The organism is Tritonibacter aquimaris, assembly GCF_009617595.1.
Classification (GTDB): Bacteria; Pseudomonadota; Alphaproteobacteria; order Rhodobacterales; family Rhodobacteraceae; genus Epibacterium; species Epibacterium aquimaris.
Map to the genome: position 1 here is coordinate 337,923 of NZ_WIXK01000003.1, position 113,399 is coordinate 451,321.

110 protein-coding genes and 1 riboswitch (2 of these 111 cut by a window edge) are annotated in these 113,399 nt (G+C 57.7%); of the genes, 61 read left to right on the top strand and 49 right to left on the bottom strand.

Annotated features, from left to right (window positions below; translation table 11 throughout):
- Positions 1–291, bottom strand: partial view of a diaminobutyrate acetyltransferase gene (gene ectA, locus GG681_RS07655; protein ID WP_153546740.1) — the 5' portion only. The gene continues 240 nt to the left of window position 1, outside the view; the window shows 291 of its 531 coding nt (coding positions 1–291); its start codon is at positions 289–291; the stop codon falls past the left edge of the window.
- Between the two features lie 240 nt (positions 292–531).
- Here ectA and GG681_RS07660 point away from each other — a divergent pair, with 240 nt between their 5' ends.
- Positions 532–1,008, top strand: coding sequence for a MarR family winged helix-turn-helix transcriptional regulator (locus GG681_RS07660; RefSeq protein ID WP_153546742.1), 477 nt, complete (start codon positions 532–534; stop codon positions 1,006–1,008).
- Between the two features lie 30 nt (positions 1,009–1,038).
- Here the strand turns inward: GG681_RS07660 and gcvA are convergent, their stop codons facing one another.
- Positions 1,039–1,992 carry a transcriptional regulator GcvA gene (gcvA, locus tag GG681_RS07665; RefSeq protein WP_153546744.1) on the bottom strand — a complete coding sequence of 318 codons (954 nt, stop codon included), beginning with the start codon at positions 1,990–1,992 and terminating at the stop codon, positions 1,039–1,041.
- A gap of 161 nt (positions 1,993–2,153) precedes the next feature.
- Here gcvA and GG681_RS07670 point away from each other — a divergent pair, with 161 nt between their 5' ends.
- The 9 genes from GG681_RS07670 (at position 2,154) to GG681_RS07710 (ending at position 10,680) form a co-directional block, all read left to right on the top strand.
- On the top strand, positions 2,154–2,813 hold the full coding sequence (locus GG681_RS07670) for an FMN-dependent NADH-azoreductase (RefSeq protein ID WP_153546746.1): 660 nt from the start codon (positions 2,154–2,156) through the stop codon (positions 2,811–2,813).
- Positions 2,814–3,131: 318 nt separating this feature from the next.
- Positions 3,132–4,157, top strand: coding sequence for a YeiH family protein (locus tag GG681_RS07675; protein ID WP_153546748.1), 1,026 nt, complete (start codon positions 3,132–3,134; stop codon positions 4,155–4,157).
- Positions 4,158–4,333: 176 nt separating this feature from the next.
- Entirely contained in the window at positions 4,334–5,203 is an 870-nt protein-coding gene (locus GG681_RS07680; RefSeq protein WP_153546750.1) for a phosphate/phosphite/phosphonate ABC transporter substrate-binding protein, read from the top strand.
- On the top strand, positions 5,196–6,011 hold the full coding sequence (locus GG681_RS07685) for a phosphonate ABC transporter ATP-binding protein (protein ID WP_328593304.1): 816 nt from the start codon (positions 5,196–5,198) through the stop codon (positions 6,009–6,011). The genes GG681_RS07680 and GG681_RS07685 overlap by 8 nt, the downstream gene beginning before the upstream one ends.
- The gene (gene phnE, locus GG681_RS07690; protein WP_153546754.1) at positions 6,004–6,810 is read left to right on the top strand and encodes a phosphonate ABC transporter, permease protein PhnE; all 807 of its coding nucleotides are present in this window, start codon (positions 6,004–6,006) and stop codon (positions 6,808–6,810) included. The genes GG681_RS07685 and phnE (GG681_RS07690) overlap by 8 nt, the downstream gene beginning before the upstream one ends.
- Positions 6,807–7,469, top strand: a complete 663-nt coding sequence (locus GG681_RS07695; RefSeq protein WP_153546756.1) for a class I SAM-dependent methyltransferase — start codon at positions 6,807–6,809, stop codon at positions 7,467–7,469. Before phnE (GG681_RS07690) ends, GG681_RS07695 begins: the two co-directional genes overlap by 4 nt.
- Positions 7,466–8,674 carry an alpha-D-ribose 1-methylphosphonate 5-triphosphate diphosphatase gene (locus GG681_RS07700; RefSeq protein ID WP_153546758.1) on the top strand — a complete coding sequence of 403 codons (1,209 nt, stop codon included), beginning with the start codon at positions 7,466–7,468 and terminating at the stop codon, positions 8,672–8,674. Before GG681_RS07695 ends, GG681_RS07700 begins: the two co-directional genes overlap by 4 nt.
- Before the next feature lies 1 nt (position 8,675).
- Entirely contained in the window at positions 8,676–9,905 is a 1,230-nt protein-coding gene (locus GG681_RS07705; RefSeq protein WP_153546760.1) for an MFS transporter, read from the top strand.
- A complete protein-coding gene (locus GG681_RS07710) occupies positions 9,865–10,680 on the top strand; it encodes a sugar phosphate isomerase/epimerase family protein (RefSeq protein ID WP_153546762.1) in 816 nt (271 codons plus the stop codon). The genes GG681_RS07705 and GG681_RS07710 overlap by 41 nt, the downstream gene beginning before the upstream one ends.
- 12 nt (positions 10,681–10,692) lie before the next feature.
- Here GG681_RS07710 and GG681_RS07715 read toward each other — a convergent pair whose 3' ends face one another.
- From GG681_RS07715 to GG681_RS07780, 14 genes are all read right to left on the bottom strand, one after another.
- Positions 10,693–11,319, bottom strand: a complete 627-nt coding sequence (locus GG681_RS07715; protein ID WP_153546764.1) for an LbetaH domain-containing protein — start codon at positions 11,317–11,319, stop codon at positions 10,693–10,695.
- 40 nt (positions 11,320–11,359) lie between these two features.
- On the bottom strand, positions 11,360–12,217 hold the full coding sequence (phnE, locus tag GG681_RS07720) for a phosphonate ABC transporter, permease protein PhnE (RefSeq protein WP_153546766.1): 858 nt from the start codon (positions 12,215–12,217) through the stop codon (positions 11,360–11,362).
- The gene (phnE, locus tag GG681_RS07725; RefSeq protein ID WP_153546768.1) at positions 12,214–13,158 is read right to left on the bottom strand and encodes a phosphonate ABC transporter, permease protein PhnE; all 945 of its coding nucleotides are present in this window, start codon (positions 13,156–13,158) and stop codon (positions 12,214–12,216) included. The genes phnE (GG681_RS07720) and phnE (GG681_RS07725) overlap by 4 nt, the downstream gene beginning before the upstream one ends.
- A gap of 65 nt (positions 13,159–13,223) precedes the next feature.
- Positions 13,224–14,135: a phosphonate ABC transporter substrate-binding protein gene (phnD, locus tag GG681_RS07730; protein WP_153546770.1), complete on the bottom strand. Its 912-nt coding sequence runs from the start codon at positions 14,133–14,135 to the stop codon at positions 13,224–13,226.
- 45 nt (positions 14,136–14,180) lie between these two features.
- Complete coding sequence (phnC, locus tag GG681_RS07735) at positions 14,181–14,984, bottom strand: phosphonate ABC transporter ATP-binding protein (RefSeq protein ID WP_153546772.1); 804 nt, start codon at positions 14,982–14,984, stop codon at positions 14,181–14,183.
- An 84-nt stretch (positions 14,985–15,068) separates the two neighbouring features.
- On the bottom strand, positions 15,069–16,226 hold the full coding sequence (locus tag GG681_RS07740) for an alpha-D-ribose 1-methylphosphonate 5-triphosphate diphosphatase (RefSeq protein WP_153546774.1): 1,158 nt from the start codon (positions 16,224–16,226) through the stop codon (positions 15,069–15,071).
- Positions 16,213–16,932, bottom strand: coding sequence for a phosphonate C-P lyase system protein PhnL (locus GG681_RS07745; protein WP_153546776.1), 720 nt, complete (start codon positions 16,930–16,932; stop codon positions 16,213–16,215). Before GG681_RS07745 ends, GG681_RS07740 begins: the two co-directional genes overlap by 14 nt.
- Entirely contained in the window at positions 16,929–17,726 is a 798-nt protein-coding gene (locus GG681_RS07750; protein WP_153546778.1) for an ATP-binding cassette domain-containing protein, read from the bottom strand. Before GG681_RS07750 ends, GG681_RS07745 begins: the two co-directional genes overlap by 4 nt.
- A complete protein-coding gene (locus GG681_RS07755) occupies positions 17,723–18,637 on the bottom strand; it encodes an alpha-D-ribose 1-methylphosphonate 5-phosphate C-P-lyase PhnJ (RefSeq protein WP_153546780.1) in 915 nt (304 codons plus the stop codon). Before GG681_RS07755 ends, GG681_RS07750 begins: the two co-directional genes overlap by 4 nt.
- Positions 18,634–19,692 (bottom strand): carbon-phosphorus lyase complex subunit PhnI, encoded by a 1,059-nt coding sequence (locus GG681_RS07760; protein WP_153546781.1) that lies wholly within the window; start codon positions 19,690–19,692, stop codon positions 18,634–18,636. Before GG681_RS07760 ends, GG681_RS07755 begins: the two co-directional genes overlap by 4 nt.
- Positions 19,692–20,231: a phosphonate C-P lyase system protein PhnH gene (gene phnH / locus GG681_RS07765; protein ID WP_153546783.1), complete on the bottom strand. Its 540-nt coding sequence runs from the start codon at positions 20,229–20,231 to the stop codon at positions 19,692–19,694. The genes GG681_RS07760 and phnH overlap by 1 nt, the downstream gene beginning before the upstream one ends.
- Positions 20,231–20,647 (bottom strand): phosphonate C-P lyase system protein PhnG, encoded by a 417-nt coding sequence (locus tag GG681_RS07770; RefSeq protein WP_153546785.1) that lies wholly within the window; start codon positions 20,645–20,647, stop codon positions 20,231–20,233. The genes phnH and GG681_RS07770 overlap by 1 nt, the downstream gene beginning before the upstream one ends.
- Positions 20,640–21,359, bottom strand: coding sequence for a phosphonate metabolism transcriptional regulator PhnF (gene phnF / locus GG681_RS07775; protein ID WP_153546787.1), 720 nt, complete (start codon positions 21,357–21,359; stop codon positions 20,640–20,642). The genes GG681_RS07770 and phnF overlap by 8 nt, the downstream gene beginning before the upstream one ends.
- Before the next feature lie 119 nt (positions 21,360–21,478).
- The gene (locus tag GG681_RS07780) at positions 21,479–22,345 is read right to left on the bottom strand and encodes a LysR family transcriptional regulator (RefSeq protein WP_153546789.1); all 867 of its coding nucleotides are present in this window, start codon (positions 22,343–22,345) and stop codon (positions 21,479–21,481) included.
- 109 nt (positions 22,346–22,454) lie between these two features.
- Between GG681_RS07780 and GG681_RS07785 the strand changes: the two genes are divergently transcribed.
- The 5 genes from GG681_RS07785 to GG681_RS07805 all read left to right on the top strand — a co-directional run bounded on the left by GG681_RS07785 (position 22,455) and on the right by GG681_RS07805 (position 27,805).
- Positions 22,455–23,624, top strand: coding sequence for an ABC transporter ATP-binding protein (locus GG681_RS07785; protein WP_153546791.1), 1,170 nt, complete (start codon positions 22,455–22,457; stop codon positions 23,622–23,624).
- Between the two features lies 1 nt (position 23,625).
- Positions 23,626–24,594 (top strand): carbohydrate ABC transporter permease, encoded by a 969-nt coding sequence (locus GG681_RS07790; RefSeq protein ID WP_153546793.1) that lies wholly within the window; start codon positions 23,626–23,628, stop codon positions 24,592–24,594.
- Complete coding sequence (locus tag GG681_RS07795) at positions 24,594–25,556, top strand: carbohydrate ABC transporter permease (RefSeq protein WP_153546795.1); 963 nt, start codon at positions 24,594–24,596, stop codon at positions 25,554–25,556. The genes GG681_RS07790 and GG681_RS07795 overlap by 1 nt, the downstream gene beginning before the upstream one ends.
- Before the next feature lie 95 nt (positions 25,557–25,651).
- Positions 25,652–26,905, top strand: a complete 1,254-nt coding sequence (locus GG681_RS07800) for an extracellular solute-binding protein (RefSeq protein ID WP_153546797.1) — start codon at positions 25,652–25,654, stop codon at positions 26,903–26,905.
- Positions 26,906–26,977: 72 nt separating this feature from the next.
- A complete protein-coding gene (locus GG681_RS07805) occupies positions 26,978–27,805 on the top strand; it encodes a metallophosphoesterase (protein ID WP_153546799.1) in 828 nt (275 codons plus the stop codon).
- 105 nt (positions 27,806–27,910) lie between these two features.
- Here GG681_RS07805 and GG681_RS07810 read toward each other — a convergent pair whose 3' ends face one another.
- The 7 genes from GG681_RS07810 to GG681_RS07840 form a co-directional block, all read right to left on the bottom strand.
- Positions 27,911–28,918: an Ldh family oxidoreductase gene (locus GG681_RS07810; RefSeq protein WP_153546800.1), complete on the bottom strand. Its 1,008-nt coding sequence runs from the start codon at positions 28,916–28,918 to the stop codon at positions 27,911–27,913.
- Positions 28,919–28,975: 57 nt separating this feature from the next.
- Positions 28,976–29,626, bottom strand: coding sequence for a DUF3726 domain-containing protein (locus GG681_RS07815; RefSeq protein ID WP_153546803.1), 651 nt, complete (start codon positions 29,624–29,626; stop codon positions 28,976–28,978).
- Positions 29,623–31,317, bottom strand: coding sequence for a hypothetical protein (locus GG681_RS07820; RefSeq protein ID WP_153546805.1), 1,695 nt, complete (start codon positions 31,315–31,317; stop codon positions 29,623–29,625). Before GG681_RS07820 ends, GG681_RS07815 begins: the two co-directional genes overlap by 4 nt.
- A 98-nt stretch (positions 31,318–31,415) precedes the next feature.
- Positions 31,416–32,957, bottom strand: a complete 1,542-nt coding sequence (locus GG681_RS07825; RefSeq protein WP_153546806.1) for a BCCT family transporter — start codon at positions 32,955–32,957, stop codon at positions 31,416–31,418.
- A gap of 62 nt (positions 32,958–33,019) precedes the next feature.
- Positions 33,020–34,012 (bottom strand): membrane dipeptidase, encoded by a 993-nt coding sequence (locus GG681_RS07830; RefSeq protein ID WP_153546808.1) that lies wholly within the window; start codon positions 34,010–34,012, stop codon positions 33,020–33,022.
- A 128-nt stretch (positions 34,013–34,140) separates the two neighbouring features.
- Positions 34,141–35,592 carry an aldehyde dehydrogenase family protein gene (locus GG681_RS07835; protein ID WP_153546810.1) on the bottom strand — a complete coding sequence of 484 codons (1,452 nt, stop codon included), beginning with the start codon at positions 35,590–35,592 and terminating at the stop codon, positions 34,141–34,143.
- Positions 35,593–35,706: 114 nt separating this feature from the next.
- A complete protein-coding gene (locus GG681_RS07840; RefSeq protein WP_153546812.1) occupies positions 35,707–36,594 on the bottom strand; it encodes a LysR family transcriptional regulator in 888 nt (295 codons plus the stop codon).
- A gap of 94 nt (positions 36,595–36,688) precedes the next feature.
- On the opposite strand from GG681_RS07840, the gene GG681_RS07845 reads away from it, so the two are divergent.
- The 9 genes from GG681_RS07845 (at position 36,689) to GG681_RS17695 (ending at position 44,130) form a co-directional block, all read left to right on the top strand.
- Positions 36,689–37,042, top strand: a complete 354-nt coding sequence (locus tag GG681_RS07845; RefSeq protein ID WP_153546814.1) for a RidA family protein — start codon at positions 36,689–36,691, stop codon at positions 37,040–37,042.
- A gap of 221 nt (positions 37,043–37,263) precedes the next feature.
- Positions 37,264–38,010 carry a helix-turn-helix transcriptional regulator gene (locus tag GG681_RS17755; protein WP_153546815.1) on the top strand — a complete coding sequence of 249 codons (747 nt, stop codon included), beginning with the start codon at positions 37,264–37,266 and terminating at the stop codon, positions 38,008–38,010.
- 80 nt (positions 38,011–38,090) lie between these two features.
- Positions 38,091–38,993, top strand: coding sequence for a hypothetical protein (locus tag GG681_RS07855; RefSeq protein WP_153546817.1), 903 nt, complete (start codon positions 38,091–38,093; stop codon positions 38,991–38,993).
- Between the two features lie 250 nt (positions 38,994–39,243).
- A riboswitch (guanidine-I (ykkC/yxkD leader) is annotated at positions 39,244–39,353 on the top strand.
- Positions 39,354–39,441: 88 nt separating this feature from the next.
- Complete coding sequence (locus tag GG681_RS07860) at positions 39,442–40,509, top strand: putative urea ABC transporter substrate-binding protein (RefSeq protein WP_153546819.1); 1,068 nt, start codon at positions 39,442–39,444, stop codon at positions 40,507–40,509.
- A 61-nt stretch (positions 40,510–40,570) separates the two neighbouring features.
- Positions 40,571–41,383 (top strand): ABC transporter permease, encoded by an 813-nt coding sequence (locus tag GG681_RS07865; protein ID WP_153546821.1) that lies wholly within the window; start codon positions 40,571–40,573, stop codon positions 41,381–41,383.
- On the top strand, positions 41,380–42,147 hold the full coding sequence (locus tag GG681_RS07870; RefSeq protein ID WP_153546824.1) for an ABC transporter ATP-binding protein: 768 nt from the start codon (positions 41,380–41,382) through the stop codon (positions 42,145–42,147). Before GG681_RS07865 ends, GG681_RS07870 begins: the two co-directional genes overlap by 4 nt.
- Positions 42,148–42,245: 98 nt before the next feature.
- Positions 42,246–43,517: an agmatinase family protein gene (locus tag GG681_RS07875; protein WP_328593305.1), complete on the top strand. Its 1,272-nt coding sequence runs from the start codon at positions 42,246–42,248 to the stop codon at positions 43,515–43,517.
- On the top strand, positions 43,517–43,978 hold the full coding sequence (locus GG681_RS07880; RefSeq protein WP_153546826.1) for a hypothetical protein: 462 nt from the start codon (positions 43,517–43,519) through the stop codon (positions 43,976–43,978). The genes GG681_RS07875 and GG681_RS07880 overlap by 1 nt, the downstream gene beginning before the upstream one ends.
- Entirely contained in the window at positions 43,975–44,130 is a 156-nt protein-coding gene (locus GG681_RS17695; protein WP_194287158.1) for a hypothetical protein, read from the top strand. Before GG681_RS07880 ends, GG681_RS17695 begins: the two co-directional genes overlap by 4 nt.
- Positions 44,131–44,163: 33 nt before the next feature.
- On the opposite strand, the gene GG681_RS07885 is transcribed toward GG681_RS17695, so the two are convergent.
- A complete protein-coding gene (locus GG681_RS07885; protein ID WP_194287159.1) occupies positions 44,164–45,060 on the bottom strand; it encodes a LysR family transcriptional regulator in 897 nt (298 codons plus the stop codon).
- 280 nt (positions 45,061–45,340) lie between these two features.
- Between GG681_RS07885 and GG681_RS07890 the strand changes: the two genes are divergently transcribed.
- From GG681_RS07890 to cydX, 10 genes are all read left to right on the top strand, one after another.
- Entirely contained in the window at positions 45,341–46,834 is a 1,494-nt protein-coding gene (locus tag GG681_RS07890; RefSeq protein ID WP_153546830.1) for an ABC transporter substrate-binding protein, read from the top strand.
- A gap of 65 nt (positions 46,835–46,899) precedes the next feature.
- Positions 46,900–47,850, top strand: a complete 951-nt coding sequence (locus GG681_RS07895; protein WP_153546832.1) for an ABC transporter permease — start codon at positions 46,900–46,902, stop codon at positions 47,848–47,850.
- Between the two features lies 1 nt (position 47,851).
- Positions 47,852–48,694: an ABC transporter permease gene (locus GG681_RS07900; protein ID WP_153546834.1), complete on the top strand. Its 843-nt coding sequence runs from the start codon at positions 47,852–47,854 to the stop codon at positions 48,692–48,694.
- A gap of 10 nt (positions 48,695–48,704) precedes the next feature.
- Complete coding sequence (locus tag GG681_RS07905) at positions 48,705–50,522, top strand: dipeptide ABC transporter ATP-binding protein (protein ID WP_153546837.1); 1,818 nt, start codon at positions 48,705–48,707, stop codon at positions 50,520–50,522.
- Complete coding sequence (locus GG681_RS07910) at positions 50,512–51,342, top strand: alkaline phosphatase family protein (RefSeq protein ID WP_153546839.1); 831 nt, start codon at positions 50,512–50,514, stop codon at positions 51,340–51,342. Before GG681_RS07905 ends, GG681_RS07910 begins: the two co-directional genes overlap by 11 nt.
- A 323-nt stretch (positions 51,343–51,665) precedes the next feature.
- Positions 51,666–53,228: an ABC transporter ATP-binding protein/permease gene (locus GG681_RS07915; protein WP_235899779.1), complete on the top strand. Its 1,563-nt coding sequence runs from the start codon at positions 51,666–51,668 to the stop codon at positions 53,226–53,228.
- Positions 53,225–54,838 (top strand): amino acid ABC transporter ATP-binding/permease protein, encoded by a 1,614-nt coding sequence (locus GG681_RS07920; RefSeq protein ID WP_153546844.1) that lies wholly within the window; start codon positions 53,225–53,227, stop codon positions 54,836–54,838. The genes GG681_RS07915 and GG681_RS07920 overlap by 4 nt, the downstream gene beginning before the upstream one ends.
- Before the next feature lie 106 nt (positions 54,839–54,944).
- On the top strand, positions 54,945–56,612 hold the full coding sequence (locus GG681_RS07925; protein ID WP_153546846.1) for a cytochrome ubiquinol oxidase subunit I: 1,668 nt from the start codon (positions 54,945–54,947) through the stop codon (positions 56,610–56,612).
- Positions 56,613–56,617: 5 nt separating this feature from the next.
- Complete coding sequence (cydB, locus tag GG681_RS07930; protein WP_153546848.1) at positions 56,618–57,781, top strand: cytochrome d ubiquinol oxidase subunit II; 1,164 nt, start codon at positions 56,618–56,620, stop codon at positions 57,779–57,781.
- 19 nt (positions 57,782–57,800) lie between these two features.
- A complete protein-coding gene (cydX, locus tag GG681_RS07935; RefSeq protein WP_153546850.1) occupies positions 57,801–57,950 on the top strand; it encodes a cytochrome bd-I oxidase subunit CydX in 150 nt (49 codons plus the stop codon).
- Between the two features lie 13 nt (positions 57,951–57,963).
- On the opposite strand, the gene GG681_RS07940 is transcribed toward cydX, so the two are convergent.
- Positions 57,964–58,893 (bottom strand): hydrogen peroxide-inducible genes activator, encoded by a 930-nt coding sequence (locus GG681_RS07940; protein ID WP_153546851.1) that lies wholly within the window; start codon positions 58,891–58,893, stop codon positions 57,964–57,966.
- Between the two features lie 187 nt (positions 58,894–59,080).
- On the opposite strand from GG681_RS07940, the gene GG681_RS07945 reads away from it, so the two are divergent.
- The 4 genes from GG681_RS07945 (at position 59,081) to GG681_RS07960 (ending at position 64,613) form a co-directional block, all read left to right on the top strand.
- Complete coding sequence (locus GG681_RS07945; protein WP_153546853.1) at positions 59,081–59,752, top strand: Crp/Fnr family transcriptional regulator; 672 nt, start codon at positions 59,081–59,083, stop codon at positions 59,750–59,752.
- 269 nt (positions 59,753–60,021) lie between these two features.
- Entirely contained in the window at positions 60,022–60,969 is a 948-nt protein-coding gene (locus GG681_RS07950) for an MBL fold metallo-hydrolase (RefSeq protein ID WP_153546855.1), read from the top strand.
- 67 nt (positions 60,970–61,036) lie between these two features.
- Entirely contained in the window at positions 61,037–62,716 is a 1,680-nt protein-coding gene (locus tag GG681_RS07955; protein WP_153546857.1) for a bifunctional protein tyrosine phosphatase family protein/NAD(P)/FAD-dependent oxidoreductase, read from the top strand.
- A 160-nt stretch (positions 62,717–62,876) separates the two neighbouring features.
- The gene (locus GG681_RS07960) at positions 62,877–64,613 is read left to right on the top strand and encodes a SulP family inorganic anion transporter (RefSeq protein ID WP_153546859.1); all 1,737 of its coding nucleotides are present in this window, start codon (positions 62,877–62,879) and stop codon (positions 64,611–64,613) included.
- A 103-nt stretch (positions 64,614–64,716) separates the two neighbouring features.
- Here GG681_RS07960 and GG681_RS07965 read toward each other — a convergent pair whose 3' ends face one another.
- Positions 64,717–65,427, bottom strand: a complete 711-nt coding sequence (locus GG681_RS07965) for a glycerophosphodiester phosphodiesterase family protein (protein WP_153546861.1) — start codon at positions 65,425–65,427, stop codon at positions 64,717–64,719.
- A gap of 177 nt (positions 65,428–65,604) precedes the next feature.
- On the bottom strand, positions 65,605–66,042 hold the full coding sequence (locus tag GG681_RS07970; protein WP_153546862.1) for a MarR family winged helix-turn-helix transcriptional regulator: 438 nt from the start codon (positions 66,040–66,042) through the stop codon (positions 65,605–65,607).
- Positions 66,043–66,214: 172 nt separating this feature from the next.
- Here GG681_RS07970 and GG681_RS07975 point away from each other — a divergent pair, with 172 nt between their 5' ends.
- Together GG681_RS07975 and GG681_RS07980 are read left to right on the top strand one after the other, a co-directional pair.
- Complete coding sequence (locus GG681_RS07975) at positions 66,215–66,634, top strand: PAS domain-containing protein (protein WP_153546864.1); 420 nt, start codon at positions 66,215–66,217, stop codon at positions 66,632–66,634.
- A 16-nt stretch (positions 66,635–66,650) separates the two neighbouring features.
- On the top strand, positions 66,651–68,183 hold the full coding sequence (locus GG681_RS07980; RefSeq protein WP_153546866.1) for a flavodoxin domain-containing protein: 1,533 nt from the start codon (positions 66,651–66,653) through the stop codon (positions 68,181–68,183).
- A 46-nt stretch (positions 68,184–68,229) separates the two neighbouring features.
- On the opposite strand, the gene GG681_RS07985 is transcribed toward GG681_RS07980, so the two are convergent.
- From GG681_RS07985 to hutI, 7 genes are all read right to left on the bottom strand, one after another.
- On the bottom strand, positions 68,230–69,780 hold the full coding sequence (locus tag GG681_RS07985; protein ID WP_153546868.1) for a TRAP transporter large permease: 1,551 nt from the start codon (positions 69,778–69,780) through the stop codon (positions 68,230–68,232).
- Positions 69,777–70,274, bottom strand: a complete 498-nt coding sequence (locus tag GG681_RS07990) for a TRAP transporter small permease subunit (protein ID WP_153546870.1) — start codon at positions 70,272–70,274, stop codon at positions 69,777–69,779. Before GG681_RS07990 ends, GG681_RS07985 begins: the two co-directional genes overlap by 4 nt.
- Before the next feature lie 57 nt (positions 70,275–70,331).
- A complete protein-coding gene (locus tag GG681_RS07995) occupies positions 70,332–71,414 on the bottom strand; it encodes a TRAP transporter substrate-binding protein (protein ID WP_153546872.1) in 1,083 nt (360 codons plus the stop codon).
- 138 nt (positions 71,415–71,552) lie between these two features.
- Positions 71,553–73,223 (bottom strand): urocanate hydratase, encoded by a 1,671-nt coding sequence (gene hutU, locus GG681_RS08000; RefSeq protein WP_153546874.1) that lies wholly within the window; start codon positions 73,221–73,223, stop codon positions 71,553–71,555.
- Entirely contained in the window at positions 73,220–74,002 is a 783-nt protein-coding gene (gene hutG / locus GG681_RS08005) for an N-formylglutamate deformylase (protein WP_153546876.1), read from the bottom strand. The genes hutU and hutG overlap by 4 nt, the downstream gene beginning before the upstream one ends.
- On the bottom strand, positions 73,999–75,525 hold the full coding sequence (gene hutH, locus GG681_RS08010; RefSeq protein ID WP_153546878.1) for a histidine ammonia-lyase: 1,527 nt from the start codon (positions 75,523–75,525) through the stop codon (positions 73,999–74,001). The genes hutG and hutH overlap by 4 nt, the downstream gene beginning before the upstream one ends.
- Positions 75,522–76,724 carry an imidazolonepropionase gene (gene hutI / locus GG681_RS08015; RefSeq protein WP_153546880.1) on the bottom strand — a complete coding sequence of 401 codons (1,203 nt, stop codon included), beginning with the start codon at positions 76,722–76,724 and terminating at the stop codon, positions 75,522–75,524. The genes hutH and hutI overlap by 4 nt, the downstream gene beginning before the upstream one ends.
- Before the next feature lie 73 nt (positions 76,725–76,797).
- On the opposite strand from hutI, the gene GG681_RS08020 reads away from it, so the two are divergent.
- The 7 genes from GG681_RS08020 to GG681_RS08050 all read left to right on the top strand — a co-directional run bounded on the left by GG681_RS08020 (position 76,798) and on the right by GG681_RS08050 (position 82,350).
- Positions 76,798–78,159 carry a formimidoylglutamate deiminase gene (locus tag GG681_RS08020; protein WP_328593306.1) on the top strand — a complete coding sequence of 454 codons (1,362 nt, stop codon included), beginning with the start codon at positions 76,798–76,800 and terminating at the stop codon, positions 78,157–78,159.
- Entirely contained in the window at positions 78,156–78,860 is a 705-nt protein-coding gene (locus GG681_RS08025; RefSeq protein WP_153546885.1) for a GntR family transcriptional regulator, read from the top strand. The genes GG681_RS08020 and GG681_RS08025 overlap by 4 nt, the downstream gene beginning before the upstream one ends.
- 830 nt (positions 78,861–79,690) lie before the next feature.
- Positions 79,691–80,125: a c-type cytochrome gene (locus GG681_RS08030; RefSeq protein WP_328593307.1), complete on the top strand. Its 435-nt coding sequence runs from the start codon at positions 79,691–79,693 to the stop codon at positions 80,123–80,125.
- Positions 80,126–80,136: 11 nt separating this feature from the next.
- Positions 80,137–80,478 (top strand): copper resistance CopC family protein, encoded by a 342-nt coding sequence (locus GG681_RS08035; protein WP_153546887.1) that lies wholly within the window; start codon positions 80,137–80,139, stop codon positions 80,476–80,478.
- A gap of 2 nt (positions 80,479–80,480) precedes the next feature.
- Positions 80,481–81,347 carry a copper resistance D family protein gene (locus tag GG681_RS08040; RefSeq protein WP_153546889.1) on the top strand — a complete coding sequence of 289 codons (867 nt, stop codon included), beginning with the start codon at positions 80,481–80,483 and terminating at the stop codon, positions 81,345–81,347.
- A 7-nt stretch (positions 81,348–81,354) separates the two neighbouring features.
- Positions 81,355–81,792 carry a c-type cytochrome gene (locus GG681_RS08045; protein ID WP_153546891.1) on the top strand — a complete coding sequence of 146 codons (438 nt, stop codon included), beginning with the start codon at positions 81,355–81,357 and terminating at the stop codon, positions 81,790–81,792.
- Positions 81,793–81,894: 102 nt separating this feature from the next.
- Positions 81,895–82,350: a YHS domain-containing (seleno)protein gene (locus tag GG681_RS08050; RefSeq protein ID WP_153546894.1), complete on the top strand. Its 456-nt coding sequence runs from the start codon at positions 81,895–81,897 to the stop codon at positions 82,348–82,350.
- A gap of 28 nt (positions 82,351–82,378) precedes the next feature.
- Here the strand turns inward: GG681_RS08050 and GG681_RS08055 are convergent, their stop codons facing one another.
- Positions 82,379–82,954 carry a Crp/Fnr family transcriptional regulator gene (locus tag GG681_RS08055; protein WP_153546896.1) on the bottom strand — a complete coding sequence of 192 codons (576 nt, stop codon included), beginning with the start codon at positions 82,952–82,954 and terminating at the stop codon, positions 82,379–82,381.
- Between the two features lie 209 nt (positions 82,955–83,163).
- On the opposite strand from GG681_RS08055, the gene GG681_RS08060 reads away from it, so the two are divergent.
- Together GG681_RS08060 and GG681_RS08065 are read left to right on the top strand one after the other, a co-directional pair.
- Positions 83,164–83,556: a hypothetical protein gene (locus GG681_RS08060; RefSeq protein WP_235899781.1), complete on the top strand. Its 393-nt coding sequence runs from the start codon at positions 83,164–83,166 to the stop codon at positions 83,554–83,556.
- Between the two features lie 364 nt (positions 83,557–83,920).
- Positions 83,921–84,268 (top strand): DUF779 domain-containing protein, encoded by a 348-nt coding sequence (locus GG681_RS08065; RefSeq protein ID WP_153546900.1) that lies wholly within the window; start codon positions 83,921–83,923, stop codon positions 84,266–84,268.
- 6 nt (positions 84,269–84,274) lie between these two features.
- On the opposite strand, the gene GG681_RS08070 is transcribed toward GG681_RS08065, so the two are convergent.
- Positions 84,275–85,168: a hydrogen peroxide-inducible genes activator gene (locus tag GG681_RS08070; RefSeq protein WP_153546901.1), complete on the bottom strand. Its 894-nt coding sequence runs from the start codon at positions 85,166–85,168 to the stop codon at positions 84,275–84,277.
- A gap of 133 nt (positions 85,169–85,301) precedes the next feature.
- On the opposite strand from GG681_RS08070, the gene katG reads away from it, so the two are divergent.
- Positions 85,302–87,464 (top strand): catalase/peroxidase HPI, encoded by a 2,163-nt coding sequence (gene katG, locus GG681_RS08075; protein WP_153546903.1) that lies wholly within the window; start codon positions 85,302–85,304, stop codon positions 87,462–87,464.
- A gap of 67 nt (positions 87,465–87,531) precedes the next feature.
- On the opposite strand, the gene GG681_RS08080 is transcribed toward katG, so the two are convergent.
- The gene (locus tag GG681_RS08080) at positions 87,532–88,011 is read right to left on the bottom strand and encodes a GNAT family N-acetyltransferase (RefSeq protein ID WP_153546905.1); all 480 of its coding nucleotides are present in this window, start codon (positions 88,009–88,011) and stop codon (positions 87,532–87,534) included.
- A gap of 201 nt (positions 88,012–88,212) precedes the next feature.
- Positions 88,213–89,181 carry an ABC transporter substrate-binding protein gene (locus GG681_RS08085; protein WP_153546907.1) on the bottom strand — a complete coding sequence of 323 codons (969 nt, stop codon included), beginning with the start codon at positions 89,179–89,181 and terminating at the stop codon, positions 88,213–88,215.
- A gap of 287 nt (positions 89,182–89,468) precedes the next feature.
- On the opposite strand from GG681_RS08085, the gene GG681_RS08090 reads away from it, so the two are divergent.
- The gene (locus GG681_RS08090) at positions 89,469–90,008 is read left to right on the top strand and encodes a hypothetical protein (protein ID WP_153546909.1); all 540 of its coding nucleotides are present in this window, start codon (positions 89,469–89,471) and stop codon (positions 90,006–90,008) included.
- Here GG681_RS08090 and GG681_RS08095 read toward each other — a convergent pair.
- Together GG681_RS08095 and GG681_RS08100 are read right to left on the bottom strand one after the other, a co-directional pair.
- On the bottom strand, positions 90,005–90,991 hold the full coding sequence (locus GG681_RS08095; RefSeq protein ID WP_235899783.1) for an MYG1 family protein: 987 nt from the start codon (positions 90,989–90,991) through the stop codon (positions 90,005–90,007). The two genes, GG681_RS08090 and GG681_RS08095, sit on opposite strands and share 4 nt — an antisense overlap.
- A gap of 122 nt (positions 90,992–91,113) precedes the next feature.
- A complete protein-coding gene (locus GG681_RS08100; protein WP_153546911.1) occupies positions 91,114–91,425 on the bottom strand; it encodes an ETC complex I subunit in 312 nt (103 codons plus the stop codon).
- A 205-nt stretch (positions 91,426–91,630) separates the two neighbouring features.
- Between GG681_RS08100 and uvrB the strand changes: the two genes are divergently transcribed.
- The 4 genes from uvrB (at position 91,631) to GG681_RS08120 (ending at position 95,385) form a co-directional block, all read left to right on the top strand.
- Complete coding sequence (uvrB, locus tag GG681_RS08105; protein ID WP_153546913.1) at positions 91,631–93,826, top strand: excinuclease ABC subunit UvrB; 2,196 nt, start codon at positions 91,631–91,633, stop codon at positions 93,824–93,826.
- 101 nt (positions 93,827–93,927) lie between these two features.
- On the top strand, positions 93,928–94,359 hold the full coding sequence (locus GG681_RS18085; protein WP_153546915.1) for a TIR domain-containing protein: 432 nt from the start codon (positions 93,928–93,930) through the stop codon (positions 94,357–94,359).
- A complete protein-coding gene (locus GG681_RS08115) occupies positions 94,356–94,811 on the top strand; it encodes a RipA family octameric membrane protein (protein WP_153546917.1) in 456 nt (151 codons plus the stop codon). The genes GG681_RS18085 and GG681_RS08115 overlap by 4 nt, the downstream gene beginning before the upstream one ends.
- A gap of 277 nt (positions 94,812–95,088) precedes the next feature.
- Complete coding sequence (locus GG681_RS08120; protein WP_153546918.1) at positions 95,089–95,385, top strand: hypothetical protein; 297 nt, start codon at positions 95,089–95,091, stop codon at positions 95,383–95,385.
- Between the two features lie 11 nt (positions 95,386–95,396).
- Here GG681_RS08120 and GG681_RS08125 read toward each other — a convergent pair whose 3' ends face one another.
- Positions 95,397–95,717, bottom strand: a complete 321-nt coding sequence (locus tag GG681_RS08125; RefSeq protein ID WP_153546920.1) for an antibiotic biosynthesis monooxygenase family protein — start codon at positions 95,715–95,717, stop codon at positions 95,397–95,399.
- Positions 95,718–95,872: 155 nt separating this feature from the next.
- Here GG681_RS08125 and GG681_RS08130 point away from each other — a divergent pair, with 155 nt between their 5' ends.
- Positions 95,873–96,364: a HugZ family pyridoxamine 5'-phosphate oxidase gene (locus GG681_RS08130; RefSeq protein ID WP_153546923.1), complete on the top strand. Its 492-nt coding sequence runs from the start codon at positions 95,873–95,875 to the stop codon at positions 96,362–96,364.
- On the opposite strand, the gene GG681_RS08135 is transcribed toward GG681_RS08130, so the two are convergent.
- The 3 genes from GG681_RS08135 to GG681_RS08145 form a co-directional block, all read right to left on the bottom strand.
- On the bottom strand, positions 96,365–98,650 hold the full coding sequence (locus tag GG681_RS08135) for a right-handed parallel beta-helix repeat-containing protein (protein ID WP_153546925.1): 2,286 nt from the start codon (positions 98,648–98,650) through the stop codon (positions 96,365–96,367). It abuts the gene before it with no gap.
- Between the two features lie 372 nt (positions 98,651–99,022).
- Positions 99,023–100,675 (bottom strand): lysine--tRNA ligase, encoded by a 1,653-nt coding sequence (locus GG681_RS08140; RefSeq protein WP_153546927.1) that lies wholly within the window; start codon positions 100,673–100,675, stop codon positions 99,023–99,025.
- A gap of 170 nt (positions 100,676–100,845) precedes the next feature.
- Positions 100,846–101,817: a LysR family transcriptional regulator gene (locus GG681_RS08145; RefSeq protein WP_235899785.1), complete on the bottom strand. Its 972-nt coding sequence runs from the start codon at positions 101,815–101,817 to the stop codon at positions 100,846–100,848.
- Positions 101,818–101,830: 13 nt separating this feature from the next.
- Here GG681_RS08145 and GG681_RS08150 point away from each other — a divergent pair, with 13 nt between their 5' ends.
- The gene (locus GG681_RS08150) at positions 101,831–102,280 is read left to right on the top strand and encodes a cupin domain-containing protein (protein WP_153546931.1); all 450 of its coding nucleotides are present in this window, start codon (positions 101,831–101,833) and stop codon (positions 102,278–102,280) included.
- Between the two features lie 99 nt (positions 102,281–102,379).
- Here the strand turns inward: GG681_RS08150 and GG681_RS08155 are convergent, their stop codons facing one another.
- Entirely contained in the window at positions 102,380–103,177 is a 798-nt protein-coding gene (locus GG681_RS08155; protein ID WP_153546933.1) for a glycosyl transferase, read from the bottom strand.
- Between the two features lie 269 nt (positions 103,178–103,446).
- Between GG681_RS08155 and GG681_RS08160 the strand changes: the two genes are divergently transcribed.
- A complete protein-coding gene (locus tag GG681_RS08160; protein WP_153546935.1) occupies positions 103,447–104,472 on the top strand; it encodes a hypothetical protein in 1,026 nt (341 codons plus the stop codon).
- A gap of 118 nt (positions 104,473–104,590) precedes the next feature.
- Positions 104,591–105,013, top strand: coding sequence for a tellurite resistance TerB family protein (locus tag GG681_RS08165; RefSeq protein WP_153546937.1), 423 nt, complete (start codon positions 104,591–104,593; stop codon positions 105,011–105,013).
- Positions 105,014–105,056: 43 nt separating this feature from the next.
- Here GG681_RS08165 and dacB read toward each other — a convergent pair whose 3' ends face one another.
- Positions 105,057–106,541, bottom strand: a complete 1,485-nt coding sequence (gene dacB, locus GG681_RS08170) for a D-alanyl-D-alanine carboxypeptidase/D-alanyl-D-alanine endopeptidase (RefSeq protein ID WP_408057657.1) — start codon at positions 106,539–106,541, stop codon at positions 105,057–105,059.
- A gap of 77 nt (positions 106,542–106,618) precedes the next feature.
- Entirely contained in the window at positions 106,619–107,266 is a 648-nt protein-coding gene (locus GG681_RS08175) for a nicotinate-nucleotide adenylyltransferase (protein WP_328593308.1), read from the bottom strand.
- A 117-nt stretch (positions 107,267–107,383) separates the two neighbouring features.
- Between GG681_RS08175 and GG681_RS08180 the strand changes: the two genes are divergently transcribed.
- On the top strand, positions 107,384–108,265 hold the full coding sequence (locus tag GG681_RS08180) for a bifunctional helix-turn-helix transcriptional regulator/GNAT family N-acetyltransferase (RefSeq protein ID WP_153546939.1): 882 nt from the start codon (positions 107,384–107,386) through the stop codon (positions 108,263–108,265).
- Positions 108,266–108,314: 49 nt separating this feature from the next.
- On the opposite strand, the gene GG681_RS08185 is transcribed toward GG681_RS08180, so the two are convergent.
- Positions 108,315–108,890 carry a 2OG-Fe(II) oxygenase gene (locus tag GG681_RS08185; protein WP_153546941.1) on the bottom strand — a complete coding sequence of 192 codons (576 nt, stop codon included), beginning with the start codon at positions 108,888–108,890 and terminating at the stop codon, positions 108,315–108,317.
- 245 nt (positions 108,891–109,135) lie between these two features.
- Positions 109,136–112,633, bottom strand: a complete 3,498-nt coding sequence (dnaE, locus tag GG681_RS08190; RefSeq protein ID WP_153546943.1) for a DNA polymerase III subunit alpha — start codon at positions 112,631–112,633, stop codon at positions 109,136–109,138.
- Positions 112,634–113,052: 419 nt separating this feature from the next.
- On the opposite strand from dnaE, the gene xdhA reads away from it, so the two are divergent.
- Positions 113,053–113,399: the beginning of a xanthine dehydrogenase small subunit gene (gene xdhA / locus GG681_RS08195; protein ID WP_153546945.1), read on the top strand. Its footprint extends 1,147 nt past the window's final position; 347 of the gene's 1,494 nt are visible here — the first part of the coding sequence; its start codon is at positions 113,053–113,055; the stop codon falls past the right edge of the window.

Below are 113,399 nucleotides of genomic sequence, written 5' to 3' on the forward strand. Positions count from 1 at the left end.
CCCCAACCCGCGCCCGCGCGCAGCCTCGGCCACGGCGACTTGCCACACAAACAGCGTGTCGGGCTCATTTGGCATCACATAGGCAGAGATCCAGCCCGAAACCTCATCGGAGAGTTCAGCAATCACACATGTATTTGCGAAGTGATCGCACTGGAGCAGATTGCAATACATCGAGTTTTCATCAAGCGGACGGCAAGCACGGACCAGTTTCCAAACTTCGGCGCCATCTTTTGCGACTGGTTTGCGTAACGCGGGCAAGCTCGCGTGCAAAGGATGAGCGGGGTGTTGCATTTTGGTAGCTCCTTTCGCTTCGAGAGGCGAAGTATCACGGACCAACTAAAACTTCAACAGCTAAAGCTTTTTGCGACACATTGCGGCCAAATACGACATAATTTCCCGGTTTGTTGAGTGAATTCGGTGTTCTCATTGGCAAGCCGAGCCACCCTCCACTTCGTCAATCAAAGCATTTCAGGAAATTGAAGGTTTGCCCTTAAAGTGTTATGCTTTGACACCCGAAGCAATGGAGCGTGAATGGACCGCATCGACAGCAGCCTGATTGCCTTACGCCGTATCGTGCGATCGACCGAGCTTTTTGGCAAAGAAATCCGACAGATCACTGGCATCACCCCAACTCAGTTTCGGGTCTTGCAGATCATTGCAGAACGGGGGCTGACAACTGCAAAGGTGATTTCAACCCGTATGCGCGTTTCTCAGGGAACGGTCACTTCGCTGGTGGACAAACTGGTGCGCGACGGGCTGGTGGTCCGGCAAAAATCGGCCTTGGACCGGCGGCAAACCGATATTTTGCCAACCGAAGCTGGCCGCGCTGTTCTGACGGATGCGCCAGACCCGTTGCAGCAACGGTTCGTGCGTAAATTTGCGGCGATGGAAGATTGGGAGCAAGCCATGCTTGTCGCCAGCCTTGAGCGCGTGGCCACCATGCTGGATGCAGAAGATATGGATGCGTCTCCTGTGCTCGACACCGGAGAAATTCGCCCCTCGGGATAGCGGCTGTGCATAAGTTGTGCAGCGGCAAAATCAGCCTGGTGCGTCATCCAAAACACGCAACCCGATATCGCTGTCGCGAAACAAATCGGCCTGTGCCAACAGCCAGTCCTGAAATACACGCACTTTGGCCTGCGCGAAATTGGCGGGCGGGCACACAAGATAATAGCTTTTGTCTTTCAGCCGAATATCAAACGGCATGTCCAACTGTTTGTGTTCAAGATCCCGTGCCGCCGCGATCACACTGACCAAAGCAACACCATGACCATCACGCGCGGCCTGCAGGCACATATGGGCATCGCTGAAGGTCGTAATCACCGAATTGGAGGCGTCTTTCACCCCGGCGGCATGAAACCATTTTGCCCAGCTCGGGTCGATTTTTGAAAAGCCGCTCCATTCATAGTTCACCAGTGGCTGATCCAGCAGATCAGAAGGGTGCTGCAGCTGCGCGCCAAATTCTTTTGTGCACACGGGGGTGGCAAAATCATCCAGCACCCAGGCGGCATGAAAATCCTTATACCCGCCAAAGCCATAGCGGATGGCCACATCTATCCCATCGCGGGCAAAGTCAGACACGGTATCGGAACTGAGGATGCGCACGGATAATCCGGGGTATTCGCTCAGGAAATCCGGCAGGCGATGCGCCAGCCACTGACCGGCAAAAGAGGTGGTGGTACTGACGACCAGCTCACCTTTGATTTCATCAGATCCCAAAACGGTTGATGCCTCAGAAAGCTTCTGAAAGCCCTGTATCACCAGCCGCGCATAGGCGTCGCCCTCGCCGGTCAGGCGCAGTGATCGCGTCAGGCGGTGAAACAGTTTCACCCCCAGATGGTCTTCCAGCGCCTTTACCTGATGGCTGATCGCGGTGGGGGTGACACATAGTTCTTCTGCTGCCATCTTAAAGCTGAGATGGCGCGCGGCCGCTTCAAAGGCTTGCAGCGCTTTCAGCGGTGGAAGGCGATTGGAACGATCCGTGTGTGGCATGTTGGGTCCATTTTCTCCAGCTTCTTAGCAAAGCCAGACAGAAACATTAACAGAAGGTACACGGATCATTTGTCATCCGATGGCTGAGATCGCTGCATGTGACTTCGCTCCCTAGGAAACTTAGCCTGATCAGACAAACTACAGTCTTGGTTGAGGTTAACATGAAAATCCTGCGGATAGATGCAAGCGCGCGGACCAACCGATCAATTACACGCGATCTGGCAGACACATTTATTCATGAAGTTCAGACGTTGCACGGAAAAGCAGATGTCATTGTGCGCGATGTGGGACGCGCGCCGCCACCGTTTATCGACGAAGAGTGGATCGCGGCCTGTTTCACCCCCGACACGGAGCGCAGCCCGGCGCAACAGCGCAAACTGTCGATGTCAGATACGTTGATATCCGAACTGAGCGCGGCGCAGATCATCCTGATCGCGGTGCCGATGTATAACTATGGCATGCCAGCTGCGCTTAAGGCGTGGATCGACCAGGTGGTGCGGGTGAACAAGACCTTTTCATTTGACCTGTCTCGCGGTGATTGGCCGCTTGAGCCGATCCTGTCTGGAAAACAGCTTTTGGTGGTTTCATCCCGTGGGGAGTTTGGGTTTGAACCGGGTGGTGTGCGCGCAGAAATGAACAATCTCGATCCCCATATCGCGGCCTGCGCAGGCTATCTGGGGGTGTCGGACATCAAAACAGTTGCGGTTGAATATCAGGAATTTGGCGATGACCGCCACGCGGCCTCGTTGAAATCTGCAAAAGAGAAACTTGCGGTATTAGCCCGCGAAATTTGCCCGAGCCTTTTACAAGGGACAGCGTGAATTGCCGCCCGTAATGCGCGCGCTTTAACGCAACAAATCACCGCCTCATCATGAACATGGTGGGGCGATTGCAGCTTTGGCCAACTGTGGCCAAAAAGGTGGCCATCCGACCTGCCCTTGGCGGGCACGGCTTTACGCGGGGACTTGCTGGATCAACGCCGATAATTTAACTCCTAGGGATATACCTTTGACATTGCTGGACACTCCGGCAGCCAGCGCGAGAACGGACGCGACGCGAGTGAACGTTTCTGCCAGCTAAAATCCGTACACGTTGCAAAGATACCTTTTAACAATGATAGCTAAGCAGAACAGACAACCATGAAAGATCTGAAGGCAACCGCCTCATCGCAGACAACACAGGTGTGCAATGCCCTGCGCCCACTGTTCCCCGGCATTGCGCTGGCGGTTGTGATTGGCCTCGCTGCCTTGTTCTTATCAGAGCATTATGGCCCGCCTGTTATGCTTATGGCGCTGCTGATCGGCATGGTTTTTAATCCGCTGGCCGAAGAATCTGCTTCTGCGCCGGGGATCGAATTTGCCTCAAAGGGGCTGTTGCGTGCGGGTGTTGCGCTTTTGGGGGTGCGCGTCAGCATGAGCGATATCGCATCCCTTGGCGTTTGGGGATTTGGCACGATTGCGGGGCTTTTGGTGGCGACGATCCTTTTGGGGATCCTGATGTCACGCCGCGACTGGCAGCTGGGTCTGCTGGCTGGCGGCGCGGTTGGGATATGTGGTGCATCCGCCGCGCTGGCGATTTCATCTTGCTTGCCGCGTGGCCAAGCGATGCAAAAAGAGACGCTGTTCACCGTGGTTGCCGTGACCGCCATGTCGACCCTTGCAATGATTATCTACCCGATTGTGCTGGTCCGGCTGGGATTGAATGAAAGCGAAATCGCTTTTGTGCTTGGTGCTTCTATCCATGATGTTGCACAGGTTGTGGGCGCAGGGCTGACTATTTCGACAGAAACGGCTGAGCTGGCAACCTTGGTCAAAATGGTGCGCGTCAGTCTTTTGCCGGTGGTGTTGTTTGTGCTCATTCTGGTGAGTTCGACCATGAACACCACCGGCACGCGTCAGAAAATCACCCTGCCCGGCTTTTTGATCGTGTTTTTTGTGCTTGCGGTTCTGGCAAACACCGGCCTCATGCCCGAAGCTGTGGCTGATGGCGCTGTCACCGTCTCAAAAAGCTTTCTGATCGTTGCGATTTCAGCTCTTGGGGCCAAGACATCCCTGCGCAGTCTGGCAACCGCAGGCAGCCAGAATATGATCCGCATTGGCATTTTGACACTGGTGCTTTTTGCCGCTTCTGCAATCAGCGCGCATTTTCTGACAGGTCTGTCGTAACCCGGTCACTGCCGTATTGAACAATGGCTCCACACCAGCATGTCTACGTGCTGGTGTGTTTCTTTTCGCAGTCATTTCGACATCAGATCCCTACAAAAACTTCTGTTAACTGACACGCCAGCGTTACACGCACCCATCAAACATTCGAATGAATTTCAACTCGGGAGAGCGTGACTATGAAATTGCATTCGATTATCGCAGGCGCCGTCTTGGCTGCATCTGCTGCCTTCACCGCACAGGCTGAAACCTGGAAACTGGCTGTAACCGACGTGGAAGGCATGGAGCGCCTGCAGCTGGAATGGGGCCCGTTCAAAGACGCCCTGGAAAGCGCAACTGGCGATAGCTTTGAGTTCTTTGCCGTGAACTCACGCACCGCAGCGGCCGAAGCGCTGCGCGGCAAGACCGTTGATTTTGTGGTGTCTGGCCCAGCGGAATATGTTGTGATCAACAAGCTGACCAAAGCCACCCCGCTGGTGGGTCTGGGCCGTCCGGATTACCACTGCGCGATCATCGTGCGTGCCGACAGCGGCATCAACGTGCCTGCTGACCTGAAGGGTAAGAAGGTTGCATTTGGTGACATCGGCTCCACGTCCAACATGCTGTGCCCAATGCAGGTACTGGCGGACCACGGTGTTGATCCGGTCAACGATCTGGACAAAACCCACACCAGCCGCAACATCGCGTTTGAAGCGCTGAAGGCCAATGACATCGACGCGATTGGTATGAACGCGGGCAAATGGGTTGGCCTGCGCGCCAAAGAGACCGAGCTGCCCTATGGCGCCTTCAAGATCATCGCCCGCTCTGGCGATCTGCCCAATGACATGATCATGGTTGGCGCACATGTGCCGTCAGAAAATGCCGCGGCCGTTCAATCTGCGATCATCGAAAACAAAGATCTGATCATCGACGGCATCACCGCCCACGAAGAGAACGACAAATACATCGGCATGGATCTGGTTGCGATCAAAGACAGCGCCTACGACTATGTGCGCGCGATGTATTCAAACGCGGGCTACCCACAGTTCGATGCGTTCATCGGTGACTGATCTACTGACAAAATCACAGGCTGTCATAGCGCAGCCTGATGCATCCGGGGCAGTCTCTGCCCCGGTTTTGCCCGTTGATATTCGCGCAATGGCTTTGGGGAAATCCTTTGGTGGCACCCAGATCTTTGCCGATATCTCCTTTGGTCTTTCACGCGGTGAAGCCGTGGCCATTGTCGGGGCCAATGGCACCGGCAAATCCACCTTGCTGCGCTGCCTGATGGGGCTGATCCCACCCGAGCAGGGCAGTGTCACCATGCTTGGCACCGAAGTTGGCAGCGCCTCCTCGACTGAGCTGCGCGCCTTGCGGGGGCAAATCGGGCTGGTGTCGCAAAAACACAACCTCGTCTCCCGCCTTAGTGTGTTGTCAAATGTGGTGCACGGTCTGTTGGGCCAGCGTTCTGGCCCGCGCTATTGGAGCCAGAGTTTTGCGCCCGCAGCAGCCCGCGAAGCCGCAATGGATGCATTGTCCAAAGTGGGGCTGGCGCATCTGGCAAACAGACGCGCCGACCGGCTGTCGGGCGGACAATCCCAGCGCGTCGCAATTGCCCGCGCATTGGTGAGCCGTCCCAAAATACTGTTTGCCGATGAGCCCACCGCCTCGCTTGATCCGGCGGCAGGAGATGATGTGATGGAGCTTTTCTTTTCGCTGGCGCGCGAAGAAGGGGTCACCGTTGTCTTTATCTCTCATCATATCGAACACGCGCTGACCTATGGCGACCGGGTGATTGGCCTGTCTGCAGGACGGCTCAGTCTGGATGCGCGCGCAGACCATCTCAGCGCCACCGAATTGCGAGGGCTTTATGACTAGCCTCCCTGTACCGAACCGGTTTGAACGCCCCTCAGCATTTGCCTTTCTTGGCTATGCAGCGGCGATTGTGATCATCCTTTGGGCCTTTGCAGGCTCGGGGGTTTCCATTGACAAAATAACCTCTTCCCCGCCGAGGTTTATCGATTTCATTGATCGTGCCTTCCCGCCAAACACCGATCCAAAGGTGCTGACCCGACTGGGATGGAAGATGCTTGAAACCCTGCAGATCGCCTTTGCCGGGGCCGTGATCGGCGTGATCCTGTCTTTGCCGATCTCGCTTTTGGCAGCGCGCGGGCTGATCGCAGGTGCCTGGGTCAACCAGATCGTGCGCACAAGCCTTGGTTTTGTGCGCGCAGTCCCTGACATTGCCTGGGCGCTGGTTTTTGTGGTGGCGGTTGGGCTTGGCCCCTTTGCTGGCATGCTGGCGATCGCGGTCGACACCATCGGTTTTTGCGGCCGGTTTTTCGCTGATGACATGGAAGCGGTGGAAAAAGGTCCGGCCGAAAGCCTTACTGCGACAGGCGCAAACCAACTGGATGTTGTGGCCTGCGCCACCATTCCCGCCGCCTCGCCTGCCTTTATTTCAACCGGGCTGTTTGCGCTGGAAAAAGCCGTGCGCTCTTCCACCATTCTGGGCCTTGTGGGCGCAGGTGGGATCGGCATCGAACTCAAGGTCGGCTTTGACCTTTTTGACTACCCCACCGCGATGACTGTCATCTTGATGATAGCTGTTGTGGTTATCGGGATTGAACAACTCAGCGGCTGGGTCCGCAGCCGCATTATCGGAGAACAAAGATGAAGTCCGACACCGCCGACGCCCATTGGAATAAGGAATGGGCCAATATTCAGGATGGCAGCAAATGGCTGACACCTGAGCTTGATGTGCAAAACTGGGCCAAAGGGCTGACGCCGGGCGCGCGCATCCTTGATCTTGGTGCTGGTGTTGGACGCCACGCGCTCTGGCTGGCGCATAACGGGTTTGAGGTCACAGCTCTTGATGCGGCCCCCGAAGGGCTGAAAGAGATCGAGAAGGCCGGAGGCGTCAAAACCGTGCTCGCGCGCATGGATCAGCTGCCGTTTGACGACCAAAGCTTTGATCACGTGCTGAGCTGGAATGTGATCTACCACGGTGATGACACCCTGCTGCAGCGCACCATTGCGGAAATTCACCGCATCACCAAACCGGGTGGCAGCTATCTTGGCACCATGTTGTCAAACCGCCGCCTGCCCCATGAGCTGGCGCGCTATGAAGGGCGCGAAATCAGCCGCAACACCTGGGTGTTTGATGCCCCAGACACCGATAAAATCCACCCGCATTATTTCTGCAATGCACAGGATCTTCTGGCGCTGTTTCAGGGGTTTGAAGTGTCATGGCTGGAAGACCGCGAACATGAAAAGCCCGGCTCCTGGCACTGGCATTTGCTTATGGAACGTTTGGACATGGAGCAGCAGCAATGACATTCACCTTTGAAGGCGCGCGGGTGTTTCTGGCGGATCAGATCGTAGAAACCACTGTCACTGTAAATAATGGGGAAATTGCCGAGATCGGCGGCCCGGTTCAGGGGGAGCGGGTTGATGCAGCCGGGCTGATCCTTGCACCTGCGTTGATCGATGTGCATGGGGACGCATTTGAGCGCCAGCTGATGCCGCGCCCTGGTGTGTTTTTTCCAACCCCTGCGGCGGTCATCGACACCGATCGCCAGCTGGCCTCCAACGGTATTGCGACGGCCTATCACGCCATCACCCTTGGCTGGGAGCCGGGGTTGCGTGATGTGGCGCGCGGGCGTGAGCTCATGCAGGCGATGCAGGATCTTGCCCCCCGTCTGTTGGTGGAAAACCGGGTGCAGCTGCGCTGGGAAACCTTTGCCTTTGAAGCGCTGGATGTGATCGACTGGGCGCTGAAGGCCCCGCTGACGCCTTCGCTGGCGTTTAACGATCACACCTCGATGACCATGCGCGCCTATGACGTGCCAATTCAGGAACGCGCCTTTGAGCTGAGCCCTGATTTCTCCATCGCATCGCTTGATGATGAGCGGATGAAAAAACGCACCGCCTCCAAGGCGCATCGCGCGGGCCTCAGCGAAGACGCCTATATCAAGCTTTTGGGTGAGGTATGGGAACGTCGTGACCAGCTGCCCAAGGTGATTGCCGAGGTCGCCGCCAAGGCCCACACCGCCGGTGCGCCCATGCTCAGCCATGATGACACCCGCGCTGAAACCCGCAGCTATTTCCGCAACCTTGGCGCCAAAGTGGCTGAATTCCCCATGGTTATTGAGGCCGCAGAAGCGGCGCGCAACAATGGCGATCTGATTATCTTTGGCTCGCCCAATGCTGCGCGCGGTGGCAGCCATATTGGATCGCTTGGGGCCGGTGATATGGTTGAAGCGGGTCTGTGTGATGCGCTGGCGTCAGACTATTTCTACCCGGCGATGCTGGCGGCGGTTGCGCGCCTTGATCAGGAAAAACGTGCGGATCGGCTCAAGCTTTGGTCGCTGGTGTCCGAAGGCCCTGCCCGCGCTATGGGGCTGGATGATCGCGGTGTGATCGCAACCGGCAAACGCGCTGATCTGGTGCTGGTCGACTGGCCCGAGGGACAAGCCCCGGCAATCCGCGGCACCTGGGTATCGGGCCGCGCAGCCTATCGTGGCCAGCCTGCGGGCTAGCGTGCGCATTGATCGTAACTATTGGCCTGCCGTGGGCCTCGGGCTGAGCCAGATTATGGGCTATGGCACCTTGATGTATGCCTATGCGGTGCTGCTGCCGCATATGGCAGAGGATCTGGGGCTTTCGCTGTCGGATGTGTTTGGCATCCTGTCTCTGGGGCTGTTCTTTGGCGGGCTGATGTCGCCTGTTGCGGGCAAGCTGGTTGACCGTTTTGGCGGGCGCTGGGTGATGGGAGCAGGCTCCGTTGTTGCGGGGCTTGCGCTGATCGCGCTCAGCTTTGTCAAAACCCGATATGGCCTGTTTGCTGCGATCCTGCTGGCAGAAGGCGCTGGCATGTTTGTGCTTTATAACGTGGCCTTTGCCAGCGTGGCGCGTCTACCGCTCAAGATACCCGCGCAGCGATCCATCTCGATAATTACCCTCTTTGGGGGGATCGCCTCTACGATTTTTTGGCCGCTTACACTGGCGCTGTTCAACCGGTTGGGCTGGGAAACGACCTGGGTTGTGCTTGGAATTGCCTATCTGCTGGTCTGTGTCCCGCTGCATTTCACTGTCTTGCGCGGCGGCGAAACGCAGCCGCACGCGCCAGAAGACAACAACAGCAACCATTGGCCCGAAGTGTCAGGACCAGCCCGCCGCCGCGCCATGTTCTGGATGGTGGCGTCTTTTGTGATTTCGGGGTTTCTGGCAGGTGCCGTCATGACGCTTTGGGTGACCAATGTGCAAGACCTTGGCCACACCGCCGCCATGGCTGCGCTGGCAGGGGCGGTGATTGGACCGTTCAAAACCGTTGGCCGGTTCTTTGAGATGCTGATCAGCCGCAATATGTACCCGCTGATGACCTACATGCTGGCGCTTTGGTTGATGATGTCGGGGTTTGCAACTCTGCTTCTTGTTGGCTTTACCATCCCCGGCATTTTATTGGCCGCGGCGCTATATGGCATGGGCGACGGTATCAAAACCATCACGCGCGGCACGCTGCCCTTGGCCCTGTTTGGTGCCAAAGGATATGGCGCAAGGCTTGGCTGGATCGCCTTTGCCAGCATGAGCGTCAATGCAGCCAGCCCATTTGCCTTTGCGTGGATCACCCAATCCTTTGGCGGCTGGTGGAGTTTTACCATCATGGCCACGGTTCTGGCCGCTGCTGTGTTCACCTCATTTTTCATCCCGGATCCTAGGAGAGTTCCAAATGCCACCTCTGAAAATCGGGGCCTGCCTGAAGGCCTCTGAAATCGCCCAACATCGTGCCTGGCTGTTTGATGCTGAGCGCGACATCGAAATTCAGGATTTCGTCAGCCACGCTGGGCTGACCAGTGAATTCGATGAACGGATCAGTGCTGCCTGTGTTGCGCTGGAAGGCCATCGCGGTCGTGTGGGCATTCACGGCCCCTTTGAAGGGCTCAATATCGACAACAAAGACCCGGAACTGCGCCCGTTGATCACCGCGCGTTTTCTCAAGGCGCTGGAGGCGGCTGACCGCATTGGTGCGCGCCAGATGGTGATGCATTCCCCCTATACGCGCTGGTATGCGGCCAACCTGTGGAACTGGCCCGGCTATGACGAGGCGCTGCTGGAGCGTGTGCATGACATTATGACACCTGTGGTCAAACAGGCCGAAACACTGGGGATCACGCTGGTCATTGAAAACATTCTTGATGTGGATCCGCGCCACCGCCGGGAAATGGTGGACAGCTTCGGCTCTGACGCGATCAAACTGTCTATCGACACGGGACACGCCCATCTGGCCCGTCGCATGTCCGATGCCCCGCCGGTGGATTACTTTGTGCGTGATGCAGGCGCGCAGCTGGCCCATGTGCATCTGCAGGATCTGGACGGCCACGCGGATCGCCACTGGGCACCCGGTGACGGCGAAATCCATTGGGATGCAGTGTTTAGCGCGCTGACAGATTGTACCAGCGCGCCGCATCTTGTGCTCGAGCTGCGCGACAAGGGTGATATTCCCAAGGGCTTTGACTACCTGCAATCTCGTGGGCTGGTAGAATAGTCAGAAACGCCCTCAGCGGTATTTTTCGATAAAGGCGTCGATATCGAGGGCACGAATATCTGGCAGCGCGGCTTTATAACGGTCGCGCGGCCAATCCCAGACCGCGATTTCCTGCAATGCCTCGGCCTGTGCCGGGCTAAAGCGGCGCTTGATCTCGCGCGCAGGCACCCCACCTACAACCGTGTAGGGATCCACATCGCGGGTCACCACTGCACCTGCACCAATGACAGCGCCGGTGCCAATGTTCACACCTGCGGTCACCGTCACCCCATGGCCAATCCAGACGTCATGGCCGATGTTCACCCAATTGTCCTTGCGCCATTCAAAGAAGTCATGATCGTCTTCGCCCAGCCCATAAGCCTCGGCGCGGTAGACGGAATGATGCTGCACCGCCCGCCAGGTCGGGTGATTGCCCGGATTGATGCGGGTTGCATTGGCGATGGAACAGAATTTGCCAATTGTGGTCCAGACCACATGGCAGTTCTGGGTGATATAGGAGTAATCCCCCATCTGGCTTGCCTTCATCACCGTGCCTTTGCCAACCTCAGTCCAGATCCCGAGGGCGCAGTCACTGACCTGCGCCTCCGGGTGGATTGTGGGTGTCTCGCTCAGGTGGTTTTTTGATCCAGCTCCGCTCATGGGGAATACTCCTGGTTCTTGTGGTGTTTTGCGCTGCGGATCACTTGGCCAGATCGGCCTTGCCAATCAGCCGCGTCCGGATCAGCCCCGATAGGAAATCGATGAGATACACCATGGCAACGATCATAAAGATCATCGTCCAGGCCTGATCCCAATGGTAGGTGCTGATGCGATCCGACAGCAAAAACCCAATGCCCCCGGCCCCAACGATGCCCAAAATCGTGCCTGAGCGCACATTGGATTCAAAGTTATAAAGCAGCACTGACAGATGCACCGGCAAGACCTGCGGCATGATCGCGAAATAGATCGACTGCAGCCGGGATCCGCCCGAGGCAACAACCCCTTCGACCGGTTTTTTCGACGTGTTTTCCAGCGCCTCGGAAAACAGTTTGGCAAAGGTGCCAATTTCGCTCACCGCAATGGCAAGAATGCCGGGCAGCGGCCCCAAGCCAAAGGCGCGGATGAAAATCAACGCAAGGATCAGTGTTTCAAAGGCCCGGATCACATCATAGAAACGGCGCGATCCCTGACGCAGCCAGAACAGGCGGTTGATGTTCTTTGCGCCTAGAAACGACAGTGGAAACGCCACGATCGCACCCAGCAATGTGCCCATAAAGGCCATGGCGATGGTTTCGCCCAATGCTGTCAGGATCTCGGCCCATTCGGCCCAAGTGCTCCAGAGGTAGGGTGGGAACATAAAGCTCAGCACGCGCCCAAGACGACCAAGCCCCAGCCAGATCCGCTCTGGAGAAAAGTTGAAATCATACAGGCACCAGCAAAACAGCGCGACTATTCCAACCCAAAGGGCAATCTTACGGGCCCGGCGCAAGGGCGTTTCGCGAAAAGCGCGCGGATGTGCAGCCATTGCTGCCTGGATTTCGGCCTCAGACGGGGTCATGTTGCGGGTCCTTTTTCCAGGCCAATAATACGGTGGCGCAGTTTTTCTGAGCCGTAGTCAATTGCAATGACGGTCACAAAGATGATCAGAAACAGCGCGGAAAGATCGGTGTATTCCTGCAAGGACAGCGCCTCGCGGATTTCCTGGCCAAGGCCACCCGCGCCCACGTAACCAATGATCGAAGAAGAGCGCACGTTGATTTCAAAGCGCAGCAGCGTGTAGCTGATGATATTGGGCAGCACCTGCGGCACCGCGCCATAGCGGATCTGATCAAACCAGGTACCACCGGCGGCTTTGACCCCTTCCAGCGGGCGCATATCGATGTTTTCGTTAACTTCGAAATAGAGCTTTCCCAGCGCGCCAGTTGAATGCAAGCTCACCGCCAGAACACCGGCCATCGGGCCAACCGAGAAGCAGAACACAAACATCAGCGCCCAAACCAGATCCGGCACCGTGCGGGCGATTTCCAGGTAGCGGCGGCAGATCCACATGATCCAAGGCGTTGGTGCCAGATTGCGTGCCGCCGGGAAGGAGAGCAAAAACCCTCCTACAACACCCAATGCGGTTGCCATAAAGGCGATCAATACGGTTTCAAACCACAGGTTGAGCCAAATTTTCCAGCGCCAGAACCATTCGCCAAGGTCATGGCCCAGGCTGTCCCAGCTGAGATTTGGAATGGTTTTGGAGACAAATTCTCCCAGGCGCGGCACCCCTGCGGGAATGACCCAGCGCCAATCGCGCGAGCCATCCGGCAAAGTCACCTGGGTGATCTTGAAAAAGTCACCCAGCCAGGCTGAGAAGGAAAACAGGATCAGGAAAATCACGCTTGCCACCAGCCAGGTCAATCGGCTGCGGTTGCGGCGACGGGCGTAGTCCAGCTCAAACTGATCAAGCGGCCGCAACGGTGGTGTGGTGACGGATACGTCGGTGAGTGCTGTCATCAATCACAGGCCCCAGCAAAAGAATAACCCCCGGCCAATTGTCAGCCGGGGGTCTTTGAACGGTATTAGGAAGAGCGACGCTGTTTCTTCAGCCAGGCGCGCATGTCCACGATCCACTGATAGCGCTCGTGGTCAACTTCGATCCAGCCAACCTGCGGGTTCGGCGTGCCTTCAACTTCGCCGATCATCTGCTTGAACGCTTCCGGGTCTTTTTCCGGGATCGTCATAACCAGCTCTTTCATGGCGTCTTTCAGCTCCTGCGGGATGTTTGCGCGGGCTGTGAACGGACCAGAGGTGATTTCTGGGCTCTGCCAGATCGGGCAGATCTGACCTTCTTCGATCATGCCTTTTTCGATCATACGCTGCCAGCGACCATCGGTGGCATTGTTCTGCCAGGTTGCCGCCGCGTCAAAGGTGCCCTGAACAACACCAGCAACACCTGCTTCGTGCGAGCCAGAGAACGGGATCGCGGAGAAATAGGTTTTGGGGTCAACCTCTTTGGCGATGTTGAAATACGGCACCGCGTAGCCAGAGGTGGAATCCGGGTCGGCAAAGGCAACAACCTTGTCTTTCAGATCGGTGATTTTCTCATAGCCGTCTTCGCAGCGTGTCACCAGAACCGAATAATAGCCGGTGGAGCCATCTTTGCGCAGGCGAGACACCAGTGGTTCAACCTTGCCGTCGGTGCCAGTGTAGGCCGCAGCATAAGAAGACGAGCCAAAGAACGCGAATTCGATCTGATCGGCACCGATTGCCTGGATCACACCATCATAGTTGCCCGCGGTGAAGATCTCGACGTCCACACCCAGTTCACGCTCGAGATATTTCTCAAACGGGGTGTAGCGCACGATACGGTCTTTTTCGTTTTCACCGGACAGGATACCAAATTTGATAACCTGATAGTCCTGTTTCCAGTCTGCTGCGACAGCTGCAGTTGCTGTCAAAGCGACCAATGCGGTGGTTGCCAGAAGTTTCATTGTCAAATCCCTCTCATGGGTGCGATGGAGTGGTTTCAACGCCTATCAGGCGGGTACAGAAGCCACAGATTGGGTGGAAGTTACGGCCTCGTTGAATTCACGAAGACCTTCGGTGCCATAGATGTCGCGCACCACATCATTGGTGAGCTGCGCGGCAGAGCCATCAAAGAACACGCGCCCGTTGCGCATGGCGATAATGCGATCGCAGTAGGCGCGTGCGGTATCAAGCGTGTGCAGGTTCACGAGAACGGTCAGCCCGTCTTCGGTGTTGATCTGTTTCAGACTGTCCATCACCAATGTCGCATTGGCCGGATCGAGCGATGCGATCGGCTCATCCGCCAGCATGATCTTGGGCTGCTGCACCAGTGCCTTGGCAATGGCCACGCGCTGCTGCTGCCCGCCGGACAGGGTGCCCGCGCGCTGCAACGCCTGCGGTACCAGATCCAGACGATCCAGCGCCTGCAGGGCCATGGTGCGTTCCGCATCGGTGAATTGCATCGCCATTGAGCTGAGAAAGCCGTGCTCTGCCAGACGCCCAATCAGGACATTGGTCAAAACATCCAGGCGATCCACCAGATTGAACTGCTGAAAAATCATCGCGCAATCGCGCCGCCAATCACGCAGCGCCTTGCCGCGCAATTGGGTGATGTCGACACCATCAAACGAAATCGACCCCATAGTGGGGTCGATCAAACGATTGATAAGGCGCAGCATTGTGGATTTACCGGCGCCAGAGCGGCCGATAACACCAACAAACTGCCCGGGTGCAATATCAATGGAAACGGAATCTACGGCGCGGGTCTCGCCGTAGATCTTGGATACGTCCGAAAGGGTAAGTGTTGCTGGCATGAGATTCATCCGAATGAATTGTTATGCCAACAATCGTCGCTTCATGTGACTACGTCATAACCAACATGTGAAACTTACGTTACACTACGCTGCCGAGACGCATTCTTTGCGTGTAAACTCCATGCTGCCATCCGAGAAAATCGCCTCTCCCTCGCGCAGGGTGGTTACAATTTTGCCGCGGGCATTTTCCAGGACAAGATCTGCACGTTTCCCCACCGCGATTTCGCCACGATCCGTCAGGCCCAGCGCCTGTGCGGGATTTGCGCTGGCCAGCCGCACCGCCCCCGCAAGACCATCGGGATCAGTGTCAGCAAGGCATTTGATCGCGGGCAAAATAGCCGCCGGGTGGTAATCTGCCGCAAGGATCTGCAACAGCCCCGCCGCATGGGCATCGCGCGCGGACAGATTGCCGGAATAGCTTTGGCCGCGCATAGCATTAGGCGCGCCCATTGCAGTCATCATTCCCCGTTCAGCCGCCACTTTGGCTGCATCCATTGTTACCGGGAATTCACTGATCACCGCACCAATGTCGGCCATCAGATTGGCCTTTTCCACCGTGTCGTCATCATGGCTGGCGACTGCGATCCCATGCGCCTTGCACAGGCGCGAGACCGTCAGCAGGTTGGCATGGATCTCTTCGGTGGAGACAGCGCTGTCAATGCTGTGCTGAATCTGGCTGCGGGCTTCTTCTGCGCTGACCTTGCCGCCACGGGTGCGATAGGCAATCAGACGTTCCAAATCACGGTATTGCCCCTGCCCCGGCGTGTGATCCATCACCGAAACAAGATCCACCGAACCAGAGTTCAGCAGACCCTCCAAGGTTTCAATCGCCGCAGTAAAGGTGATGTCAAAGCGCGCATGCACCCGGTGATCCACCCGCAGACCATTTTGATGTGCCTTCAGGGCGCGAATGATTTGGCTTGTATGGGTGTAAGACCGGCGGTCGCCGTCTTTGGCATTGCGCGAAAACGATACCCCCGCATAGGCGGTGGTCACCCCGGCAGCAGCCAAACGTGCATCCAGATGGGTCACCGCGACCTCCATCGGGAAATCGACACCCGGTCGCGGCTCCAGTTCCAGTTCAATCATGTCGCCATGCATATCAACAAAACCGGGATAAACCGTATGGGTCGCGCTGCCACTGGTTTCACGGATTTCCGCAATGCGCCCCTCTTCGAGGCGCAGCGCACCACAGGCAATCACGCGATCAGCAAGGACAATCGATACATCACAGAGCCACATCTGCACGCTCCTCCTGTGGGGTTTGTTCAGGGGTAAGATCAACAATACGGTCAATCAGATGGGCAACATCATCCGGATGGTGGAACACACCAATCATCGCGGTGCCGCCTGCCTTTAGTTCCGCCAGACGCGCCACCAGTGCCGCGCGGGCCTGTGCATCCAGCGATGCTGTTGGCTCATCCAGCAACAAAAGTTTTTGCGGCAGAATAAGCGCGCGCGCCAGATTTACCTTCTGCTGCTCGCCCCCCGAAAACGTTGTTGGATAGGCGCGCCACAGATCCGGTTTCACCCCGAATGTGGCCAGCGCAGCCCGTGCCGCGTCGCGCGCATCATCCTGCCCATGCCCGGCCTGCCGCAACGGTTCGGCGACGATGTCTTCGGCGCTGACCCGTGGGCGGGCGGTCAGAAACTGGGTGACAAACCCGATCTCAGTGCGACGCAGATGGGCAATATCAACTTCGGCCGCGCGTGCCAGATCAATTTCACCATGAACCGACTGAAAGCGGACCTGCCCCGATTGTGGCAGATAAGAGCGGTAAAGCGTGCGCAACAGAGTGGATTTCCCCGCCCCATTCGCGCCTTTCAGCAGCACAAACTCCCCCGCCGCAACGGAGAAGGAAACATCAGAAAACGCACCAATCTGTTTGTCCAGATGGTGCAATGTGAAGGTCTTGCTCAGCCCTTCGATATCTAAAACAGCACTCATAGTTTTGCATGCACCAATTGTTGTGTGTAGGCGTGCTGGGGATCCTGGAAAATCTGATCCACCAGCCCGGTTTCAACCACTTCGCCGCGCCGCATCACCATGACGCGATCGGCAAGGGTGCGAATGACACCCAGATCATGGCTGACGATAACCATGGTGATATTGCGCTCTTGCTGCAGCTGTTTCAGCGTATCAAGCACCAGCGCCTGCACCGAAACATCAAGCCCGGTTGTTGGCTCATCAAGCAGCAGCAATGCAGGTTCCAGCGCGATGGCCTTTGCCAGCTGCACCCGCTGTTGCATCCCGCCCGAAAGCTCTGCGGGCGGCGCATCCAGACGATCCAGCGGGAATTCAGAGGCTTCCAACGCCACCGTGGCCTTTGCCCGCAATGTGGCAAAGCTGCGTTCGCCCGCGATCAACAGCCGTTCGGCGACATTGCCCGATGAAGAATGGTTCATCAGCAAACCAAGATGCGGGTTCTGATAAACAATGCCGATTTTGGTGGCACACAGCATCCGCCGGGCAAAGCGATCAAGCTCAAACAGATTGCCCGCAACATCTGGCAGATCCAGCGTATAGCGGCCCTGATCCGGGACTTCCTCGAGGTTCATCATGCGCAGCAGGGTAGATTTGCCAGAGCCGCTTTCGCCGACAATGCCCAGCACTTCGCCGGGATAGGCGCTGGCAGAGACATTTTTCACCGCCTGAACTGAGCCATAGGATTTGGAGACGTTTTCAACCTTCAGCAATGGCTGGGTTTTCACAATGCGAGGTGGGTCAAGTGTCAGAGTCATGACGTGAACTCCCCATCTTTGTACCAGGTTTCGCCGCGCTGGATCTCTTCGCCGTCATTTGCACGAATGGCTTTGGCACCCCATTCGCTGTCAGAGACTTCATAGGTTGAGCTGCCATCATCCTGCGGGATCTCATTCATGAAATAGCCTTTGGTGCCAGAACGATAGCAGCGCAGATGCCGGTGTTCTTCGACCTTGTAGGGCACATCGGAAAACACCAGTGGTTCAACCTTGGTGTAGGGCGGCACCGCAAAGATCCGCTTTTCCCGCCCGGCTGAAAGGATGGTGAGATGCTTGGCCATATGCAGTTTGGGCACATCCCAGCGCGGGATGGGCGACGGCGTCATCACATGGCGTCCATTAACCATCGACGGATAGCTTGCCCCCTGCATCACCCGGCCTGAACGGACAATCTGCTCATACAGTTGCAGCCACATCCGGCCATAATCCGCATCCGCATGCATCTGACGCGCAATCGACATATTCGGCTGCACCGGGCGCAAAGGTTCGGGATTGGGCACCTGCAACACCAGAATCTGATCTTCGCGCAGGATTTCTTCGGGGATGCGGTGGCGCGACTGAATAAGATCAGCCTCAAGCGTATCCAGCGTTGTCGGCGTGCCCGCCACCCGCGAGATAAAGCGGCGGATCGAGGCCGCGTTCACGCTGTCGTCGGCACCCTGATCGATGACTTTGACCCGTGTTTGCGGGTTCACCAGTGTCAGCGACACCTGCAAGCCACCGGTGCCCCAGCCCCGTGCCATCGGCACTTCGCGGCTGGCATAAGGCATCTGGCAGCCGGGCACCGCCACCGCCTTGATCATTTTGCGCCGCAGCTCCCGTTTGGCAGAGCCATCCAGAAAGCCATAGCTCATCGCTTGCCAGGGGTTTGTCAGATCCGTCAGGCTCATTGTGCGGGCTCCTCGGATTTTTCTGCCTGTTTCGCCTTTGCGTCACGCATAGCGTCCAGTGAGGACTGGAAGGTGACGTAGTGTGGCAGCTTGAAGTGGATACAAAAGCCAGAGCTTTCGACCCCTTCGGTGTGATAAAGAAAGAACTCTTCCTCGGTGGCTGAGCCTTTGGGTGCCCCTGCACTGTTGAGATCCAGCGTCGCTGCGGAAATGCATTTCACCTCGTTCCAGCCAAAGGTGGCTGCAAACCCAAGCCCCAGTTTCTTGCCTTTTTTGCTGACCACCTCGGCCTGGCTGACCTTGACGCGACCAGCGGAAAACTTGCGGCCATCAGGGTGGTTCACCACCAGGTCTGCTTCGGCTAGGCGCAGCTCATTGACGGTGGGATGGGCCGAGCCATAGCCGCGCATCGCCGCATAGCCCAACGCCAGAACCCCACCGGTATCGGCACGTGCAAGGCTTTGCAGGGTATGGGCGCGTTTGGATGGAAACAGCAAAGGCTCTCGCGTCAGATCGGGAATATCATTGCCCTGGGTTTCATCAGCTTCCGGCAGGTCAACCAGATCATTTTCAGCCTGCCAAGCGCTGACAGAGGGCTGATGCGCCGGGGCTGGTTTTGCGGCTGGTTCAACCGCAGGCGGGGTGAATGTTTCACCTTTCAAAACCTCGGTCGCCAGGATCCGATGCGCATAATCCAAAGTGGGGCCAAGCAGCTGACCACCGGGAATATCCTTGAAGGCTGCGGAAATACGACGATGGGTAAACAGCTGATCTTGTTCTACGGGTTCTGCCACGCTCAACCGCGGCTGCGTGGTGCGCCAGGCGCGCAGCAACAAAACCGCTTCAAACATCTCGCCGCCTGTCTGCGCCAATGCAAGTGCCGCCAGATCAGGATCATAAAGCGAAGCTTCCCCCATCACCCGATCAATCAGATAGGGCATGGAGCGACGAATTTCAGCGACGCGGGCATGGTCAATCTCGCCAAGCTCTGCACGAAACAGCCGCTCGGACTGGTCAATTGCGCGTTCACCGCCACGGGTTGCAACATAGGCCATCAGATTTCCTCCACATCAGTAGATCGCGGGATCGCCATCAGCCGGTCTGCGTCCAAGAGGATCAGCTCAAACCCCATCGGATACCGCATCACCGCCCGGCGCGTGGCCCAGAACCCCTCTGGCAAGCCGGAAACCTGCACGGTTTCAGAACCATTGATACCAGGACCCTTTAGGCAAAGCGCTGCGCCCTCTCCCAGTTTGGCCCGCACAATCAACGTCGCGCCTTCATCAGGATAAAGATCACTGCCGAGGCGCAGGCTATTCAGCATATCAACCGAACTCAGTCGGCCCAGAAACAGATGATCAGCCTGTGGCGCATCCGCGATTTCAGCCCCGCACCGCATGATCTGCGGCAGCAACAGCGGATCCGCGCTATAGACGCGGCATTCCCGATCGATCAGCGCATCAATCAGACAGGTCTCTCCGGCCTCGGGCAGCTGATGCACCATTCCGGGGCGTGCCAATGATTTCAGCAACGCATCAAACGCGGCATTTGCACGCTGTTCTTGTGGGGAAAACTCGGGGCACGCGGCACTCATCAGAACGTCTCCATATTCACGCGCGTGGCTTCGACCCGGCGCAGGCATTCTTGGTCTTGTTCAGCTTGTGCGGCAGAAAGCGCGGCACAAAAGCTGCGGCAGGCCTCCGCATTCACGTTGGATTTGAGCGACAGATCAACCAGGGCCATAGCCATCGCGGCCTCAAGATCATGCCCGCGCCGCATACCGTAGCCTTCGCAGGTGCCAGCGCGGATATGGGCCTCGCTGACCAGAACCTCACCGAGGTGAAACACTGTGCCCAGCGCCGTGTCGCGCATGGGCAGCATAACCAGCCCGGTGCGGCTGTAGAGCACCTCAATATCGCCAAGAGCGGCGATCAGCCCCTCTGCGAATTCATTCAGCTGCGCAGGCTCTGCGCGCGCCAATGCATCAAGTTGCACATCCGTTTCAGCCATCATCCCCTCCTGACATTGTGAACCGCACCCGGCCCGACGCCCAGATGACTTTGCTATAAGAAATTGGTACCCCGGAAGGATCCTCATCCACCGCCCGCACAACGATCACCGGCAAATCCGGGTGTTGTTTCAGCAGCTTGGCTTCTTCCGGCTTGGCAGGACGCGCATAAAACTCGGTCTCTTTGCGAAAGTAGTCGCTTATTCCGTAGGTCTTATATGTTTCGGTCGTGGATCCGACGTCGCGACGCCGTTCGACAAAATCTGGAAACCGCGCAGCAGGACGCCATGACGTGCCAACCGCGACCGGCATATTGTCGGCCAGGCTGATGCGCCTGCTTTCAACCACCTTGTCGCCGTCTGACAGGCCTAGGGCACGTTTCACATTACCAATGGCCTCCACCAGCTCAGCCGACAGCGGCTCGCTTGTCACCTGACAGCCCTGCGGCACCAGGTTTTTACGCAGCCGGGTACGCTTCCCGATGGAATAGGTGAGATGCGGCGCCTCTTCGACAAAAGTGCCGCGCCCCTGTTCGATGCTGACCTTGCCTGCCTTCGCCAGGGCCTCAACCGCGCGGCGTACAGAATGCCGTCCCGCGTCGAACCGCTGCGCGAGCTCAGGCTCGGTCTGCAGCTTGTCTCCGGGGGTTAAAATGCCTTCAGCGATTTCCTGTGCAAGGGCGTCGCGGATCATTGTCCAGTTTGTCCGTGTCATGCTTTAGATTCGTTCGAATGATTTTTAGTTACAGATTGCAGGTGACGGCGCTGTGACAGTGTTCACCCGTTTCGCCGACCACCAACGAGGATATTTCTACGTGTCCCTGAAACGGTCCTTCACACCGCCGCAGCGATTGAGACAAAGGATTCAACCAGGCGCAAGCGCGCGCGATCCTTTGGTGTAATCACCGAGGTTTCATAGAGATCCGAAAGCTCAGCGATTGGGATTTCCACCAAACCGTTTGAGATCAAACCACTATTGCTCAGAAAAATTGCAACGCCTGCCCCTTGCAGCACCGCTTCACACATCAGGGGAAATGTTGTCATGCGCATGGTGCGGGTAAACTCAACGTTGTGTTTGCACTGCGCGGTGCGCACCACACGTTCCGTCAACGAGCCGCTCTCGGGCAGGATAATCGTCTCCTCAGCGAGATCAGCCAGATGCAGTTCACGCCGCGCCGCCAAAGGAGATGTCGGCAAAAGATAGGCGCAGTATCGCTCCTGTGCGATTGCGATCCGCTCCCAGTCATCGACCTGCGGCGCATCTGTGATCAGGCCAACATCGGCGCGACGCTCGCGCAAAAGCCGCGTTGCTGTGGTCCAGTCATGCAGGGCGAAATTGATCTCCACATCCGGAAAACTCCGCTGGAATTGCCCGATTACCTTCAACGCGGGCATCGGGGAATTGGCGATGATTTTGAGATGACCCTTTGCCATCGCCTCAAAGCCTTCAAGCCGCTCAACGATCGCACTGTCGAGGGCAACCAGCCTGTCTGCCAGATCAAAAAACTCCTGACCTGTACGCGTCAATGTCACGCCATGACGGCTGCGCAGCAGGAGCTGAGACCCCACCTGACGTTCAAGTTTTGCCACGTGCTGCGTCACTGACGATTGCGTCACCCCCAAACGTTTGGCGGCGGCGGAAAAACTGCCTTCGCGTACCACATAGGCGAAGGCAACGAATTGATGATGGTTGGCGCGCATTCTGCTCTCCCCTGCCGCGCGGCTCTATCACCCATTAATCTCACTAATATGACGTCACAAAAATGATGGCTCGAATCTTTATCGCTGAGGCCAACGGAAGGGGAATCAGATGGCTGGCCTGAAGATCGAAAACATCACCAAAAGCTTTGGCGAGACCGATGTGCTGAAAGGCGTGTCGTTGGATATCGCGGATGGAGAGTTCCTGTCACTGGTCGGCCCGTCCGGTTGTGGCAAATCCACCTTACTGCGCATCATCGCCGGGCTGGAGCAGCAAACAAGCGGAGACATTCAGATCGCGAACACTTCGGTTGCGCAGCAGCGCGCCGCCGATCGCAACCTGTCGATGGTGTTCCAATCCTACGCGCTTTATCCGCATCTCAGCGTTGGTGAAAACATCTCGGTACCCTTGAAAATGCGGCGGATGAATACGGCGCAAAGGCTTCCGTTGATTGGGAAATTCATGCCAGGCTCCGGAAAACTGGCACGCGAGATTGGCAATGATGTCAGCCAGGCCGCGGACATGCTGGAAATCGCCCATCTGCTGGATCGCAAACCCGGTCAGCTTTCAGGGGGGCAACGTCAGCGGGTGGCACTGGGGCGCGCATTGGTCCGCGATCCGGCCGCCTTTCTGCTGGATGAGCCGCTGTCCAACCTTGACGCCAAACTGCGCGTGCAGACACGTGCCGAGATTGTGCAGCTGCACCGACGGCTCAAGACAACATTCATCTACGTGACCCACGATCAGGTTGAGGCCATGACCATGTCTGACCGCATTGCTGTCATGATGGGCGGGCGGATCCTGCAATGCGCGGCCCCTGATGTTGTTTATGAAGACCCCGAAACAATTGAAGTGGCTGAATTCATCGGCTCACCCAAGATCAATATCCTGCCTGTCACCCTGATAGGAGACGGTGCGCTTGCGCTATTGGATCACTCGTTGGGCATTCACTCCAACCGCCCGATTTCCGGTGCTATCTCTATGGGATTACGCCCCGAAGCGATCAAGATCACCACCACGGACGCGCCGTTTGTTGGACAGGTTGCACATGTTGAAAACCTTGGCGCTGAACTGTTTGTGCAGCTGGATATTCCCGGCCTCGAAACCCGTCTGGTGATGCGCTCAGCTGCAACAGACCGGGGGCAGCTGACGCTGGGAACGCAGGTGGGTGTTCGCTTTGATATGAGCGCGGCACTGGTGTTTGACGGCAGCGGCGCGCGGGTGCGCGACATCACGTTGCCCGCTAAAACATCCGCAAAAAGCACGGATAAGGTGGCCTGATATGGTTTATGCAGAGGCCACAGCCCCAAAAACCGTTGCAAATCCTGACAGCCAGGAACGCCGCGCCGCCTGGTTTTTGACCCTGCCCGCAGTGGTTTTGATGGTGGTGATCCTGCTGGTGCCGGTGGGCATCGCCGGGGTGCTGTCGTTTACCGATTTTTCGCTGGGCAATGACGGCTTCAACTGGGTCGGAACCCAAAATTACGAACGCCTGTTCACCCGCTCGACCTATAAAAAAATGTTCATCGCCACCTTCACTTACGTGATCACGGTTGTGCCGCTATCGGTGGGGTTGGGCCTGGGGGCTGCGCTGTTGATCCAGTCGCTGGGGCGCCTCAGCGAGTTTTACAAAACGATCTACTTCCTGCCGGTCATGGCGACGCTTTTGGCCATGGCAATTGCCTGGGAATTCATGCTGCACCCCAATATCGGCATGATCAATCGCACGCTCGCTATGGGGTGTGGCACCTGGCTGGAACAGATCTGGCCGTTTATGGCACGCAGCTGCGAAGGCTCGTTCCCAATCTGGCTGGGGGATAAGCAATACGCCATCTGGGTGGTGTGTTTCATCGGCATCTGGCAGGGTTTTGGCTTTAACATGGTGCTTTATCTGGCGGGTCTGACCGGGGTCCACCGCGAGCTTTATCACGCCGCTGAAATGGATGGTGCCAAATCCGGCTGGGAACGCTTCCGTCTGGTGACCTGGCCTGCGCTGGGCCCGACCACGGTGTTTGTGGTCACCATCAGCTGCATCCGTGCCTTTCAGGTTTTTGACACTGTCGAAGCCTTCTGGCCGCAGGGCGGCGGTCCCAACAAGACAACCTATATGATGATGTTCGCGATTTTCGAAAAAGGCGTGCAGCAGAATCTGATTGGGGCGGGCGCGTCGATCACCGTGATGTTCCTGGTTTTTGTCATGTTCCTAACCCTGATCCAGCGCTGGCTGGTGGAACGAAAGGTGCATTACTGATGACACGTGATTGGTGGAAACATCTGATCCTGATCCTGGGCGCGCTGATTGTGATTGCGCCGTTTTATATGATGATCAGCTATTCGTTCAAATCTCCGGGCGAAATTGAACGCGGAACCGGGGGCTTTTTTGGCCGCCAAGAGATGATGGTGGACGAGGCCTGTGTGAATCTGCGCCACCCGGACCGCGATGATATCGCCGCCGCACGCGCAGAATACCCCGGTCAAAGTGATGCGCAGCTGCGCGACACGCTGATGGCCCAGGCTCAGACCGAGTGTTCGGTGCGCCCGGTGGTGTTTAACTACACCAAAGCCTTCACCGAAGCGCCACTGCTGCGCTATCTGCTGAATGGCATCGTGGTGACTGCCTCGATCTTTTTGTTGCAGATGATTGTGGCTTTGCCTGCGGCCTATGCCCTGGCCAAGTTGCGGTTCTGGGGGCGCGAGGCGGTGTTTGCGGTCGTGCTGTTCTGCCTGCTCATCCCGGTGCATGCCATTGCGTTGCCGCTGTACATCGGCCTGTCCAAACTGGGGCTGACCAACACCTATGCGGCGCTGGTGATCCCGTGGACGATTTCGGTGTTTGGCATTTTCCTGATGCGGCAGTTTTTCATGACGGTGCCGGATGATCTGATCGATGCGGCGCGGATGGATGGCATGGGCGAGCTGACGATTGTCTGGCGCGTGATGCTGCCCACGGCAATTCCCGCCCTGATGGCCTTTGCGATCTTTTCGGTGGTGGCCCATTGGAATGACTACTTCTGGCCCCGCATCGTGGTGACTGGTGATCGCAACCTGTTCACCCCGCCTTTGGGCCTGCGCGAATTCAAGGCGGACATTGATGGCAGTCTTTATGGGCCGATGATGGCCACCGCCACGCTGATTGTCACGCCGCTGATCGTGACCTTTCTGCTGGCCCAGAAACGTTTCATCGAAGGTATCACGCTGAGCGGCATGAAGTGACCGCTTAGCCATTCAAATTCGGCACAAGGCCGGATCAACGGCCCCGGCACGTCGCCAAACCCACCGGGGCCACCACAACAGACATGGAGAGAGACATGTTCCGTTCCACCCTCACCGCTGCTGTGCTGACAGCTGTAACCGCCGCTGGTGCTTCTGCTGAAGACACCGTCACAATCGAGTTCGCCTATCCTTATTCGGCGACCTTCGACGTGACATATGATGCGATCATGCCAAAATTCAAGGAGAAGCACCCCAACATCGAGGTGAAGATCCGCGCGTCATATGAAAACTACGAAGACGGCACCAACACCATCCTGCGTGAAGCGGTTTCCGGCAACCTGCCAGATGTGACCATGCAGGGTCTGAACCGTCAGGCGATCCTGGTTGACAAAGGCATCGCCAAGTCGCTGGAGCCGTTCATCGCTAAAGAAGCCGATTTTGCCAAAGACGGTTATCACCAGGCGATGCTGAGCCTGTCGACCTTCAACGATGCCGTGCACGGTCTGCCGTTCTCTGTGTCGCTGCCGGTTGGCTATTACAACATGGATGCGCTGAATGCGGCTGGCATCACTGAGACCCCCAAAACCTGGGATGAGGTGATCGGTGCCTGTGAAAAGCTGCAGGCCAATGGCGTTAAGCACCCAATGTTCTGGGGCTGGAACATCACCGGCAACTGGTTCTTCCAGGCGCTGATGTGGACTCAGGACAAACCCACCGTCGAAGGCGCAGCCATGAACCTGGACACGCCCGAAGCGCTGGCGGCCCTGGAAACCATGCAGAAACTGGTCAAAGGCTGCGACATGCAGAACCTGTCGACCAAGGATTCGTTCAGCGCCTTTGCGTCGGGTCAGGTTCCGATGTTCTTCTGGTCGACCTCTTCGGTGGGCCGCGTAGACCGCGCCAATGTTGATTTCACGTTCAAAACCGATGTCTACCCTGGCATGGGCGGCGCACCTTTGGGTCTGCCTGCGGGTGGCAACGCCGCTTTGTTGACCTCGACCTCGGATGATCCTGCGGTTCTGGAAGCGGCCTGGGCCTGGCTGACATTCATCACCTCCGGTGAAGGCGCAGCCGAAGTGGCAAAAACCACCGGTTACATGCCACCAAACAAAGCGGCCAACGATGTGATCCTGGCGGATTTCTATGAGCAGAACGCCAACAAGAAAACCGCGGTGGACCAGCTGCCGTTGTTGCGCGACTGGCAGGCTTATCCTGGTGACAACGGTCTGGCGATCACCCAGATCCTGTACGACGGTCTGGAGCGTATCGTGACCGGCGACGCAACCGACATGAAAGAGCTGCAGCAAGAGCTGGTCGAAGAAGTCAACGACCTGCTGCCCAACAGCTAACCCCCGCGTTTCCGGTCGCCCGCCCACACGGGCGGCCGGATTCGGTTTCAGACCTTGCTGCGAAATGACCCTATGAAAATCATCCATATTTCCGACATTCACCTAACCATCCCCGGCGAAGAGATGGGCGGGTTGAACCCCCATGCCCGTCTGGAACAGGCCATGCGCGACATTGCCGACAATCATCCTGACGCTGTGCGCATCATTGTAACCGGTGATCTTGCCCATTGGGGTGAACGTGCCGCATACGAAAGCCTCAAACCTTTTGTTGAAGCAGCCCCCGTGCCGATGCGCCTGATGATCGGCAATCATGACAACCGTTCAGAGTTTCTGCACGTCTTTGCTGACCATCCCCAAGATGAGGCAGGGTTTGTGAACCACGCTGAAACGGTGGACGGCATCCGGTTTATCTATCTCGACAGCGTAGGGGAACGCACCCATGCAGGGCACTTCTGCGCCAAGCGTCGGCACTGGCTGCAAAATGAACTGGAGCACTGTGAGCGTGCCCGCATCTTTTTGCACCATAACCCAATGCTGATCGGGCTTCCTGCCGAAGATAAAATCGCGCTGGTGCCAGAAGACCGCGCCCCGCTGAAAGATCTGCTAGAGCGTTATAACGACCGGATCGACTATATCCATTTTGGCCATGTGCACGCCCCCATTCACGGGCAGTTTGCGGGCATTCCCTTTGCCAGCGTTCCGTCAACCGGCAATCAGTCTTTGCCTGACCTGCAGGAACAAGACATGCTGAAAAGTGCGCCGATGCAGCCAGGCTATTACGTGGTGCTGATCGACGGGTCTGACACCACAATTCACCAGATCCCCTTTGCCTGGGATGGTGTGGTGCGCACCTCGGGCACTGCTTGGGAAGATTGGGAAAAACAGCCTGCAACGGCATAGTAAGCGCCGTCTTCAGGCCCGCGTCTTGGGGCTGTCAGACTTTGCGATCCATTGGACCATGGGGAGCTTGCGGCAAATACTGCCGCAAGCTCCAATAGTTTTTGCTCACAGCAATGCGCGAATTTTCTCAAGCATGGCTGCGTTGACGGCAACACCTTGTTCCGCGGCTTTCTGGCGGCAGGTTTTGCGGCCGTCGCCCGGCAGGCGTGCGCCATCTTGATCGTGGATTGACGCAATAAGCGCGGTGAGCTTTTCCTGAAACGCGCCGCCGGATGTTGCTTCAGGGTCAACCGCAATAAAGAACTGGCCGGTTTTCGGCGGGCCACCCGCGGTGCCTGAGAACGGGCTTGCAACCGAGCCAAGCGTCGCACCGGTCATGGCGGCGGCCATCAGTTCAACGGTCAGCGCGATACCAACACCTTTGTAGCCGCCAGAAGGCACCATTGAGCCCTTGAGACCGGCATCAGGATCGGTGGTTGGCTTGCCGTCGCTGTCCAGCACCCAGCCCTCGGGAACCGCTTTGCCCTCGCGGGAATGTTTCATCACTTCGCTTTTGGCGATGGTGCTGGCCGATTGGTCAATCAGCAGGGCCGCGTTGCCATCTGCATCGGGCGCGGAAATCGAGAATGGGTTGGTACCAACAACAGGTTTTGCACCACCAGACGGCGCAATGGAGGCAGGCGCGTTGGTAAAGCCAATGCCCAGAAGACCCGCCTGTGCCAGACGTTGGGTGTGCACACCCAGAACACCGCAGTTGTACGAGTTATTGATCGCCAGAACCGCAACACCCTGCTCTTTGGCGAGCGGAATAAGCTTCTGAAACCCCTGATCGATTGCGCTATGAGCAAAGCCGGTTGCCGCATCAACGGACACCACGGATGGACGTGGCAGGCTGACAACGGGAACGGCCTTGCCGTCCACCTTGCCGCATTCAACATGCTGCGCGTAGATCGGAATATAGGCCAGCCCGTGTGAAGCCACACCATCGGCCTCGGTCATGGCGGTTGCCACGGCCAGAGGGCGTGCATTTTCTTCGGATGTGCCCGCTTTGACCAACGCGCGGAAGGCCAGATCTTCGATTTCGCTCAAGGACAGGGTTTCAGTAGCAGTCATATAGGATCTTTCTTTGTTTGTTGGAGCTGCGCCTCCGAATGAGGAGCGATGCTCATATCAATCGTTATCGCTGAGGCCCGCACCAGCACCGCGCAGGCGGCTTTCTTCGGTTGCAGGCGCAAAGGTGCGATGGGCGAAATCGGCCAGGACCTGCCAGCTGTCTTCGCTTGGCTCAGCCCGCATCAGGGCTTCGCGATGGCCGGTCATTTCCGCCGGCGCAGTGAACACCAGCCGATCGGCCTGATCTGTTTGCAGATCTTCGCTGCTGCCCTGCACACAAAGCTGACGCCCGTTTGTGGCCAGACGCACGCCAGACCATGTCACCGCAACAGGCTGGCCCAGACGCAGCGCAGCACCACCCATAAAGGGCACCGCCAGCAACGGCAGGCTCACGCTTTCCAAGGTGATGCTGCCGCGATCTCGCAGCTGAACAGCACAGTCGCTAAGGGCAGCACCCGCAATCAAAGGGCTCATTCGGCGTGCCGGTGCATGCCAGATATCCGCACGCAGCGAAACGGGGGCAACATCAACCTCAGGAATGCGATCATTGAGCTGCAGCAGAGCCGCCAGCATTTCCACACCAGGGAAGCCAAAAGACGACAACCAGCGCGTGCCTTTGGCTGCCTCTTCCGCCAATCCCCACGACAGGCCAGCCCCACGGGCCGCGCGTTTGCTCATGGCCTCGATTTCATTCAGCGAGTGGCTCATGCCTCGTTCTCCTCAAGCGCGGGATAGACCCAGAATTCTGCGGTTTCGGGGTTTAGCTCATGGGGCAAAGGTGCATTGCCATACATGCAGATCCGCACCCAGCGATCCGAGCGCGGATCAAACTGTGTTGCACCAAAGAACGCCAGTTTGCAGCGCAACATATCAATCGGCAGCACCCGATCGGAAATCGTATTGTCGCGGATCTCGGCATAAGGCGCGCGCCCAACGATTTGCACACGGCGCAGCACATGACGGTGCTCTGGATGGCGCAGAAGGAACTCGGCCACCCGCGCCTCATCCGGCCAATGCGCAATCGCACGATACAGCTGCGCGGCATCGCGCCCCGGCGCAAGCGGCTGCTCATAGGCTTCAATCGGCTCTTCGAACCGTTCACCCAGACGCGGTTCAAGCTTTTCTTCCGACACATACCAGGCGCGGGCACGGTTTTCCGGCGCATCCCAATCGGTTTCCAGAGCCCAGGCGTAGATCTCTTCGAGCAGCTTGCGCATCTCAGCGATGGTCATGGCACCTGCGATGCGGAAAGTCGCGGTATTGTCGGCTGCCATTTCCAGCGCCAGATCATCAACAAGCGCGCCATAAGGCTCCAGCATCAGCGACGCGAGCCACTCCTGCCCCTCAAGGCTGAGGTGGGTTTCACCCCATCGGCACAGTTCATCCCAGGGGCGCGTGCGCTCCAATGGGGTTTCTTGTGCCAGATACTGTTCGATATGTTGAACGTCTTGGCGCAACTCTTTCAGCTTCTCGATCTGGATCGGGTGTTGGCTAGACCAGTTGGCGATAGAAATTTTACTGCGCTGCAAAAGCTGTTCAAACAAAGCAATATCAGCAGCTTCTGCGTGTTCAACATTGCGCACGCGGCTGATTGCGGTTTCCCGTGCCGAGACCCAATTGTTGAACAAAACCGGGTGATTGAGCAGGAAAGGCGCCATGCCCAGACCGGTAGAATTGCCAATGCCAATGCTGCGCGCAATATCTGGTGAAAGGGCGGCGGCTTCGGCGCCCTGCTCCTGTGCACGGCAATCAGCCATATATTGCACCAGATCAAGCACAAACCAGCGGGTCAGATAGACCGAGAGCATCTCAACCTGGAACGGTACAGAGAATTCCGCGCGCGTTGCGATCATTTCACGGTCGGCAGCGCCAAGTTTGCCAGAGCCATAGACCGCGGTGGTGCGCATCAGGTAGCCAACCGCTTCGATCTGTTCGACATCCGGCTGGTTGCCCGCCGCAAGCGCGCTGACCACATGTTCCCACAGACGCACAGAACGGTTCGCGCGCGACACAGACAGTTCCGTGCCGGTCACACGGCCCGCCTCTTGCACCGGAACATTCTGGCGCAGCCGGTCAATGTCCTCGGTTTGTGGAATGCCATCAAACAGGGTGAACGTGGCGTCCCATGCTTCGGCGATCACCCGGTCAGAGCGTTTTTCCGCAGGCAGATCATGGGCAAAAGCCACCAAAGAATACGAGCGATCCGGCCCATGCGCAGTATAAACCGCGTGGCCTTCGCCCTGCGCGTTGATCGAGAATTCCTGCTGCTCAAACCGCCAGCCTTCGCGCGCCAGACGACGGGTCAGCACCCGCATGAAGGACAGTCGCGATTGATGGAAAGACCCCAATCGCGCCAGTCGCATGACGGTGTTCGGGTCTCTGCATAGGATCTCATTCATCTGAATATGCCTTTGTTATCAGACGTCACGCAGCCGAGCAGGCAGAGTTGGACGCATCAATTAGGTGACCGGGCATCTAAAAGATGCCCGGAGTTCGTTCAGCTTTCTTTGCCTTTGGCAATAGTAATGCGTAGCGCATCCCAAAGCGTCGGCAAGAGGATCAATGAAACCGGCACCGCCGTGATCACGATGAAGCTCTGCAGTTTGGAGACCCCGCCCGATCCCACAGAGATCAAGATCACCGCCATGACGCCCATGGCAATTCCCCAGAATACGCGCACTGCGGTCGGTGGTGTGTCGCCCGTGCTCATGCTGGTCGAGATCACAAAGCTCATGGAGTCACCGGTGGTGGCAACAAAGATCGTGGTCAGGATCAGGAACAGGACAGAAACGATAAAGCCAAGCGGCAGGTTCTGTGTGATCGCGAGCAGTGCTGCAGGCAGGTTGAAGCCTTCAAATGCGCTAGAGATCGTGCCCGGATTGACCAGCTCCATCGAAATGCCGGTGCCGCCCAGAATGGTGAACCAGAAGTTGGTCACAATCGGTGCGATCAGCGACAGCATCACAATGATGGTGCGGATCGAACGACCACGCGACACGCGCGCGATAAAGATCGCCATCAGCGGACCATAGCCCATGAACCAGCCCCAGAAGAACACGGTCCACCAACCCAGCCAGCCCGGATCACCAAATACACCCGCCTCACCGCGGAACAGCGCCATCTGGAAGAAGTTGGCCAGATATGTCGCAAAGCCCGAGAAGAACGAGTTGAAGATAAAGCCCGTGGGGCCAGCAAACAGCACGAACAGCAGCAGACCGGCCGCAAGGATCACATTGATTTTGGACAGCAGCTGAATACCGCGCGACAGGCCGCTGATCGCAGACAGCGTATACAGCGCAACCAAGCCACCAATCACCAGTGCCTGAGTGAGAAAGACATCCGCAATACCAAAGAGATCAGATAGACCATAGCTCACCTGCAGGCCAAGGAAGCCAATCGGGCCAACGGTACCAGCAACAACCGCAATGATCGAAGATGCATCCGCAATAAGGCCAATCGGGCCGTTGATGGCTTTGTCGCCAAACACCGGATACAGCAATGTACGCGGTGCCAGCGGCAGGCCTTTTTCATAGTGGTAATGCATCAGCATCACGGTCGAAAGCGACCCCAGAATTGCCCAGGCCAAGAAGCCCCAGTGCATGAAGCTTTGTGCAATGGCCGGGTTTACCGCATCAGCAGTGCCACCTTCATTGCCAAACAGCGGCGGCGCATAGAGGAAATGTGCAATCGGTTCACCCGCCGCCCAAAAGACGCCGCCTCCCGCCAGAAGGGTACACATGATCATGGAACCCCACTGGAAAGTGGTGAACTCGGGGCGTTCCAGCCCGCCCATGACGGCTTTGCCACCGGGCAGGACGCAAAGCAGCAAGCCCAACAGGAATGTGGCCAGCAGCAGAACCTGCCAGTAGAGACCAAAATAGGTAGCCGCAAAGTTGAAGCCCCAATCCACCGCAGCAGACAGTGTTTCAAGGCTGAAAAGCGCCGCGAGGCAGAACACGGCAATAAAGCCGCCTGATATCAGGAACAGCGGCTTATTCAGCCCCCCCTGTGGTGTTTGTGTAGTGGTGGTGTCTGACATTTTCCCCTCCCTAGGAACGACCCCGACGGGTCGAATGCAGCGACCCGAGGTTGTTTTCCCTCTTAGTCGTTGGTCTGTGGTGTGAAGTTTTCCGCAAAGAAACGATGCCAATTGCCGCCCATGATCATGGCAACTTCTTGGTCATTCATGCCGGTGTCGCGCAGCCCGGATTCGATATTGCCGAAATCACGGTTGTCGCGGAACCAGCTGGGCATCGACGGGAACCCTGGTGCGGATTTAGAGCCCTCGCCGTAGTCAATTTCTTTGGTCCAGCGTCCAACCCGCATCCATTCCACGATGCTGTCGGGCTGATCCTGGCACAGATCCGTCCCAATCCCGAGGTTTTCAACGCCAAACTTATCCGCAGTGCGGGCAATCATTTCACAAAAGCCCTGCAGGGTGCACCCGGATTTATCCTTCAGGTGATGCGGATAGATCGAGAAGCCAAACATGCCACCATTCTCAGTCACCGCGCGGATGACATCGTCACGTTTGTTGCGCAGCGCCGGGTGCCAATCATAGGGGTTGGCGTGGTTGATGGTGATCGGGCGCTCTGACAGATCCGCCGCCTCAATGGTGGAGCGATCCGCGGAATGGCTCATATCGATGACCATCCCCACCCGGTTCATCTCTTTGATGACCTGACGCCCCATGCGGGTGATGCCGGGATCTTCTGCTTCATAACAACCGGTCGCGAGCAGTGACTGGTTGTTATAGGTAAGCTGCATAAAGCGCCCACCCAGGGTGTGCAGGATCTCGATCAGATCAATATCGTCTTCCATCGGTGATGGGTTTTGAAAGCCAAAGAACACCGCGGTACGGCCGGTTTCACGCGCCCGTTCAATATCGCTGGCCCATTGGCCTTTCATGATCAGATCCGGGAATTGCTGGAACCAGCGGTTCCACTGCTCAAAGTTGAGCACGGTTTCCCGAAAGTTTTCGTGATAGGCGATGGTGACCTGAATGGCGTCCACCTTGCCTTCACGCAGCTGGCGGAACACTTTTTCCGACCAGTTCACATATTGCAGGCAGTCGATGCGATAATTAGCGGTCATGGCAGTCCTCCCCCCGGTTACGCATAACGTCCCGGTTCACGCCCGAGTGTCCGGTCTGGGCGCGTGATCTTATTCCGATGATTGGATTGGGCAGGCCCAAAGGCCCGCCCATTGGCTAGATAGCCAAATCAGTCAGGTTTACCTGCGCTGATGTAGGCTGTCTTAACTGTGGTGTAGAACTCAGCCGCAGATTTACCCTGCTCGCGTGGGCCGTAGGAGCTGTCGCCACGGCCGCCGAACGGCACGTGATAATCAGTGCCCGCTGTTGGCAGGTTCACGGTCACAACACCTGTGCGCGCATTGCGGCGGAAGTGTGTGGAGCGTGCCAGCGATTTGGTAACGATACCCGAGGTCAGGCCAAAGTTGGTGTCATTGACGGTTGCCAGTGCTTCGTCATAGCTGCCAACTTTGATGACAGAGGTCAGCGGGGCAAACATCTCTTCGCGGTTGATGCGCATGTTGTTGGTGGTGTTCAGGAACACGCCGGGTGACATGTAAAAACCATCATGCGGCATATCGAGACGCGTGCCACCACAGGCCAGCTCTGCGCCTTCGGATTTGCCCAGATCAACGTAAGCCAGGTTTTCATCCAACTGCTGCTGGCTCACCACAGGACCCATCTGGGTGCCCGCTTCCAGCGCGTGACCAACCTTCATGGCTTGCGTGCCTGCAACCAGTTTTTCAACAAATGCGTCATGCACGCTGTCCATCACGATCAGGCGCGAAGAAGCCGTACATTTCTGACCGGTGCCGCCAAAGGCCCCACCCAGCGCAAGCGCTACCGCCAGATCCAGATCTGCATCGTCCATCACCGCCAGCGCGTTTTTGGACCCCATTTCCATCTGAACTTTGGTCAGGTTCTGGATCGCAGCAGTGGCGATGCCTTTGCCCACAGGGACCGAACCGGTAAAGGAAATCGCATCAACCAGCGGGCTTTCCACCAGACGCTGGCCAACGTCACGGCCTGCGCCCATCACCAGGTTAAAGAGACCTTTGGGGATGTCCTGACGGCTGATGATTTCGGTCAGTGCAACAGCAGACGCCGGGGTAACATTCGCAGGCTTCCAGATTACCGCGTTGCCGTAGCAAAGTGCCGGCGCGATTTTCCAGGAAGCGGTTGCAGTTGGGAAGTTCCACGGGCTGATGATCGCAACGGTGCCAACCGCTTCGCGGCGCACGTCGATTTCAACACCATCACGCACGCTGTCGGCGTTTTCGCCCAGCTGGCGCAGGCATTCTGCGGCGTAATAGGTAAAGAACTGACCTGCGCGGTAGACTTCGCCTTTGCCTTCGGCCAGCGGTTTGCCTTCTTCACGGCTGAGCAGCGTGCCCAGCTCTTCGGCGCGAGCCATCAGCTCGTTGCCGATCGCGTTCAGCACGGCTTGTTTGCGCTCAAGCCCGTAGGCCGCCCATTCAGCCTGTGCGCTGCGCGCCGCTTCCAATGCGCGATCCAGTTGGTCTGAACCGGCCTGTGCGAATACCCCGACCACGTCAGACAGGTCAGAGGGGTTGAGATTGGTGACTTCGGCAGTGCCGGATACCCATTCGCCGGCAATATAGTTCAGCTGAGTTGCAGTCATGATGGCCCTTTCCAGATCGCTCCGCACCTTGCGGGATGGCAAGATTAGGCCGTTAGAACAACGTTAAGTCAAACGCAAACAACTTTACATTTATTCAGCAAAACTGAAGTTTCGTCATAGTCGGTCCGCAGGAACCCCATGCGGGTTGGCCCAGATCGCATCCACAAAGGCGAGCGCGGCAGGCGTCAAAAGCGCCTTTGGCGGGGTGGCAAGATAGACTTCGCGTTCGGGCACATCATTGGCCAGCGGTACAAAAACCAAATCGCGAAAGTCCGGTAATACCGCAAGTTTCGGCAGCAAGGTCACCCCAACCCCGGCCCGTACCAAGGCCAGGATCGACGAGGTATTCGGAACATACATCACTGAATCATCAAGGATTTGTTGAAACTCGGGATCTTTGATCTGCTGACACAACCCATTGGCAATGAAATCACGTGCATTCAAATCCTCCCAACTGAGCGCGCGTTTGTGTTGGGCCAGAGGGCTGTCAAACCGGCACACCACACCAAAAGGATCCCCAAACAGCTTTTCCCGCTCCAACCCCGCCACGGGGCCAAAGCTGGCGATGCCAATATCCACCCTCTCGTTCAGCAGGGCCCGCTGAACGCCCGTGCTGTTCATATCTCGCATTTCCACCCGTACTTTGGGGTGATTTTCAACAAAGCTCCGCAATATGGGCGGCAGAATCACCGTGGCCACCGACGGTGTGACCGCCAGGCGCACATAGCCGATTTCGGCGCGCGCCAGCCCCTCGATATTGATCAAGGTGCGATCAAAGTGGTCCAATTCGCGGCAGGCTTCATTGTAGATCTGTTGCCCCAGCGCCGTCAGCCGCGCTTTGCGGGTGGTTTCAAACAACGGCTTACCAATGTGATCTTCGAACTGTTTCAACATCATCGAGACCGCCGAAGAGGTCCGTCCCAGCGCCTCGGCCGCGTCTGACAGGCGGCCATGTTCCACCACCGCGCGGAAGCAGCGCAGCATTTCCATCTTGATCGACAACTTCAGCTTTCCTGAATTAAAATAAATTACTTCAAGAATGACTTACATTTCCTCCCCTGTCTATATGCCAGCCATCACATCGGAGGAGACCATCATGGACCAACCAGTTACAAAAATCGGCGGCTCAGCCCGTTTTTCAGCCATCGCGATTCACAATGGTGCGGTGCATCTGGCAGGCCAGGTATCACAGTTGAAAGACGCGGATATTGTTGAGCAAAGCAAAGACGTCTTTGCCAAAATCGACGCGCTGCTGGAAGAAGCAGGCAGTGACCGCTCCAAATTGATTTCGGTCCAGCTGTGGCTGGCCGATATGGATGACTACGCAGGTCTGAACGCCGCTTGGGATGAGTGGGTCCAGGATGTGACCGCGCCAACCCGTGTCTGCGTCGAAGCCCGCATGGCGCAGCCCCACTACAAGATCGAAGCGCTGGCCATCGCTGCGCTGTAAGTAAAACTTGGGCAGCAAAAACCTGGCAACAGGCCAAGCTGCCCATGTTCTTACCCGCGGCTTTCGACGCATCCTGCAGGAGCTGCTATACATGCGGCTCCTGCAGCTTTCGGGGCAAATTGTGTCCTAAAATCTGCATTCAACACCTGCAGGAATGCGCATATCTTGCTGAAATAGGCTGATTCACCTAACCTCATCGCGGTTTATTGATTGAGGTTTTTATGCTTGCTCAGGACGCAGCCGCGCTGGAGGCACTGGATTCAGTTGATCAGATTTGGGGCGGCGCGCAAGAGGTGCTTAAACCCCGCGGGATTGAGTTTCTAAACTACATTACCGTGGATAACGAATTTCATTCCCCCCAGGTTCTGTCCAATATTGCCGAGATCTATGGCGACCAGCCGCCGGAAAAAGATCCGTTTCTGGCCTATTGCTGCAACAACTATGCAATCACCCTTACCGGGGTCGCTTACCTGCCGGATTATGATTACCTCCCACCTGAGGCCCAGCGTTTCATCATTGCGGCGCGCAAAACCGGGTTTTCCACCGGCCTTGGTATTCCCATGCGGTTGCGGGGATCGACGCGGTTTGGCGGGTTTAACCTTGGCACCCGAATGGAACGCGATGAGTTTGAGGCAAAGATACTGCCGGACCAAGAAGCCTTTCGCACCTTCTGCCTGATCCTGCACCGCCGCATTGAAGAGCTGCAAAATGACACCGCAACAGAGACCAGCACCAGAGAACCCGACGGGTTCCGCAAGCTGCTGATCGCACAACATTCAAAAGAAATTGCAGACCTCAGCGCCCGCGAACAAGAAGTGGCCCATCTGGTTGCTGCGGGTTACAGCCGCAAGGAATGCGCCCGCCTGTGCGGGATTTCACATCACACGGTGTCGGACTATGTCAAATCGATCTACCGCAAATTGGGCGTGAATGATCGGGTCAAACTTGCGCGTATGTTAGAAGACTAGCCCCCCTAACACGGGGGATGGGCGATGGCTGAAACCGGATGCTAGTCACAGGGCGTATTTCTGTTTGACTAGGGTTCATCATGCCGCGTTTTGCTTCTTCTCTCATTGCCCTTGCACTGGTCGGTGGTTTTTGCGCCATCTCTGATCAGGCCAGTGCCGCAACCATCCCCGTACAAACAAACATCATCTCCTGTGAGTCCTACGATGTTTGGGAAAGCTCCACCCAGACCGCTGACTGGTCGCAAACAGTTTCAGCTCCCATCAATGGCACCTGCAGCGGCGGCACCGGCAGCTTTGGCGGTGGCGAAGGCTACGTCACAGCCACCGCATTGGGTGACACCGTGGGCGGAAACATCGAGGACGTCAATTTCGGACAGATGATTGCACGCAACTTTTCTTATTTTACCCTGGTGGTAAATTCGCTTGATCCCGCGAACACCGATCCGGTGGCGTTGTCGCTTTCGGCCCGATTGACAGGTGATCTTTATGCCTGGGCAGAAAAATCAAACTCAGCCACCGCCAGCGCCACCAGCGGCGTGAGCGCAGCACTGCAGGTGAACGGCGTGTTTGGAGAACGTGGCGTGCAGCGCAATGGCCTGGCCCGAACCAATTTCACTTCGGCGGCTTTGGTCGACCGCGCCGAGGATGAAACCGTAACAGTCACCAAACAAATCACTCCAGGTGAAAATTTTGATGTGCGTCTGATGGTGGTTGCATCGGCCTCTGGCACAGCGCGCAATTTTGAATTGGGCGCAAGCTCCGCCGCCATTGGCCGCACAGAGGCCCGTTTTGAGCTCAGCAGTTTTGTCCTGCCAGAGGGCTATTGCCTACAGGGGGGCGGGTTTGACAGCTGCGCAACCCAGATTTCACCGGTCCCCTTGCCAGCATCAGCGCCCGCTTTGGCTGCCGCTCTGGCCGGGTTGTTTGGTCTGCGCCGCCGCCAAAAACACCGCGCCAAACGACGCGCGTTTCTGGCCAGCTGATTGATCCAAAGCCCCCCGCTTGCAATTTGTGCGGGGGCTTTGGCTTTGCCGCAACCACAGGCATTTGGGAGAGAACAAGGATTCAGCAGCCGCAATTGAGCCGAGTTTCCCCCCGATCTTCACACCAACATCGCCTGTTTCTTGCGCAACACTCCAAACGACGTGCTGCCGAAACGGGCAATTCGTGGTTTCGCCGCTAATTTCACGCAGCCAAGCTTGTTTTTTCGCACCACTCTAAGCTGTCCTGAGATTGCAGGGTGCTTAGGGTTCCGTTGTTGTTTTCGACAAGTCAGGTCCGAGAAGCGCCACCTTGCTGGCAAACTCCAGCGAGGCACACGGCGGGGCAAAATCCCGGGAGGTTACTGCGCTGGTTTTATCCGCGCCCGATCTTTGTTCCGCCAGTGGATTAAACCCGAAACCTCGGCGGGACGCGATTACGGGGAAAGACATGACACTGACAAAACAACTGTCCGCATCTGCCCTTGCATTGGGTGTTTTGGCGTCAACTGCCGCGCCATTGGCTGCAGAAGAAAAAACCGAATTCAAACTTGCTTGGTCGATCTATGTTGGCTGGATGCCCTGGGGCTATCTCGAAGACAGCGGCATTATGGACAAATGGGCCGACAAATACGGGATCGATGTCGAAATCGTCCAATTCAACGACTATGTGGAATCGATCAACCAATACACAGCAGGCGCTTTTGACGGTGTCTCGGCCACCAATATGGACACCCTGTCCATTCCGTCTGGCGGCGGCGTGGACACCACCGCGCTGATCATCGGTGACTATTCCAACGGCAATGATGCGGTGATTGCCAAAGGGGTCTCAAGCCTTGCTGAGCTGAAAGGCAAACCCGTCAACCTGGTCGAACTTTCGGTATCGCATTACCTGCTGGCGCGCGGCTTGGATACGGTTGGGCTCGAAGAATATGATCTGTCAGCTGTGATCAATACATCCGATGCCGATATGATCGCCGCCTATGCCACCCAGGATGTTGAGGCGGTGGCAACCTGGAACCCGCTGGTGTCTGAAATTCTCACCTCCAATCCCGAGGCGGTGAAACTGTTTGATAGTTCACAGATTCCGGGCGAAATTCTTGATCTGATGGTGGTGAACACGCAGACGCTTGCTGATAATCCCAAGTTCGGCAAGGCCGTGGCGGGTGCCTGGTACGAGGTGATGGCGCTGATGGCCGCGGGCGATGAAACGGCGCTTACCGCTATGGCCGAAGCCTCGGGCACCGATCTGGCGGGCTATAAGGCGCAGATGGCAGCAACTGAGCTGTTCTTCGCCCCTGCGGATGCGGTTGCACAGGCACAATCTGGCAAGCTGCCAACCACAATGACCAATGTTGCTGAGTTTCTCTTTGACAAGGGCATCCTTGGCGCAGGCGCGCCCAGCGCGGATTTTGTTGGCATTGAATACCCCGACGGCTCCGTTGCGGGCAATTCTGACAATGTGAAATTCCGCTTTGACACCACCTATATGCAGCTGGCGGCAGATGGCGCGCTCTGACTGATAACGGGGTGAGGCCATGTTGCCCCACCCCTTCCTTTACAGTGAAGGAGCCCCATTCATGCGATTGATTAACCTCGCCCCGGCACGCCCCGGCGCAGTGCTGATCGCAGCACTGCCGTTCATCTGCCTGCTGATTGCCTATTCCATTGCCTCAGATCTAAGGCTTCAGGCCAACCCGCAAGACAAGCTCCTGCCGGCGCTGTCAACAATATCTGAAACCGCCGAACGGCTGTTCACCGAAGCTGACCGGCGTTCGCGCACGATCCTGCTTTGGAGCGATACCGCTGCAAGCCTTGCACGGCTTTTGGGTGGGGTCAGCATCGCTGCGGCGCTGTCGCTTGTGCTGGGCTTGGCGATTGGGCTGCTGCCTTATGCGCGGTCGCTGTTTTCCGGCTTTATCGCGGTGATTTCGATGGTGCCGCCGCTCGCGCTTTTGCCGATTTTGTTCATTGTCTTTGGGCTGGGGGAATTTTCCAAAGTGGTGCTGATCGTGATCGGGATCACCCCGGTGATGACACGCGATCTGGCGCAGCGGGTGATGGAGATCCCCAAAGAACAGATCGTCAAAGCGCAAACTCTGGGTGCCTCCAGCATGGTCATCGCCCTGCGTGTGGCCCTGCCCCAGATCCTGCCGCGCCTGATTGCCAATATCCGGCTGTCGCTTGGCTCTGCCTGGCTGTTTTTGATCGCAGCCGAGGCTGTCGCGTCAAATGTGGGGCTGGGTTATCGCATCTTTCTGGTGCGCCGCTATCTCGCGATGGATGTTATCTTGACCTATGTGGTCTGGATCACCCTGCTCGCCTTTGTCATCGACTGGATGCTCAAAACCATCTCACGTCGCGCCTTCCCCTGGATGGAGGCCGGTCTATGAGCTTTGTAAGTGTCAAAAACCTCTGGCAAAAATATGGACGTCGCCCGATCCTTGAACGGGTGAACCTGTCCGTCGAAGAAGGTGAATTCATCTCAATCGTGGGCGCATCGGGCTGCGGCAAATCCACCTTTTTGCGCATACTTCTAGCCGAAGAACGCCCCTACCGCGGCGAGATCACCATTGATGGCGGCCACCCCGCCAAAGAGCCCAATCTTGAACGCGGTGTGGTGTTTCAACGCTATTCAGTGTTTCCGCACCTAACCGTGCGCGACAATCTGATTGCCGGTGAAAGCCTGCGCACCCGCTTTGGCCGCCTGAACCGCGCTGCCCGCAAATCGGCTGAGACGCGCGCCGATGAGATGCTTGAACGTATCGGCCTTGCCCATGTGGCGCATCAATACCCCGCATCCCTGTCAGGCGGTATGCAGCAACGGCTTGCCATTGGTCAGGCGATGGCGGCAAAGCCGCGGATTTTGCTGTTGGATGAACCTTTTGGTGCGCTGGATCCCGGAACCCGGCTGCAGATGCATGCGTTTTTGATGGAGCTGCGCGCGGAAACCAACATGACCGTCTTTATGGTCACCCATGATCTGGAAGAAGGTTTCAAGCTCGGCGACCGGGTTCTGGTTTTTGATAAGACCCGTTGGGATCCACAGGATCCCAGCCTGAACGGTGCCACCATCACCTATGATTTTGACGCACGCAATGGCGGGATCCCGTTTCAGGATCTGCTGGATCGCCCGCCCAACCCAGCCGTCGCATAACCCACACAGGCAAGCGCTCCCGAGCTCCGCTTGCCCTGTTCACCAAGGCTCGGAAGTGTCCCTTCCCCAAATCGGGACTTCGACTAGGAGACAACGTCGTGTTTTCGAATCTCACGCGCAGTCGCTCACACCACCCGCGCGATCAGCGCACCCTTTTTGCCCAGCGCGACCAGCGCCACCACCACCCCGACCTGAGCAAACTCGCAGGGTGGAAAGCCATGCATCTTGAGGCGGATCTGCCCGAAGGCCGCATGGAAGAAGAACGCCGCTGGGCGCTGCGGATGGGGCTGACAGGTGCAGACAGCATCGATGACAAATCAATCCCCACCTTTGCCCGCGGGGAACTGCCTCATTTCGCAGGTATCAACACCTTCCTCAAAGCGCCCTATGCCGAAGATGTTCTGGAAGTCGCCGATTATGACGCCACCGTCCTTGGCATTCCGTTTGATGGCGGCACCACCTACCGCCCCGGCACCCGGTTTGGCCCGCAGGGCGTGCGCAAAATCTCGGCGCTTTATACGCCCTATAACTATGAGCTGGGCGTCGATCTACGGGAACAGATGACGCTGTGTGATGCGGGTGATGTGTTCACCATCCCGGCCAATATCGAAAAATCCTTTGATCAGATCAGCCGTGGTGTGAGCCATGTGTTCTCGTCTGGGTCTTTGCCGATCATGATTGGTGGCGACCATTCGATTGGCTTCCCCTGTGTGCGCGGGATTGCGGAATGCACCTCCAAACGTATCGGGATTGTCCACTTTGACCGCCACGCCGACATTCAGGAGAAAGACCTGGATGAACGCATGCACACCACCCCTTGGTTCCATTCCACCAACCTTCCGAATGTGCCTGCAACCAATCTGGTACAGATCGGCATCGGTGGCTGGCAGGTCCCACGTGAGGCGGTAAAGGTCGCGCGAGAACGCAACACCAATATCATCACCATGGGCGACGTAGAGAAGATGGGCATCGCCAAGACCATCGAAATGGCGCTGGAGATGGCGTGGAAGGATGTGGACATGGTCTATATGTCCTTTGACATCGACAGCATCGACTGTGGGTTTGTGCCGGGCACAGGCTGGCCTGAACCCGGTGGGTTCTTGCCGCGCGAAGCACTGGCGCTGGCCTCTGGCATTGCCGCCGAGGGCATCTGTGGCCTGGAACTGGTCGAGGTTTCGCCGCCCTATGACACCTCTGACATCACCGCATTGATGGGCACCCGTGTCATCGTAGATGTTCTGGGTGCGATGGTGTCAAACGGCAAACTGGGTGCCCACAAACGTCACATCGACAAGCCTGTGACACTGCCCCACGGCGAATTCTCAGGTCGTCGTTGGGCCAACGCAAGCCCCCATAAGATTGGTGAATAATGCCCCACGATCATTCCCACGACCACGGTCATCATCATCATCACGACCACGCCCCCCATGGGGCGGGTCACAACCACGCGCATGGCGACCACCTGCATTCACATATGCATGCAGAGGACGAAGCCGCAGATCTGCAGGTTCTGGCCACCCAGTTCATCGAAGGGTTTCTGCAAGCCTCTGACAAAACCAGCTACCTGAAACTGGCGGGCGTGCCGTTTGAACGCAGCTCCAAAGATGGGGAAAAGGCGCTCAAACTGATTGACGTCGAACTCAAAACCGACTGGCAGGTCGGCACCGCGTCGCCGTCATTTGGCTCGCGCGAACTCAGCTATATGCCGTTTCCCGGACAGATGGTTCAGGAACGCACCAATATGTCGCTGGTCTATGTCTCGATGGATGAAAAATCCGTTCTCGACATCCGTGACTTTCTTTTTCAACGCAAACAGGACATCGAAACATGAAACCAATTCTAAGCTCTCTCGCAGCCCTGACCGCCGCCTCTCCCGCTTTTGCGCATACCGACAGCACATTTCACAGCCACGGCGCGGAATGGCCTGTGGCGCTGGCCATTTTGGGTATCATCATCGCGGTGACGCTGCGCTCAAGAGGCTAAGGCGCGCAGGCAGCGCCCACATGTCTGGCAGAGCTATTGTGCCAGAAACGTGGGTATCTCTTGCCCCGCCGCATCAACAAGCCAACGCGCGACCCGTTTGACCACGGGGCGCGCGCCCTCAAGCTGGCGAATAGACAGCCCATGCATTTTCCCCGGCAGACGTCGCGCGCGTGGGGGTGTCACCAGGCTGTTATTGCGCAGATATTGGTCGCAAAACGGGCTGGCCACCAGCGCAGTGCCCACACCCGCCCGCGCAAGACGCAACGCAGCCTGCATTGTATTGACCTGTATGACCCGCCCCTCGCGCGTGTCACCCAGCCCCATCGCGGCGCGCCAAGCAGGCCAGGTCAAACGCGGGCCCTGTGGCTCAATCAGGGTCTGTGACAGCCAGCCATCGCCATGTTGCGCCAGATATTCAGGAGAGCAGACCGCGGTGATCTCCTCATCCACCAAAGGCACAATGCCCGCATGCCCGATGTTTTCATAACTAAAGATCAGATCATCCCGATCCGCCCGCGCACCACTGCTTTGATAATCAACAACAATGCTGAATTCGAGATCAGGAAACTCGGAAAATAGCGCAGGCAGTTTGGGCACCAGCCACAGGTCTGCAAAGCTTGGCGAATAGCAGCTCATGGTGATTTTACGCCGCCCCTTCTGGGCAAAGAACCGTGAGGTCGAAAGGGACAACCGGTTGAGCGCATCCGCCACATGCGGATGATAAGCCAGCCCTTCATCGGTTAGAACAACATGGCGTCCGCGCCGCTCAAACAAGGCCGCATCCAGCGCCTGCTCAAGCTTGCGAATGCGCACGGAAATCGCGCCCTGGGTCAGCCCCAGCTCATCCGCTGCTTTGGTGAAATTCAAATGCCGCGCGGCAGCATCAAAGGCCGCCAGCCAGGACAATTCCAAATCCGATTCGCGCCACACCGTCGACAACCTATTAGCAAAACTGGGTCTGATCATGAAATATCACGAGCCAAGCATTGGTTTCAATGGGTCTGAAAAATGTTTCTGGACAGCATCCCTCCAACCAATTCGCCCTTAAGGCGCTGTTAAATAACGACTTATTGCCAAAATACCCTTTGTGACATTCCGGTGAACGGGATCGCGCCACAAATCTGTTTCAATTTTCACCGCATGCAGCGCTCAGGCACCTTCGCCTTTGCACCTGCAACCGGGCCCCTCGCCGCCCAAGAGAGATTGACCGATGAAAACCCGTTTACTGATTTCGGCCGCTCTGGCCGCCACCTTGGTTGGCTCTGCCGCTCAGGCCGAAACCCTGCGCATTCCCCATGAACTGGGCTTTGGTGGCTCGGAATCGATGGATCCGATTTCGCCTCAGCGCTTTTATGAAGCCATTCAGAATGTCTATTCGCGACTGGTACGCCAGGGCGAAGATGGTCGTCCCTCTGCGGATCTGGCCCTATCCTGGGAAACAACCAAAGACGCCAAGGAATGGACCTTCCACCTGCGCCCCGGTGTGACCTTCCACAATGGCAACGCCTTTACCGCCGAAGACGTGGCGTTTTCGCTGATGCGCACCCAGTCAGATACCATCGACAGCCCGACCAAAGGTGTGATGGCCATCATCGACCACGTTGAAGTGCTGGATGACATGACCGCAAAAGTGGTTCTGAAACAGACACATGCGGATTTCCCTTTGCTGGTGATGGATTACCGCATCAAGATGCTTGATGCTGAGACCTGCGGCGGTGATCTGGATGCGATCTGTGACAGCGGCGTTGGCACCGGCCCGTATAAATTGGTGGAGCTGGACGCGCTTGGCACCACCACGCTTGAACGTTTTGATGCCTATTATGGCGGCACCCCGGGTGTCGAAGCGATGGAACTGATTGCCATCGCTGATCAGAACGCCCGCGTGGCGGCCCTGCAGGCGGGACAGGTCGATTTCATCTATGCGCTTTCCGCCGAACAGTTGCCGCTGTTTCAAAACAACCCCAATTTTGTGGTGCAATCCGTGCCCACCGGGCGTTGGGTTGGCATGATCATGAACACCACCGTGGCGCCTTTTGATGACCCACGCGTGCGCAAAGCCATCCGAATGAGCGCAGACCGCGACGCTTTGGGCAAACTGGTCTATGGCGCGGGCGGCTATATCACCACCTGCGATCACCCGGTCTGGTCCGGCGATCAGTACCGCACCGATATCAGCTGCGCGCGTGACATCGACGGCGCCAAAGCGCTGCTGGCGGACGCGGGTTATGAAGATGGGCTAACGGTTGAACTGTTTGTCTCCGACATCTCGGAAGGCGCGGTAAAAATGGCCGAGGTTCTGCAAAACCAGGCGCAGGATGCGGGCATCAAGATCGAGCTGGTGCAGGCCCCTTCCGATGGGTTCTGGAGCGACGTCTGGATGAAAGAGCCATTCTTTGCCACCGGATGGTCACAACGCCCTGCGGATCAGATCCTCAACGAAGCGTTCCGTTCTGGCGTGGCCTGGAATGAAAGCGCCTATACCTCTGCGTCATTTGATGCGGGATTGGATGCCGCCCGCGCGGAGCTCGATTTTGACGCGCGCAAGGCGCTTTATGGAGAGCTGCAGAAAACGCTGTGGGAAACCGGCGGGTCTTTCATTCCGGTGCACCTCAACACGGTACGGGCGTTTTCCGCCAAACTGGGTGGCATCCAGCCGGTCGAGGATTTCTCGATCCGCTACGAAGATGTGACCAAAGCTGAATAAGCCAACAGACTGTATCCGATGACGCTGCCCGTTTGCGGGCGGCGTCTTTTTGCAAAGGACATCACATGGTCAGTCTGATCTTTCGCCGCCTTGGCTTTGCGGGCTTCACCGTTGCTTTCGTCTCATTGATCATGTTTGCAGCGGTTGAGGCCTTGCCCGGAAATGTCTGCACCTCGTTTCTGCAACGGTTTGCCCAGGGCGCACGGCTTGAACGCTGTATTGAACAGCAAGGCCTGAACAAACCCGCGTTTGAACGCTACGCCACATGGGTTGGCGGTGCGGTGCAGGGAGATTTTGGCTATTCGATGAAGCGGCGCAAACCCATCTCTGATCTGATTGGGGACCGGTTTGCCAATACCGCCCTGCTTGGCGGGCTAGCCGCGCTTTTGGCCATTCCCTTTGCAATCTTGTTGGGCATTGCCGCCGGGGTGCGCCGTGACAAGCCGCTCGACCTCTCGCTTTCGGGGTTTGCAATGCTGGCCATGACCATTCCTGAATTTGTGACAGCCACAGCGCTGATCTATGTTTTTGCCATTTCACTGCAGTGGTTTCCGGCGGTGACCATCATGCGTTCTGGCATGGGGTTTGGGGACATGCTGCCCAATATTGTTTTGCCGGTTCTTGTGCTTTCCTCGGTGCTGATCGCTCATATTATGCGCATGGTGCGGGCCAGTGTGATTGATGTGATGGCGTCAGATTATGTGCAGATGGCACAGCTAAAAGGCGTGCCACAACGTCAGCTAATCCGCCGCCATGTGGTGCCCAACGCGTTGATCCCTGCGTTGAATGTGATTGCGCTGACCATTGCCTGGCTGCTTGCGGGTGTTGTCGTGGTGGAGAAAGTCTTCAACTACCCCGGCCTTGGCACCTTGATGATCCAGGCCATTCATGATCGCGACCTGCCATTGGTGCAGGCCATCGCGCTGATTTTCTCTGTCATCTACGTGGGCGTGAACCTGCTTGCAGATCTTGCGGCGCTGGCGATCGACCCGCGCTTGCGTCGAAAGGGGCATTGAGATGCTGAAACTGTTGCAAACTGTGGCTTCTCGTCCCTCGGGGGCCCTTGGCCTGACACTGACCCTTATCCATGTTCTGATCGCGGTGCTGGCCCCTGTTGTGGCCCCGTTTGATCCCACCGCGCAAAATGCCGATACGATCCTGCTTGCCCCCTCCGCCAGCCATTGGATGGGCACCGACACGCTGGGCCGCGATATCCTGTCGCGTGTTTTACATGGCGGGCGACTTGCCATTTCGGTCACCTTCAGCGCGGCGGTGATTGCCACTGTCTGGGGAGCCTTTGCCGGGATTTTCTTTGGCACCATCGGTGGCCGCGTCGATGAATTCGCCATGCGCATTGTGGATGCGTTTCTGTCGATGCCCTGGCTGTTGTTCCTGCTCTTGATCATCTCAATCGGGGGCGCGGGCGCGCTGACCATCATTCCAACGCTTGGCTTTTTCTACGGGGTTGCTGTGCTGCGGGTCGTGCGCGGCGCCGCAATGCAGGTGGCGGCACGCGATTTTGTCACCGCAGCCCGTGCGCGCGGCGACAAACGCGGATCGATCATCCTTCGCGAAATGTTTCCCAACCTCGCGGACATCATCCTGGTCGAAGGCGCGATGCGCTGGAGCTGGATGTTGCTGGCGTTTTCCTCGCTCAGCTTTCTGGGCTTTGGCGCAACACCCCCTACGCCTGATTGGGGGCTGATGGTGGCGCAAGAACGCGGCCTGCTTGCAACCGCGCCCTGGGCCGTGTTCTGGCCCTGCCTCGCGCTGAGTTCGCTGATCATTGGCATCAACCTGCTGGCAGACGCCGTGGGCAAGGCTCTGGGCCTTGACCGCGCCACTGCCATCGCCGCGTGAGGATCAAACTATGACTGACCCATTGATCCAGATCGACCAGCTATCGATCGGCTATACAAACAAATCCGGCCAGAAAACCGATATCCTGAAATCTGTTTCACTTACGCTGAGACCCGGTGAAACCCTGGGCATCGTTGGCGAAAGCGGCTCGGGCAAATCCACCGTTGCGCTGGCGATGATGGGGTTTTTGAAACAGGGGCTGTCCGTTCACGCCGGGCGCGCCAGTTTTGCGGGGCAGGATGTCTTTGCCCTGTCCGAACCAGAACGCGCCCGTTTGCGCGGATCCGAAATTGCCCTGATCCCACAAAACGCGGGCCAGGCGCTGACCCCCACCCTGACAATCGGGGCGCAGATCGATGAGGCGCTCAAACTGCACACCAATCTGTCGGGCGCAGAACGTCAGGCAAAAATTCATCACCTGCTAGAGCGGGTGCGCCTGCCCAAACCGCACGAGCTTGCCACGCGCTACCCCCATGAATTGTCTGGTGGCCAGCAACAGCGCGCCGCTGTGGCCATGGCTTTGGCCGGGCGCACCAAGGCGCTGATCCTGGATGAGCCAACAACCGGGCTTGATGTCACCACACAGGCGCATATCCTCGAATTTCTGCGCCATCTCGCCCATGAGCTTGGCGTGGCAATGGTCTATGTCAGCCATGACATGGGTGTCATCGCCCGCGTCGCGGATCAGGTTGCGGTGATGTATCAGGGCGAGATCGTTGAACATGGCCCGGTGCGCCAGGTTCTGAAGCAGCCACAACAGGATTATACCCGTGCGCTACTGGCCGCGATCCCGCGCCTTGATGCGCCTCTGACCCGCCCAAAACCCGCAGACGGCCCAGATGCGCTGATGCTGGAAGATCTCGCCATCAGCTATCACCGCCCGTCACTGCTGGATCGTATCCTGAAACGCCCCGCGCCCAAAGCCAATGTGGAACATATCAACCTTAGCCTGAAACCCGGCCAGACCCTGGGCCTTGTTGGCGAAAGCGGCTCTGGCAAATCCACCATTTTGCGCGCCATTGCGGGCCTAATTGAACCGCAACGCGGCGCCATCAGCCTGAGTGATAAAACCTCTTTGACTGCGCCGGTATCCCGCCGTGATCGCAAGACCCTGCGCCGGGTGCAGATGATCTTTCAAAACGCCGATGCGTCGCTCAACCCGCGCCAGACCGTGGCTGAAATCCTCGGCGCACCGCTGCGGCTTTATTTTGATCTCTCGGGGGCAGAGGCACGCCAACGCGCCGCCCAGCTGCTGCAAGACGTGCGCCTGCCTGCGACCTACCTGGATCGCTTCCCCGGTCAGCTGTCGGGTGGTGAAAAACAACGCGTTGGCCTGGCCCGTGCCTTTGCCGCCAAACCCGAAGTCGCACTGTGTGATGAGATCACATCGGCGCTGGATGTCTCGGTGCAGGCAACCGCGCTTGAACTTTTGGACCGGCTGCAGCGGGAAAACGGCTCAAGCTATGTTTTTGTCAGCCATGATCTGGCGGTGGTGCGGCAAGTCTCTGATTGGGTGGCTGTGCTCTATCAGGGCCGCCTGTGTGAGCTGGGCCCGGTTGAGGCGCTTTATACCCGCCCGTTTCACCCCTACACGCGCCTGCTGCTTGGCGCGGTGCTGGCCCCCGATCCAGACATCACCCCCACGATCTTGTCTGATGCGGATGATCCGCGCAGCAGCGCCTATGCAGAACTCTGGCGTCACCACGCCGCTGAAATTGCCACGACAGACAGCCCACTCCGCCATGATCTTGGCGACGGGCATATGGCCTGGCTCAACCTCGACCCAAAAGCGGTCGCCAATATGAAAGTGTCAAACCATGTCCGCTAAAGTCATCCTCGTCATCATGGACGGCGCAGGCTACGCCGCCGCCACCAGCCAATGCGGCTATCTCGAAGGTGCGGTGGAACTGGGTCAGGCGAAACGCTGGAAGATGATCACCGCAACCCCGTCGCTGTCGGGGCCGATGTATGAAACCATCCATACCGGGCTTTGGCCGCATGAACATGGGATCGTGTCAAACGAGGGGATGCGCGCCTCAGACAAACCCAATGTCTTCTCGCTGGCACGTGCCGCCGGGAAAACCACCGCCGCCGTGGCGCAGGAATACTATCACCGCCTCTATGTGGATCGCCCCTGGGATCGTCTGCGTTCCATCGAACATCACGATGAGGCGACCGATATCCAACATGCGCGGTTTTACTCCATGGAAGGCTACGGCGCGATGAATGCGGTTGCCCCCGCAGAAATTGATCTATGCGCGCAGGTCACGCTGCTGGCCGAGGCCCATTCACCTGACTACCTGCTGCTGCACAGCTGCTCGGCGGATACTTTGGGCCATACCTTTGGTGGCGACAGCGCGGAATACCGCTATCAGGTCTGGATGATTGATAACGCCCTGGCCCGCGCCATCCCAACCTGGCGCGAACTTGGCTATGAAATCATGGTCACCGCCGATCACGGCATGAACGCCGAACGCCACCACGGCGGGATGGAAGCGATCATGCGCGAAGTGCCATTTTACTATTTTGGCGACGCAGACGCGCCCGCGGACCAAGAAGAGCTGAGCCAGCTTGGCCTTGCCGCCACCATCCTTGATCGGATCGGTGTGGCACCGGCCGAGGGCATGCGCGCACCATTTCTAAAATAACACGCAAACGTTTTGACATGATCACGCCCCCAATTGGGGGCAACCACACGCCCGCGTTCTGTCGCTAACAGGGAGCGGGCGTGTTTACGTTGGCACGCGCCAATCTTGGCGGGGCAATTTGTAGCGACACCAGACTGGTATCTTGTGCCAATATGCAAATACTGCCAAGGCGTCAGAAGCTGCTGCCAATCTGCCGTCACGGCGCAATCGTTTGTGTGATTATGACCGCTACCCAATCCGCTCCAAGCCCTGCAAAACGCGCCCAACAAAGGATCATTGATCCTGTTCGGAGCCATTTGCGCCGCGCCAGCCAGCTGTCTGTGATGGCAGGGCTGATCGGGCCACTTCTGGCCGCGCTCATCGCCTGGAGCATCGGATCCTGGGTTTCAGGCGCACCTGTCTTTCTCTCGGTGCTTGCTGTTGCGCTGGTGTTTCTGGCCCTGTCCGCTTTGCGCGGCCTGTTGAACTATTTCGCCGAAGGGCTGCTGTATCAGGCCGCCGAACAAACCATCACCCGTGAACGCCGCCTGTTGATCCAGCGTGAGGCGCGCTCCCTTTCAGCGGTGCGCTCCGGTGAAATCGCCGCACTGATGAGCCAGAAACTACCGCTGCTGCAACCCTGGATCACCCGTTATTATGTGGCAATGGCGCGCGTGCGCTGGCTGCCACTGGTGATCCTTGTGCTTTCTTTCACCATGTCGTGGATTGTGGGGCTGGTGCTGCTGGTTGCAGGCCCCTTGATCCCGGTGTTCATGGCGCTTGTGGGCCTTGCAGCCGAAGATGCCTCTAAAAAACAAATGGATGAGATCGGCAGCCTCAATGATCTGACGCTTGAACGGCTTTCGGCCCTGCTGGATATTCGCGCGCTTGGCGCAACCGAGCGTATGACCAAAGACTTTGCCAGCCGCGCCCAAAAGCTGCGCCACCAAACCATGCAGGTGCTGCGCATTGCCTTTCTGTCATCCGCCGTGCTTGAGCTGTTTTCAGCGCTTGGCGTGGCAATGGTTGCGGTTTTTGTTGGCTTTACGCTGCTGGGAGAGCTGCAATTTGGCACCTGGGGCGGCGGTTTGAGCATCGAACAAGGCCTGTTTTTGCTGCTGATCGCGCCAGACTTTTTCCAACCGATGCGCGATCTCGCCGCTGCCTGGCATGACCGCGCTGCGGGTTTTGCTGTGGTTAAAGAGCTCGACGCGCTGGATCAGGCCGACAGGCAGGCGTTTTTGGGTACAGCCAAGCCCGCAGCCCCGCTTGCGGGTGCTGTCGATATCCGGGTTGAAAACGCTGTGGTGGAACGCGCGGGCCAAACCATCCCGCTGCCTGACGTTCACCTCACCTCTGGCAGATCGCTTGCTGTTATCGGCCCAAGCGGTGCGGGCAAAACAACGCTGCTCTCTGCGCTATTGGGCCTCACCCCGCTGGCGCAGGGCCGCATAGAGATCAATGGCGCGCCGCTTGATGATCAAAACGCCGATGCCTGGCGGGCCCGCGCAGCCTTCATCCCGCAGCGGGTGCATTTTGCCAACCAACCCTTGCGGGACTGGCTCACCCCGCGCGGCAGCAACGTTGATCTCTGGGACGCGCTGGAGCAGGCGGAAATTGCCGACGCGGTCAAAGCCCTGCCCGAAGGGCTGGACACCCGGTTGGGGGAAACCGGCGGCGGCGTATCAGGCGGCGAAGCGCGCCGTTTGATGGTGGCGCGCGCCATAATGATGGACGGTGATGTGCTGATTGCCGATGAACCCACTGCAGATCTCGATCGTGAGACCGCAGACCGTGTGATCCGCGCCCTGCTGCAACAAGTTTCACGTGGCGCAACATTGATCGTGTCGACCCATGACACTAGGCTGGCCGCAGCACTGGATCAACAGGTGGGGATCGCACCATGAAACGGACCCTGCTGCCCCTGATCCAAATTGCCCGCCTGTTGATCAGCAGCAATAAAACGGCGCTGCTGCGTGGCGCGCTGCTGGCCTGTGTTGTGTTGATCATGGGCGCAAGCCTGCTGGCGCTGTCTGGCTGGTTTATCCTTGCGACCGGTGCGGCGGGTCTTGCCGGGCTTGGTGTGGCCTTTGATGTGTTTCGCCCCTCTGCCGGGGTGCGGTTTCTGGCGCTGGGGCGCACGGCCGCACGCTATGGGGAACGACTACTGACCCATGATGCAACCCTGCGGGCGCTGGCGGCGCTGCGCATCGACCTGCTCAGACGGTTTGCCATTCGCGATGGTTTTGCCCTTGGCAGGCTGCGCAGCACCCAGGCGCTGACCCGCATTATTGCCGATGTAGACGCGCTCGATGGGCTGTTGCTGCGGGTGGTTCTGCCCTTTGGTGCCGCATTGCTGACGCAGATCATTGTTGCGGCCTTCCTTGCGGCTGTGGCGGGCTGGCAGGTTGCCCTGCCCATATTGGTTGGTTTTTCCATGTTGGGCAGCCTTTTGGCGCTGCTGCTCGCACGACGCACCCTGCTACCCTCTGACCAGTTTGAAGCCGCCTCGCAAAACCTGCGCCGCGCCATGATCGATCTGATCCGGGATCGAGAAGCGCTCATTCTGAATGGCGCTTTGAAACAGGCCGAACAACAAATCGCAACACTGGAGCAGGACGCCTGCACATATGCTGCGCAGCTTGATCGCGCCGACCGGTTTGCGGGTGCTGTGCTTCAGTTCCTTGCGGCCGCAACTGCCGCTTGCGCCATTTTCCTTGGTAGCCAGCTGTTTGAAGCTGGTAGCGTTTCTGCCCCCGTAGCAGCAATTGCGTTTTTTGCCTGTCTTGCGCTTGCGGAAACCATTTTGCCCTATCGCCGGGGCTTTACGGAAATCGGGCGACAAGCCTCTGCCGCCAAACGCATTTTGGACATGGGCGACAGTCCGGCAGAACCCGTTTCACCACCAAAAGAACCCATCGACTGGAGCGTGTCTGTCACCACCGCTGCGGCGGAGTTTTCCGTCAAACCCGGCGAAGCCGTTGCCCTCACCGGGTCCAGTGGCAGCGGCAAATCCACCTTATTGTTGCGAATCGCGGGGCTGCTGCCCTCGGATGCGGTGCATATCGGCGGCGCGCGCCCCCAAGACATCCCTGAAAGCCTGCTGCGCAGCCATCTGACATTCGTGCCACAACGCAGCGCCTTGGTCGCAGGCTCCATACGCGACAATTTAACGCTCGGCGCCGAGGCCAGCGATTCTGAGATGGAACAGGTGCTCGATTCACTTGGCCTGCTCAAGGTGATTGCGCCGCGCGGTGGTCTGGATCTTAAGCTCGGCGAAGCGGGCGAAGGGCTCTCAGGTGGGCAATCCAAGCGTCTCACCATTGCCAGAGCGGTGTTAAAGCGCCCCAAGGTGCTTTTGCTGGATGAACCCAACGAGGGGCTGGACGCCGCAACCGCCACCATGTGCCTGCACGCTGTGCGCAGGCTGTTGCCACAAACCAGCCTCATCGTGGCGCTCCATAGCCAGGCGGATCATGCGGTATTTGACCGCAGAGTGCCGATCTGCCGCACATGAGTTCCGTGACTTAGTCACTAAATCTCCCGAGTGACGGTGCGTAAATTCAGACCAAAGCGCCAGACAATTGTGCCATAGGCGCGCAACGCCCGCTTGGAAAACTGCTATGGAACTCGACGTTGTAGAACTCTCTCGTCTTCAATTTGCGTTAACCGCAATGTATCACTTCCTCTTTGTACCGCTGACTTTGGGTCTTTCGATCCTCGTCGCGATCATGGAGACGGTCTATGTCATGACCGGCCGCCCGATCTGGCGGCAAATCACCAAATTCTGGGCCTCGCTCTTTGGCATCAACTTTGTGCTGGGCGTCGCCACCGGGATCACCATGGAATTCCAGTTCGGCATGAACTGGAGCTATTACAGCCACTATGTCGGTGATGTCTTTGGCGCGCCGCTCGCCATCGAAGGGCTGATGGCCTTCTTTCTTGAAGCAACCTTTGTTGGTCTCTTCTTCTTTGGCTGGGACAGGCTGAGCAAGGTTCAGCACCTTGCAACCGCCTGGCTGGTGGCCATTGGCTCCAACTTTTCGGCGCTGTGGATCCTGATCGCCAATGGCTGGATGCAGCATCCGGTGGGGGCAGAATTCAACCCCGACACCATGCGCATGGAGATGACCTCGTTTTTTGACATTATGTTCAATGAGGTCGCCCAGGCCAAATTTGTCCACACCGTATCCGCCGGATATGTCACCGCGTCGGTTTTTGTTCTTGGGGTATCGGCCTGGTATCTGCTGAAAAACCGCCACATTGAACTGGCGTGCCGCTCCATCACCGTTGCGGTGTCTTTTGGTCTCGCGGCGGCTCTGTCGGTTGTGCTTTTAGGTGATGAATCCGGTTATGCCGCCAGCCACACGCAGCGCATGAAACTCGCCGCGGTCGAGGCCATGTGGGAAACCCATCATGCGCCCGCGCCGTTCACCGCTGTGGGCTTTCCCGATCAGGAAGCGCGTGAAACCCACTACGCGGTTGAAATCCCCTGGGTCATGGGGCTGATCGGCACCCGCTCTCTCAATCAGGAAATCCCCGGCATCAATGATCTGGTGGCCGAGGCAGAAGAGCGCGTGCGCCGTGGCATCATTGCCTATGATGCGCTGATGACCATTCAGGCAGAAGGCAAAGACACGCCAGAAAACGTGCGCGCGGTCTTTGATGAAACCTCGATGGATCTGGGCTTTGGCATGTTGCTGAAACGCTATGTCGATGATCCACGTGAAGCCAGTGAGGCGCAGATCGAAAAGGCCGCCTGGGATACGGTGCCAATGGTTGCGCCGCTGTTTTGGGCCTTCCGCATCATGGTTGGGCTTGGGGTGCTCTTTATTGCTGTGATGCTCTATTTCTTCTGGTGCTCAAGCTTCAGAGGCCAGCAATACCCGCGCTGGTCGCTGCGCGCTGCGGTCTGGATGATCCCGGCCCCGTGGATTGCCGCAGAGGCCGGCTGGTTTGTGGCTGAATATGGCCGCCAGCCCTGGACCGTGGATGGGGTCTTGCCCACCGCCATGTCTGCAAGCCACCTTAGCGTGCTGGATCTGCTCATCACCCTGGCGCTGTTCACCCTGTTTTACACCGTGCTCTTCATCATCGAGATGGGCTTGATGCTGAAATACATCCGCAAAGGCCCCTATCAGGACGTCGAAGAAACCGAAGCCTGGGAAGAGCGCCATCAAAACCGCCTGCGTGCGCGTGATGGCAATGGCCCCTTTGCACCCGCTGGCGCACAGGCCGCGTCATCCGTCGATGACGGCGCTCAACGCCCCAATATTACACCTGCGGAGTAACAGCCATGATCCTGCATGAATTGATCGACTACACCACTTTACGCATCATCTGGTGGGGCTTGCTGGGGGTGCTGCTCACAGGCTTTGCGCTCACCGATGGTTTTGACATGGGCGTGGGCGCATTGCTGCCGTTTGTGGCCAAAACAGATATGGAACGGCGGGTGACCATCAACACCATCGGCCCGGTCTGGGAAGGCAACCAGGTCTGGTTTGTACTGGGTGGCGGCGCGATCTTTGCCGCCTGGCCGCCGCTTTATGCGGTTAGCTTTTCCGGGTTTTATCTGGCGATGTTTCTGGTGCTCGCCGCGCTGATTGTGCGCCCTGTCGCCTTTAAGTATCGCTCCAAACGCGAAGATCCGCGCTGGCGCACATCCTGGGACTGGGCCCTGTTTGTGGGCGGCGCGCTGCCTGCGCTGCTGTTTGGGGTTGCGGTGGGCAATGTGCTTTTGGGGGTTCCGTTTTACCTGACCGACAGCCTGATGCCGATGTATCCGGGCCATGCGATCTTGAAACTCCTTGGGCTGTTGCGCCCCTTTGCGCTGCTGGCGGGGGTGGTGTCCTTGTCGATGCTGATCACCCATGGTGCAGCCTGGCTTACCCTGAAAACCGAAGGTGACATTCAACAGCGCGCCCGCCGGATTGGCACTGTCTCGGGGCTCGTGGCGATTACAACCTATCTGCTGGCCGGGCTTTGGCTTGCGGTGGGCATCGATGGCTTCCACTTTACCGCGGCGGTTGACACCGCAGGCCCGTCCAACCCGCTTTATAACCCGGTTTCGCATAGCGGCAGCTGGCTCAACGCCTACATTGAACGGCCCTGGATCGCCATTGCACCGGTCTGTGGTGTTCTTGGCATGGGCCTTGCCGTCATCGGCCTGCGCTCGGGACGTGAGGTTTCCACTTTGCTGTGGTCAAAACTCGGGATTGTCGGGGTGGTTTCATCCGTGGGGCTGACCATGTTCCCCTTCATCTTGCCCTCAACCCTTGATCCCACCTCATCGCTGACCGTGTGGGACGCCTCTTCCTCGCATCTCACCCTCTTTATCATGCTGGTGTGCACCGCGATCTTCATGCCGCTCATCCTTTGTTACACCGCCTGGGTCTACAAAGTGCTCTGGGGCAAGGTGACCGAAGACGAGGTGCGCGGCAAATCAGGCACCATGTATTGAACCAGAAAGGAACGTAATCATGTGGTATTTCGCTTGGATGTTGGGCCTGCCTCTGGCTGCGGTATTTGCCGTGATGAACGCCATGTGGCTGGAGCTGCAACGCGACCGTAAACTGGCTGAAGAAGGCGACGGCGCGCTGGTTTCAGCAGCGCAACCAGATCATAAATAAGCCGCCTGACGGCTCACTCAACGGGGCTGGCGGCGATATCCCCGCCCGCCAGCTCACTCCGAGCCTGCCGCAAACAGGCCCCGATCTCACGAAAAATCTCGGCATTTGGTGTACTGCGCCGCCATGCAAGCGCCACCTGACGCGGATAGGCGCCGCTGACGTGGCCCAGATGCAGCGTGTGACCTTTGGAAATCCCGGCATCCACCGCAAGTTTTGGCAATAGCGTAATACCCAGATCTTCTTCCACCATCGCCACAAGCGTCGACAGGCTGGTTGCTGAAAAACTCTGGTCTTCATCCAGATTGATGCCGTGAAAACTCGACAAGGCATGGCGCTGCAGACAATGCCCTTTTTCCAACAACAGCAGATGGCGGTTCATCAGATCCTCAGCCTCGATCGTGTCGCGGTTGCCCAAAGGGTGATCTGGCGGCGTTGCCAGCCAATAGCCATCTGAAAACAGCACCTCGGTTTCAATCTGCGACGGCATTGTGTGGGGCAAGGCCAGCAACAACAGATCCAGCCGCCCATCCAACAGCCCTTCGACCAAGGGTGCCGTCAGCTCTTCGCGCAGGTAAAACTGGGTGTCCGGCAACGCCGCTTTCAGAAGTGGCATCGCACGTGGCATCAAAAACGGCCCCACGGTGGGAATGGTGCCCATCCGTATCACGGTTGCCCCCGAACTGCGTTCAAGCTGCGCCCGGTTTTCCAGATCCTGCACCCCAGCCAGAATACCGCGCGCCCGTTCCGCCAGATCGCGCCCCACCGGCGTGATCATCACCCGTTGCTTGCTGCGTTCCGCCACTTTTACCCCCAGACGTTCCTCAAGCTCTTTCAGCCCGGAAGACAGCGTGGATTGGGTGACATTGCACAGCTCAGAGGCGCGCGAGAAATTCTCAGCGCTGTCCAGAGCAACAAGAAAACGGAGTTGGCGTAGCGTAACCATGCGTTATCGATTTATTCAATAACGCAATGCCGTACAATTCATTTCTAACCGCTGTACGCCATAGCTACGGTAATTTTGTCACCAAACGCGCGGCCGCCAGCGTCTTTTTTTACGGTCTTCTGCGGCGTTTGCCTCCGGCAGCTTGGGAAACCCTGCTCATCAGATGGCCAACAAAAGGATTACTGCAATGAAAGAGACATGGATAAACCGCTTTCCGGGCCTCAGCACACTGCCACAGGATCTGCAGGCCACTTTGGTGAACGGCTCCGAAGTTATCACTGTGCCTGCGGGCGGCAGCATCTTTTCCCCGGATCAGGCCTCTGACACGCTTTTGCTGCTGCTAGAAGGGTCGATCTGCGTCAAACGGCGTTCCGACACCGGGCGGGATGTGACGCTTTATCGGGTGTCCGAGGGTGACAGCTGCATTCTGACAACCGCCTGTATTCTGGCGTTTGAAGATTATTCCGCCGAAGGCACTGCCGAAACGGATGTGCGCGCGGTCTCCATACCGAAAGCCACCTTTGACGCGCTGGTGGTGCAGTCCTCTGATTTTCGCGACCTTGTGTTCAAAGCCTATTCCAAACGGATCACCGATCTGTTTTCACTGGTGGATGACATTGTGTTCCGACGCATGGATGTGCGGCTGGCGGCGCGGCTGCTCGAACTTGCGGATCACACCGGCCACGTCAAAGCCACCCATCAGGTGCTGGGCACCGAGCTTGGCACCGCGCGCGAGGTTATTTCGCGCACCCTTTCCGAATTTCACCGCAGCGGCTGGGTCGAACAATCCCGTGGCGCCGTACAAATCGTCAAACGTGCCGCGCTTGAACATATGGTGCGCGCGGCCCACGGCGTCTGAACGCAACGCCCGTTCAAACGTGATATTGTCACCAAGACCGCACACAATCGCATGCAAATGTCTTTGAAACGATGATTCTGTGGGAAACGACACTGTTCAACGCTCGCGCTCTTACTCTGGGCGCGCCGCATTCGGCTCGGGCGTTGAAGAACACGGCAGCATCCCCGCTGATTGAGCCCGCCGCTCAGTCCCAAAGAACGTCCAACCACACCCGCGCGCATTCGCCGCTCAGAAGATAACAAACGACCACAATCGCATTGGAGATCACCATGCAGTTTTTCCCCGCTTCCGCCCAACCTGGCAGCCCAAATGTCGCTGCGTTTTTTGAGAAAATGACGGGTTCCTGGCAATATGTGGCATGGTGCCCCGAAACCAAAAACGCCGTGATCATCGACCCGGTGCTTGATTTCGACCCTGCGGCAGGTGCCACCTGGACCTATAGCGCCGATGAATTGATTGCCTATTGCGCCCGCGAAGAGCTGAACGTGGAATGGGTGCTCGACACCCACCCCCACGCGGATCACTTCTCTTCGGCCCATTACATCAAACAGGCCCTTGGCGGCGCGCCCAAACAGGCCATCGGCAAACTGGTGCTGCGGGTGCAGGAAATCTGGTCGGATATGTACGCCAACGACTCCCTGCAAAGCCACGATGAATTCTGGGACCAGCTGTTTGAACCGGGTGACAGCTTCAAAGTGGGCAATTGCACCATTGATGTAACGCTGTCGACCGGCCACACGCTGGCCTCTATCACCTATACAATGGGCGATGCAGTCTTTGCCCATGACACCTTTATGGTGCCCGACAGCGGCAGCTCGCGCTGTGACTTCCCCGGTGGTTCATCGGCGGAAATGTGGGACACGCTGCAGGCGATCCTTGCCATGCCTGCCGAGACCCGCGTTTTTGTTGGCCACGACTATTGTAAAGGCGGCCGCCAAGAGGCCTGCATGGCCACCGTTGCAGAGCACAAAGCCAGCAATATCCACGTGAAAGATGGCATCTCGCGTGAGGAATTCATCACCACCCGCGACACCCGCGACGCAACTCTGCCGCTGCCAGCACGCATGCTTTATGCGCTGCAGGTCAATATCCGCGGTGGTCGCCTGCCCGACGCCGACGCAAAGGGGCGCGCGGTGCTGTCTGTGCCGCTGAACCGCTTCAGCTCCAAACTGGCAAAAGCCTTTGAAGCAGACGCTGCGGTCAAAGCTGCGGAGTAAATCCCGATTTCACACACAAAAGGGGCGCGCCAGCGCCCCTGAAACGCGCGAAAATGAGGAAGACAGAATGGGCTTCAAGAAAATCTCCGACGAACTTGGCGTCAGTGCTCAAATCAGTATCAAAGATGTCCAGGCCGCGGCAGACGCCGGGTACCGGGCCATCATTTGCAACCGCCCCGATGGGGAAGGCGCAGATCAGGTCTCATTTGGCGAAATCGAAGCCGCAGCCAAGGCCGCCGGGATCGAAGCCCGCTATGTTCCGGTAAAACAAGGCATGGTCCGCGACGCAGATGTGGCAGAATTCAGCGCAGCCCTTGCCGCCCTGCCTAGCCCGGTGCTGGCCTATTGTCGCTCGGGCATGCGCTCGGCCAGCCTGTGGTCATTTCACGCGGCCAAACGCCAGCCGATCGCAGACATCCTCGCCGTGACCAAAGCCGCGGGCTATGACATGGGCGGCGTCGCCCGCCGCATTGCCAATGACGGTAAAACCCCGGTTGATACCGGTGACGCAAAATTTGGGATTGTCATTGTTGGCGCAGGCGCGGCAGGCATTGCCGTTGCCGCAGGTCTGAAAGCGCGCGACGCGTCGCTCGATATTGCCATAATCGACCCGGCTGACATTCACTATTACCAACCTGGCTGGACAATGGTTGGCGGCGGTATCTTTGATGCCCAGACCACCGCAAAAACCATGGGCAGCCTGATCCCACGTGGGGTGCAGTGGATCAAAGCCGCCGTAGCCGCGTTTGAGCCTGACAAAAACGCAATTATCCTCGACGGTTGCCGTGTGGTCACCTATGATCGGCTGGTGGTTTGCCCCGGTCTCAAACTCGACTGGAGCGCGGTGGAAGGTCTCGAAGAGACCCTGGGCCGCAATGGTGTAACCTCAAACTATCGCTACGATCTGGCCCCCTACACCTGGGAACTTGTGCGCAATATGAAACAGGGGCGCGCGCTGTTTACCCAGCCGCCGATGCCGATCAAATGCGCCGGTGCACCGCAAAAAGCGATGTATCTGTCAGGTGATGCCTGGCACCGCGCAAATGTTCTGAAAGACATCGACATTCAGTTCATGAACGCAGGCGGCGTGCTTTTTGGCGTCAAAGACTACGTCCCCGCCCTGATGCAATACGTCGAAAAATACGATGCGTCGCTCAACTTCTTCCACAATCTGAAATCGGTCGACGGCCCGGCCCGCACAGCAACCTTTACGGTGCAAAAGCCCGAAACCACCCCAGAAGACATCACCGTCGAGTTTGACATGATGCATGTCTGCCCGCCCCAGACCGCCCCTGATTTCATCAAGGTCTCGCCGCTGGCAGATAGCGCGGGCTGGGTCGATGTGGATCAGTCGTCTTTGCGCCACAAAACCTATGACAACATCTGGTCGCTGGGCGATGTGATGAACGCCCCCAACGCCAAAACCGCAGCGGCTGCGCGTAAACAGGCGCCCACGGTGGCCAATAACATCATTGCCGACATCAATGGCACATCGCCCGTGGCGCAATATGATGGCTATGGCTCCTGCCCGCTGACGGTAGAACGGGGGAAAATCGTGCTGGCGGAATTTGGCTATGGCGGCGCGCTTAAACCAAGCTTCCCCAAGTTCCTGCTTGATGGCACCAAACCCTCCCGCGCAGCCTGGTTCCTTAAGGAAACCATGCTGCCACCGATCTACTGGAAGGCGATGCTGCGCGGCAAGGAATGGCTCGCAAAGCCTGAAAAAATCAACGTATCCGCAAAATGAGGCCGCTGTCACATCCCCCCGGATCTTTGTGGATCCGGGGCTGTGGTGGTGCCGCGCGCTCAAACACGCTGCGTCGCTATGGAAATACCCAAATTCTTTGTCAGACTGCGAAGGAAGCTCCCGTCCCCGCAGTCTCTCGTTGTGAAAAAAGATCACCGTTATGAACTTAAAGAGATATCTGCCACTTCTTGAATGGTTGCCGAGCTATGACCGTCAGGCGTTCACGAGCGATGGTCTTGCCGGGCTGATCGTTGCAATCATGTTGGTGCCTCAGGGCATGGCCTATGCGCTTTTGGCGGGGCTGCCTGCCGAGGTCGGCCTTTATGCCAGCATTGTGCCTTTGGTGTTTTACGGGCTGCTTGGCTCAAGCCGGGCACTGGCGGTTGGACCTGTGGCCATTGTTTCATTGATGGTTGCAAGCACGCTGGGCGAAGTCGTCGAAAGCGGCACCTCCGGTTATCTTGCCGGGGCGGTGATGCTCGCGTTTTTGAGCGGTGCCATCCTGTTGGGCATGGGGCTTGCGCGGGTTGGCTTTTTGGTCAACTTCCTCAGCCATCCGGTGATTTCGGGCTTTTCCAGCGCCGCGGCGCTGATCATCGGGTTTTCCCAGCTCAAACACCTCTTGGGGTTCAACATCCCGCGCAGCCATTTGATTACCGAAACCATCGCCCATGCCATCAGCGATATCAACCAGCTCAACCTTGTCACCTTTGGCATTGCGCTTGGCTCTCTGGTGATCCTGCTTTTGTTCAAAAGCCGCGTCTCACCGATGCTGCAACGTCTGGGTGCCCCCAAAGGCCTGGCCGACGCGCTGGGTAAATCTGGCCCACTGGTGGCAGTGGGCACAACAACAGTGCTGGTCTGGATCATGGGCTTGAATGTCAGCAATGGTGTAAAAATCGTGGCAGACATCCCCTCGGGGCTGCCCGCATTGGCGCTGCCGGTCTGGGATCTAGAACTGATCCGCGAGCTGCTGCCAGCGGCAACGCTGATTTCCGTTGTGGGTTTTCTTGAAAGCGTATCGGTGGCGAAATCCCTCGCCAGCAAACGACGCCAAAAAATCGATGCCAACCAAGAGCTGATCGCCCTTGGTGCGGCAAACCTCGGCGCGGCCTTTACCGGCGGCTATCCCGTCACCGGTGGTTTCAGCCGCAGTCTGGTGAATTTCACCGCCGGTGCGGTGACACCGTTTGCCTCCATTATCACCGCCGGGCTGATTGCGGTGACCGTGGTGTTCTTTACCCCGATGCTTTATTTTCTCCCCAAGGCAACGCTTGCGGCGATCATTGTTGTGGCGGTGGCCAATCTGATCGACATCCGCACCCTGCGCGAGGCCTGGGCCTACAATAAGGCGGATGCGGTTTCATTGATTGCCACCTTCTTTGCGGTGCTTTCACTGGGGATCGAATTGGGGATCATTGCCGGTGCCGGCCTTTCGATTGCGCTGTATCTGTGGCGCACAAGCCGTCCGCATATGGCGGTGGTGGGCCGGGTTGGCACCTCTGAGCATTTCCGCAATATCCGACGCCATGAGGTCAAAACGGATCCGCATGTGCTGGCGATCCGGGTGGATGAAAGCCTCTATTTTGCCAATACCGCCTATCTTGAAGATGAAATACTCGCCTGTGTGGCTGATTGCGATCAGGTGGAACATCTGGTGCTGATCATGAGCGCGGTGAACTTTATCGATGCCAGCGCGTTGGAAAGTCTGGAAACTTTGTGCGAGCGTCTGCACGACGCCGGTGTGACCACCCACCTCGCTGAGGTCAAAGGCCCGGTGATGGACCGGTTGGAAAACGTGGGTTGGCTCAAACATCTGGGCGAAGGCCATGTCTTCCTCAGCATCCATGCCGCGATGTCAGAACTGTCGCCGCGCTACGCCGCCAAAGTGGCCTAAACCTATGCGCAATGCGGGCAACCGCTGGCATTGCGCGCTTCTTTGTTGCGACGTGAACAGCTGTGAGTAATTCACCCAGTGGTCCAAATCTGGCCAAATGGCTTTACCGCAGGGCCGCACGCGCCTGTGCAAAGGCTTCGGTGTGATCAAGATTCACATAGTCAAGCTTTGCCGCCAAAATGGCCTGATGCACAGCAGGTGCGCCACTATTGGTGTAGACCATCGTTTCAAGCCCCAGCGCACGACAGTGATCCAAAAGCCCCGGCACCTGCATCTGCGCGGGGGTCATTTCCACCAATGACGCATGAAAAAGATCCCGCGCCATTGCGGGGGACTTGGCAATATTGAGCGTGATCATCTTGCGAAACTCGGGCGCAACCGCATGCAGCCCTTCGCGCATCATTTGCGAAAACGAGAAATAAAACGTCTCTTCCACCATGCCAAGGTCACGCACCAGATCCGCAACCTTTTGCGGGTTGCACCATTTGAGTTCAACATAGACCCCGGCCCGGCCCCGCAGATGTTCCAGATAGGCATCCAGCCGCGGCACCCGTTCACCGGCAAAAGCAGGCGCAAACCAGCTGCCCGCATCCAGCTGGTCAATCTGTGCCGAAGCGTGCAAACCAAACGCACCCGCGCCAGTGCTTGTGCGCTCCAATGTGTCGTCATGAAACGCATAAAGCACCCCATCCGCGCTTTCACGCACGTCGAGCTCAATATAGTCTGCGCCCTGCGCCAAGGCACGATCTGCCGCGGCAAAGGTGTTTTCAGGCGCAACCAGATTGGCCCCCCGGTGGCTTACGATTTTGGTCATCTCACGCTCCTTCTTGCAGCAAGCGCGCGCCCGTTGCCGCACCACTGTATCACAGGGCCTGCCTATGAAATCAGTGTGATGGAGGTGTGACGCAACAGCATTGGCCTGCAACACCACCTTGCATCTTGCGGCACATGACGTAGCCCAAACTCCCCTCACATCGGCGGTAAAGACGGCCTAGCCTTTAAACCCGCCCCGCATCTTGTGCAGCAGGCCAACCAGCTGATCGAGCTCTGCAACTTCAAGCCCGGTGTCTTGCACCATACAAGCGGTGATCGCGCGCGATTCTGCCTTTAGCGCCCGGCCCTTCTCCGTCAGATTGACCACAACGCGGCGTTCATCCGTTTTGCTACGCGCGCGCTGCACCAGCCCCTCGGCCTCCAGCCGTTTCAACAATGGCGTCAGCGTGCTGGTCTCCATCGACAGGCCAGTCGCCAGCTCGCTGACAATGCGCGCGTCCTTTTCCCACAATAAAGTCAAGGTGATATACTGCGGATAGGTCAAGCCAAGCGGGCTGAGATGTTTCTTGTAGGCCCGATTTACCACATGCCAGGTCGAGTAAATCGCATGGCAAAACATGTCATCGGCATTCTCGGGAAGAGTGATTTCAGTCATCGGTGGCCTGCCATTGCGGATCAGTCATTGTGTCGCACGCGATACAATTGCGTTGCATTTAATTGCTCCCTAAATAATTTATCACTGACCGCACCGCAAGATGCTCCATTTTCCAGCCACTGCGGTCACACCAGCACCCAAAGGTGCTGGCCCTTCAACACAGGAGAATACGATGAACGCACATGTGGGCAAGCAGCTGTTGGACGCAGCTGAAAAAGTACTGGTGATTTCCAAAACCGATCTGCAGGGCAATATCACCTATGTGAACGATCTTTTCTGCACCCTCACCGGTTTTGAGCGCGAAGAAATCGTTGGCAAACCACATAATATTGTTCGCCACAAAGACGTGCCCAAAGCCATCTACAAAGAGATGTGGGACACCATCAAAGCAGGCAATATCTGGAGCGGTGTGATTCCCAATGTGGGCAAAGGCGGCGTTGTTTATATCGTTGATACCACCGTGCAGCCGATCTTTGACGACAAGGGCGACATCGCCGAATACATCAGCGTGCGTCGGGTGATCAACGATCTGATGGCGGATTTCGAAAGCCTCGAGTTCTCCAAAGAGAAATTCGACGAGTTCCACGGCTGATCCAGGAGAGTGCCCAATGTCCCAGACCATTCTTGCGTTTGGGTCGGAATCTGGAAATGCGGAGCGCTTGGCAAATCAATTTGCCGAGCGCCTGCAGGCCAATGATCCACATTCCGCCCCCCATTCCACCCCACTGTGTCCGCTGCCGCTGAACCAGGTTGATTGCAGCAAACTTGGCGCGGATGATCTTTTGCTGGTGATCACCAGCAGCTTTGGCGATGGGGAGCCCCCCGCCAATGCCGAAGCCTTTCTCGACCAGCTGCCCGCAGCCTGCTCGTTCCGCTATGCTGTGTTTGGCCTGGGCGATGTGTCTTATCCCAATTTCTGCGGCTATTCCAAAGATCTCGATGCGGCGCTCAGCCAAAAGGGTGCGCATCCCATCGCCGCGCGGGTGGATGCGGACATCTATTTCGATGGGTTCTTTGATCAATGGTTTGATGCCATCAGTCGCTATCTTGCTGGTGATCCGGCTCAGGCGGCGGCGCTTGATCTGCAGGTGGCTGCCTATGGAGACAGCGCGCCTTATGAGGCCAAGATCCTACGCCATGACCGCATCAGTGACAGCGTGCTGAATGTTGAGCTCGATATCGCGGGCAGCGGCATCCAATATGCGCCGGGTGATCTTGTCTATCTCTATCCACAAAACGACCCGTTTTTGATGATGGCTCTGGCCACATGGTTTGAAGCCGATGTGAGTGCGCTTGCGCAAAAAGACCTGCGCGCCCTGCCCAAAACGCTGCTCAAAACCGTGGCCCGCGCAACTGGCGACAGCGATCTGGCTGAGCTGCTCAAGTTCAAAAACCGCGCAGCCCTGCAGGATTATCTCTATGGGCTTGATATCTTAGACCTGCTGGAAACGCGCGACCCCGGCAAGCTCATCACCTTGGATGATCTGCAAGAGGTCTTGCCTGATATTGCGCCGCGCGCCTATTCGATTGCCTCGGCCAGCCCTCAGAAGCTGCGCCTGTGTATGCGCGAAATCAGCTATGACCACAGCGGGCGCAAACATCTTGGCCTCTCTACCGGTTATATGGCGGCCCGCGCTGTTGGCGACAGCGTGCCCATTGCGGTGCGGCCCAATCCGGAATTTGCCTTTGATGCGGACAGGCCCGCACTGATGATTGGCACCGGTGTTGGCGTGGCGCCGTTCATTTCCTATTTGGAACAGCAAAGCCAGCAGGATGAAAGCCAAACCAACATTCTGTGCTTTGGTGAAAAACTCAGCCATTGTGATTTCCTTTATGGGGATTTTCTCACCAGCTGTCAGGCCATGGGCACGCTTTCGACGCTGATCACTGCCTATTCGCGCGACCATGAGCAGAAATTCTATGTGCAGGATGCAATGCGCGCCAATGCAGATGCCCTATATGGGGCCATCCAATCCGGCGCGGTGATCTATGTCTGCGGCAACAAATCCCATCTTGGCGGGGCGGTGAATGATGCGCTGTTGGATGTGTTCCAACAGGCGGGTCAGAACAGCCCCGAAGAAGCCAGCGCCATGCTGCGCGCGCTTGAAACGGCTGGTCGGATCCGGCGCGACCTGTTTTAAAACGCCAAAGCCCACCCCCCTTGGGAGGTGGGCTTTGAAACAGCGCTCAAAACAATGTCCGGGGTAGCCAAGTGGCAACCGCAGGCAGCAGCCACACCAGCAAGATCCCCACAATCTGCAAGCCTATGAATGGCGCAACCCCCCGATAAATCTGGGTGGTGCTGATGTCCTTGGGGGCAACAGCGCGCAGATAAAACAGCGAAAACCCAAACGGCGGCGTCAGAAAGCTGGTCTGTAGATTGATCGCCAGCAACACCCCCAGCCAGATCGGATCATGCCCCATCACAATCAGGCTTGGCGCAACCAGCGGCAGCACAATCACCGAGATCTCCACAAAGTCGAGGAAGAAGCCCAGAACAAACACAAACAGCATCACAAACAAAAGCGCGCCCGTTGGACCGCCCGGCAGGTTAGCGAGCAGATGCGCCACACGGTCCTCGCCGCCAAGGCCGATGAACACGAGCGAAAAGAACCCAGCCGCCAAAATGGTGGCAAAAATCATCGCCGTCATGGTCAATGTTGATCCCAGCGCCTCTTGCACCATGCCGTTTTGAATGCCCGCGCGCAGCGCCATCAATGCGGCCCCCAGCCCGGCAATGGCAAGGCTCAGGTAAAAACCACCGATGGCCCATTCAAATGCGCCCGCATCACTGCGCTGCAATCGCACGGGGTTTAGCCCGGCCAGAACACCCAGCAAAATCAACGCGCCCGCCCCCAGAAAGATCAGCCTGGGCCGCGCGCTGATTTTACGCCCGGCCATCAGCAAAGCGCCAATTGCACCCACTGATGCAGCCTCGGTTGGGGTGGCGACCCCGCCTAAAATGGCACCAAGCACCGCAAAAATCAGCAACAGCGGCGGCACCACCGCGCCCATAAGTTCAGCGCGCGACGGGCGTGCCAGCCCGATGTCAGCCGCTGGCATATCCTGCGGCCTGAACGCGCCGCGGATCAGGATGTACAGCACATACAGCCCCACCAGCAAAAGCCCCGGCAGGATGGCCGCGGCAAAGAACTGGCCAACAGACAGCGCCTCAACCGAGAATTTTCCCTGCTCATATTGCGCCTGCTGATAGGCGTTTGACATCACATCAGCGAGGATGATCAACAGGGTTGAAGGCGGAATGATCTGCCCTAACGTGCCCGCAGTGCAGACAATACCCGAGGCCACCGCCGGATTATAACCCGCGCGCAGCATGGTGGGCAGCGCAATCAGCCCCATGGCAATCACGGTTGCACCCACAATCCCGGTCGAGGCCGCCAAAAGCGCCCCCACCAGCACCACCGACAGGCCCAGACCGCCGCGCAGCTGGCCAAAACTGCGCCCCATGGTATCCAGCAGCTCTTCGGCGATGCGGCTTTTTTCCAGAATGGCCCCCATCAGCACAAACACCGGGATCGCAATCAGCACCGTGTTGCTGATCAAGCCAAAGGCCCGCTGCCCCAGCGCCCCCAGCAATGACACATCCATCACCCCCAGCACCCAGCCGAGATAGGCAAAAATCACCGCCACACCCGCGATGCAAAACGACACTGGAAAGCCCGACAGGATCGCCGCCATCAGTGCCGCAAACATAATCAGATCAAGGTATTCAATCATTGTTCGGGGCGCTCCAGCAACAGGTGGATCAGCAGTGACAGCGATTGCAGCAGGATCAGGATACAAAAGGCGGGGATCAGGGATTTCAGCAAAAACACTGCCTCAATGCCCCCTACAGAAATTGGCCCTTCAAGGATTTTCCAGGAATTGCGCACCGACGGCCACGACCAATACAGAAACGCACCCATCGATGGCATCAGCAATGCGAGATGGCCAAAGATATCGACCCGCCGCTGCGCCGCCCGGCTGAGGCTGGCAAAAAACACATCCACCCGCACGTGTTTATCCACCAACAGCGTGTACCCCGCTCCCAGCATAAACACGGTCGCATGCATATAAAGCACGCTTTCCTGGGCCGCGATGGAATTGACGCCAAAGACATAGCGCCCAATCACAATACAAAACTGCACCAGCACCAATAGCAACGCGAGCCACCGCACCCAGCGGGCGACCACACGGTTCAACTGGTCGATGCCTTCAGCCAAAGCCAGCATCCACATCCCCATCAAATTGAAAAAAGGCCGCGCAGCCAGGGCGCGGCCCCAATGGCATCAATATCCAAATGCACCGGCGCGGGCGTTCATCTGCCCATTGTCGGCATAGGTCATGTAGCCGCCCACCAGATCGCGATAGCTGATAAAGCTCTCGGTGATGCGCCGCACCAGCTCATCCTCATCAGCCAGATATTCCTGCATGATCTCATCAGCGGCTTTGCCCATCGCAGCGATCACATCATCGGGCAGTTTGCGCACCTGCACCCCGTGATCTGCCACCATGACCTTCAGCGCCTGTGCGTGTTTGGTCATATATTCCGTCCACACCGGATTATAGAGCCCGTGACAGGCCTGGGTCACAACCTCTTTCAGATCATCGGGCAGTGCCGCATAAGCATCTGCATTCACGCCACATTCCTCGGCGGAGGACGGCTCACCGACACCGGGCCAGTAGTAATTCTTGGCCACTTGATAATAGCCCAGCGCGGAATCGGTCCACGGGCCGATAAACTCTCCCGCGTCCAGCGCGCCGGTTTGCAGCGCCTGAAACATGGCTGGCCCGCTCATGGCTTCGGCTGCCATGCCCAACTTGGCTGCCATCTGCGAGGCAATGCCGGTGGTGCGGAACTTCAGACCCTTCAGATCTTCAGCTGAGTTGATCTCATCCTTGAACCATCCCGCCCATTGCGGACCAGAGTTGCCACACAGGAACGGCTTGATACCAAAGCGGCCGTACATCTCATCATAAAGCGCCTGACCACCCCCGTGATAAAGCCAGCCAAACTGTTCATCCGCGCGCAGGCCAAAGGGTTGTGATCCAAACAGCAGGATGCCTTTGGATTTCGACCCCCAATAGGCAGGCACCGCGTGGTACAGCTCCGCCGTGCCTTCAGACACCGCATCAAACACGCCACGCCCCGGCACCAATTCACCAGCCGCAAAAAGTTTCACCTGAATGCGTCCGCCCGAAAGCGTGGTGATGCGATCCGCCAGCATCTGCGCTGCGACACCCGGTCCTGGCAGGTTCTTGGGCCAGGCGGTGACCATCTTCCATTGCATCACCCCTTGCGCAATAGCAGGGGCAGCCAGCGATGAAGCCGCACCAACGGCCCCCGCTGCCAAAAACTTACGTCTGTCCATTTTATATCTCCCGGTTGAGTACTGTTTCAAAAAAGGGTGGTCATCTTGATGCGGCCTTACAGTGTTGGACCGTCTTTATGTGACCTCAAGTGATGCCCAGGGGTGGCCGCCATTGGTGGCGGCCTTATTGTTGTTATGTCAGCCTAAAATACGTGGCAGGCGCAGCCCGTGTTCGCGGGCGCAGTCAATCGCCTCGGCATAGCCCGCATCTGCGTGGCGCCAGACCCCGCTGGCCGGATCGTTCCACAACACACGTTCCAGCCGTTTGGCGGCCTCAGGTGTGCCATCGGCGCAGATCACCACGCCAGCGTGCTGGGAAAAGCCCATGCCAACCCCACCGCCATGATGCAGGCTGACCCAGGTTGCGCCAGAGGCCGTGTTCACCAACGCATTCAAAAGCGGCCAGTCAGACACCGCGTCTGAGCCATCTTTCATGGCCTCGGTCTCGCGATTGGGCGAGGCAACCGAGCCACTGTCAAGATGGTCACGCCCGATCACAACCGGTGCTTTCAATTCACCATTGGCGACCATCTCGTTAAACGCGAGCCCCGCCTTGTGGCGATCACCCAGCCCGATCCAGCAGATCCGCGCGGGCAGCCCCTGAAACGCAATGCGATCGCGGGCCATATCCAGCCAATTGTGCAGATGGGTGTTCTCTGGGAACAGCTCCTTCATCTTCTGGTCGGTCTTGTAGATATCCTCGGGATCGCCGGACAGGGCCGCCCAGCGGAACGGGCCAATACCACGGCAAAACAGCGGGCGGATATATGCGGGCACAAAGCCTGGGAAATCAAAGGCGTTCTCCAGCCCCTCTTCCAGCGCGACCTGACGGATATTATTGCCATAATCGAGCGTCGGCACCCCGGCGTTCCAGAAATCCACCATCGCGGCCACATGCACTTTCATGCTGGCGCGGGCGGCTTTTTCAACGGCTTTGGGATCGCTTTCGCGTTTTTCACGCCACTCGGTCATGCCCCATCCCTGCGGCAGATAGCCGTTGATCGGGTCATGGGCGCTGGTCTGATCGGTGACAATATCCGGGCGCACACCACGTTTATAGAGCTCGGGGAACACATCCGCCGCATTGCCCAACAGCGCGACCGATTTTGCCTCACCTGCCGCAGTCCAGCGTTCGATCATCTCAAGCGCTTCATCAAGGCTTTCGGTCTTTTCATCCACGTAACGGGTGCGCTGGCGGAAATCGATGCTGTCGGGGTTACATTCCACCGCCAGACAGCAGGCTCCTGCCATCACCGCCGCCAAGGGCTGCGCGCCGCCCATACCACCAAGACCACCGGTCAGGATCCATTTGCCAGTGAGATCACCGCCATAATGCTGACGCCCGGCTTCGGCAAAGGTTTCATAGGTGCCCTGCACAATGCCCTGACTGCCGATATAGATCCACGACCCCGCCGTCATCTGGCCATACATCGCCAGACCCTTCTTATCGAGCTCGTTGAAATGATCCCAATTGGCCCAATGGGGCACGAGGTTTGAATTGGCAATCAGCACGCGTGGCGCATCTGTATGGGTTTTGACAATGGCAATGGGTTTGCCCGATTGCACCACAAGGGTCTCGTCTTCCTCCAGATCTTTGAGCCCGGCCACCATGGAATCAAAGTCTTCCCAGGTGCGCGCGGCTCGGCCAATACCGCCATAAACCACCAATTCATGCGGGTTTTCCGCCACATCCGGATGCAGGTTATTCATCAGCATCCGTAACGGGGCTTCGGTCATCCAGCTTTTGGCATTCAGCTCTGGGCCGGTGGGTGGAAACACATCGCGTGTGTTTTTACGTGGGTCGCTCATCTGGGTCTCCAGTTCTTCAAAAATTCAAGGCCCGTCTTCAAATGGGTGCGCAGCGCCGCGGCCCGCGCGGCCTCATACGGCCAGGGCGGCGCTTCGTGCATGTAGGTTGCCTGCGCCAGCTCCATCTGAATGGCGTGAAAGCCCTCACCCGGGCGGCCATAGTGGCGGGTGGTCCAGCCGCCCTTGAAGCGGCCGTTCAACACATTGCTATACCCATCTGCATTGGTGCAGATCCGGTGCAGCCCCGCCTCGATCTCCGGTGCGCAGCTCTGGCCTTCGTTGGTGCCAATGTTGAAATCCGGCAGGCGGCCCGCAAACAGAAACGGAATGTCGCCGCGGATCGAATGGCAATCGTAAAGCAGCGCAAAGCCATGACGCGCCTTGACGCGGTCTAGTTCCGCTGCAAGCGCGGCATGATAGGGCGCGTGATACAGATCCGTGCGGCGCATGATCTCGGCCGCATCCGGCGCGTTCCCCGCGTGATAAATCGCACGCCCATCAAAATCTGTCAGCGGGCACAGGGTGGTGGTGTTTTGTCCGGGATAGAGGCTTATCCCCGATGGATCGCGGTTCACATCAATCACATAGCGATGCATGGGCGTGCGCACCGTGGTCACATCCGCCACCAGATCCGCATAAAGATCATGAATATGCCAGTCGGTGTCGGCCATGGCGCGGCCAGTGTCATTCAGCCCCGCCAACACATCATCCGGAATATCTGTCCCCGTATGGGGCAACCCCAAGACAAGCGGGCTATCCCCGCGCTGAACTTCGATCATAGGCTCAGCTCCAGCCCAACCGCCTGCGCCAGCGCATCAGAGCGCACCGCAACCGCCGCCGCATCAATATCGGGTGCCATATAGCGATCCTCCTCAAGGCTGGGGACCGAAGCACGCAGGCATGCAATCGCCTTTTGCAAAGTGGCTGAGGTCATCAAAGGCGCGCGGTATTCAATGCCTTGCGCCGCGCACATGGCCTCAACCCCGAGGATCACCGCCAGGTTTGCAACCATCCGATCAAGACGGCGCGCCCCATGGGCTGCCATGCTGACATGGTCTTCTTGGTTGGCGGATGTGGGCGTGCTGTCCGTAGAGCACGGATTGGCCAGGTGTTTGTTTTCGCTCATCAATGCGGCGGTGGTAACTTCGGCAATCATCAGCCCCGAGTTTAGCCCCGGCTCTGGCGTCAGAAACGGTGGCAGGTCATGGGATAAGGTTGGATCCACCATCAGCGCCACCCGACGCTGGGCAATTGCGCCAATCTCGGCCAGCGCCAGCGCAATCTGATCCGCGGCAAAACCCACAGGTTCCGCATGGAAATTACCACCTGACAGGATCTTGCCCGTTTCCACAATCACCAGCGGATTATCGGTGACCGCATTGGCCTCAATCTCAAGCGTGCGCCCGGCATAGCGCAGCAAATCCAGCGCCGCGCCGGTGACCTGCGGCTGGCAACGAATGCAATAAGGATCCTGCACGCGGGCGTCGCCATCGCGGTGGCTTTCGCGGATCTCACTGCCCTTCAGCAATAGCGACATGCCACGGGCCACATCGATCTGGCCCTGATGCCCCCGCAGCGCATGAATTTCCGGCGTCAACGGCGCAGTGGATCCCATGATGGCATCGGTCGACAAAGACGCGGTCACCACGGATGCGCGCACCATCCGCCTGGCATCAAACAGCCCCGCCAGGGCGCAGGCGGTGGAAAACTGGGTGCCATTGATCAGCGCCAGCCCCTCTTTCGGGCCCAGCACCACAGGTTGAAGCCCGGCTTCGCGCAATGCCTCGCCGCCACGCAGGCGCTGGCCTTGATAAATCGCCTCACCCTCGCCGATCATCACCGCCGCCATATGCGCCAGCGGTGCCAGATCACCCGACGCCCCAACCGAGCCCTTTTCCGGGATCACCGGCACAACACCGCGCGCAAGCATGGCCTGAATGAGGTCGGGCAGCGCCCAACGCACCCCAGAAGCCCCGCGTCCCAGCGACAACAGCTTTAGCGCCATCATCAGGCGCACGGTTTCAACCTCCAACGGATCCCCTACCCCACAACAATGGGACAGGATCAGATTGCGTTGCAGGGTCTCTGTGTCTTTGGGGGCAATGCGCACCGAGGCCAGTTTGCCAAAGCCCGTGTTGACGCCGTAAACCGGCGTTTCCCCATTGGCGGCGGTTTCAACCAGCGCCGCAGAGGCATCAATGCCCGCGCGGGCGCTGTCGCACAGTTTTACCGCAATATCGCTGCGCCAGATGGTTTCCAATTCCGACAGCGACGCCATGCCGGGCTGTAGTATCAGGGTCAAAACGATCCTCCAAAGATACGCGAGTGAAGCGGGTTGATGCCAATTCCATACGAGAGCTCAGCCGGATCCTGCACGTTCCAGATGGCAAGATCCGCGCGTTGCCCCGGGGCAATCATACCGCAATCGGTTAATCCAAGCGCGCGCGCCGCCACACGGGTGGTGCCCGCCAGCGCTTCGGCCGGGGTCAAACGAAACAGGGTGCAGGCCATATTCATCGCCAACAATAGTGATCCCATTGGCGATGAGCCCGGATTCCAATCAGTTGCCACCGCCATCGCCACGCCTAGATCACGAAACGCCTCAACCGGCGGGGCCTGGGTTTCATGCAGCGCATAAAACGCACCGGGCAACAGCACCGCGACCGTGCCCGCCGCCGCCAGCGCCGAGGCATCATCGGGGGTGGCATATTCCACGTGATCCGCTGACAGCGCCTTGTATTTTGCCGCCAGCGCAGTGCCGCCGAGATGGCTCAGCTGCTCCGCATGGAGTTTCACCGGCAGGCCCAGCGCAAGCGCGCGGTCAAACACGCGGGCAATCTGTGTGGTGTCAAAGGCAATGCCTTCGCAAAACCCATCCACCGCATCCACCAACCCTTCTGCATGGGCGCGTTCAAGCGTGGGCAGGCAGATCTCATCAATATAGCGATCCGCATCCATCCCCGCAGGCACTGCATGGGCGCCCAGAAAGCTGGTTTTCACCCGGACAGGCCGCAGGCGGCCAATCTGACGCGCCACCCGCAGCATTTTGATCTCGGCATCCTGATCCAGCCCATAGCCGGATTTCACCTCAACGCAGGTCACTCCCTGCGCAATCAAGGCATCCACACGGGTCAGCGCAGTTTGCAACAACGTCTCTTCGCTGGCCCCGCGCGTCGCCGATACCGTTGAAACGATCCCGCCCCCGGCGCGGGCGATCTCATCATAGCGCGCCCCGTTCAGGCGCATCTCAAACTCACGCGCGCGATTGCCGCCATGCACAATATGGGTGTGGCAATCAATCAAGCCAGGCGTCACCAGCCGCCCCATCTGCGGATGTCTGACCCAATCCGCATAGGCTGCGGGCAGCTCCTGCCCCACCCAGACAATATGCCCCTTTTCAACGGCAATCGCCGCATCGCGCAGCAATCCATAGGGATCATCGGCGGTGGTATTGGCCAGTGTAGCCACAGTCACATCCGTGAGGAGAAATCGGGAGCTCATGCATTAACCTTGCTTTATAGATGCACATATATTTAATATGTCACTACATAATAATGTCAATGGAGTTATTCCGGTGCAAGTGATCCATGCAAAACAAGCGCTTACCGCCACGGGCTGGCAGCGCGATCTGCAAGTGGAAATTGACCCCAGCGGGCGAATCGCCACGCTCGGCGCGCAGACAGGGACGGCAACACACCACGTGGATCTGCTGTTGCCTGCGCCGGTCAATCTGCACAGCCATGCGTTTCAACGCGCAATGGCAGGCCTCACCGAGGCCCGCGGCCCCGATCCGCGCGACAGTTTCTGGACCTGGCGCAAGCTGATGTATCAATTTCTGGATCAACTCACGCCCGAGCATGTGGAAGCCATCACCGCCATGGTGTTTCTGGAAATGCTGGAGGCGGGCTATGCGGGCGTTGCGGAATTTCACTACCTGCATCATGCAGCCGACGGGGTGCCTTATGCGAATCTGGCAGAGCTCTCCCAACGTATTGTTGCCGCTGCCGACAGCACCGGCATTGGCCTGACGCTTTTGCCGGTGCATTATCAATACGGCGGCTGCGATCTGCGCCCACTACAGGGTGGACAGCGCCGGTTTGGCAATGACGTCGAACAATTTCTGCGCCTGCGTGAACAGGCCGCAAAGGCCCTGACCGCAGCCGATGCCACCCTTGGCGTGGCCCCCCATTCGCTGCGCGCCGTCGATCCCGCCGGGTTAAAAACAGTGCTGGCTGAGGCAAAAACAGGCCCGATCCACATGCATCTGGCCGAACAGGTCGCCGAGGTTGAAGAGGTCAGCGCCCATCTCAATGCGCGCCCCACCGAATGGCTGTTGAACAACCACGCGGTGGACGCGCGCTGGTGTCTGATCCATTGCACCCAAATGACCACAGAAGAAACCATTGCGCTGGCAAAAACCCAGGCCGTGGCCGGGCTGTGTCCGCTCACAGAATCCAATCTGGGCGATGGGATTTTCAACGGCACGGACTATCTGAACGCGCAGGGCCGTTTTGGGATGGGCTCGGATTCCAACGTACAGATCTCGCTGTTTGAAGAACTCAAAACCCTGGAATATTCGCAACGGCTGCGGGATCGCTCTCGTGCCGCGCTTGCAACGCAAGAGCGTTCTACCGGGCGGGTGCTGTTTGAAGGCGCTGTTCAGGGCGGCGCACAGGCCGGCGGGCGCAACAGCGGTGCGCTGCGCGTGGGGGCCTGGGCCGATCTCATCGCGCTTGATACAGACACGCAGTATTTGTGCAACCGTCAGGGTGATCAGCTACTTGATAGCTTGATCTTTGCAGGCGCAGGCCCCAGCAGTATCCGCGACGTCTGGAGCGCAGGCCGTCATGTGGTGAAGCAGGGTCGCCATCCCCGCCGCGATGACATAATCTGCCGCTTCAAACGCACACTAAACCAGCTGGAGACCACGCTTTGAGCGAGCCAACCCGCCTATCCTGGACTGATGTACGCGACCAGATTCGCGCCCGCATCCTCAGCCGCACCTATGCGCCGGGGGATCGCCTCCCCCGCGATGAGGACATCGCCCAGGAGTTTGGCTGCGCCCGCACCACCGTCCATCGCGCCATGCAGGATCTGGCGCAGATGGGCCTGGTGGAGCGTAAACGCAAAGGCGGCACCCATGTATTGAGCGACCCTGTCACCCGCGCCACCTTCGACATTCCCATTACCCGCTGCGAGGTGGAACAGCGCGGCGCAAAATATGACTACCAGCTGATCAGCCGCGCGCTGGAACAGACGCCCACAGGCGTGATGGCGCGCTTCGGCCTGCACACCCCGCGTGAAATGCTGCGGGTCAAGGCGCTGCATCTGGCCGACAACCGCCCCTATGTGTTTGAAGATCGCTGGGTCGACACCCAATCCACCCCGGAAATCCTGGATGTGGATCTCACCCGCGAAAACGCCAATGAATGGCTGGTGCACAATAAACCCTTCAGCCGGGTCGATGTGCGCTTTTCTGCGATGAATGCCACCGCTGACAACGCGCACCACCTGGATACGCCCGAGGGCAGCGCGCTGTTTGTGATTGAGCGCACCACCTGGATCGGCAGCGCCCCGATCACCACGGTACAGTCGCTGGCGGCACCGGGCTATCAGCTGGCTGCAAACACGGGTTGAGGGCGAAATCCTGCGAGAAGCGATTTGTGGCCTCTGTCCCACGTGAACTTGCAGGACGATCCAACGCCCAAGCCTTTGATCTGTTTCACAGCTTTTTGGTCAAGACAGACAGTGGTGCTGTTGGGACGCGGAGGTCGGCTTTGCGGACAAAACAGAAGTTGGGCATTGTCGTACCAATGGCTCCTTGCGGTAAAATCGAGATACGCTTGGGAACGCTGGATTTGTTTCCTGCGCAATACTTAAGGGCGTGGGACAGGGTGGCTGAAATGAACCTACGAAGCGCTTCGTTATTCAAGTTACGTGTTTAGCTGACCGAAAAAGGTGGTCCACACGTGCTGCGTGTCGATGTTGTAACAGGTTCTTCTTTACGCTAAGCCTTTTGGCGTGAACATACTGCGCGGCATACTCGTAATCGCCCTGATTGCCATGCTCTTGATCGGGAACCTGATCGAGGGTGCTGCGCATGCCGGAGCCTCTGACTGCATTGGCGCGCATTGCCACGAACATGCAAGAGTGAGTGACAGCCGTGAGATGGCGTATTCACATGAAGACAATGTTGGCGATCTTATTACGCATGATTGTTGCGATCAGATTTTCTGCCAAGCCGTGGCGTTGCCCGATTTCCCAGCTTTGGTTCACCCGGTGGGCCTCCAATCTGCGTCTCGAGCTCAAATCGGTCTGCTCGCTGCTGTGAACAGGCCCCGAACGCTAGAACGACCGCCTAACAGCTGAACATGTTCTTTGGGATTTGCCCAAGCCTTTGGGCAAGCCGTGACCTTTCGCGCCCCTTTGGGCGATCGAAGTTTCATTCAGCATGTTAGGGAATTCACGTGAACAAAAAATACCTAGTCCTTGGCGCGACTGCCGTTGTAGCAGCTGTCGCTGCATCCTTCTTTCTTCGCCCTGAACCACCGCAGGAAAGCGCACAAACCAGTCCGACAGCTGGCACGGCAATCGTCTCGATCACCATGCCAGAGATCAGCGGGAATACCGCAATTGGTCAAAACATCTTTGAAAGAATCTGTGCGGCGTGTCACGGCACGCAAGGTGTCGGCAATGCGGAGGCCGGGCCACCGCTTATTCACAAGATCTATGAACCCGGTCATCACGGGGACGAAAGCTTTCAGCGCGCTGTTGCCCAAGGCGTTCGCGCCCATCATTGGCGATTTGGCGACATGCCGCCGGTCGAGGGTCTCACACGTGGCGACGTTGCTATGGTGATCGATTATATTCGCGAAATCCAACGCTCCAATGGGATTAACTGAGGGATACGACTATGAAAAAACTTGCACTATTCGCTTTGCTTGCGGCGCTTTCGTCGACCGCATTTGCCCATTCCCGCGTGGATATGACTACCCCCGAGAATGGCGCAGTGATGACAGATGTTCCCGCCGAAGTTAGTTTCAACTTCGCAGATGACATTCGTCTGACACGGGTAGAAATGACCCATGCAGTTCACCCAACAGTGCAGCTCGACCTGGGCGACCAAAAGAGCTTTGATCGCGCCTTCACGCTTCCCCTGGATGACATGGGGGTCGGCACCTATCGTATCGAATGGCGCGGGCTGGGGGTCGATGGTCATGTGATGCAAGGCGACTTCACGTTTACGGTGGAGTGAGCATGCCGGATATATGGGGTCAGGCCGCTATCCTGACGAAACTATTTTTGTACGTCAGTGCATTGGGGGCAGTCGGCTTGGTGATCGTCCAGATTGCCTTTGCGGGCGAAACCGCCTGTGTCGCCAAACGCATGCGCGCCCAAACTATCGGCCTCGTGGTGGTAGCGATTTCGGCTTCCGCGTTTGGTTTCTTGCTGCGAGGTGCGGCTCTTACCGGTGGCGCGGATGGAATGACTGACCCCGAAATGCTGGGCCTTTTGTGGCAGACACCAGTAGGTGAGGCGCTTTTGTGTCGTCTCGCGGGGGGCGCATTGATCATCGTCGGTTTGTTAATATCCAGCCATGGTCATTGGCTCGCGCTGGCCGGTGGATTGCTCTTGCTTTGGTCGTTTGCCCAGATTGGTCACGTCACTGATATTGGCACTTTCGCTGTGCGGCTTCTTTTGCTGCTGCATCTTGTCGGCGTTGCCTTCTGGGTTGGTATCTTGCCGCCCTTGCACCACCTGTCGCGCGCACCGGATCGTCTTACCCCAGCAACACAGCTCGGCCATCATTTTGGCCGAGTTGCAACGATCATCGTCCCTGTTCTGATATTGGCCGGTCTCATTATGGGCTGGATGCTGACAGGCTCACTGACGGCCTTGTTTGGCACAGGATATGGACAAGCCTTGCTGGTCAAGCTCGCACTTGTTGCCGTGGTGCTGACGCTAGCTGCGGCAAATAAGCTCCGTTTTGTCCCTGCCATGCAGGCTGGAGAGGCCGCTGCCGCGCGGCATCTGGCACTGTCCATTCAAATCGAAACACTGGTCATTCTGGCGGTACTTGCAGCCACCGCCACATTAACCAGTGTGCTTACTCTGCCAAGCTGAGGCCATCATGATCACAAGATTTACGCCCGTTTTGATTTTATGTATTTCCCCGAGCCAATCCTTCGCCGCTCACGAGTTGGACAATCGCGATGTGATAAATGGGCAAGCTCTATACGCAGAACACTGTGCGTCGTGCCATGGAGCCAAACTCGAAGGGCGGCCGAATTGGCGAACACCAGATGAAAACGGCATTCTCCCTGCGCCGCCCCATGACGAAACGGGGCACACCTGGCACCACGACAACCAATTGTTGTTTGAATATACCAAACTGGGTGGAGAGGGCGCGCTGGCCGCACGTGGGGTCACGGGGTTTGCCAGCGGGATGCCGGGATTTGGTGGAATGCTGACGGATGAGGAGATCTGGAATATTCTTGCCTTTGTCCGCTCAACCTGGCCGGAGCCAGTGCAAGACATCCAAGCCGGGCGAAACCCTGTGCACGAATAGTCCATTGGGCGTCGGGCCTGCTTTGCATCACATTCAAGTTAGCACGGCTGCAACAAGCACTTCCGCGAAGTATGAACTTAGTCCAAACAAGGAGACCGAACCATGCTGACACGCCGTCAAACGCTCGGACTACTAGCCACTGCACCAACTGCGGTTATCGTTTTACCGTCAGTTGCCTTGGCACGCGAACCCGATGTGTTCCAAAACCCGGTCGCGATGAATGCCGTCGATCCAATCGCCTATTTCGAGCAGCAGAAACCGATATTGGGCGCGGCGGCACATGCAAGGCGTTGGAATGGTGCAGAATGGCGTTTTGCCAATAGGCTTAACGCAAACACGTTCGCAGCAACCCCAGAAGCTTATGCTCCTGTGTTCGGTGGATACTGCGCCTTTGCGGCGTCTCGTGGTTATCTTGCGCCAACGATCCCCGAGGCCTGGACCATCTACGAGGGCAAACTCTACCTGAATGCCAGCATGCGTGCGCAGGAGCTTTGGCTGCGCGACGTTCCGGGAAATATCGCTGCCGGCTTGCGCAATTGGCCGGACATCCTCAGGTAATCCGGATGGCAATGGGACTGTTCGGCGCTTACGAGGACTTGCGCAGCACGTATTCTCCGCGCCCTATTTTGCGCAAGGCCCCCTGGTCGGTCAGATCTTTCAACGCGCGATAGCAGGCCTCTTTGGTAAGGCCGATCTGGCTTGCAAACTGGGTGACAGAACCCTGCAACAGACCGCACGCCACCGCCTGAAAGACTCGCTCATGCGCAGATCTGACGGCGTGAAGCGTTAAAAGCTGACGATACTCTTGCACCTGCGTCGCCAACAACCTTGTTATGCTTTCAGAAAACGCAGCGTCCTTGCGCTGACGTGTCTGGATGGCGTGCTTTGAAAGGCGAATAACCTGAGACTGCGCGGTTGCTACCGCATCACAATGGTAATGACCGGAATAGAGCGAAGCTTCCGCAAACATGCTGCCCGCCAAGGCATTGTGCAGGGTTACTACAGTCCCCGCTTCGGTAATACGGGTCAAGCAAATCGCACCCGAAATAACGAAGAATACACCTCTTGTCTCGTCCCCCTGACGAAAGACGTGATCGCCCTTTGCCAAGGCCAAACACATGTGCGCGTCGTCATGCAAGAGATCAAAAGGTACAGGCAACATATGATTTCAATCATATTTGTTTCGGTGCGACGGGTCTATCACAGATCGAGCCACAACAAAAAATCGGTCACTCCATGTTCAAATTCTCGCTTTGCGTTTTTCTAACGCTCGCCACCTCTTCTGCTTTTGCTCAACACGCACACCACAACCAAAATGCTCCAAGGGAGGTTGGACAATCATCCTTCGCCGCGATTGCCGAGATCGTTGAGGTGTTGCTCGATGATCCTGAAACGGATTGGACCAAAGTAAATATCAGCGCCTTGCAAAACCACCTAGTGGACATGGATCTTGTGACCACCCGGGCCAAGGCCACAGCGGAAACAAACGGTTTGACTGTGGCGCTCACGGCCTTGGGCGAAGGCGAAACCGTTGGAGCAATTCAGCGGATGACAGTAGCCCATGCGCCGATGCTTGCGACCGAGACAGGCTGGAACATTGACACCGAGGTCACGATGTCCGGTGCCATCATGCACATCACTGTGACCTCTGAGGCCGATCTTGCGCGGGTGGTAGGTCTGGGTTTCTATGGGGTCATGACAATCGGTGCCCATCATCAGGCACATCATTTACAGATCGCGTTGAGCGCCGATCCGCATCATTGAGCTATTTCTGCTCCCTGCTGGTTCTCGAATGCGCATTTCGGGACTAGTGGTAAAGCTTTGTTAATACGCAAAAGTCACAGGTTCCGCGCGTGTTGTCGACATTCACGCAGACCGCAGCATCGGTCAAAGCGGACTCAAACTGCCATTTTCCGCACCGCAGGGAGCTTCGCGCAGGATTGCGCCCCTTATCTGCAGCTGCCCCCTCACTACGCTTGCTGACGGGCGCAAGTGAAGGGTGATACCCTCGCCAACCGCTGACAGTGCGCCACGAAAATGTGACCCTAAAATCCTTGGGACTTTGGTCGCGCTTGGTTCAAGCTCCACAGCACTTAAATTTCAAAGACACACAGAGGGAGGAGATCTGATGGCGGAACAATTGGAAAAAGTTGTGATCACCGAGGCAGGCCGCGCCCTGCTTGCGGAATTGCGCGCCGAACATGGCAATGTGGTGTTTCAGCTCTCGGCGGGGTGCTGCGATGGGACTGGCGCCATGTGTTTCACGGAAAACAGCGCCTTTATCGGCACCAATGATGTGAAACTCGGCGAAGCCGATGGCGCGGGCGTCTGGGCCTCACCCTCGATTGCCGGGATCTGGGAAAACTCACAGCTGATCATCGATGCAGGCCCCGGCAGCGGTGATGGCTTCAGCCTTGATAATGGCCGCACCACCCGGTTTCTGACCAAAGCACGCATTATCTCACCCAGCGCGTAACCCGACCTATGCAGGCGCGCAGATGCGGCGCAACTGATCCGCCAGTGCCCGCAGCTTTGCATCCATCGGCGTGCTCTGTCGCCAGATCAGACCAATCTGGCGGCTGGGCTGCGGCGCGCCAAAGGATGTCACCGCCACATCCGCCGAGCGGGTTTCAATATTGACCGCCATCTGCGGCAGAAGCGTCACCCCCAGCCCCGCATTCACCATCTGCACCAATGTGGACAGCGCGCTGCCATCCATCACCTCGCGCGGCTGGCTCGGACGCAACTCACAAAAGCTCAAGGCCTGTTCACGAAAACAATGGCCTTCTTCCAGCAGCAACAGCTGCATTTCGCGCAGCTGATCACGCCCCGGCACCGGTTTTTCTGCATCCGCACGTGGGCGCACCAGCACGAACTCTTCTTCAAACAACGCCTCTTCGACAAAACCCGCATCCCCGATGGGCAATGCCACAATCGCCAGATCCAGCGCGCCATCTTTCAGCGCCTGCACGAGTTGCTGGGTCTGGCTTTCACGAATGCGCAGCTCTACCTGCGGATATGCGCGCTGAATGCCCTGCACCACTTTGGGCAACAGATAGGGCGCAACCGTGGGAATCACCCCCAGCCGCAGGGCCCCCGCCAGCCCGTCGCCCATGGCGCGGGCCAGATCTCCCAGCTCATCCACCGAACGCAGGATTTCTTGCGCCCGCAGCCGGAACGCCTGACCAAAGCTCGTAAGCCGCACAGACCGCGGCCCGCGTTCAATCAACGTCTGGCCCAGCGTGGTCTCTAATTCCTTGATCTGCACCGACAATGCAGGCTGCGACACCGCTGCCGCATCCGCTGCGCGACCAAAATGCCCTTGCTGTGCCAGCGCCTCGAAATACCTCAATTGGCGGAGTGTGATATTAATCATAAGATTTTCCTATCACGGCAATGAATTAAAGCAACTTAATTTTATCAATTGAGCTTGTTAGCGTCTTAACAGCCAGGGTCATCCCCAGACAGCGGGGCGCGGCCAAGGTCATACACAGCGAGGAGAGAGAGCTATGGACGGACATGACGCATCACAGGGCTGCCCGGTACTGCACGGCGCCAACACCGAGAGCAATTCATCGGTCACCGCCTGGTGGCCCAAAACGCTGAAACTGGACATCCTGCATCAACACGACCGCAAAAGCGATCCGATGGATGCGGATTTTGACTACCGCGAGGTGGTGAAATCCCTTGATGTTGACGCGCTGAAGGCCGATCTCACCGCGCTGATGACTGACAGTCAGGACTGGTGGCCTGCGGACTGGGGCCATTACGCGGGGCTGATGGTGCGCATGGCCTGGCATCAGGCGGGCACCTATCGCACCTCTGATGGGCGCGGTGGCGGCAACACCGGCAACCAACGCTTTGCGCCGCTCAACTCCTGGCCCGACAATGCCAACCTCGACAAGGCGCGCCGCCTGCTCTGGCCGATCAAAAAGAAATACGGCAACGCGCTGTCCTGGGCGGATCTCATTTTGCTGGCGGGCAATGTCGCCTACGAAAGCGTCGGGCTGAAAACCTTTGGCTTCTCCTTTGGCCGTGCTGACATCTGGCACCCGGAACAGGACATCTACTGGGGCTCGGAACAGGATTGGCTAACCTCAACCCGCTACGACGAGGACGACACACGCGAAAGCCTTGATAACCCGCTGGCGGCAGTGGTGATGGGGCTGATCTATGTGAACCCCGAAGGCGTCAACGGCGTGTCAGATCCGCTGAAAACCGCCCAGGACATGCGGGTGACATTCTCGCGCATGGGGATGACCGATGCGGAAACCGTCGCGCTTACGGCCGGGGGTCACACTGTCGGCAAGGCGCACGGTAATGGCAACGCCGAACTGATCGAGGCCGAGCCCGAAGGCGCAGAACTGCACGAACAGGGGCTTGGCTGGCAGATCAACCAGACACGCTCCATCGGGCGCAACACTGTGACCTCGGGGCTTGAAGGCGCGTGGACAACCGAACCCACCAAATGGGACAATGGTTTCTTTGAGCTGTTGTTCAAATATGACTGGGAGCTGGTCAAATCCCCCGCAGGCGCAACCCAGTGGGAGCCGGTGAACATCGCCGAAGAGGACAAGCCCGTGGATGTCGAAGACCCATCCATCCGGGTCAATCCAATGATGACCGACGCTGATATGGCACTGAAACTGGATCCGGGGTTTCGCGAAGTCTCTGAACGCTTTGCCAAAGACCCAGAAGCATTTTCCGACGCCTTTGCCCGCGCCTGGTTCAAACTGCTGCACCGCGATATGGGCCCCAAAAGCCGCTACATCGGCCCGGAAATCCCCGGCGAAGATCTGATCTGGCAGGATCCGATTGATGCGGGACCATCCGGCTATGATGTGGATGCGCTGAAGGCAAAGATCGCTGACGCCGGGCTGTCGGTTGCGGATATGGTCACCACCGCCTGGGACAGCGCCCGCACCTTCCGTGGCTCTGACATGCGCGGCGGCGCCAATGGCGCCCGCATCCGCCTTGCGCCGCAAAAAGACTGGCAAGGCAATGAGCCCGAACGTCTGGCCCGGGTGCTTTCTGTGCTGGAACCCATCGCCGATGATGCGGGTGTCAGTGTTGCCGATGTCATTGTACTTGCGGGCAATATTGGGGTGGAACAGGCCGCCAAGGCCGCAGGGTTTGATCTCACCCTGCCCTTTGCGCCGGGTCGCGGGGATGCAACAGATGCGCAAACCGACGTCGAAAGCTTTGCGGTGCTCGAGCCCTTTGCCGATGGGTTCCGCAACTGGCAGCGAGAGCATTTCGCCGTCACTCCCGAAGAGATGCTGCTGGATCGGGCACAATTGATGGGGCTGACCGCACCAGAAATGACCGTGCTGATTGGTGGTCTGCGCGTCATCGGCGCCAATCACGGCGACAATACGCAAGGCGTGTTCACCGATCGTGTCGGCGCGCTCAGCACCGATTTCTTTGTCACCCTCACCGATATGAACAACAGCTGGGAGCCCACCGGGCGCAACAGCTATGACATCAAGGATCGCCAAAGCGGTGCGGTGAAATACACCGCCAGCCGGGTGGATCTGGTGTTTGGCTCCAATTCAATCCTGCGCGCCTATGCTGAGGTCTACGCGCAAGACGACAATGGGGGCAAATTCGTCGCTGATTTCGCCCGCGCCTGGACCAAGGTGATGAACGCGGATCGTTTTGATCTTGCTTAAAACAACACAGGCGGTGTTCCACTCCACCGCCTGATATCATCTCAAAATCACGTATCAGCGGGCTGCCTCAGGCGGCCCGCTGTTTAAGTTTCAGCCGCATAAACACGCATGCGGGATCCGCCTCATAGCTGCCAAAGGGCACGCAATATTCATAGCCCAACGCCTCATAGAGCGCCCGCGCCCCATCATAGCCTGGACATTGTTCTGAACCAGTCTCCAGAACCAAAGCGCTGTGGCCTGCCGCATAGGCTTCCTCGGCCAGGTGCTCCATCATCTGCCGGGCAATGCCACGTCCCCGCATCTCCTCGAGAACATGAACAGATTTCACCTCAACGCTGCCATCGTCCAACGGCAACAGCGCGCCGCAGCTCACTGCGCGCGCATCGTCAAAGGCGGCCCAGAACTGCAGCCCCTTTGCCCGCATCGCCTTGGCATCCAAAGTATGATTGGCTTCATCCGGGCAATTGGCGGTGGAATGCGTAAAATGCGACTGCAGCAAATCCTGCAATTCGGGTGCGGCAGGGTCAGCCAGGCGAATATCAATCATGTTCACGGTCCTTCAAATCTCGCACAACCCTAACACACAACCTGTGGCAAAGCGCTGTCAGTTTTGTAACCGTCTCGCTACAGCGCCAACACCAGCACAAACCTGTCAAAAAAACAGGCACTTCGCCCGAAGCTACCGCCAAAACGCAAACAGCCGACCCAAAGGGCCGGCTGCCTGACTTATCGCGTGGGGGGAGCGAAATTATTCAGCGCCAAACACATCCGCGAATTTGGCTTTGTTGGCATCTGCATCCGCCAGCGCCTTGGCCGGGTCAAACGCCATCAGTTTGATCTCGTCACGTGCTGGGAAACCTGCTGGTACACCCATGTCATTGCGCGCGGGGATATAGCCCATTTCCAGAACCAGATCCTGACCGTTCTGCGACAGCACAAAATCAACAAACTTCTGCGCCGCAGGCACGTTCTTGGCGGTCGACAGGATCGCAACCGGCTCGGTCACATAAGACACGCCTTCTTCGGGGAAGACGAACTCAACAGGGGAGCCTTCCGCTTTGTTGCGGATGGCAAGGAAATCAACAACCATGCCGTAGGGCTTTTCGCCCGCAGCAACCGCCTTAAAGGTGCCACCGTTGCCGCCTTTGGCGCGGGCGTCATTGTCGGCAAGCTTGTTGTAGTAATCCCAGCCCAGATCCTTGTCACCGGTCAGGGTTGCAAGGTGAATAAGCGCAGCACCTGAATACAGCGGCGATGGCATTGCGATCTGGCCTTTGACCGCCGGATCCACCAGATCATCCCATGAGGTGGGCGCGCTCTCAACACCGGTGTTATAAACGATGCCGGTGGTGATCAGCTTGGTCGAGTGATAAAACCCATCCGCGCTATAAAGCGCCGGATCATAGGCCTGCGCCTCATCCGATTTATACGCCAGCAGCTGCCCGGCCTGCGCCATGCCTTCCAGTGTCACGGTATCCGCAATCAGCAGCACATCCGGCTGCGGGCTGCCCGCTTCGATCTCGGCACGCAGACGCGCCATCAGCTTGGTGGTGCCATCGCGCACCCACTCCACATCAACGCCGGGGTTTGCGGCTTCAAACGCATCAACGGTACGCTGCGCATCCGCATTGGGCTGCGAGGTATAAAGGGTCAGGGTTTCGGCCAGACCAGAAGTGGCCAACAGGGCCAAAGCGGTAGCAGACAGCAGTGTCTTCATCGGGATACTCCAACATTTGAGACTTGAGCACAAAGCTGCCGCCGAAATAGTGCCTGCTTTGCAACACCCATATGACACTGATGATTCAGCAATATTACGTTTGACCCAAATGGGTCGTTTTCGAACGAAAACAGGAAAAAACTTTGCGATGGCTCTGCTCATCCCGTGCTTTGCGATGAAGAAAGCCAAAGAAACAGCATGGATACAGGGCTTCGCACGAAAGCGTCATTTGCACCTAAGGGTTGCACAACCTAGGGTCGCAGACATTGATCAAGACAACATTTGCTATGACCCCGACACTTATTTTTCTGCTGATCACACTTACACCACCTGTGCTGGCGCGCTGGCTTCGTTCGGATATTGCGATCTTGTTTGTCGCCGCCGCGCTTGGCTTTGGCCTATGTGCCATTGCTGTTACGGCCAGCAGCGCGTCCAACAGGATGGATGCTGTTTTTATCACAAATGAAACAGTGCGCGACATCACGTCGGGGCTTCCATGGATGACATTGATGCAAATCTCTGGCCTGCTGCTGATTTGTGGCGCCATCACATGGCTACAGGAACGGCTAAACGCCATGCACACCCCAATGCTCAGCAGACTGTCATTTTGGGGATTGTATCTGGGTTTGCTCGTGCCCGTCTTCTCTGTCGTTTTCCTAGTCTTGGTTGCCGAAGCACAAGCGTATCTGCGCGCACCCGGCTTCAAAGACGGTCTGCGCCTGATCTACTTCGCTGCAACCTATCTCGGCTACGCAGCGCTTTTGTCACTCGCTGGTTTGTTGCTCTATTCCATCACACGCCATTTCAGGCGCAGCGCAACACCTTAAACCGCCGCCACCGCAAGTTCTGCCATCTTGAGGATCCCCTCACGGCTGTCGGCCACCGCAATGAAACGGCCGTTGTGGCAGAATTTCGCGCCCTGAACGCCAGAGGCTGCTTCAAGATCGCCATCGGTCAACCCGGCCCAGGCCTCGGGCAGGTCGGCGCGGTTTTCAAAGGTGTCGCCGCCCTTGCGGATGGTGGTCAGCGTCCAGTCATCGCCGCGCGGGTGCACCACAAACAACAGATGATCCGCCTGCATGTCTTCCACAGCAGAGCGAAACGGCATGCCCATCGCCAGTTCAAGCACCTTGCCCGCGCCGGTGGCTGTGATCGCCTCACGCACCATGGTTTCGGCGCGACGCTTGGCCAGTTTGCGGCGAATGCTGGCCTCAACCAGCTGGCGTGCCAGCTCCAGCGCCTGACCAAAGGCGCGGTCTTCGCCATCTTCGGTGGTGTCATCAAACACGGGCTTCAGGCTTTCGATCAAAGCAGGTAGGGTCAGCCCCGCCAGCATCGGCCCGGCTTCGCCCGGGTTCATCACCCCATTGTCCATCAGATCAATCGGCAGCACAAAGCCACGATCAAAGGACGCGTGAATATCTTCCAGATGCGCCTCGGGTACCTCAAGCGCGCGCAGATACTCCAGACCGTAATGCGCCCAGATCAAACCAAAGGAACTAAAAGGCTGCGCTGTCTCCCCCTCATCACAGGGGCGCAGCGGCACCGGTTTCTGGTGGTGATCAAAGATCTGGCGCGCCGCATCAAATTCACGACCCACATCATAGATGATGCGATCCTCTGCCGGGCTGATCCATTTGGCATCGCGACTGCGCACCAGTTCGGCCGACGGGTAAAGCGTGGTCAAAATCACAGAGGACAGCACCTCATCCGCGTGAAAGCCCCCGGAGTGGGTCACAAGGTAAGAAATTGAGGCAGTGTTTGACATGGTGTCACGATCCGTTTGCCGGGCAATGAAAAAGGCGACCATTGGGTCGCCCGCACAGTGCATTGATGGGTTTTGCGCCTTATGCCCGTGTCACAGCAAACTGGCAAGCGCGCCCTGACAGGAAAGCGGCCGCCGCAATAGCGCAGCAGCCAATAAAAACAGGCTTAGTGGGTCCAGGCACCGCGGCGGTTGGTGGCAAAGTTCTCACCATAACCACCGGCGCGGATATTGGCCTTGCGCGGCTTGGGCTCAACCACCTGCGCGTCAATACCGTGATCGCGGGCATAATCCAGCGCGGCCTCTTTGCTGGAGAACTTCAGCTTGACCTGGGTCTGGGTATCATCGCTTGAGGTCCAGCCCATCAGCGGATCCACCTCACGGGCGCTGCCTTGCGCATATTCCAACACCCAGCTGCGTGTCTTGGCCATTCCCGATGTCATGGCATTTCTGGCTGGACGGTAGATACGTGCGCGCATGATATTCTCCTGGCAGTGGCTAAGGGATTCCCGTGCCCCCTATATGCGCCAGCACGCGCCCCCCATCAAGATGGCAAATAGCGCGCATTTGAGCCGCACACAGGGGATTTACCCCGGAATGCGCAGATTTCCACAGCTTTGGCCATTATCGCCCTTGAAGAAGAACAAATAAGGACCAAAATCACCTCCGCCAAAGGAGTCGCTTATGTCCCACACCCATCCCGATATGCAGCCGATGATGGTTGATCGCGCTGCAGCCCGCCGTCCCAAGCTGGAAGGCGGCAAACGGTTTGAGATGCAGACCCAGTTTGATCCGGCAGGCGATCAGCCCACAGCCATTGCCGAGCTGTCACAAGGGGTCAGAGACGGCGAGCGCAATCAGGTGCTTTTGGGCGCAACGGGCACCGGCAAAACCTTTACGATGGCAAAAATCATCGAGGAAACCCAGCGCCCGGCGATCATTCTGGCCCCCAACAAAACCCTGGCGGCGCAGCTTTATGGCGAGTTCAAAGGCTTCTTCCCGGAAAACTCGGTCGAATATTTCGTTTCCTTTTATGACTACTACCAACCCGAAGCCTATGTGCCGCGCTCCGACACCTTCATTGAAAAAGAAAGCCAGATCAACGAACAGATCGACCGTATGCGCCACTCCGCGACGCGGGCGCTTTTGGAACGTGACGATGTGATCATCATTGCTTCGGTCTCCTGCATCTACGGTATTGGTTCAGTGGAAACCTATTCCGCCATGACCCAGGATCTGAAAGTGGGCGAAGACTATGATCAGCGCCAGATCATGGCGGATCTGGTGGCGCAGCAATATAAACGCAACGATCAGGCGTTTCAGCGCGGCTCGTTCCGGGTGCGCGGCGACACGCTGGAAATCTTCCCCGCCCACCTCGAAGACCGCGCCTGGAAACTGTCGTTCTTTGGCGAGGAACTGGAACAGATCACCGAGTTTGATCCATTGACCGGCGAACGCACCGGCACATTTGACCAGATCCGCGTCTATGCGAACTCCCACTATGTAACGCCCAAACCCACGCTTAATCAGGCAATTGTCTCGATCAAAAACGAGCTGCGCAAACAGCTCGACCTGATGAACAACGAAGGCAAGCTGTTAGAAGCCCAGCGGCTGGAACAGCGCACCCAGTTTGATCTCGAAATGCTTGAAGCCACCGGCTATTGCAACGGCATTGAAAACTACTCGCGCTATCTCACCGGCCGCGCCCCGGGTGAGCCGCCCCCCACCCTGTTTGAATTCATCCCCGACAATGCGATTGTCTTTGCCGATGAAAGCCACGTCTCGGTGCCCCAGATCGGCGGCATGTATCGCGGCGACCACCGGCGTAAATCAACGCTGGCTGAACACGGCTTCCGCCTGCCCTCCTGCATGGATAACCGCCCACTGAAGTTCGAAGAATGGGACGCCATGCGCCCGCAATCGGTCTTTGTCTCCGCCACCCCGGCAAACTGGGAGATGGAGCAATCCGGCGGTATCTTTACCGAGCAGGTGATCCGCCCCACCGGCCTGTTGGATCCTCCGGTGGAAATCCGCCCCATCGCGACGCAAGTCGATGATGTTATGGATGAAATCCGCCGCATGACCGAGGAAGGCTTTCGCACCCTTGTCACCGTGCTCACCAAACGTATGGCCGAGGATCTGACCGAATACCTGCACGAACAGGGTATCAAAGTGCGCTATATGCACTCAGATATCGACACCATTGAACGCATCGAAATCCTGCGCGATCTGCGCCTTGGCGCCTTTGACGTGCTGGTGGGGATCAACCTCTTGCGCGAGGGGCTGGATATTCCCGAATGTGGTCTTGTCGCCATTCTCGACGCCGACAAGGAAGGCTTCCTGCGCTCTGAAACTTCGCTCATTCAGACCATCGGCCGCGCCGCTCGAAACGCCGAAGGCCGGGTGATCATGTATGCGGATAAGACCACCGGCTCGATGGAGCGCGCCATTGGCGAAACCAACCGCCGCCGCGAAAAACAGATGGCGTACAACACGCTACACGGCATCACCCCCGCGACCGTGAAGAAAAACGTCGAGGACGTTCTGGCCGGGCTCTATGAGGGCGACGTGGACATGAACCGCGTCACCGCCACCATCGACAAACCGATGCATGGCGCCAATCTCGAAGCCCATCTGGCCGGTCTGCGCGACGACATGCGCAAGGCCGCCGAAAACCTCGAGTTCGAAGAAGCCGCCCGCCTGCGCGATGAGGTCAAACGGCTTGAGGCGGTGGATCTCGCTGTGTCAGACGACCCGCTGGCCCGCCAATCCGCCATTGATGCCGCAGCCGAGAGCGCCGTGAAATCACGCGGTCGATCTACAGGGGGGAAAGCCGGCACACGGGCGTATAGAGGCAAGTCTCAGAAGAAGTTTTCTTGAAAAAACAACCAAACATTTTCGCATATTTAAATCAGCAGACACCACCTTGACGATCAGGAAAATCAATCACAGATTGCATGAGGGAAATTTAGGTATTCAACATGAGCACACACAATATACACGTCTTCATCAGCCATTCTTGGACATATTCCGCCCACTATAACACACTGGCTAATTGGATTTTTGAACAAAAATGGTCTTTCGGTCAGGCGTCCCTAAACTTTAAGGACTACTCTGTCCCTAAAGACGATCCCATTCACAACGCCACAAATGATGCGCAATTACAGGCTGCAATATTCGATAAAATTGCCAGATCACACGTAGTAGTAATTCCAGTTGGCATGTACGTAAATCGCAGCAAGTGGATCAAAAAAGAGATCAAAGGCGCGCAAGCTTACAGAAAGCCAATCCTATCAGTGAACCCTTGGGGGCAAGAACGAAAGTCTTCAATAGTGATGTCTGTATCCTCTGACCACTCCGGGTGGAACATGGATCCCTTGGTGGGCAAGATTTGGGGCCTGTACAGACAATGACGACCCAGACTGATGAAGTTGCGATCTATCAAGTATATGTTCAGACGATTACTGCAACAGAGCAACGTCGGCAGAATGCAGCGGCAGTATATCTTGCCATTGTATCTGCATTGGTGGCGCTAGCCGGTTCTGACTACAAAGTCGATCCAGTGTACTTGGCGGTTCCGATTACGCTCGTTGGCTTAATCTGGACACTAACAATTCGTTACTTTCGCCGATTAGCAAAAGCCAAATTTGCCGTCATCCACGAAATGGAAAAAGGCTGGGCTTTCAAGCCCTTTGACCGCGAGTGGGAGAATTACAAAAGTTTGAAAGCGTGGAAAGTCAGCTTGACCCACATTGAAACCACCGTTCCCGCCTTAATTTTTCTTGGCGGCATCGGATATTTAGCTTTTAGGCTAGCAATTTTTGCAGCGCCGTTGCTCAAGCCTATCTGCGCAGCAGTTGGCTGAAATAGTCAACCAAGCATTTCGAAGTGTCGGCTCCCCAGCGCCCTTCCCTTTGCCATCGGTAAACCTTCAGTTTGATGGGGAGATCGGGCGCAGACCATCCACAGTCTGGTCATGGGGAAAACCGATTGCTGGCGCGCAGCTTTGATACAGCCCCGAACCTGATTCCGGCGCGCCTTTTCCCCCCTGCAAACCCTTCTGCAACCTTTTGCTGCAAGTGTAAGCCATCACAAAAACCAAATCTCCGCCCTTTCGGCCCCAGCCAAATTTCAAACCGTCGATGCAGCAGCCCTATCTTCGCCCCCAGTCCCGCCAGCCCACACCCGAAGCCCGCCGTCTGAGCGACGCGGAAAAAGAGCAGATCGGCGATTGGGTTGCGTCTAAATGCACTACCAATGACTGCCCCTGCTGCGGTGAAAACGCCTGGGCCATCGGTGACTATCTCATTCAAAACGCAGCCTATGTGCCGGGCTCGTCCAAACCCGGCCGCGCCTCTTACCCGTCAGTCATGCTGATGTGTTCCCATTGCGCCTATCTGCGCAGCTTTATGGCCGCGCCGATGGGGTTGGTGGATTAGGGGCTGGTGGATTAGGGGTAGGTTGCCACCACCTCATACATCACCGGTTCAAAACCACGACACAGCGCGTTAAATTCACGGGTTCGCACCCGCATTTCGGTGGTGCGCAACATGGCCATAAAATCTTCGCGTTTGGCCCATTGTGAATAATTGGCAATTCGCGTCTGCGCGTCATTCACATGCAAACCCGCCGCAACAAAACCCGGCTGTTTGGAAATAAATTCCCCATAGGCCAGCTCAAGCGCGTCGAGCAGATCCTGGCAAGTGCCCGGCGTCACATCAAAAGTGGTGATCACGGTTTGAATGGGGGTGGATGTCTGGATTGTTGGCATCTGGCTACTCTCCTTCTCTCTGCCCCCAGCTTAGGCGCAATTGCGCGTTTTGCGACGATTTTTTTCTGCTGTGGCGCAGCATTATGCCGCCTTGGCCTGCGCGTCTCTCTATGCCACTGTCGCCGCATCAAAAACTGCCCACCGAGACGCTTCACATGAGCACAGACCGCCCCAATCCGATCCGCGACACCGATGATGACGCCCGCCAGATGGCGCAGGATTTCCTGACCAACAGCCGCCACGCGGCCCTTGGCGTGATGCTTGCAGATCAACAGCCGCTGGTCACACGGGTCGCCTTTGGCCGTGATCTGGATGGGCAGGCACTGACGCTGATCTCGGGGCTTGCTGCCCACACGCAGGCATTAAAAACCAACCCGCGCTGTTCGCTCTTGCTGGGGGAGCCCGGCGCAAAGGGCGATCCGCTATCGCATCCCCGCCTTAGCCTGATGGCCGAGGCTGAGTTTCTGGATCGCAACGGTGACGATCACGCCGCCCGCGCCGCGCATTATCTGACCCAACAGCCCAAGGCCAAGCTTTACCTCGGCCTTGGTGATTTCACCTTTGTCCGCCTCAAGGTGACAGGCGCTGCGCTCAATGGTGGTTTTGGCCGCGCCTATACTCTGGAGCCTGCGGATATGGGGCTGTGATTAACGATCCATCCGCACCAGCATCATCACTTCACCGCGCAGGTTTTCCGGCCAGACCAGATTAAGCGCATCGCGCGCACTGCCCTGCCTGAGCTGCACATACGGCATATTGAACCGATCCGCCCCGCTTGCGGTTTCAATCGGCCCCAAGGGCACAATGCTGTCGACGCCGCGCAGCTCACCTTCAAAGGGCAGCTGACCCTCGCTTTCAATACGCCAACTGCGGCTGCTGGCGTTTTGATCATGGCGCAACCGCAAGGGATTTGCGCTGCGCACGTCAATGCCATGAAAGGTATTGCCGTCAAAAAACACCCGGTTGGCGCGATCCATATCCAGATCGGAAAACGTGGTATCCACCCGCTCTGCCCGTTCAATACTGCCATTGGTGGAGCGAAACTTATTGCCAGAGACCACCACCCCATTGAGAAAATGCCCTCGCCCATAGGGTTTCACCACAATCGGGCTGAACCAGGGGGCCACATGGGCCGACAGAAACACATTGTCGGTGATCGACAGCGCCGAAAAGGAAAAGCCGCCGTCATAATCAGGCTCTTCATCGCGTTCATTGGTCCATTCAATCGAACAATTGTCGATGTAGTTGTCAGAAATCGTGCTGGAGCAATAGGTGGAGGTCAGCACAATCCCGGCTGAGCGCACGCCGCCCGCCACATTATCCCCCTGAAAGAAATGATTGCCGGTGATGGTGTTATTGTCGCCACCAAGCACGCAGAAATGGCGAAACCGTGTGGCGCGGCAATTGCGCACCTTGAGGTCATTGGCGTTGACGTTAAACGCAATGGATGTGCGATCAGACACAGGCAGCGGATCTTCGGCCGACAGGAATTGGCAATTGTCGATCAACAGGCCCTGACAGCCAGTGTTCATTGAGGTGATGCCCCGATCCTTGGGCCGCACCACAAAACAGCCATCCAGCGCAAAAGTCGCCCCCGTAGGTGCCAGACGAATGGCGCTACAGCGGCTGTTGCACTGCAGTTCCACATCGCGCAGGCCAAATTTCGACAAAAGGCTAAAGCCGGAAAAATCCAACATGCATTTGAAATGGCGAAAGGTGAACACCTGGCTGCCCGCCGCGTCATAAAGCCCCTCATTCAGGGTGATCTCGCGCGCGCCCACATTCACCGCCGCCACATAGATTTCGCGCCCGACGCCTGCGCCTTCAACCAGCGACCCCACCTGAATATTGGCGGCATTGGCCACGTTTTGCAGCTTGCGCTTGTCATCGGGATCATATGTGGCCTGTGAGGTCACAACATCCGTGTCCCAGCTGTTGTTGCTTTCGGCCACCAAGAGCCCGTTGCGGATTTCGCGATGGGTGGAATAGCTCAAGCGATTGGGGGTGGCCGCCTGCATATCAATCGGCCTGCTGATGCTGATCTGACGCCCTTTCAGGTTAAAACTGTCATGATCCGGGTTGTTGAGCAGCGCCTGAAACCCTTTGCGAAAGGCCAGCTCTTCATTGCCAAAGGCCGCCGCATAGCTGGGAAACTCAAAATTCTTGCGCAAAATCAGAATGGCCCCCGTGGGCATGCGCAGCGTGCCCTCAAACACCACCTCATGATCGAGCGTCAGGGAATTGGCGATGTAATACTGCCCCTCGGGCACCAGAATACGCCGCCCCTCTGCCGCCTGATCTGCCGCCTCAAAGGCGGCGCGATTGTCAAAACTATTGTCCCCCAGCGCACCAAAATCGCGCACATCCACCAGGCTCAGCATGTCGCGCAGATAGATCGATGTGACATCCTCAATCACAATGTCATCAATGCGCACAATACCACCGTTTGGCCCGGTCAGATCCAGGCCGATATGGCCATATTGCGCCGCGCGCCCCCAGGCCATATCCACCCCGCCGCGCTGGCCGCTGCCAATAATGGCGCGCAGTTCAAACACCCGACCATATTGATCAAGGCTGACCACAGGCCCCGCTTCCACCACCCCATTCAGATGCGTGTTGCCGCCCGAACTGGCCCAGGCGGCAATGCGCGCCGAGGGCAGCGCCCCGCTCAACACTTTCAGGCGCACCCGCACCTGCAGATAACAGCCCGGCAAAATGGGGGTGCGCTGCATATAGCGCAGCCGCTGGGTATCATCGGTTTTCTGCAGCTCCAGACAGCTGCCAAAATCCGCATCCCCCGCCACCAGCGCGGCATTGGGCAACCCCGCATAGGTGTCAGAGCCCGGCGTACCATTGCCGCGCGCCCATTGGTCAAGCCCCGCTTCAAAGGCCGCAGGCATTAGGTTCAGATCGTCGGTAATTGCCTTATTCATCGCAGCATCCTCTCGTGATCAAGAGAGGACAGGCTAGAAACACCACTTTAACGATCTGCAACCGGGGCGTACGCCCCCCACGCAACACCCAGGCGCAACACCGTCCAAATGTTTCGCTCTGGAGCCGCCCGTCGCCTGCATCTCAAAGGGCTGCGCCAAGGCGCTTGGGTCCAGCAAAATTGCGGAGGCTCCACGCAGTGGAAACCGCCATTTTGCTTGACCCAAGGGGCTGCGCCGCCATGCCGGGTGCGGGTGATGGGAGACTGCAGAGCGTTTCGCTTTGGTGGGCCCCTGAGCCCCCTTTTTTAACCGGCATACAAACAAAAAGAGCACCCCAGTGGAGCGCTCTCTTTTTCAAACCTGGCCTCAGGATCAGCCTTGGCTGACAAAGGCTCCGGTCAATGCCTGTTCAATCAATTCGATTGAGTTTTCAACGCCGTAAAGCGCGATAAAGCTGCCAAACCGCGGGCCTTGTTTTTCGCCCAGCAGCACCTCATAGATGGTGCCAAACCACGCGCGCAGCGGCTCAAAGCCGTGGATTTTACCAATGGCAAACACCACCGACTGCAAAAACTCATCTGATGCAAAATCCACCTCGGGCAGCGGATCTTCATTGCCAACAATGGCGTTTTTCTTGGCAATCGCCTCAAGCGCGGCCTCCGGCGATTTCAGCGCTGCAACCAGATCATTCAGCGCCGCGCGCTCCTGATCATTGGGGGCGCGATAGGTCTTTGCAGGTTTCACAAAATCATTGAAATAGGCCACCGCAAAGCCCGCCGCCTGATACATCGACGGGTTGCTTTCAGGTGTTGCATCGGGGGCGTATTTCTTGATGAATTCCCACAATGTGTCGCGGTCTTCCGCGTTAGAGACGCTCGCGATATTGAGCAGCATGGTGAAGGGCACCAGCATATCCGATGTGGGCACATCACCGCCGTGAATATGCCAAACCGGGTTATTCAGGCGCTGTTTGGCGTCCTGACCTTCATAGGCGCGCAGCTGCTGGTGGTATTCATCAACTGCCTTTGGGATCACATCAAAATGCATCCGCTTGGCGGTTTTGGGCTTTTGATACATGAAATAGGCCAGGCTCTCGGTCGAGGCATAGGTCAGCCACTGGTCGATCGACACACCATTGCCGGAAGACTTAGAAATCTTCTGGCCGTTTTCATCGAGGAACAATTCATATGAGAAATGCTCCGGCTGACGCCCACCCAGGGCACGGCAGATCGCATCATAGATCTTCTCATTGGTGGCATGTTCCTTGCCATACATCTCAAAATCAACGCCCAGCGCGGCCCAGCGGGCACCAAAATCCGGCTTCCACTGCAGCTTCACATTGCCACCTGTGACAGGCAGGGTCCATTCTTTGCCTTCTTCGTCATCAAAGGTCACGGTATAGGTCTCGGCGCAGACCTTTTTCATCGGCACATAGAGCACCCGGCCGGTTTCCGGATGGATCGGCAGGAAAATCGAATAGGTCGCCGCGCGCTCTTCGCGCAGGGACTTCAGCATGATCTTCATGATCGCATCATAATTATCGACGGCCTTTTTCAGGATCTCGTCGAACTGGCCGGTGCCGTAAAATTCTTTGGCGGAATAAAACTCATACTCAAACCCAAAGGTATCGAGGAAGCGGCGCAGCATGGCGTTGTTGTGCTCACCAAAGCTGTCGTGGGTGCCAAAGGGATCGGGCACCGAGGTCAGCGGGCGTTGCAGATGCTCTTCCAGCGCTTCGGGATTTGGCACGTTTGACGGCACTTTGCGCAGACCATCCAGATCATCGGAAAAACAGATCAGCTTGGTTGGAATGTCGGAAATCTCTTCAAAGGCGCGTTTCACCATTGTGGTGCGCGCAACTTCGCCAAAGGTTCCGATATGGGGCAGGCCCGACGGCCCGTAGCCGGTTTCAAACAGCACATAGCCCTTTTCTGGCGCGCCCTTGGCGTAACGTTTGGCGATGCGACGTGCTTCTTCAAACGGCCAGGCTTTGCTCTTGAGAGCTTCTTCGCGCAGATCAGACATTTCGTGTCTCCAAAAGGGTGTCTGTTTGGGAAAACCGGCCGCAGCATGCAAACCGGCGTCTCCCTCTATGGGCGCAAAGGGGCCAGAGTCAACCGGAACCGGGCAGAATGGCTGCTCTCACCGGTCACAGAACGGTTGGCAGGCCTCGCCGCACGTTCTTCGCAACCGCGTCACACGCTCTGTTGCGCGCGGTCGAGGATCCACTGGCGCACCGCAACCGCCTCTGGACGCGCCGCAAGCCCTTCGCGCAGCGATAGGTAATACCCCCGCTCAGATCGCGCTTGCGCCGTGCCCAATCGCACCACCGCGCCGCTGGAGAGAAAATCATCCAGCAAGCCAGACCAGCACAGACACACCCCATGCGCCGCCAAGGCCGCATTCACCATCATCGCGTAAGAATTGAAATCCATCAGCCGCACCTTGGCGGGCATCTGCTGGCCCTGGGTTTCAAACCAGCTGGGCCAGTCGTGCCAATGCCTGCGCGCGTGCTCCATTGTCAAAAGCGTCAGCCCGTCGAAACAGCTGACATCGCGCCCCGCGCCCTGACGTTGCAGATAAAGCGGGCTGGCCACCGGGTAGACTTCATTGCCCAGCACCCGCACCTCTTGTGCGGCATCGCGATCCGGCAGGCCAAAGCGCAGCGCCACATCGCCGGGACGCTCTGGCTCACCATATTCCTGGCTGATCAGACGGATGGTCAGTTCGGGGAACGCCTGCTCCAGCTCGGCGAGTTTGGGAATAAGCCAGCTGCCCACAAACCCCGACGGCCCCGAAACGGTGATCACCCCGTGGTCGTGCCCCATGCGCAGCCGTTCCACCGCGGTTTCGATCTGGCCAAAGCCCGCGCGCAACGCCTGCGCCAGATCACGCCCCTCTGGCGTCAGGCGCACCGGGCGGTGGCTGCGATCAAACAGGCGGCAGCCCAGATCCTGTTCCAGCGCCGCAATCCGGCGTGACACAGCAGGCTGAGACACATTCAGCTCCTGCGCCGCAGCAGACAGCGTGCCATGACGCACCGCAGCATAAAACGCGGTCAGACCGGAGAAGGGCGGAAGGCGGACAGACATCATAACCTCAGCGTATACTACCATGAAGCTTTCGCAGATTGTCACAACGGTCAAGAGCCCCTTAACTATAGCCAAGGAGGAAAACACCATGACTGCTGTAACATCGCAAGAATACGCCATGAACATAGAGATGTTTGCGGCAGAGACGCTGCCCGCTGCATCACAGGCCTTTTCAATCCACGCGGATCAGGTGCTATTGGAAGGGGGGACAAACCCGGATTACGGCACGGTAAAGTGGCGCACGCTGATCGATGGCAGCCCCTGCACGCCAAAGGAATTCATTCTGGGGCTGGCGGAAATGGGCCCCCATGGCACCCTGCCCGCCCACCGTCATGAACCGGCGGAATTCTACCTCGGCCTTGACGGTGACGGCATTGTCACCATCGAAGGGGTGCCCCATCAGATCAAAGCGGGCGTGGCGATCTACCTGCCTGCAAATGCGGAACATGGGGTTCTGGCCGGGCCTGACGGGCTGCGTTTTGCCTATGGGTTTGCCGAGGGCAATTATCAGGCCATCCAGTATAATTTCAGCAAATAACACCCGGCCAAGACCGGCTGAGTTTCAGCGGAGGCTACGCGCCGTTTTGGGGCCAAAGACAGGCCAGAAGGCGCGCCCAAAAGGGCTGAGATTTCAGCCCTATTCCTTCCAGACCTCTTCCAGCCAGCGCGCGGGCCGCAAGAAATGGCGATAGGCTTTGAACCCTTTGCGCCCCTGCCAGCAGTCTTTCAGATGCGCCCAAGTGCCCAGCGCCTGCCCCTCGGGCCACCAGCGCCCGGCCATGGCATCGGGCGGGTTCATCGATCCGGCAAAGATCACAATACGGGCGCGTTTGGGGCGTTTGGGCTCCACAAACAGGTTGAACGGGAAGATCGGAATACATTGGATGCGGAAATGGCGCACCCAGGACCGGGGCCAGAAGATCACCCCACCGGGGGCGTTTTTGGTGACAAAATGCTGCTCATAGCGGTATTTATCCGCCACCGCCTGCGGGTCTTTTTCATAGATCTCAAGGATCGGTGCCAGCTTGCCCACCGGGAAACGATAGACCGAAGTCTGCCCCAGCCGGTGCAAAGGTTTGGCCATATTGCGCGCCAGCACCACATCATCGGCGCTGCCATATTCAAAAAACGCATCCAATGAGCCGGTGATCGCCACATCCAGATCGATAAACAGCACCGGGCCATCCACATCGCCGAGATCTTTTTCCCACAGGCGCGATTTGCCCCATTTGCCACGGGTCTTGGTGGGATGTTCCCCACGCAGCTCTGGCAGCGGTTTACACTCGACTTCTTCGCGCACGCCCTCGGTCACATCGGTAAAGCAAATAAAGCGGAACGGCGGCGTAATATTGCGCGCAACCATGCTGTAGAGCCGGTTGATATAAGGCGCGCCATAGCGCGTGCCCCAGTTGATACAGATGATTTGCTTGTGCATGGCGCCTCCAGTCCCCGCCGCCATAGCCCGGCCAAGGGGGGGATGGCAACGGGGAAGAGAAACTCACAACGGGAAACCAAACCTCGGATTACCCGCCACTGCGCGATGTTTGTAGACAGATCTGACTGCAAAGTCCTGCACAGCCCTATGAGAGCCGTCAGCCATGGCACCGCGTGAACACGCCTTTTAACTTATGGAAAAATGCAAAAATCACCCTATGATTGTGACCACTTCATCGCATTTTCGAGCCAGAACCATTTGGAATCACCATGGAAAACACCACCAAGAAAGCCATTGCCGCCGGGAAGATGTTATCCGCAACCGCAAACAAACTCCGCATTCCGATCCTGTTCGCGGTTCTGCTGATCCCGCTGCCGATGTTTTTTGGCCTTTGGGAAGCGCTCGAACGCGAAGTGGGTCTGGACGCATTCCTGGCGTTTTGCTGCGCCTTTGCAGCCACAGTGACCACCACGGTGGTCTTGCTCAGATATGTCAAAGCCAGCCCGCCGAACCAGCCAGAAATGTCAGAAAAAGCCGCTTTGCTACATTCAAAAACGCAGGCGATCCACGCCTTGAACCTGCAACGCTATTTGTTTGGGGCCGTATTGGCGTGCCTTGGAATTTACATCGCCTATCAGGCCCAGCAGGCGATTGTGTTTGCCTCTGGAGGGTCGGAATACGGTGCTGATATTTTTGCGGCCAATCAGCGTATCGAAATGTTGCAAGCGGATCTCTCAGATGCGCTTAAAGGCCCGGATACAGATAAATCTGACTCCACCGCAGCCGTAGTTTTGTCGGACACTGAACTGGCGCTCCGCCAGCTTGTTGTGGAAGAGTTGAAAAACCAGATTGCCACAGAACGTGTGCAGCTAAATGAACTCTACGCCCACCAACAGGCAACCCAGGACAGCATATCCCCAGCCTTCCTGTTTTCATATTTTTCCGATTTCTTTGTGCGTGTGGCGACACTTGCTGTCAGCATTTCATTTTTTTCCATCTTGCTGGGGCAATATCGTCGAATAGAGGTACGCATTGCCCAATATACCGCAATCAAATCCGCACTGTTGCTGGAACTTGGCAAATGGAACGCAGAGGCGCTCAAACAGAACGCTCCAACGATGCTTGTGTTGGAAAACGCACCAAAGTCCGCACCGGATGACACGGAAATTGCGCTGCCCAAATCCGTGATCGAGAATGTTGTTGGTGCCATCACCAATCTGGGTCTCACGGAAATGGTCAACGGCAGGGGAACAACAGGCAAGAACAACGGTGCGGCGGGGGCACAACAAAAATAATACAGCCCTACTGGTGCAGCTGGTCGCAACAATTCACCGTATTTCAACGCGGCCCACGGTTGATGCATCCCGTCGCGATGACTATCCTCATGGTGCACCCAACCAAAGGACCATCCGCATGTCTGAGCAACTACCACATCTTTTGACCCCGCAGGATTGTCTGGTGGCGCTGATGGTGGCGATCTCGGCCTCGGATGAAAACATCCGCACCGCAGAGCTGATGAAAATCCAGAACGCGGTCAATATGTTGCCGGTCTTTGCCGAATATGATGCGGATCGCACCAATGCTGTCAGCCAGACGGTTTATGATCTGTTTGAACAGGAAGACGGGCTGGACGCGCTGTTTGGTCTTATTCGCGACAACCTGCCTGAGCGCCTGTTTGAAACCGCCTATGCGCTGGCCTGTGATGTGGCGGCGGCGGATGGCAATCTGGCCGAGCCTGAGCTGCGCTTGCTGGAAGAGATCCGCTATGAGCTCAATATCGACCGGCTGCATGCGGCAGCGATTGAACGCGGTGCCCGCGCCCGTCATATCACCTGACGCACCCCTCGAAATTTCAGCGGGCGCAGGCCGTGCGCCCGGCTCAGCGCCCGTAGACCGCATCCCAGCGTTCAATCAGCCGCTGTTGCAGCTGTTTTGATTTGCGGTTCCAGCCGCGCGCCCCTTGCGGGCGTTCGCGCTCGGCCCGGCTGATGCGGGCGCGGGCGTTTTGGTCGGCGGTGAAAATGGCAAAGGCCAGCTCGGTGCCGTCGCGCGCGGTCATAAACCCACCAAGCCCCGAGACAAAGTTCAGCGTGCCGGTTTTGGCCGCCACTTTCACCGGGTGGTTTTTCACATTGCGCCCATTGGCATCACGCAGCGGAAAGCCTTTCAACAAGGGTTTCAACCGACCGTCCTTATGGGCGGCAATCAGCGCTGACACCAGATCATCCGGGGTCATCCGTGATTGTGGCCCAAGGCCCGAGTGATCCACCAACTTGCTGGAGTGCATGCCATAGGTGGTGGCGGCCCATTGGCTCATGGCGGCGCCCGATTGCGCCAGGCTTTTCACATTCTGGCCGCGGGCCCGGCTGGCGGCGAGGCCAATCATTTCCGCCATCAGATTGTTGGAGTAGCGCAACATCGCCTTGAGCATCACGCTGAGCGGCGGGCTCTTGTGCACGGCCAGCACCTGCCCCTGCGGACGTTGCGCCGCGTCTTTGGCCGCAGGCAAGGCAATCCCATGGGAGCGCGCAAGGGTGCGAAACACATCCCCCGCATAGGCTGCGGGCCTGCGCACCGGCAACCAGCGCGAACCGCCTTTGCCAAGGGCTGCGCGCGCCACGCTCCACTGATCGACACCGCCGCGATCGGCGTAGGTGTAAACCGGAGTTGCGCGGTTCTCGACCCGCATCCGCGCCATCGACACCGATGGGCGGTATTTATCGGTGCGCGCATCCATGGTGACGTTCCAGCGCCCGCCCGAAGGCTTCCATTCAAAATGCACCCGATTGAAATTCAACGCAATTCCCGACACCGCCGGGCTATAACCCACATGGTCAGGCTGGCCGGGATCGATGCTTTTGATCTGGGGCAACGCCCCGTCATAGATGCGAAAAGCCCCGCGCACTTCGCGCACACCTGCAGATTTCAGACTGCGCGCCAGCTGCGCCAGATGATCGGTGTTGAGCATGCTATCGCCGCCGCCCACCAGCACAAGATCACCCTTCAGCACCCCGCCAATCACCGTGCCCGTGGCCACAAGCTCGGTGCGAAACCGGTGATCCGCGCCAAAGGTATCGAGCGCATATAGCGCCGTCAGCGCCTTGGCCACGCTGGCCGGTGGCAGCCCGGTCTGGCCGCCCTCAGCCTCAAGACGCAGCCCCGATTTCACATCGGCCACCGCGCAGACAACTTTTCCCGACAGACCCGCCCGCGCCAACAGCCCCTTCAGCCCGCCATTGGCGCTGGGGCTGATTGGACCGGGGCGCAGCTTTGGCCGCAGCGACAGCTGTGGCGCATTGGCAGCAGCCACAGAAGGGGCAAGACTTAGCGCGCCCCCCATCAGGAGAAAAGAACGGCGTTTCATCATCACGGCCATACTTGAATCAAATTCTTACAAAATGACAAATCATCTGGTGCAGTTTTGCACAAATCACAGTTCTTTTATGCTCGTTTTTCCGCCTGCGCAGGGTCTGTGGCATTCTGATCCTCCCGCGCCCAGTCACCCCGCGCGCGAATTTCAGAGGAGGACAGATCCACCATCGGCACATTCAGGAAACACCAGGCCGGTGCCTTGGCCCGGCCCAGCTGCTGGCTGGCGCGCCCTTTCATCTTGGCATGGCGATAGATCCGCGCCGCAGGCGACAGGCGGGCCCGAATGCGATCCCCCGGCCGCGCCAATACCCCCACCGGCACGGTTTCCAGGATCTCGCGCCAGTCTTTCCAGCGGTGAAACTGCGCCAGATTATCCGCGCCCATCAGCCAGACAAACCGCACACCGGGATGGGCCCGGCGCAGCGCCCGCAGGGTTTCGGCGGTGTAGCGCGTGCCCAGATGTGCCTCGATATCGCTGACCTTGATCCGGGGATGATCCAGCATCCCACGTGCCGCCTCAATCCGCCGATCCAGCGCAGCAGGTGCGTTTTCTTTCAACGGGTTACCAGGAGAGACCAGCCAGAACAGCTGATCCAGCCCAAAGCGGCGCAATGCGGCCTCGCTGATCGCCACATGGCCGAGATGCGGCGGATCAAACGACCCTCCGAGCAGCCCAACGCTTTGGCCGGGGCGGATATGTGGCAGGTGATGTGTCACGCGGGCCTTGATGCACAGATTTTGCGCTAAGATCAATCAGAGAGGTACAATCAAAAGGGGAAATCCAGCCCCTCGAATATAGTTGACACAGATCAACTGTTGATCCATGCAAACCATATGACCAATTTCAATGACCCCATCCGCCGCATCCGTCGTTTCAACCGTGCTGTCACCAGCGAGGTCGGCGCGTTGGATCATTCCTTTCTGGGGCGTGGCCGCCCGCTGGGTCAGGCGCGGGTGCTGCATGCCATTGATCATTTCAGCACCGACCTGAGCGAGATCCGCCATCACCTGAACCTCGACAAGGCAGTGCTGAGCCGGGCGTTAAAAGCGCTCGAAAGCGAAGGTCTGATCACGCTGCAAACCGACGCAGAAGATGCGCGCAAACGCAGCGCCCATCTGACCAAGGCGGGCGCGGCAGAAGCCGCCGCCTATAACGCGCTCTCGGATCAGCAGGCCGAAACCCTTTTGGCGCGTCATCCCCAGCCCGCTGCCCTGCTGGCGGCGATGGATCTGGTCGCCTCGGCCCTCACCGCTGAACGTCTGGAGATCCAAGAGGCAGATCCGCGCTCTGATGTGGCGCTATTTTGTCTGCAATCCTACTACGCCGAACTTGAAGCCCGGTTTGAGCGCGGCTTTGATGTGTCGCTTTCTGCCGATCCCGAGGCCCACGACATGCTGCCCCCGCGCGGCGCGTTTTATGTGGCGCTGTCAGATGGTCTGCCGCAGGGCTGTATTGGCCTTAAGGGCACAGACAAAGGTTATAGCGAAATCAAACGGCTCTGGGTTGCGCCATCCGCGCGCGGCCTTGGCCTGGCCCAGCGTCTGATGGGATGTTGCGACAGCGCCGCCCGCGCCCTTGATGTGTCGCTGTTGCGGCTCGATACCAACTCCGCCCTGCCCGAGGCCGCCGCGCTCTATCGCAAACTCGGCTGGCAGGAGATCGACCGTTTTAATGACGATCCCTACCCGGATCTGTTTTTCGAAAAACAGCTTTAGGTGGCGCACGCAGGATTTGAGTATTTAAGAAAAAGGTGAAGGGGCGAAATTACGCCCCAACAAACATCACATCACTGCGCAACACATATTTGCAGCCCTCCATCACGGCCTCTCCACGATGCGACAGCGGGTGATGAAACAGTAGTAGCTTACCCACTTCGGGCGTGATGGTGAAATCGGCAAAATGAAACGGCGAAAACACATCCGCAAATGTGGTGCCCCCGCCCTCAAATCCATCATTCAGAAAAATCAGGCAGGTGAAGCGGCTCTCGCTCCCATCCGGGGCGCAATAGCTGCCGTCCTGATGCCAGTCAAAGAACTGACCAACCCCATAGCGATAGATACGGAACCGCGGATTGAGCCCGATCGCCTGCTCGCCTTTGAACGGCTCTGTAAAATAGTCCGCGATACGTTGCCATAATTCAGTGGCCAAGGTCGTATCATCCAGAAACAGACGGTCATTGTTACGAATTTGCGGCAAGGTTCGGGTGCCCATGGTCGTGCAGAGCTGCGCCTGCTCAAACTCACTGCGCTCCACACGTTGGATAAATTGCGCACACTCACGCGCTGATAGAAACGCAGGCACTTCGATAACGCGCGCGCGCAAAACCTCAGGAATAGTCATGATTTTTCTCCGGTAAGACCAAACAGTTGAAAAGCTGAGTCAGACCGGTGGCATCAATGGTGGCAGCCGCGCAGGAGGCTGTGATGACTGGAGATATGTCGAGGCGCATGTACCATGTGCCAGACTTAAGCCGAAGTACACAGAAATACAACCAATGGATCAAGTGCGGCCATCCGCTTCACCTTTTCCCAAATACTCTGGCCGAATTTTCTTGGGGGTGAATGCGCAGCAGAGGGGCAAAGCCCCTATATCTCCTCCACATCCATCACCCCGTCCAGGGATTTAAGCGCGCCTTTGATCTGGGGGTTGATCGGGAACATCTGCCCCAGCTCCATCTCCACATCGCCGGGCAGGCTGGGATCTTGCAGATAGACATAGATCTCACCGGGGCTTGCGTTGCGGGCGGCTTTTTTGGCGTCTTCCAGCACCGTGGCCACGGTGTTTACTGCCGACACGCTATCAAGATAGACTCTGAGCGACGAGCGCCCCGCATCAGCAATGGCGCTGTCCACCGGCCCGGCAGAGCGCATCAGAAGCTTCAGCTGGTCGCTCTCCAGCGTTGCCTCGGCGGTGATCACAACCTTGGAGCCGGTGTCGAGAAACTCACGCGATTTTTCCAACACGTCCGAGAAAATCGTCACCTCAAACGCGCCGGTAGGGTCAGAGAGCTGCGCAAAGGCAAAGCGGTTGCCGCGGGCCGATTTACGTTCTTGCCGCCCGGCGACGACCCCGGCCATTTTGGCCATAAACGGCCCGCGCTCTGCCTTGAGCGTCACCTCATCTAGCGTCAGCACATCCTTGCGTTTGAGCGCAGGCATATAATCATCGAGCGGATGGCCCGAGAGATAAAACCCAATCGCCTTGAACTCTTCGGACAGGCGTTCAGCAGGCAACCAATCGGGCACACCAGCCATGCGCGGCTCGGGCAGGTCATCACCTGCTTCACCAAACAAAGACACCTGATTGGAGTTTTTCTGCTCCTGAATGGCAGCTGAATAATTCACCAGCCCCTCAAGGCTTTCAAACACCCGGCGGCGGTTTTTATCCAGCTGATCAAAGGCGCCTGCGCGCGCCATCATTTCCATCGGGCGTTTGCCGACCTTTTTCAGATCCACCCGGCGCGCCAGATCATAAAGGGTGGCAAAAGGCTTATCGCCCCGCCCCTGAACGATCAGGTTCATCGCCTCAACGCCCACGTTTTTCAACGCGCCCAGCGCATAGACCAGCTCGCCGTTCACCACATTAAATGTCGCCAGTGACCGGTTCACGCAGGGCGGCACATACGGAAGCTTCAGCCCCTTTTTCACCTCTTCAAAATAGATCGCCAGCTTTTCCGTCAGGTGAATATCGCAGTTCATGACGCCCGCCATGAACTCCACCGGGTGGTTCGCCTTAAGCCAGCCGGTTTGATAGCTCACCACCGCATAGGCAGCGGCGTGGGATTTGTTAAAGCCGTAGTTGGCAAATTTCTCCAGAAGGTCAAAAACCTCGGAGGCCTTTTTCGCCGGAACCCCGTTTTCAGCCGCGCCTTTTTCAAATTTGGGCCGCTCGGCGTCCATCGCCTCTTTGATCTTTTTACCCATGGCGCGGCGCAACAGATCCGCGCCGCCCAATGAGTATCCCGCCATCACCTGGGCGATCTGCATCACCTGTTCCTGATAGACGATAATCCCTTGGGTTTCTTCAAGAATATGGTCAATCAGCGGGTGCACCGACTGGATCTCTTTCAGCCCGTTTTTCACCTCACAATAGGTGGGGATGTTCTCCATCGGCCCCGGACGATAAAGCGCCACCAGCGCAACGATGTCTTCGATACAGGTGGGTTTCATGCGCTTAAGCGCATCCATCATACCGGTGGATTCCACCTGAAACACCGCCACGGTTTTGGCCGCCGAATACAGATCATAGGTGACCTTATCATCCAGCGGAATGGCGTTGATCTCATTCACCGCGCCCTCGGGCGGCTCATACAGCTGGCTGCCATCAGCACCGATATGAATGTCGCGCCCCGACTGGCAGATCAGGTTAACCGCGTTTTGAATAACCGTGAGCGTTTTCAGGCCCAGAAAGTCAAATTTCACCAGCCCGGCCTGTTCGACCCATTTCATATTGAACTGGGTGGCGGGCATGTCTGAGCGCGGATCCTGATACAGCGGCACCAGCGCATCCAGCGGCCGGTCGCCGATTACAACACCCGCCGCGTGGGTGGAGGCATTCCTGAGCAGCCCCTCGACCTGCTGGCCATAGGTCAGCAGCCGATCCACCACAGGTTCATTGCGGGCTTCTTCCGCCAGACGCGGCTCATCCTGGATGGCCTTTTCAATCGAGACCGGCTTCACCCCTTCCACCGGGATCATTTTCGACAGCCGGTCCACCTGGCCAAAGGGCATCTGCAGCACCCGGCCAATGTCACGCACCGCAGCCTTGGACAGTAGCGCCCCAAAGGTAATGATCTGGCCCACCTTGTCGCGACCATATTTCTGCTGCACGTATTTGATCACCTCTTCGCGGCGATCCATGCAGAAATCGATGTCAAAGTCAGGCATCGACACCCGTTCCGGGTTGAGGAAACGTTCAAACAGCAGGCTGTAGCGCAGCGGATCAAGGTCAGTAATTGTCAGCGCATAGGCCACCAGTGACCCCGCGCCCGAGCCCCGCCCCGGCCCCACCGGGATGCCCTGATCCTTGCCCCATTGGATAAAGTCTGCAACGATCAGAAAATAGCCAGGGAATCCCATGCTCTCAATGATACCCAGCTCAAAATCCAGCCGTTCCTGATAGCCTTCAACGGAAACCGCATGCGGGATCACCGCCAGACGTTTTTGCAGGCCCTCATTGGCTATACGGCGCAGCTCCGCCACCTCATCATCGGCAAACTTGGGCAGAATGGGATCGCGCCGATAGGCCATAAAAGCGCAGCGCTTGGCAATTTCCACCGTGTTTTCAATCGCCTCGGGCAGATCGGCAAACAGGGTGATCATCTCTTCCGGGCTTTTGAAATAATGCTGCGCCGTAAGCCTGCGCCGCCCATCAACCTGATCCACATAAGCGCCCTCAGAAATGCAGATCAGCGCATCATGGGCTTCATACATCTCGGGCTTGGGGAAATAGACATCGTTGGTCGCCACCAGCGGCAGCGCCATCGCATAGGCCATTTCGATCATCGGCCGCTCTGTCAGCTTCTCGGCTTCGGGCCGGCCATCTTCGCCGGGATGGCGCTGCAGCTCTACGTATAAACGATCTGGAAATATCGCCTTGAGCTGCTGCATCAGCGCCTCAGCCTCAGCCCGTTTGCCCTGCTGCAACAGCATCCCCACCGGCCCCAGCGGCCCGCCGGTCAGGCAGATCAGCCCGGCCGCATTGGCGCGCAGCTCGTCCAGTGATACCTGCGGCAGCTGGCCATCCCCATCCACATAAAGACAGGAGGACAGCCGCATCAGCCCCTCGTAGCCTTCTTCGTTCTGGGCCAGCAGCACCAGCGGCGCGGGCAGCTTAGGCTTGCCGCCGGGTTCCGCGGCTTCAAAGGTGAAATCCACCTGACAGCCAACAATCGGCTGAATGCCAGCGCCCGCAAGGGTGACGGAAAACTCCAGCGCGGAAAACATCGCATTGGTGTCGGTCACCGCAATTGCAGGCATATTATGCGCCTTGCAAAGATCCGGCAGCTTTTTCAGCCGCACGGCCCCTTCGAGCAGGGAATATTCGGTATGGGTGCGCAGGTGAATGAATCGAGGAGCTGTCATGGCACATGACCTATCCCATTGACGGGGCGTGAACCAAGGGGCATTTCATCCACAGGCTCGAACCATTGGCCCGAACCACTGGCCGAACCGCGCTCGCCAACAACAGGCCCTACCCCCGGTCGCCATCACAAAATGACTAAAAATCCATCGTGATTTTCAAATAATTCCAGCAGCTGTTTTTTAACGCAGCTGTTACGAAAGCGCGGTTCGCAGACTTACCCTATGATTCAAATAGGTTTTCAGATCATCGCTGCAAACCCCGCCACGCCAAATTCGTGAAGTTTTTATTGCCTCAGCGCCAGCCCTGTCCCTAGGCTGATCCCAGCACATAAAAACGCCCGCCCTCCTTTTACGTCGCATCGAAGGTCGGCATGGCGCCACAGCCAGGGCAAACAGGGTAACGCGACCGGTAGACGATTATGACGCTCACCTTTCATCTGAACGGTGAAAAGATCCAGCTGGCAGATCCATCTGCCACCACAACTTTGCTGGAATATCTGCGCGAAAGCTGCGCCCTGACCGGCACCAAAGAGGGCTGCAACGAAGGCGACTGCGGTGCCTGCACCGTCATGGTACACGATGACCAAGGCGCCCGCGCCGTCAACGCCTGCATCCTGTTTCTGCCGCAACTGCAAGGCACATCTGTCACCACCGTCGAAGGGCTCGCCGCCCCCGATGGCACCCTGCACCCGGTGCAACAGGCGCTGATTGATCACCACGGCAGCCAATGTGGCTTTTGCACCCCCGGTTTTGTGATGTCGATGGC

What these genes read in the sequence shown, in the direction of transcription:
- GG681_RS07805 (WP_153546799.1), top strand. Translation starts at nt 26,978, where the DNA reads ATGAAAATCATCCATATTTCCGACATTCACCTAACCATCCCCGGCGAA.
- GG681_RS07870 (WP_153546824.1), top strand. Translation starts at nt 41,380, where the DNA reads ATGAGCTTTGTAAGTGTCAAAAACCTCTGGCAAAAATATGGACGTCGC.
- GG681_RS07845 (WP_153546814.1), top strand. Translation starts at nt 36,689, where the DNA reads ATGGACCAACCAGTTACAAAAATCGGCGGCTCAGCCCGTTTTTCAGCC.
- GG681_RS18085 (WP_153546915.1), top strand. Translation starts at nt 93,928, where the DNA reads ATGAGCACACACAATATACACGTCTTCATCAGCCATTCTTGGACATAT.
- GG681_RS17755 (WP_153546815.1), top strand. Translation starts at nt 37,264, where the DNA reads ATGCTTGCTCAGGACGCAGCCGCGCTGGAGGCACTGGATTCAGTTGAT.
- GG681_RS07965 (WP_153546861.1), bottom strand. Translation starts at nt 65,427, where the DNA reads ATGACCAAAATCGTAAGCCACCGGGGGGCCAATCTGGTTGCGCCTGAA.
- GG681_RS08095 (WP_235899783.1), bottom strand. Translation starts at nt 90,991, where the DNA reads ATGGTCGCCTTTTTCATTGCCCGGCAAACGGATCGTGACACCATGTCA.
- GG681_RS07855 (WP_153546817.1), top strand. Translation starts at nt 38,091, where the DNA reads ATGCCGCGTTTTGCTTCTTCTCTCATTGCCCTTGCACTGGTCGGTGGT.
- GG681_RS08085 (WP_153546907.1), bottom strand. Translation starts at nt 89,181, where the DNA reads ATGAAGACACTGCTGTCTGCTACCGCTTTGGCCCTGTTGGCCACTTCT.
- GG681_RS08050 (WP_153546894.1), top strand. Translation starts at nt 81,895, where the DNA reads ATGCTGACACGCCGTCAAACGCTCGGACTACTAGCCACTGCACCAACT.
- GG681_RS07755 (WP_153546780.1), bottom strand. Translation starts at nt 18,637, where the DNA reads ATGAGCCTGACGGATCTGACAAACCCCTGGCAAGCGATGAGCTATGGC.
- GG681_RS07835 (WP_153546810.1), bottom strand. Translation starts at nt 35,592, where the DNA reads ATGACTGCAACTCAGCTGAACTATATTGCCGGCGAATGGGTATCCGGC.
- GG681_RS17695 (WP_194287158.1), top strand. Translation starts at nt 43,975, where the DNA reads ATGAAACCAATTCTAAGCTCTCTCGCAGCCCTGACCGCCGCCTCTCCC.
- GG681_RS07790 (WP_153546793.1), top strand. Translation starts at nt 23,626, where the DNA reads ATGGTTTATGCAGAGGCCACAGCCCCAAAAACCGTTGCAAATCCTGAC.
- GG681_RS08100 (WP_153546911.1), bottom strand. Translation starts at nt 91,425, where the DNA reads ATGCGCGCACGTATCTACCGTCCAGCCAGAAATGCCATGACATCGGGA.
- GG681_RS08035 (WP_153546887.1), top strand. Translation starts at nt 80,137, where the DNA reads ATGAAAAAACTTGCACTATTCGCTTTGCTTGCGGCGCTTTCGTCGACC.
- GG681_RS08165 (WP_153546937.1), top strand. Translation starts at nt 104,591, where the DNA reads ATGTCTGAGCAACTACCACATCTTTTGACCCCGCAGGATTGTCTGGTG.
- GG681_RS07770 (WP_153546785.1), bottom strand. Translation starts at nt 20,647, where the DNA reads ATGGCTGAAACGGATGTGCAACTTGATGCATTGGCGCGCGCAGAGCCT.
- GG681_RS07910 (WP_153546839.1), top strand. Translation starts at nt 50,512, where the DNA reads ATGTCCGCTAAAGTCATCCTCGTCATCATGGACGGCGCAGGCTACGCC.
- GG681_RS08040 (WP_153546889.1), top strand. Translation starts at nt 80,481, where the DNA reads ATGCCGGATATATGGGGTCAGGCCGCTATCCTGACGAAACTATTTTTG.
- GG681_RS07860 (WP_153546819.1), top strand. Translation starts at nt 39,442, where the DNA reads ATGACACTGACAAAACAACTGTCCGCATCTGCCCTTGCATTGGGTGTT.
- GG681_RS07915 (WP_235899779.1), top strand. Translation starts at nt 51,666, where the DNA reads ATGGCAGGGCTGATCGGGCCACTTCTGGCCGCGCTCATCGCCTGGAGC.
- GG681_RS07995 (WP_153546872.1), bottom strand. Translation starts at nt 71,414, where the DNA reads ATGGACAGACGTAAGTTTTTGGCAGCGGGGGCCGTTGGTGCGGCTTCA.
- GG681_RS08080 (WP_153546905.1), bottom strand. Translation starts at nt 88,011, where the DNA reads ATGATTGATATTCGCCTGGCTGACCCTGCCGCACCCGAATTGCAGGAT.
- GG681_RS07980 (WP_153546866.1), top strand. Translation starts at nt 66,651, where the DNA reads ATGTCCCAGACCATTCTTGCGTTTGGGTCGGAATCTGGAAATGCGGAG.
- GG681_RS08130 (WP_153546923.1), top strand. Translation starts at nt 95,873, where the DNA reads ATGAGCACAGACCGCCCCAATCCGATCCGCGACACCGATGATGACGCC.
- GG681_RS07970 (WP_153546862.1), bottom strand. Translation starts at nt 66,042, where the DNA reads ATGACTGAAATCACTCTTCCCGAGAATGCCGATGACATGTTTTGCCAT.
- GG681_RS07695 (WP_153546756.1), top strand. Translation starts at nt 6,807, where the DNA reads ATGAAGTCCGACACCGCCGACGCCCATTGGAATAAGGAATGGGCCAAT.
- gcvA (WP_153546744.1), bottom strand. Translation starts at nt 1,992, where the DNA reads ATGCCACACACGGATCGTTCCAATCGCCTTCCACCGCTGAAAGCGCTG.
- GG681_RS07745 (WP_153546776.1), bottom strand. Translation starts at nt 16,932, where the DNA reads ATGAGTGCTGTTTTAGATATCGAAGGGCTGAGCAAGACCTTCACATTG.
- phnE (WP_153546766.1), bottom strand. Translation starts at nt 12,217, where the DNA reads ATGACCCCGTCTGAGGCCGAAATCCAGGCAGCAATGGCTGCACATCCG.
- uvrB (WP_153546913.1), top strand. Translation starts at nt 91,631, where the DNA reads ATGTCCCACACCCATCCCGATATGCAGCCGATGATGGTTGATCGCGCT.
- GG681_RS07715 (WP_153546764.1), bottom strand. Translation starts at nt 11,319, where the DNA reads ATGAGCGGAGCTGGATCAAAAAACCACCTGAGCGAGACACCCACAATC.
- GG681_RS07925 (WP_153546846.1), top strand. Translation starts at nt 54,945, where the DNA reads ATGGAACTCGACGTTGTAGAACTCTCTCGTCTTCAATTTGCGTTAACC.
- GG681_RS07825 (WP_153546806.1), bottom strand. Translation starts at nt 32,957, where the DNA reads ATGTCAGACACCACCACTACACAAACACCACAGGGGGGGCTGAATAAG.
- GG681_RS07950 (WP_153546855.1), top strand. Translation starts at nt 60,022, where the DNA reads ATGCAGTTTTTCCCCGCTTCCGCCCAACCTGGCAGCCCAAATGTCGCT.
- GG681_RS08065 (WP_153546900.1), top strand. Translation starts at nt 83,921, where the DNA reads ATGGCGGAACAATTGGAAAAAGTTGTGATCACCGAGGCAGGCCGCGCC.
- GG681_RS07815 (WP_153546803.1), bottom strand. Translation starts at nt 29,626, where the DNA reads ATGAGCCACTCGCTGAATGAAATCGAGGCCATGAGCAAACGCGCGGCC.
- GG681_RS08150 (WP_153546931.1), top strand. Translation starts at nt 101,831, where the DNA reads ATGACTGCTGTAACATCGCAAGAATACGCCATGAACATAGAGATGTTT.
- GG681_RS08160 (WP_153546935.1), top strand. Translation starts at nt 103,447, where the DNA reads ATGGAAAACACCACCAAGAAAGCCATTGCCGCCGGGAAGATGTTATCC.
- GG681_RS08185 (WP_153546941.1), bottom strand. Translation starts at nt 108,890, where the DNA reads ATGACTATTCCTGAGGTTTTGCGCGCGCGCGTTATCGAAGTGCCTGCG.
- GG681_RS07990 (WP_153546870.1), bottom strand. Translation starts at nt 70,274, where the DNA reads ATGCTGGCTTTGGCTGAAGGCATCGACCAGTTGAACCGTGTGGTCGCC.
- phnE (WP_153546754.1), top strand. Translation starts at nt 6,004, where the DNA reads ATGACTAGCCTCCCTGTACCGAACCGGTTTGAACGCCCCTCAGCATTT.
- hutG (WP_153546876.1), bottom strand. Translation starts at nt 74,002, where the DNA reads ATGATCGAAGTTCAGCGCGGGGATAGCCCGCTTGTCTTGGGGTTGCCC.
- cydB (WP_153546848.1), top strand. Translation starts at nt 56,618, where the DNA reads ATGATCCTGCATGAATTGATCGACTACACCACTTTACGCATCATCTGG.
- GG681_RS07800 (WP_153546797.1), top strand. Translation starts at nt 25,652, where the DNA reads ATGTTCCGTTCCACCCTCACCGCTGCTGTGCTGACAGCTGTAACCGCC.
- GG681_RS07785 (WP_153546791.1), top strand. Translation starts at nt 22,455, where the DNA reads ATGGCTGGCCTGAAGATCGAAAACATCACCAAAAGCTTTGGCGAGACC.
- GG681_RS08125 (WP_153546920.1), bottom strand. Translation starts at nt 95,717, where the DNA reads ATGCCAACAATCCAGACATCCACCCCCATTCAAACCGTGATCACCACT.
- GG681_RS07675 (WP_153546748.1), top strand. Translation starts at nt 3,132, where the DNA reads ATGAAAGATCTGAAGGCAACCGCCTCATCGCAGACAACACAGGTGTGC.
- GG681_RS07865 (WP_153546821.1), top strand. Translation starts at nt 40,571, where the DNA reads ATGCGATTGATTAACCTCGCCCCGGCACGCCCCGGCGCAGTGCTGATC.
- GG681_RS07750 (WP_153546778.1), bottom strand. Translation starts at nt 17,726, where the DNA reads ATGACTCTGACACTTGACCCACCTCGCATTGTGAAAACCCAGCCATTG.
- phnE (WP_153546768.1), bottom strand. Translation starts at nt 13,158, where the DNA reads ATGACAGCACTCACCGACGTATCCGTCACCACACCACCGTTGCGGCCG.
- hutI (WP_153546880.1), bottom strand. Translation starts at nt 76,724, where the DNA reads ATGAGCTCCCGATTTCTCCTCACGGATGTGACTGTGGCTACACTGGCC.
- phnD (WP_153546770.1), bottom strand. Translation starts at nt 14,135, where the DNA reads ATGAAACTTCTGGCAACCACCGCATTGGTCGCTTTGACAGCAACTGCA.
- dacB (WP_408057657.1), bottom strand. Translation starts at nt 106,541, where the DNA reads ATGAAACGCCGTTCTTTTCTCCTGATGGGGGGCGCGCTAAGTCTTGCC.
- GG681_RS07920 (WP_153546844.1), top strand. Translation starts at nt 53,225, where the DNA reads ATGAAACGGACCCTGCTGCCCCTGATCCAAATTGCCCGCCTGTTGATC.
- katG (WP_153546903.1), top strand. Translation starts at nt 85,302, where the DNA reads ATGGACGGACATGACGCATCACAGGGCTGCCCGGTACTGCACGGCGCC.
- GG681_RS07905 (WP_153546837.1), top strand. Translation starts at nt 48,705, where the DNA reads ATGACTGACCCATTGATCCAGATCGACCAGCTATCGATCGGCTATACA.
- GG681_RS07670 (WP_153546746.1), top strand. Translation starts at nt 2,154, where the DNA reads ATGAAAATCCTGCGGATAGATGCAAGCGCGCGGACCAACCGATCAATT.
- GG681_RS07810 (WP_153546800.1), bottom strand. Translation starts at nt 28,918, where the DNA reads ATGACTGCTACTGAAACCCTGTCCTTGAGCGAAATCGAAGATCTGGCC.
- GG681_RS07660 (WP_153546742.1), top strand. Translation starts at nt 532, where the DNA reads ATGGACCGCATCGACAGCAGCCTGATTGCCTTACGCCGTATCGTGCGA.
- GG681_RS07880 (WP_153546826.1), top strand. Translation starts at nt 43,517, where the DNA reads ATGCCCCACGATCATTCCCACGACCACGGTCATCATCATCATCACGAC.
- GG681_RS07710 (WP_153546762.1), top strand. Translation starts at nt 9,865, where the DNA reads ATGCCACCTCTGAAAATCGGGGCCTGCCTGAAGGCCTCTGAAATCGCC.
- GG681_RS08070 (WP_153546901.1), bottom strand. Translation starts at nt 85,168, where the DNA reads ATGATTAATATCACACTCCGCCAATTGAGGTATTTCGAGGCGCTGGCA.
- GG681_RS08045 (WP_153546891.1), top strand. Translation starts at nt 81,355, where the DNA reads ATGATCACAAGATTTACGCCCGTTTTGATTTTATGTATTTCCCCGAGC.
- hutU (WP_153546874.1), bottom strand. Translation starts at nt 73,223, where the DNA reads ATGAGCGACCCACGTAAAAACACACGCGATGTGTTTCCACCCACCGGC.
- GG681_RS08120 (WP_153546918.1), top strand. Translation starts at nt 95,089, where the DNA reads ATGCAGCAGCCCTATCTTCGCCCCCAGTCCCGCCAGCCCACACCCGAA.
- GG681_RS08140 (WP_153546927.1), bottom strand. Translation starts at nt 100,675, where the DNA reads ATGTCTGATCTGCGCGAAGAAGCTCTCAAGAGCAAAGCCTGGCCGTTT.
- GG681_RS07795 (WP_153546795.1), top strand. Translation starts at nt 24,594, where the DNA reads ATGACACGTGATTGGTGGAAACATCTGATCCTGATCCTGGGCGCGCTG.
- GG681_RS08155 (WP_153546933.1), bottom strand. Translation starts at nt 103,177, where the DNA reads ATGCACAAGCAAATCATCTGTATCAACTGGGGCACGCGCTATGGCGCG.
- GG681_RS07680 (WP_153546750.1), top strand. Translation starts at nt 4,334, where the DNA reads ATGAAATTGCATTCGATTATCGCAGGCGCCGTCTTGGCTGCATCTGCT.
- GG681_RS07700 (WP_153546758.1), top strand. Translation starts at nt 7,466, where the DNA reads ATGACATTCACCTTTGAAGGCGCGCGGGTGTTTCTGGCGGATCAGATC.
- GG681_RS07820 (WP_153546805.1), bottom strand. Translation starts at nt 31,317, where the DNA reads ATGAATGAGATCCTATGCAGAGACCCGAACACCGTCATGCGACTGGCG.
- GG681_RS07940 (WP_153546851.1), bottom strand. Translation starts at nt 58,893, where the DNA reads ATGGTTACGCTACGCCAACTCCGTTTTCTTGTTGCTCTGGACAGCGCT.
- GG681_RS08135 (WP_153546925.1), bottom strand. Translation starts at nt 98,650, where the DNA reads ATGAATAAGGCAATTACCGACGATCTGAACCTAATGCCTGCGGCCTTT.
- GG681_RS07960 (WP_153546859.1), top strand. Translation starts at nt 62,877, where the DNA reads ATGAACTTAAAGAGATATCTGCCACTTCTTGAATGGTTGCCGAGCTAT.
- dnaE (WP_153546943.1), bottom strand. Translation starts at nt 112,633, where the DNA reads ATGACAGCTCCTCGATTCATTCACCTGCGCACCCATACCGAATATTCC.
- GG681_RS07890 (WP_153546830.1), top strand. Translation starts at nt 45,341, where the DNA reads ATGAAAACCCGTTTACTGATTTCGGCCGCTCTGGCCGCCACCTTGGTT.
- GG681_RS08090 (WP_153546909.1), top strand. Translation starts at nt 89,469, where the DNA reads ATGACCCCGACACTTATTTTTCTGCTGATCACACTTACACCACCTGTG.
- GG681_RS07945 (WP_153546853.1), top strand. Translation starts at nt 59,081, where the DNA reads ATGAAAGAGACATGGATAAACCGCTTTCCGGGCCTCAGCACACTGCCA.
- GG681_RS07830 (WP_153546808.1), bottom strand. Translation starts at nt 34,012, where the DNA reads ATGACCGCTAATTATCGCATCGACTGCCTGCAATATGTGAACTGGTCG.
- GG681_RS08180 (WP_153546939.1), top strand. Translation starts at nt 107,384, where the DNA reads ATGACCAATTTCAATGACCCCATCCGCCGCATCCGTCGTTTCAACCGT.
- GG681_RS07780 (WP_153546789.1), bottom strand. Translation starts at nt 22,345, where the DNA reads ATGCGCGCCAACCATCATCAATTCGTTGCCTTCGCCTATGTGGTACGC.
- GG681_RS07975 (WP_153546864.1), top strand. Translation starts at nt 66,215, where the DNA reads ATGAACGCACATGTGGGCAAGCAGCTGTTGGACGCAGCTGAAAAAGTA.
- GG681_RS07955 (WP_153546857.1), top strand. Translation starts at nt 61,037, where the DNA reads ATGGGCTTCAAGAAAATCTCCGACGAACTTGGCGTCAGTGCTCAAATC.
- GG681_RS07895 (WP_153546832.1), top strand. Translation starts at nt 46,900, where the DNA reads ATGGTCAGTCTGATCTTTCGCCGCCTTGGCTTTGCGGGCTTCACCGTT.
- GG681_RS07985 (WP_153546868.1), bottom strand. Translation starts at nt 69,780, where the DNA reads ATGATTGAATACCTTGATCTGATTATGTTTGCGGCACTGATGGCGGCG.
- GG681_RS07760 (WP_153546781.1), bottom strand. Translation starts at nt 19,692, where the DNA reads ATGGCCTATGTTGCAACCCGTGGCGGTGAACGCGCAATTGACCAGTCC.
- phnF (WP_153546787.1), bottom strand. Translation starts at nt 21,359, where the DNA reads ATGACACGGACAAACTGGACAATGATCCGCGACGCCCTTGCACAGGAA.
- cydX (WP_153546850.1), top strand. Translation starts at nt 57,801, where the DNA reads ATGTGGTATTTCGCTTGGATGTTGGGCCTGCCTCTGGCTGCGGTATTT.
- GG681_RS07900 (WP_153546834.1), top strand. Translation starts at nt 47,852, where the DNA reads ATGCTGAAACTGTTGCAAACTGTGGCTTCTCGTCCCTCGGGGGCCCTT.
- GG681_RS07740 (WP_153546774.1), bottom strand. Translation starts at nt 16,226, where the DNA reads ATGTGGCTCTGTGATGTATCGATTGTCCTTGCTGATCGCGTGATTGCC.
- GG681_RS08115 (WP_153546917.1), top strand. Translation starts at nt 94,356, where the DNA reads ATGACGACCCAGACTGATGAAGTTGCGATCTATCAAGTATATGTTCAG.
- GG681_RS08055 (WP_153546896.1), bottom strand. Translation starts at nt 82,954, where the DNA reads ATGTTGCCTGTACCTTTTGATCTCTTGCATGACGACGCGCACATGTGT.
- phnC (WP_153546772.1), bottom strand. Translation starts at nt 14,984, where the DNA reads ATGCCAGCAACACTTACCCTTTCGGACGTATCCAAGATCTACGGCGAG.
- phnH (WP_153546783.1), bottom strand. Translation starts at nt 20,231, where the DNA reads ATGAGTGCCGCGTGCCCCGAGTTTTCCCCACAAGAACAGCGTGCAAAT.